110 protein-coding genes, 1 tRNA gene and 1 riboswitch (2 of these 112 only partly in view) are annotated in these 115,343 nt (G+C 47.6%); of the genes, 43 read left to right on the top strand and 68 right to left on the bottom strand.

The window, feature by feature from the left end; translation table 11 throughout:
• Positions 1-19: the 5' portion of a thioesterase family protein gene (locus MHM93_RS04630; RefSeq protein WP_239448193.1), read on the bottom strand. 434 nt of this gene lie to the left of the window's left edge; only the first 19 of its 453 coding nucleotides appear in the window; the start codon lies at positions 17-19; its stop codon lies off the left edge, out of view.
• A gap of 111 nt (positions 20-130) precedes the next feature.
• Between MHM93_RS04630 and recQ the strand changes: the two genes are divergently transcribed.
• The 4 genes from recQ to MHM93_RS04610 all read left to right on the top strand — a co-directional run bounded on the left by recQ (position 131) and on the right by MHM93_RS04610 (position 4,624).
• Entirely contained in the window at positions 131-1,948 is a 1,818-nt protein-coding gene (gene recQ, locus MHM93_RS04625) for a DNA helicase RecQ (protein ID WP_022943463.1), read from the top strand.
• 27 nt (positions 1,949-1,975) lie between these two features.
• Positions 1,976-2,266: a DUF3630 family protein gene (locus MHM93_RS04620; RefSeq protein WP_239448192.1), complete on the top strand. Its 291-nt coding sequence runs from the start codon at positions 1,976-1,978 to the stop codon at positions 2,264-2,266.
• 48 nt (positions 2,267-2,314) lie between these two features.
• A complete protein-coding gene (locus MHM93_RS04615) occupies positions 2,315-3,991 on the top strand; it encodes a POTRA domain-containing protein (protein ID WP_239448191.1) in 1,677 nt (558 codons plus the stop codon).
• 72 nt (positions 3,992-4,063) lie between these two features.
• Positions 4,064-4,624 carry a mechanosensitive ion channel domain-containing protein gene (locus MHM93_RS04610; RefSeq protein WP_053909719.1) on the top strand — a complete coding sequence of 187 codons (561 nt, stop codon included), beginning with the start codon at positions 4,064-4,066 and terminating at the stop codon, positions 4,622-4,624.
• A gap of 30 nt (positions 4,625-4,654) precedes the next feature.
• Here the strand turns inward: MHM93_RS04610 and MHM93_RS04605 are convergent, their stop codons facing one another.
• From MHM93_RS04605 to MHM93_RS04595, 3 genes are read right to left on the bottom strand one after another with little or no spacing between them, the layout of a single operon-like run.
• Positions 4,655-5,716, bottom strand: a complete 1,062-nt coding sequence (locus MHM93_RS04605) for a succinylglutamate desuccinylase/aspartoacylase family protein (RefSeq protein ID WP_239448190.1) — start codon at positions 5,714-5,716, stop codon at positions 4,655-4,657.
• Positions 5,703-6,608, bottom strand: a complete 906-nt coding sequence (gene rimK / locus MHM93_RS04600; protein WP_045979320.1) for a 30S ribosomal protein S6--L-glutamate ligase — start codon at positions 6,606-6,608, stop codon at positions 5,703-5,705. The genes MHM93_RS04605 and rimK overlap by 14 nt, the downstream gene beginning before the upstream one ends.
• A gap of 8 nt (positions 6,609-6,616) precedes the next feature.
• On the bottom strand, positions 6,617-7,045 hold the full coding sequence (locus MHM93_RS04595) for an ATP-dependent zinc protease (RefSeq protein WP_045979319.1): 429 nt from the start codon (positions 7,043-7,045) through the stop codon (positions 6,617-6,619).
• Positions 7,046-7,225: 180 nt separating this feature from the next.
• Here MHM93_RS04595 and zntB point away from each other — a divergent pair, with 180 nt between their 5' ends.
• Positions 7,226-8,188 (top strand): zinc transporter ZntB, encoded by a 963-nt coding sequence (gene zntB, locus MHM93_RS04590; RefSeq protein WP_022943456.1) that lies wholly within the window; start codon positions 7,226-7,228, stop codon positions 8,186-8,188.
• A gap of 66 nt (positions 8,189-8,254) precedes the next feature.
• Complete coding sequence (locus MHM93_RS04585) at positions 8,255-8,965, top strand: hypothetical protein (protein ID WP_239448189.1); 711 nt, start codon at positions 8,255-8,257, stop codon at positions 8,963-8,965.
• A 224-nt stretch (positions 8,966-9,189) separates the two neighbouring features.
• Here MHM93_RS04585 and MHM93_RS04580 read toward each other — a convergent pair.
• Positions 9,190-9,264, bottom strand: a tRNA-Arg gene (locus tag MHM93_RS04580).
• Between the two features lie 414 nt (positions 9,265-9,678).
• On the opposite strand from MHM93_RS04580, the gene MHM93_RS04575 reads away from it, so the two are divergent.
• Positions 9,679-9,861, top strand: a complete 183-nt coding sequence (locus tag MHM93_RS04575; protein WP_022943453.1) for a helix-turn-helix domain-containing protein — start codon at positions 9,679-9,681, stop codon at positions 9,859-9,861.
• Here the strand turns inward: MHM93_RS04575 and MHM93_RS04570 are convergent.
• Genes MHM93_RS04570 through MHM93_RS04560 form a run of 3 tightly spaced genes read right to left on the bottom strand, consistent with a single transcriptional unit; the run spans position 9,847 to position 11,520 of the window.
• Positions 9,847-10,635 (bottom strand): phosphotransferase, encoded by a 789-nt coding sequence (locus MHM93_RS04570; protein ID WP_239448188.1) that lies wholly within the window; start codon positions 10,633-10,635, stop codon positions 9,847-9,849. The two genes, MHM93_RS04575 and MHM93_RS04570, sit on opposite strands and share 15 nt — an antisense overlap.
• Positions 10,628-11,251 (bottom strand): nicotinamide riboside transporter PnuC, encoded by a 624-nt coding sequence (gene pnuC, locus MHM93_RS04565; RefSeq protein ID WP_022943451.1) that lies wholly within the window; start codon positions 11,249-11,251, stop codon positions 10,628-10,630. The genes MHM93_RS04570 and pnuC overlap by 8 nt, the downstream gene beginning before the upstream one ends.
• Positions 11,252-11,262: 11 nt before the next feature.
• On the bottom strand, positions 11,263-11,520 hold the full coding sequence (locus MHM93_RS04560) for a hypothetical protein (RefSeq protein WP_138587683.1): 258 nt from the start codon (positions 11,518-11,520) through the stop codon (positions 11,263-11,265).
• 211 nt (positions 11,521-11,731) lie between these two features.
• On the opposite strand from MHM93_RS04560, the gene pdsR reads away from it, so the two are divergent.
• The 4 genes from pdsR to MHM93_RS04540 all read left to right on the top strand — a co-directional run bounded on the left by pdsR (position 11,732) and on the right by MHM93_RS04540 (position 15,011).
• Positions 11,732-12,421: a proteobacterial dedicated sortase system response regulator gene (gene pdsR, locus MHM93_RS04555; RefSeq protein ID WP_022943449.1), complete on the top strand. Its 690-nt coding sequence runs from the start codon at positions 11,732-11,734 to the stop codon at positions 12,419-12,421.
• Complete coding sequence (gene pdsS / locus MHM93_RS04550) at positions 12,422-14,560, top strand: proteobacterial dedicated sortase system histidine kinase (protein ID WP_239448187.1); 2,139 nt, start codon at positions 12,422-12,424, stop codon at positions 14,558-14,560.
• 62 nt (positions 14,561-14,622) lie between these two features.
• On the top strand, positions 14,623-14,760 hold the full coding sequence (locus MHM93_RS04545) for a hypothetical protein (protein WP_239448186.1): 138 nt from the start codon (positions 14,623-14,625) through the stop codon (positions 14,758-14,760).
• Between the two features lie 29 nt (positions 14,761-14,789).
• Entirely contained in the window at positions 14,790-15,011 is a 222-nt protein-coding gene (locus tag MHM93_RS04540; RefSeq protein WP_045979315.1) for a hypothetical protein, read from the top strand.
• 8 nt (positions 15,012-15,019) lie between these two features.
• Here the strand turns inward: MHM93_RS04540 and MHM93_RS04535 are convergent, their stop codons facing one another.
• The 4 genes from MHM93_RS04535 to MHM93_RS04520 form a co-directional block, all read right to left on the bottom strand.
• Positions 15,020-15,520, bottom strand: a complete 501-nt coding sequence (locus MHM93_RS04535; RefSeq protein ID WP_022943445.1) for a DUF1543 domain-containing protein — start codon at positions 15,518-15,520, stop codon at positions 15,020-15,022.
• A 75-nt stretch (positions 15,521-15,595) separates the two neighbouring features.
• A complete protein-coding gene (locus tag MHM93_RS04530; RefSeq protein ID WP_022943444.1) occupies positions 15,596-16,948 on the bottom strand; it encodes a sigma 54-interacting transcriptional regulator in 1,353 nt (450 codons plus the stop codon).
• Positions 16,938-17,510: a hypothetical protein gene (locus MHM93_RS04525; RefSeq protein ID WP_022943443.1), complete on the bottom strand. Its 573-nt coding sequence runs from the start codon at positions 17,508-17,510 to the stop codon at positions 16,938-16,940. Before MHM93_RS04525 ends, MHM93_RS04530 begins: the two co-directional genes overlap by 11 nt.
• An 11-nt stretch (positions 17,511-17,521) precedes the next feature.
• A complete protein-coding gene (locus MHM93_RS04520) occupies positions 17,522-18,937 on the bottom strand; it encodes a HAMP domain-containing sensor histidine kinase (RefSeq protein ID WP_022943442.1) in 1,416 nt (471 codons plus the stop codon).
• Positions 18,938-19,189: 252 nt separating this feature from the next.
• Between MHM93_RS04520 and MHM93_RS04515 the strand changes: the two genes are divergently transcribed.
• The 5 genes from MHM93_RS04515 to MHM93_RS04495 all read left to right on the top strand — a co-directional run bounded on the left by MHM93_RS04515 (position 19,190) and on the right by MHM93_RS04495 (position 22,350).
• Positions 19,190-19,426, top strand: a complete 237-nt coding sequence (locus MHM93_RS04515; RefSeq protein ID WP_022943441.1) for a calcium sensor EFh — start codon at positions 19,190-19,192, stop codon at positions 19,424-19,426.
• A gap of 105 nt (positions 19,427-19,531) precedes the next feature.
• The gene (locus MHM93_RS04510; RefSeq protein ID WP_022943440.1) at positions 19,532-19,765 is read left to right on the top strand and encodes an EF-hand domain-containing protein; all 234 of its coding nucleotides are present in this window, start codon (positions 19,532-19,534) and stop codon (positions 19,763-19,765) included.
• Positions 19,766-19,874: 109 nt separating this feature from the next.
• A complete protein-coding gene (locus tag MHM93_RS04505) occupies positions 19,875-20,543 on the top strand; it encodes a hypothetical protein (RefSeq protein WP_239448185.1) in 669 nt (222 codons plus the stop codon).
• Between the two features lie 18 nt (positions 20,544-20,561).
• Positions 20,562-21,713, top strand: coding sequence for a sensor histidine kinase (locus MHM93_RS04500; RefSeq protein WP_239448184.1), 1,152 nt, complete (start codon positions 20,562-20,564; stop codon positions 21,711-21,713).
• Complete coding sequence (locus MHM93_RS04495) at positions 21,706-22,350, top strand: response regulator transcription factor (RefSeq protein WP_239448183.1); 645 nt, start codon at positions 21,706-21,708, stop codon at positions 22,348-22,350. Before MHM93_RS04500 ends, MHM93_RS04495 begins: the two co-directional genes overlap by 8 nt.
• Positions 22,351-22,479: 129 nt before the next feature.
• Here MHM93_RS04495 and MHM93_RS04490 read toward each other — a convergent pair whose 3' ends face one another.
• Both MHM93_RS04490 and yaaA read right to left on the bottom strand, forming a co-directional pair.
• Positions 22,480-23,442 carry a mechanosensitive ion channel gene (locus tag MHM93_RS04490; protein WP_239448182.1) on the bottom strand — a complete coding sequence of 321 codons (963 nt, stop codon included), beginning with the start codon at positions 23,440-23,442 and terminating at the stop codon, positions 22,480-22,482.
• Positions 23,443-23,583: 141 nt separating this feature from the next.
• Positions 23,584-24,363: a peroxide stress protein YaaA gene (gene yaaA, locus MHM93_RS04485; RefSeq protein WP_022943435.1), complete on the bottom strand. Its 780-nt coding sequence runs from the start codon at positions 24,361-24,363 to the stop codon at positions 23,584-23,586.
• A 282-nt stretch (positions 24,364-24,645) separates the two neighbouring features.
• On the opposite strand from yaaA, the gene tal reads away from it, so the two are divergent.
• Positions 24,646-25,596 carry a transaldolase gene (gene tal, locus MHM93_RS04480; RefSeq protein WP_239448181.1) on the top strand — a complete coding sequence of 317 codons (951 nt, stop codon included), beginning with the start codon at positions 24,646-24,648 and terminating at the stop codon, positions 25,594-25,596.
• Positions 25,597-25,748: 152 nt separating this feature from the next.
• On the top strand, positions 25,749-25,934 hold the full coding sequence (locus tag MHM93_RS04475) for a DUF3545 family protein (RefSeq protein ID WP_022943433.1): 186 nt from the start codon (positions 25,749-25,751) through the stop codon (positions 25,932-25,934).
• Between the two features lie 45 nt (positions 25,935-25,979).
• On the opposite strand, the gene ung is transcribed toward MHM93_RS04475, so the two are convergent.
• The 5 genes from ung to MHM93_RS04450 form a co-directional block, all read right to left on the bottom strand.
• Positions 25,980-26,651, bottom strand: coding sequence for a uracil-DNA glycosylase (gene ung, locus MHM93_RS04470; protein ID WP_239448180.1), 672 nt, complete (start codon positions 26,649-26,651; stop codon positions 25,980-25,982).
• Between the two features lie 67 nt (positions 26,652-26,718).
• Positions 26,719-28,002, bottom strand: coding sequence for a threonine synthase (thrC, locus tag MHM93_RS04465; protein WP_239448179.1), 1,284 nt, complete (start codon positions 28,000-28,002; stop codon positions 26,719-26,721).
• The gene (thrB, locus tag MHM93_RS04460; protein WP_239448178.1) at positions 28,002-28,943 is read right to left on the bottom strand and encodes a homoserine kinase; all 942 of its coding nucleotides are present in this window, start codon (positions 28,941-28,943) and stop codon (positions 28,002-28,004) included. Before thrB ends, thrC begins: the two co-directional genes overlap by 1 nt.
• 9 nt (positions 28,944-28,952) lie before the next feature.
• The gene (gene thrA, locus MHM93_RS04455) at positions 28,953-31,370 is read right to left on the bottom strand and encodes a bifunctional aspartate kinase/homoserine dehydrogenase I (protein WP_239448177.1); all 2,418 of its coding nucleotides are present in this window, start codon (positions 31,368-31,370) and stop codon (positions 28,953-28,955) included.
• A 251-nt stretch (positions 31,371-31,621) separates the two neighbouring features.
• The gene (locus tag MHM93_RS04450) at positions 31,622-31,987 is read right to left on the bottom strand and encodes a response regulator (RefSeq protein WP_138547096.1); all 366 of its coding nucleotides are present in this window, start codon (positions 31,985-31,987) and stop codon (positions 31,622-31,624) included.
• Positions 31,988-32,223: 236 nt separating this feature from the next.
• Here MHM93_RS04450 and MHM93_RS04445 point away from each other — a divergent pair, with 236 nt between their 5' ends.
• Together MHM93_RS04445 and rdgC are read left to right on the top strand one after the other, a co-directional pair.
• A complete protein-coding gene (locus tag MHM93_RS04445) occupies positions 32,224-33,984 on the top strand; it encodes a HAMP domain-containing sensor histidine kinase (protein WP_022943427.1) in 1,761 nt (586 codons plus the stop codon).
• Positions 33,985-34,050: 66 nt separating this feature from the next.
• Positions 34,051-34,959 carry a recombination-associated protein RdgC gene (rdgC, locus tag MHM93_RS04440; protein WP_022943426.1) on the top strand — a complete coding sequence of 303 codons (909 nt, stop codon included), beginning with the start codon at positions 34,051-34,053 and terminating at the stop codon, positions 34,957-34,959.
• 40 nt (positions 34,960-34,999) lie between these two features.
• Here rdgC and MHM93_RS04435 read toward each other — a convergent pair whose 3' ends face one another.
• Positions 35,000-35,839: an HDOD domain-containing protein gene (locus MHM93_RS04435; protein ID WP_045979301.1), complete on the bottom strand. Its 840-nt coding sequence runs from the start codon at positions 35,837-35,839 to the stop codon at positions 35,000-35,002.
• Between the two features lie 280 nt (positions 35,840-36,119).
• Here MHM93_RS04435 and MHM93_RS04430 point away from each other — a divergent pair, with 280 nt between their 5' ends.
• Positions 36,120-37,811: a Zn-dependent hydrolase gene (locus MHM93_RS04430; RefSeq protein WP_239448176.1), complete on the top strand. Its 1,692-nt coding sequence runs from the start codon at positions 36,120-36,122 to the stop codon at positions 37,809-37,811.
• Between the two features lie 48 nt (positions 37,812-37,859).
• Here the strand turns inward: MHM93_RS04430 and MHM93_RS04425 are convergent, their stop codons facing one another.
• Positions 37,860-38,252: an HIT family protein gene (locus MHM93_RS04425; RefSeq protein ID WP_053909970.1), complete on the bottom strand. Its 393-nt coding sequence runs from the start codon at positions 38,250-38,252 to the stop codon at positions 37,860-37,862.
• A 118-nt stretch (positions 38,253-38,370) separates the two neighbouring features.
• On the opposite strand from MHM93_RS04425, the gene MHM93_RS04420 reads away from it, so the two are divergent.
• Together MHM93_RS04420 and MHM93_RS04415 are read left to right on the top strand one after the other, a co-directional pair.
• A complete protein-coding gene (locus MHM93_RS04420; protein WP_239448208.1) occupies positions 38,371-40,581 on the top strand; it encodes a S9 family peptidase in 2,211 nt (736 codons plus the stop codon).
• A 136-nt stretch (positions 40,582-40,717) separates the two neighbouring features.
• Entirely contained in the window at positions 40,718-42,352 is a 1,635-nt protein-coding gene (locus MHM93_RS04415) for a methyl-accepting chemotaxis protein (protein WP_239448175.1), read from the top strand.
• 79 nt (positions 42,353-42,431) lie between these two features.
• On the opposite strand, the gene MHM93_RS04410 is transcribed toward MHM93_RS04415, so the two are convergent.
• The 8 genes from MHM93_RS04410 to MHM93_RS04375 all read right to left on the bottom strand — a co-directional run bounded on the left by MHM93_RS04410 (position 42,432) and on the right by MHM93_RS04375 (position 50,710).
• The gene (locus MHM93_RS04410; RefSeq protein ID WP_239448174.1) at positions 42,432-43,973 is read right to left on the bottom strand and encodes a leucyl aminopeptidase family protein; all 1,542 of its coding nucleotides are present in this window, start codon (positions 43,971-43,973) and stop codon (positions 42,432-42,434) included.
• Between the two features lie 114 nt (positions 43,974-44,087).
• Entirely contained in the window at positions 44,088-45,773 is a 1,686-nt protein-coding gene (locus MHM93_RS04405; RefSeq protein WP_022943419.1) for a carbon starvation protein A, read from the bottom strand.
• A gap of 143 nt (positions 45,774-45,916) precedes the next feature.
• The gene (dinB, locus tag MHM93_RS04400; RefSeq protein ID WP_045979296.1) at positions 45,917-46,969 is read right to left on the bottom strand and encodes a DNA polymerase IV; all 1,053 of its coding nucleotides are present in this window, start codon (positions 46,967-46,969) and stop codon (positions 45,917-45,919) included.
• 111 nt (positions 46,970-47,080) lie between these two features.
• Positions 47,081-47,257: a hypothetical protein gene (locus MHM93_RS04395; protein WP_022943417.1), complete on the bottom strand. Its 177-nt coding sequence runs from the start codon at positions 47,255-47,257 to the stop codon at positions 47,081-47,083.
• Between the two features lie 76 nt (positions 47,258-47,333).
• Positions 47,334-47,843, bottom strand: coding sequence for a DUF1566 domain-containing protein (locus tag MHM93_RS04390; RefSeq protein ID WP_239448173.1), 510 nt, complete (start codon positions 47,841-47,843; stop codon positions 47,334-47,336).
• 8 nt (positions 47,844-47,851) lie between these two features.
• Complete coding sequence (locus tag MHM93_RS04385) at positions 47,852-49,513, bottom strand: DUF1566 domain-containing protein (RefSeq protein WP_239448172.1); 1,662 nt, start codon at positions 49,511-49,513, stop codon at positions 47,852-47,854.
• A gap of 79 nt (positions 49,514-49,592) precedes the next feature.
• Positions 49,593-49,925, bottom strand: coding sequence for a hypothetical protein (locus tag MHM93_RS04380; RefSeq protein WP_022943414.1), 333 nt, complete (start codon positions 49,923-49,925; stop codon positions 49,593-49,595).
• Positions 49,926-49,939: 14 nt separating this feature from the next.
• Positions 49,940-50,710: a DUF2982 domain-containing protein gene (locus MHM93_RS04375; protein ID WP_239448171.1), complete on the bottom strand. Its 771-nt coding sequence runs from the start codon at positions 50,708-50,710 to the stop codon at positions 49,940-49,942.
• Between the two features lie 237 nt (positions 50,711-50,947).
• On the opposite strand from MHM93_RS04375, the gene MHM93_RS04370 reads away from it, so the two are divergent.
• The 3 genes from MHM93_RS04370 (at position 50,948) to msrA (ending at position 55,745) form a co-directional block, all read left to right on the top strand.
• The gene (locus tag MHM93_RS04370) at positions 50,948-52,012 is read left to right on the top strand and encodes an efflux RND transporter periplasmic adaptor subunit (protein ID WP_239448170.1); all 1,065 of its coding nucleotides are present in this window, start codon (positions 50,948-50,950) and stop codon (positions 52,010-52,012) included.
• Positions 52,009-55,107: an efflux RND transporter permease subunit gene (locus tag MHM93_RS04365; protein WP_239448169.1), complete on the top strand. Its 3,099-nt coding sequence runs from the start codon at positions 52,009-52,011 to the stop codon at positions 55,105-55,107. Before MHM93_RS04370 ends, MHM93_RS04365 begins: the two co-directional genes overlap by 4 nt.
• A 104-nt stretch (positions 55,108-55,211) precedes the next feature.
• Positions 55,212-55,745, top strand: a complete 534-nt coding sequence (gene msrA, locus MHM93_RS04360; RefSeq protein ID WP_239448168.1) for a peptide-methionine (S)-S-oxide reductase MsrA — start codon at positions 55,212-55,214, stop codon at positions 55,743-55,745.
• Between the two features lie 51 nt (positions 55,746-55,796).
• On the opposite strand, the gene MHM93_RS04355 is transcribed toward msrA, so the two are convergent.
• Entirely contained in the window at positions 55,797-57,647 is a 1,851-nt protein-coding gene (locus MHM93_RS04355; protein WP_239448167.1) for a TonB-dependent receptor, read from the bottom strand.
• Between the two features lie 38 nt (positions 57,648-57,685).
• A riboswitch (cobalamin riboswitch) is annotated at positions 57,686-57,839 on the bottom strand.
• Between the two features lie 120 nt (positions 57,840-57,959).
• A complete protein-coding gene (locus MHM93_RS04350; RefSeq protein WP_022943408.1) occupies positions 57,960-58,442 on the bottom strand; it encodes a YajQ family cyclic di-GMP-binding protein in 483 nt (160 codons plus the stop codon).
• Between the two features lie 136 nt (positions 58,443-58,578).
• On the opposite strand from MHM93_RS04350, the gene MHM93_RS04345 reads away from it, so the two are divergent.
• Together MHM93_RS04345 and MHM93_RS04340 are read left to right on the top strand one after the other, a co-directional pair.
• Positions 58,579-58,926, top strand: a complete 348-nt coding sequence (locus MHM93_RS04345; protein ID WP_239448166.1) for a VanZ family protein — start codon at positions 58,579-58,581, stop codon at positions 58,924-58,926.
• Positions 58,899-59,816: a 2-dehydropantoate 2-reductase gene (locus MHM93_RS04340; RefSeq protein ID WP_239448165.1), complete on the top strand. Its 918-nt coding sequence runs from the start codon at positions 58,899-58,901 to the stop codon at positions 59,814-59,816. The genes MHM93_RS04345 and MHM93_RS04340 overlap by 28 nt, the downstream gene beginning before the upstream one ends.
• On the opposite strand, the gene thiI is transcribed toward MHM93_RS04340, so the two are convergent.
• A complete protein-coding gene (gene thiI / locus MHM93_RS04335) occupies positions 59,788-61,245 on the bottom strand; it encodes a tRNA uracil 4-sulfurtransferase ThiI (RefSeq protein WP_053909749.1) in 1,458 nt (485 codons plus the stop codon). The two genes, MHM93_RS04340 and thiI, sit on opposite strands and share 29 nt — an antisense overlap.
• Positions 61,246-61,356: 111 nt before the next feature.
• On the bottom strand, positions 61,357-62,022 hold the full coding sequence (locus MHM93_RS04330) for a TetR/AcrR family transcriptional regulator (protein ID WP_239448164.1): 666 nt from the start codon (positions 62,020-62,022) through the stop codon (positions 61,357-61,359).
• Between the two features lie 153 nt (positions 62,023-62,175).
• Here MHM93_RS04330 and coaD point away from each other — a divergent pair, with 153 nt between their 5' ends.
• Entirely contained in the window at positions 62,176-62,655 is a 480-nt protein-coding gene (gene coaD, locus MHM93_RS04325) for a pantetheine-phosphate adenylyltransferase (RefSeq protein ID WP_022943403.1), read from the top strand.
• Positions 62,656-63,175: 520 nt separating this feature from the next.
• On the opposite strand, the gene MHM93_RS04320 is transcribed toward coaD, so the two are convergent.
• The 7 genes from MHM93_RS04320 to argC form a co-directional block, all read right to left on the bottom strand.
• On the bottom strand, positions 63,176-63,742 hold the full coding sequence (locus MHM93_RS04320) for a hypothetical protein (protein ID WP_239448163.1): 567 nt from the start codon (positions 63,740-63,742) through the stop codon (positions 63,176-63,178).
• Between the two features lie 19 nt (positions 63,743-63,761).
• Positions 63,762-63,968 (bottom strand): hypothetical protein, encoded by a 207-nt coding sequence (locus tag MHM93_RS04315; protein WP_138508700.1) that lies wholly within the window; start codon positions 63,966-63,968, stop codon positions 63,762-63,764.
• Between the two features lie 161 nt (positions 63,969-64,129).
• A complete protein-coding gene (gene argH / locus MHM93_RS04310; protein WP_239448162.1) occupies positions 64,130-65,998 on the bottom strand; it encodes an argininosuccinate lyase in 1,869 nt (622 codons plus the stop codon).
• A 14-nt stretch (positions 65,999-66,012) separates the two neighbouring features.
• Positions 66,013-67,212 (bottom strand): argininosuccinate synthase, encoded by a 1,200-nt coding sequence (locus MHM93_RS04305; RefSeq protein ID WP_022943398.1) that lies wholly within the window; start codon positions 67,210-67,212, stop codon positions 66,013-66,015.
• 9 nt (positions 67,213-67,221) lie between these two features.
• The gene (locus MHM93_RS04300; protein WP_239448161.1) at positions 67,222-68,142 is read right to left on the bottom strand and encodes an ornithine carbamoyltransferase; all 921 of its coding nucleotides are present in this window, start codon (positions 68,140-68,142) and stop codon (positions 67,222-67,224) included.
• A gap of 9 nt (positions 68,143-68,151) precedes the next feature.
• Positions 68,152-68,925 (bottom strand): acetylglutamate kinase, encoded by a 774-nt coding sequence (gene argB, locus MHM93_RS04295; RefSeq protein WP_022943396.1) that lies wholly within the window; start codon positions 68,923-68,925, stop codon positions 68,152-68,154.
• Positions 68,926-68,936: 11 nt separating this feature from the next.
• Positions 68,937-69,944 carry an N-acetyl-gamma-glutamyl-phosphate reductase gene (gene argC, locus MHM93_RS04290; protein WP_239448160.1) on the bottom strand — a complete coding sequence of 336 codons (1,008 nt, stop codon included), beginning with the start codon at positions 69,942-69,944 and terminating at the stop codon, positions 68,937-68,939.
• Positions 69,945-70,165: 221 nt separating this feature from the next.
• On the opposite strand from argC, the gene argE reads away from it, so the two are divergent.
• Positions 70,166-71,311, top strand: a complete 1,146-nt coding sequence (gene argE, locus MHM93_RS04285) for an acetylornithine deacetylase (RefSeq protein ID WP_239448159.1) — start codon at positions 70,166-70,168, stop codon at positions 71,309-71,311.
• A gap of 89 nt (positions 71,312-71,400) precedes the next feature.
• Here argE and MHM93_RS04280 read toward each other — a convergent pair whose 3' ends face one another.
• From MHM93_RS04280 to MHM93_RS04220, 13 genes are all read right to left on the bottom strand, one after another.
• Positions 71,401-72,369 carry a phosphate ABC transporter substrate-binding protein PstS family protein gene (locus tag MHM93_RS04280; protein ID WP_045979281.1) on the bottom strand — a complete coding sequence of 323 codons (969 nt, stop codon included), beginning with the start codon at positions 72,367-72,369 and terminating at the stop codon, positions 71,401-71,403.
• A gap of 99 nt (positions 72,370-72,468) precedes the next feature.
• A complete protein-coding gene (gene phoR / locus MHM93_RS04275) occupies positions 72,469-73,788 on the bottom strand; it encodes a phosphate regulon sensor histidine kinase PhoR (RefSeq protein WP_239448158.1) in 1,320 nt (439 codons plus the stop codon).
• Between the two features lie 65 nt (positions 73,789-73,853).
• Positions 73,854-74,543, bottom strand: coding sequence for a phosphate regulon transcriptional regulator PhoB (gene phoB / locus MHM93_RS04270; RefSeq protein ID WP_022943391.1), 690 nt, complete (start codon positions 74,541-74,543; stop codon positions 73,854-73,856).
• 463 nt (positions 74,544-75,006) lie between these two features.
• The gene (gene fba, locus MHM93_RS04265; protein WP_053909758.1) at positions 75,007-76,071 is read right to left on the bottom strand and encodes a class II fructose-bisphosphate aldolase; all 1,065 of its coding nucleotides are present in this window, start codon (positions 76,069-76,071) and stop codon (positions 75,007-75,009) included.
• 138 nt (positions 76,072-76,209) lie between these two features.
• Positions 76,210-77,385 carry a phosphoglycerate kinase gene (locus tag MHM93_RS04260; RefSeq protein ID WP_045979279.1) on the bottom strand — a complete coding sequence of 392 codons (1,176 nt, stop codon included), beginning with the start codon at positions 77,383-77,385 and terminating at the stop codon, positions 76,210-76,212.
• A 37-nt stretch (positions 77,386-77,422) separates the two neighbouring features.
• On the bottom strand, positions 77,423-78,433 hold the full coding sequence (epd, locus tag MHM93_RS04255) for an erythrose-4-phosphate dehydrogenase (protein WP_022943388.1): 1,011 nt from the start codon (positions 78,431-78,433) through the stop codon (positions 77,423-77,425).
• A 116-nt stretch (positions 78,434-78,549) separates the two neighbouring features.
• Positions 78,550-79,398, bottom strand: coding sequence for a beta-lactamase regulator AmpE (gene ampE, locus MHM93_RS04250; protein ID WP_138587715.1), 849 nt, complete (start codon positions 79,396-79,398; stop codon positions 78,550-78,552).
• Between the two features lie 18 nt (positions 79,399-79,416).
• Positions 79,417-79,989 carry a 1,6-anhydro-N-acetylmuramyl-L-alanine amidase AmpD gene (gene ampD, locus MHM93_RS04245; protein ID WP_239448157.1) on the bottom strand — a complete coding sequence of 191 codons (573 nt, stop codon included), beginning with the start codon at positions 79,987-79,989 and terminating at the stop codon, positions 79,417-79,419.
• A 44-nt stretch (positions 79,990-80,033) separates the two neighbouring features.
• Positions 80,034-80,291: a hypothetical protein gene (locus tag MHM93_RS04240; protein WP_022943385.1), complete on the bottom strand. Its 258-nt coding sequence runs from the start codon at positions 80,289-80,291 to the stop codon at positions 80,034-80,036.
• Positions 80,292-80,390: 99 nt separating this feature from the next.
• On the bottom strand, positions 80,391-81,401 hold the full coding sequence (gpsA, locus tag MHM93_RS04235; RefSeq protein WP_045979275.1) for an NAD(P)H-dependent glycerol-3-phosphate dehydrogenase: 1,011 nt from the start codon (positions 81,399-81,401) through the stop codon (positions 80,391-80,393).
• A 3-nt stretch (positions 81,402-81,404) separates the two neighbouring features.
• Positions 81,405-81,875, bottom strand: a complete 471-nt coding sequence (gene secB, locus MHM93_RS04230; RefSeq protein ID WP_138547076.1) for a protein-export chaperone SecB — start codon at positions 81,873-81,875, stop codon at positions 81,405-81,407.
• A gap of 73 nt (positions 81,876-81,948) precedes the next feature.
• On the bottom strand, positions 81,949-82,206 hold the full coding sequence (gene grxC, locus MHM93_RS04225; RefSeq protein ID WP_045979274.1) for a glutaredoxin 3: 258 nt from the start codon (positions 82,204-82,206) through the stop codon (positions 81,949-81,951).
• Positions 82,207-82,224: 18 nt separating this feature from the next.
• The gene (locus MHM93_RS04220) at positions 82,225-82,656 is read right to left on the bottom strand and encodes a rhodanese-like domain-containing protein (RefSeq protein WP_022943381.1); all 432 of its coding nucleotides are present in this window, start codon (positions 82,654-82,656) and stop codon (positions 82,225-82,227) included.
• Positions 82,657-82,878: 222 nt separating this feature from the next.
• Here MHM93_RS04220 and gpmM point away from each other — a divergent pair, with 222 nt between their 5' ends.
• From gpmM to MHM93_RS04190, 6 genes are all read left to right on the top strand, one after another.
• Positions 82,879-84,414 (top strand): 2,3-bisphosphoglycerate-independent phosphoglycerate mutase, encoded by a 1,536-nt coding sequence (gene gpmM, locus MHM93_RS04215; RefSeq protein WP_239448156.1) that lies wholly within the window; start codon positions 82,879-82,881, stop codon positions 84,412-84,414.
• 5 nt (positions 84,415-84,419) lie between these two features.
• Entirely contained in the window at positions 84,420-85,574 is a 1,155-nt protein-coding gene (locus tag MHM93_RS04210; RefSeq protein ID WP_306669445.1) for a peptidoglycan DD-metalloendopeptidase family protein, read from the top strand.
• A gap of 33 nt (positions 85,575-85,607) precedes the next feature.
• Positions 85,608-86,807, top strand: a complete 1,200-nt coding sequence (locus MHM93_RS04205) for a S41 family peptidase (protein WP_239448155.1) — start codon at positions 85,608-85,610, stop codon at positions 86,805-86,807.
• Positions 86,808-86,871: 64 nt separating this feature from the next.
• Positions 86,872-87,636, top strand: coding sequence for a divergent polysaccharide deacetylase family protein (locus tag MHM93_RS04200; protein WP_239448154.1), 765 nt, complete (start codon positions 86,872-86,874; stop codon positions 87,634-87,636).
• Between the two features lie 261 nt (positions 87,637-87,897).
• Positions 87,898-88,071 carry a DUF1328 family protein gene (locus MHM93_RS04195; RefSeq protein WP_022943376.1) on the top strand — a complete coding sequence of 58 codons (174 nt, stop codon included), beginning with the start codon at positions 87,898-87,900 and terminating at the stop codon, positions 88,069-88,071.
• A 109-nt stretch (positions 88,072-88,180) separates the two neighbouring features.
• Positions 88,181-88,378 (top strand): hypothetical protein, encoded by a 198-nt coding sequence (locus tag MHM93_RS04190; RefSeq protein WP_022943375.1) that lies wholly within the window; start codon positions 88,181-88,183, stop codon positions 88,376-88,378.
• Between the two features lie 63 nt (positions 88,379-88,441).
• Here the strand turns inward: MHM93_RS04190 and tkt are convergent, their stop codons facing one another.
• On the bottom strand, positions 88,442-90,433 hold the full coding sequence (tkt, locus tag MHM93_RS04185; RefSeq protein WP_239448153.1) for a transketolase: 1,992 nt from the start codon (positions 90,431-90,433) through the stop codon (positions 88,442-88,444).
• A 367-nt stretch (positions 90,434-90,800) separates the two neighbouring features.
• Here tkt and metK point away from each other — a divergent pair, with 367 nt between their 5' ends.
• Positions 90,801-91,952, top strand: coding sequence for a methionine adenosyltransferase (metK, locus tag MHM93_RS04180; RefSeq protein WP_022943373.1), 1,152 nt, complete (start codon positions 90,801-90,803; stop codon positions 91,950-91,952).
• A gap of 73 nt (positions 91,953-92,025) precedes the next feature.
• Here the strand turns inward: metK and MHM93_RS04175 are convergent, their stop codons facing one another.
• Together MHM93_RS04175 and MHM93_RS04170 are read right to left on the bottom strand one after the other, a co-directional pair.
• On the bottom strand, positions 92,026-92,673 hold the full coding sequence (locus MHM93_RS04175; RefSeq protein ID WP_239448152.1) for an START domain-containing protein: 648 nt from the start codon (positions 92,671-92,673) through the stop codon (positions 92,026-92,028).
• On the bottom strand, positions 92,648-94,171 hold the full coding sequence (locus tag MHM93_RS04170) for a CYTH and CHAD domain-containing protein (RefSeq protein WP_239448151.1): 1,524 nt from the start codon (positions 94,169-94,171) through the stop codon (positions 92,648-92,650). Before MHM93_RS04170 ends, MHM93_RS04175 begins: the two co-directional genes overlap by 26 nt.
• A 17-nt stretch (positions 94,172-94,188) precedes the next feature.
• Between MHM93_RS04170 and MHM93_RS04165 the strand changes: the two genes are divergently transcribed.
• A complete protein-coding gene (locus MHM93_RS04165; protein ID WP_235045712.1) occupies positions 94,189-94,965 on the top strand; it encodes a TIGR04211 family SH3 domain-containing protein in 777 nt (258 codons plus the stop codon).
• A 121-nt stretch (positions 94,966-95,086) separates the two neighbouring features.
• Here the strand turns inward: MHM93_RS04165 and MHM93_RS04160 are convergent, their stop codons facing one another.
• Positions 95,087-95,569 (bottom strand): winged helix-turn-helix transcriptional regulator, encoded by a 483-nt coding sequence (locus tag MHM93_RS04160; protein ID WP_022943369.1) that lies wholly within the window; start codon positions 95,567-95,569, stop codon positions 95,087-95,089.
• Between the two features lie 256 nt (positions 95,570-95,825).
• Between MHM93_RS04160 and putA the strand changes: the two genes are divergently transcribed.
• From putA to MHM93_RS04145, 3 genes are all read left to right on the top strand, one after another.
• Positions 95,826-99,629 (top strand): bifunctional proline dehydrogenase/L-glutamate gamma-semialdehyde dehydrogenase PutA, encoded by a 3,804-nt coding sequence (putA, locus tag MHM93_RS04155; RefSeq protein ID WP_239385505.1) that lies wholly within the window; start codon positions 95,826-95,828, stop codon positions 99,627-99,629.
• Between the two features lie 129 nt (positions 99,630-99,758).
• A complete protein-coding gene (locus MHM93_RS04150) occupies positions 99,759-100,970 on the top strand; it encodes an HD-GYP domain-containing protein (protein ID WP_138547069.1) in 1,212 nt (403 codons plus the stop codon).
• Positions 100,971-101,166: 196 nt separating this feature from the next.
• Positions 101,167-103,233, top strand: coding sequence for a catalase (locus MHM93_RS04145; RefSeq protein WP_239448150.1), 2,067 nt, complete (start codon positions 101,167-101,169; stop codon positions 103,231-103,233).
• Between the two features lie 46 nt (positions 103,234-103,279).
• On the opposite strand, the gene MHM93_RS04140 is transcribed toward MHM93_RS04145, so the two are convergent.
• Both MHM93_RS04140 and MHM93_RS04135 read right to left on the bottom strand, forming a co-directional pair.
• Entirely contained in the window at positions 103,280-104,293 is a 1,014-nt protein-coding gene (locus MHM93_RS04140; protein WP_239448149.1) for a general secretion pathway protein GspB, read from the bottom strand.
• 11 nt (positions 104,294-104,304) lie between these two features.
• Complete coding sequence (locus MHM93_RS04135) at positions 104,305-105,222, bottom strand: AAA family ATPase (protein ID WP_053909773.1); 918 nt, start codon at positions 105,220-105,222, stop codon at positions 104,305-104,307.
• 157 nt (positions 105,223-105,379) lie between these two features.
• Here MHM93_RS04135 and MHM93_RS04130 point away from each other — a divergent pair, with 157 nt between their 5' ends.
• Positions 105,380-106,480, top strand: coding sequence for a tRNA nucleotidyltransferase (locus tag MHM93_RS04130; protein WP_239448148.1), 1,101 nt, complete (start codon positions 105,380-105,382; stop codon positions 106,478-106,480).
• 19 nt (positions 106,481-106,499) lie between these two features.
• On the opposite strand, the gene MHM93_RS04125 is transcribed toward MHM93_RS04130, so the two are convergent.
• From MHM93_RS04125 to folB, 3 genes are read right to left on the bottom strand one after another with little or no spacing between them, the layout of a single operon-like run.
• A complete protein-coding gene (locus tag MHM93_RS04125) occupies positions 106,500-107,303 on the bottom strand; it encodes an undecaprenyl-diphosphate phosphatase (RefSeq protein WP_045979264.1) in 804 nt (267 codons plus the stop codon).
• Positions 107,300-107,782 (bottom strand): 2-amino-4-hydroxy-6-hydroxymethyldihydropteridine diphosphokinase, encoded by a 483-nt coding sequence (folK, locus tag MHM93_RS04120; protein WP_045979263.1) that lies wholly within the window; start codon positions 107,780-107,782, stop codon positions 107,300-107,302. The genes MHM93_RS04125 and folK overlap by 4 nt, the downstream gene beginning before the upstream one ends.
• Positions 107,783-107,784: 2 nt before the next feature.
• Positions 107,785-108,138 (bottom strand): dihydroneopterin aldolase, encoded by a 354-nt coding sequence (gene folB, locus MHM93_RS04115; RefSeq protein ID WP_022943360.1) that lies wholly within the window; start codon positions 108,136-108,138, stop codon positions 107,785-107,787.
• 135 nt (positions 108,139-108,273) lie between these two features.
• Between folB and plsY the strand changes: the two genes are divergently transcribed.
• Positions 108,274-108,867, top strand: a complete 594-nt coding sequence (gene plsY / locus MHM93_RS04110; RefSeq protein WP_022943359.1) for a glycerol-3-phosphate 1-O-acyltransferase PlsY — start codon at positions 108,274-108,276, stop codon at positions 108,865-108,867.
• A gap of 14 nt (positions 108,868-108,881) precedes the next feature.
• On the opposite strand, the gene MHM93_RS04105 is transcribed toward plsY, so the two are convergent.
• The 6 genes from MHM93_RS04105 to MHM93_RS04080 all read right to left on the bottom strand — a co-directional run.
• Positions 108,882-109,547, bottom strand: a complete 666-nt coding sequence (locus tag MHM93_RS04105; protein ID WP_239448147.1) for an SAM-dependent methyltransferase — start codon at positions 109,545-109,547, stop codon at positions 108,882-108,884.
• Positions 109,547-110,314: an ABC transporter permease gene (locus MHM93_RS04100; protein WP_022943357.1), complete on the bottom strand. Its 768-nt coding sequence runs from the start codon at positions 110,312-110,314 to the stop codon at positions 109,547-109,549. Before MHM93_RS04100 ends, MHM93_RS04105 begins: the two co-directional genes overlap by 1 nt.
• Positions 110,314-111,237, bottom strand: coding sequence for an ABC transporter ATP-binding protein (locus MHM93_RS04095; protein ID WP_022943356.1), 924 nt, complete (start codon positions 111,235-111,237; stop codon positions 110,314-110,316). The genes MHM93_RS04100 and MHM93_RS04095 overlap by 1 nt, the downstream gene beginning before the upstream one ends.
• Positions 111,238-111,861: a flavin prenyltransferase UbiX gene (locus MHM93_RS04090; protein WP_045979261.1), complete on the bottom strand. Its 624-nt coding sequence runs from the start codon at positions 111,859-111,861 to the stop codon at positions 111,238-111,240.
• Complete coding sequence (mpl, locus tag MHM93_RS04085; RefSeq protein ID WP_239448146.1) at positions 111,858-113,213, bottom strand: UDP-N-acetylmuramate:L-alanyl-gamma-D-glutamyl-meso-diaminopimelate ligase; 1,356 nt, start codon at positions 113,211-113,213, stop codon at positions 111,858-111,860. Before mpl ends, MHM93_RS04090 begins: the two co-directional genes overlap by 4 nt.
• 77 nt (positions 113,214-113,290) lie before the next feature.
• Positions 113,291-115,343, bottom strand: partial view of a zinc-dependent metalloprotease gene (locus MHM93_RS04080; RefSeq protein WP_239448145.1) — the 3' portion only. It continues 377 nt past the right edge of the window; only the last 2,053 of its 2,430 coding nucleotides appear in the window; the start codon falls outside the window, past its right edge; it ends in the stop codon at positions 113,291-113,293.

The following is a 115,343-nucleotide window of genomic DNA, read 5'->3' as shown; positions in this document are numbered from 1 at the left end:
GGGCTTGAGCTTTATCCATAGTCTGTTCTCAACTGGTAAGATGAGTTATAGCCTATCTGAAGATGCATTTTTAAGCAAAGAGCAAGGCTGTTGCAGACAGGAATAATAAAAGACTCTAGAATAGGCGGCCATGAGCAGTGTATCCGCATTATTTTCCGAACAAACGCCTGAGCAGATCCTGCGCGACGTGTTCGGCTACAGCCAATTTCGCGAGGGCCAACAGCAGGTGATCAACGCCGTGCTTGGCGCTCAGGATGCCTTAGTGCTGATGCCGACAGGCGGTGGCAAGTCGTTATGCTACCAAGTGCCGGCAATGTTATTACCCGGGCTAACCTTGGTCATTTCACCATTAATATCCTTGATGCAAGACCAGGTAACCCAGCTCAACGCCCAAGGGGTCAAAGCGGCCTATATTAATAATTCTCTGACTCGTGAACAGCAGCAGCTCATCTATCAGCAACTCCATGACGGCGAAATAAAACTACTCTATGTTGCTCCGGAGAAAGTGCTGCAATATGAGTTTATGCAGCGTCTTGGCTATTTAAATATCAGCCTGATTGCGGTTGATGAGGCACACTGTGTGTCTCACTGGGGGCATGATTTTCGTCCCCATTACTTCCGCCTTAGTGAACTCAAACAGCGCTTTGCCCATGTACCGATGATGGCTCTTACCGCCACCGCCGACAGCGCTACCCGTGTCGATATTGTCAATCAACTGGGGCTTCGCTCGCCCTATATCCACATTGGCAGCTTCGATAGGCCAAACATTCGTTATACCTTGGAAGAAAAGTTTAAACCTTTCACTCAGTTGCTGCGCTATTTGCGCACCCAAAGTGGGCAAAGCGGCATCATCTACTGTACTAGCCGCAAGCGCGTTGATGATTTGGCCCAAAAACTCAGTGAAGCAGGTTTTAATGTCGCCGGTTACCACGCTGGCATGAGTAACGAATCGCGCCACTTTGTACACAACGCTTTTGCCAAAGACGATATTCAAATTGTGGTCGCCACCGTGGCCTTCGGCATGGGCATCAACAAACTCAATGTACGCTTTGTGGTGCACTATGATATTCCTAAAAACATCGAGTCTTATTATCAAGAAACTGGCCGAGCCGGACGGGATGGTTTGGCCGCAGAAGCCATTATGTATTTTGACCCGGCGGATGTCCCTCGAGTTAGGCGTTTTTTTGAAGACATTGACGATGAGCAGCGCCGCCGCGTCGAAGAGCAACGTTTCAATGCCATGGCCAGTTTTGCCCAAGCGCAAACCTGCCGACGACAAATACTGCTTAATTATTTTAGTGAATACCAGCGCGAGGCATGCGGTAACTGCGATATCTGCTTAAATCCACCGCAGCGTTTTGATGGCACCGTGGTGGCGCAACAGGCGCTATCCTGTGTGTATCGCGCCGGACAAAAATTCGGACTGGGCTATATCGTCGAGTTACTGCGTGGCGCCAACACTCAGCGTATCCGGGATCTCAATCATCACACCTTAAGCACCTACGGCATAGGCAAGGAGCACAGCAGCGAATATTGGCTCAGTATTTTGCGCCAGCTCATTCATCAGGGCTTACTGCATCAAGATATTACCCAAGGTTCGGTACTACACCTTACCGAAGCAGCCAGACCGGTGCTCAAGGGCGAATATCAGTTACAACTTGCTGAACCACGTTTACAAGCCAAGCACGTTTATCAAGATAAGCTGGCCCAGTTCAATTACGATAAAAAGCTGTTTGCTAAACTGCGCGCCTTGCGCAAGCAACTAGCGGATGATGATGATGTGCCGCCGTATGTGGTATTCAATGACCGAACCTTAGCGGAAATGGCGCAACTTATGCCTACCAATGACACCGAGTTTTTAAAAGTATCGGGTGTGGGTTTCACTAAACTCAGTAAATACGGCAGTGCCTTTATGACTTTAATTCGTAATCATCTGTCGCCCGAATAATCGCCAACACTATATAAGAGCTTAACTGTGACCCAACTCGCTATAGATAGCCAACACCACGTTATTATCATTACTCCAGATGTGATGCCCAGCGCCGATGAATTTGATTTTTGGGGCCGTATTTTCCTGCATCATGACGCCATTGATATTGGTGAGTTTGAACAAGGTGTAGACAGGCACATGCTGCGCTTTAGCTTTGAACAGCTTCCTTTTGAGCTGCATTTTGAACATTATGGCGATAATATTTGGATCAGCGCTACAGGGGTTGAGGCGCAAGGTAAGTTAACCGAGTTAGGAAATTATTTAAGCGCAAGTTAATAAATGTGCGATACACTTTAATTCACGATATGGAAAAAAGTGAGTTAAATGAATCGACTATTCGTTCTACTGAGTACCCTAGCCGCCTTTTCCAGTGCTGTTCCCGCGCAGCAGGAAAAGTGCAAGAATGAACAGTCCCAAGTGCAAAGTAACCACTTACTATCGCGGCAACTCGAGGACAAAGCTCCCCTTCCAGATGCCAATCCTAGCCGCCGGATTGGAAACATTAGCTTTAGCCAGCAAAACATCTTCAACACCGAATTAGACGACGAAAATAACTGGCTGTTTCGCCTTGCCAACGACATGCATGTGATGACTGAACAGCAAGTGTTAGAGAATATCTTGTTGTTCCAACCAGGCGATCGCTACAGCCCGCGACAATTACGCGAGTCAGAACGTTTGCTGCGTCAACAAGGCTATTTATATGACGCTCGGATCAGTGCGCAAACACGGTGCGACGAGTTTGTGGATGTGAAAGTCGAAACCCGTGAGCTCTGGACTTTGTTGCCAGAGATTAGCTTTAGCCGCAGCGGCGGTGAGAACCGCTCTACGTTTGGTTTTCGTGACAGTAACTTCCTTGGTTGGGGTAAGCGCGTATCCTTAGTACGCACCAATGATGAAGAGCGCAGTGGTTACGAATTTACCTATGACGATCCGAATATTCTTGGTAGTCGTTATCGCGGTCGTCTTGAGTATGCAGATAACAGTGACGGTAAGCGCCATTGGCTGTCGGTCACCTACCCTTTTTATGCGCTGTCTACAAAACACAGTTATGGGGTGGCCAATGGCAGTAACCGCCGTCAGGAGAAGCTCTATGATCGCGGTGAAGAGATCAGTGGGTTCTCACAACATACCTCTTCTAGCCATCTTTTTTATGGGGTTTCAAGCTCACCAGCCCCGAATTGGACGCAGCGTACCATCGTCGGTTATCGCTACCAAAAAGACCGGTTTGATGCGATAGATGAAACCGTATTACCTCTTGCCGAAGAGCGTACACTTTCCTATCCCTATTTGCGAGTCAGCTGGTTACAAGACGATTATGTAAAAGTACACAATATCGACTCTATCACGCGCACCGAAGATTTGAACCTAGGCTGGCAAATCGATACTACTTTAGGTTACTCAGGCGAATCTCTGGGTGGCGATACTAACCGTTTGATACTCGACTTTCGTGTGCAGCGTAGCCACTACGTTAATCAGCAGAGTCTGTGGCGTTGGTCGGTGGATGTACAAGGTCAGCTACGCGAAGATGGGTTCACTGCTGAGAATCTATTTTTTGGCACCCAAGCTGAGTATTTCTTTAATAGTGATGATGCTCAATCGTGGTATGTAAAGGCGCGTATAGATGGCGCTGAAGGGTTAACCTTGGACCGCCAGCTTACACTAGGTGGCGATTCCGGGCTGCGCGGATACCCACAGCATTATCAGCAAGGGGATCGGCGAGCACTGCTTAGCATTGAGAAGCGCTATTATTGGGAATATAACCTATGGCAGCTATTTCGCGTCGGTGGGGCTGCTTTTTATGACGCAGGACAAGCCTGGTTTACCAACAGCAATCCCGCCAATGACACTCACTTTCGCCACAACTATGGGGTTGGTTTACGCTTAGCACCAAGTCGCGCCAACGCCGGAACGGTTATTCATATCGATGTCGCCAGAGCTATCAACCGCCCGGATGATGTCGACCCCGTGCAATGGTTGGTGACCGTGAAGAAATCCTTCTAAATACACTTTGCTGATGTCTGTTTCCATGCTATATAGCGGCTTTAACAACTTGTTTTTATAAGGAACATATCTGTGGCGCTGGTTGATCTTCTTACTCAACATTATAAGTGGCTGGTTACCCTTGTGGTGCTGCTGCTTTTCCCTTTATTGGTGCGCTTGCAGCTAAAAATTTTTAACAAAACGATCCGGGGTCGAGTCGACCCTCATCGCAAACAACGCGCGCAATTGTTACTCAAGGTGCTGCTTGCTTTTGTCCTGCTGTGCATCCTGTTGGTGTTCTGGGGCATCGAGTTACGCGGGCTATTAGTGGTCGGCTCAAGCCTGTTTGCAATGCTTGGCGTCGCGATGTTTGCGGGTTGGTCTTTGCTTTCAAACCTGACATCGTTTTTGCTGATGTTTGTACAAAATGATTGCCGGGTCGGCAACTGGGTCAAGGTGATTGATGGCGCCAACTTCATAGAAGGACGGATTATTGAAATGGGGTTGATGAACGTGGTTTTAGAGCACCTAGAGGGTCATCGTGTTCTCTATCCCAACAATTTATTTGTAACCCGACCAGTGATGGTACTGAACAAACCGCCACAAAAAACCAAGCCTACACGGCGCATACTGGCGCCTAAAAATAAATCTTAAAGCAAATGCCAACAGGCGCAATTGCGCCTGTTATTCATTGTTAAGTTCAGGTGTTTTTAACTCATCATCCATGTCACTGATTTCATCAATAAATGTCTCTAGCTGTTGCTCAACCAACGAGTTGGCATGGGCAAAATAAGCAAGATGAAAAATAGCATCGCCCTCGTTCACCAAAGGCATGGTTTGCTGTCCAATCACAATGCCACTGCGCGGCGCTAAAATCGCACATTCACTATCCCCTAGCGGGCTATTGATATAAGCCAACACTTGGCCTTTACTCACGCGCTCGCCAAGGGATACTTGAGCGCGGATAATGCCATCTGTTTCGGCGCGGATCCAACTGGTAGAACTGGCGATAACCGGCTCTGCCTGCTTGCGAACCCGCTTACCTCGTAGCATCCTGAGTTTACGCATGACGTTTTCCACCCCTTGCACACCCGCAGCAATAGCGATGGGATCGAAACGTAAGGCCTCTCCAGCTTCGTACGTGATCACCGGGATCCCAAGCTCTGCCGCTTCACTACGCAGTGAGCCGTTTCGTAGCGAGGCATTGATCACCGCTGGCGTACCAAAGGCATTGGCTATTTTAGCCGTTTCCTCATTGCTTAAATCGGCTCGGATCTGCGGTAAATTGGTGCGGTGGATGGCACCTGTATGCAAATCAATGATATGGCTGCAATGCATCGCCACTTCGTTAAAAAACGTATTCGCCATACGCCCCGCCACAGATCCTCGCTGCGAGCCTGGAAAGCAGCGATTGAGATCGCGCCTATCGGGAAGGTAGCGAGATTTATGGATAAAACCAAACACATTGACAACAGGCACAGCAATTAAGGTGCCACGCAGTTGCGTGGCATCAACCTTTGCTAGGGTTTGTCGCACGATTTCAACACCGTTGAGCTCATCACCGTGAATTGCTGCACACACCAGCAATACCGGACCACTTTCTACCCCGTTGACCACCTCAAGATTAATGGTCAGTGGTGAATGGGTATATAGCTTGGCCGCTTCAAGCTCAAAGGTGCGCCGCTGCCCAGGTGCGACTTGCTCACCTAACAGCGTAAATGTCTGATTCTTTTTAGCCCTTGCCACGGGTTCTGGTCCTCTTTTCTTTAGCATTCTTTTCTATAAATTGAATAATCATGCCAGCAATATCTTTTCCTGTCGCCAACTCAATTCCTTCGAGTCCTGGTGAAGAGTTAACTTCCATCACTAAAGGGCCACGCTCAGAGCGCAATAAGTCAACCCCAGCTACATTTAACCCCATTGCTTTAGCGGCGGCCACTGCTGTTTTACGCTCTTCTGGAGTAATCCGTACCAAGCTGGCACTGCCGCCACGGTGTAAATTGGAGCGAAATTCACCTTCTTGGGCTTGGCGCTTCATCGCCGCAATAACGCGATCGCCAATGACAAAGCAACGAATATCAGCCCCGCCCGCTTCTTTGATATATTCCTGCACCATGATGTGTGCTTTCAGGCCCATAAAAGCCTCAATCACACTCTCGGCCGCCTTACGTGTTTCAGCAAGCACTACCCCAATCCCTTGGGTCCCCTCTAGCAGCTTGATAACAACCGGGGCTCCACCCACCATCTCCAGCAAGTCTTTGACATCATCGGGTTTGGATGCAAAACCGGTTACCGGCATGCCCACTCCCTTGCGTGATAGTAGCTGTAAAGAACGCAATTTATCGCGCGAGCGGGTGATGGCAACGGATTCATTCACAGGGTACACCCCCATCATCTCGAATTGCCGTAACACTGAACAGCCATAAAACGTAACAGAAGCCCCGATGCGCGGAATAATGGCGTTGAAGTCCTCTAGTTTTTGACCTTTATAGTGTACTTCCGGCTCTTGCGAGTTGATATTCATGTAACAGCGTAAAGCATCCAATACCTGCACTTCATGGCCACGCTGCTGCGCCGCCTCAATTAAACGGCGAGTGGAATACAACGACTTGTTACGTGATAAAATGCCGATTTTCATAATAAACCTTATAATTGTGTTTGGTGTGACAATTCAGGGTCTACAACAATACGCCCTGCCATGGCTGTACGCCCCAATAGCATACGAAATTTCATGGTGTCTCTATTTGTGAGTGTTGCTTCAATAGGCCATTGTTGGCCGCCAATAAGTAACTGCGTTTGTATGACATAACGCTGCTCCTGATGCCCACCAGAGTCAGTAACGGTGCGCTGATCTATCACCTTCGCTTGGCACTGTATCTCTGTGTCGTTGTCGTCTTGAATGGGGTGAACCCAAAACCGCACCCAGACCTGCTCATCTTGTATAAACTCTTCAACTCGAAAAGCATGAATACATGAAGTACGGGCACCGGTATCGACCTTAGCCTTGATTTTATCAATCCCCAGCTCAGGCAGGGCTAGCCACTCACGCCAGCCTACTGTTATTTTATTTGTCATATGCGAAGTCACTCGTATGCTCCAACGGCGAGGAGCGCAATAGTAAAAGCCGCTTTATACGGTAATTATCGATAAAGAACAGTGAATTAAATTACTCGCGTCGATAAAGACTATTCATTGATCTTGTAGCGATAATAGACAAGGATAGAAGAAACATTCTGTATTGAAAGTGAAGGTGTTATGTCAGCTTTGATTCATGCCTTAGTGTTAGACGCTCAAGGCGGCGCTGAACAATTAACTGAAAAATCAGCGATTAAGCAGTGGAAGCCCAGTGATGGTGTGCTGTGGCTACATCTTGATTACTGCCAAGATGATATTGAGCAATACTTGGCAGCGGTACCATTAAGTGAATTTGCACATGATGCCCTTATTGCCGATGAAACACGCCCTCGTATTGTCAGCGATGACAGTGGCCATTTATTGTTTTTGCGTGGCGTCAATCTTAACCCGGCAGATAGTCCTGATGATATGGTATCGATTCGCGTGTTCGTTAGCGAACAACTTATCGTCTCTACGCGCCACCGCCGCCTGCTGTCGGTGAATGCCCTTGCTGAATCTTTACGTAAAGGCAAAGGGCCGAGTACCACCTCAGCACTGGTATGCCAATTGTGCGAAAATTTAACCTCGCGAATGCAAGGTGTGATAGATGAACTCGAAGATAAACTTGACCAATTTGAAGAAGATGTTGATAGCCAACGAGCACATGATCACAATGCGCTATCACAGGTGCGCCGCCAAACTATCGGCTTAAAGCGCTATATCAGACCACAAAAGGAGGCTCTGCGCGCGCTTGTGAGTCAACAGCCAAGTTGGTTGGCTGACAGTGATACGCCGCGCATCAATGAAACCATTAACCATCTGCTGCGCTACTTAGAAGAACTTGATTTGAATATTGAGCGGGCCCAGATAATCCAACAAGAGGTCGCCAGCCAAGTATCCGACCAACTTAATAAGCGTATGTATGTGATGTCAGTGGTAGCAGCGCTGTTTTTACCCCTGGGCTTTCTTACCGGTTTACTGGGCGTCAATATTGGCGGAATTCCTGGAACGGAATCAGCAGCGGCATTCCCGTTGTTTGTTCTCGCTCTAGTGATATTAACCGCCGCCGTCGCTTTGTATTTTCGTATGAAAAAATGGCTATAAAAAGCCTACCTACGTGGTCTGCTTAGCTTGCCACGTTACCCCTTCACACACGGATGTAGCCAACGTATGAGCTTAAAAATACGCGATTTAGATCAGCAGACCCAGTGGCTTAGCACCGCGCAGCGGCTAGCGCTTAAAGAAGTGATCGCCGCTAGCTTTGCCGGGGTCAGCCCTGATGAGTACATGCAATACTATTTTGATGACCCCAAGGCATGTCAGCGTATGCTCAGGCTTTATTTTGACCATAGCACGCTAGTTGGCTATTGCCTGTTAACCTTCACACAGCACGGCAAAAGCACGGTAATACGAGCCTCTGCAGCTTTTTACCCACAATATAGAAACGGTGGCAATACCTTCTCCTTTTCCCTGTATCACAGTATTCGCTACTGGCTTACACGTCCTTGGTGCACTGTGTATTATGCCGATACAATGCTCAGTCCAGCGATGTACCGGGCCATCGCCAAGCATGTAGCAATTATCTGGCCACACCCAGATTGCAGCAGTCCCAACGCGCTGTTTGAGCACTTTAACGCAGAGGGAATGGTAAGCCCTGGCGGCTCTCTTCGTTGTTTAAAGCCGGTGAACCGTACAAGTAACTACAGCATCTCGGAGCTTGCGGCCTTTCAAGCCAGTGATAAAAAAGAGATTGCCTTTTACTGCAAAATGAATCCTGACTTTCATGCTGGCATAGGACTATTTGTGATTATTCCCATCCACACTAAGCAAGTGATTTATACCTTAGGCAAGCGATTGTTAAGCGTCTTTAAAGCGCGTTAATCGCTTTGATGATATCTAGGTGCACTAAAGCGATGAACGACTCATGCGAATATTGCTGCACGTGGACTTAGCGCAGCGCCATGCAAAGTTGTTCTAATGCATGATATTAACTGCATGGCATAGGCTGATAGCTCATAACTGTCACTCACAAAATAAAAATGACATGCTCAATATGAGAGAGAGATGGTGATTGATTTAACGGCGGTAATATTAACAGAAAGAAATGGCGCTCTCGCTAGGGATCGAACCTAGAACTTGGCCTCCGGAGGGCCACGTGATATCCATTTCACCACGAGAGCGCAGTGTCTATGTGTTCAGACAGCGCTTATAGTAAAGGCATCACAAGGTAAATACTAGCCCTAGCCGATCATATGGCGATATTTTCAGCAGCTGTCACTCAGCACCGAGCAATACGATTAAAGTTCACTCATTCATGATGCAATTTCGCCTTGGCATTCAAGGTATTTACATTTGACTCATACTTTTGCGTTATTTTCTCTGGCAATCCTGCTATCTTGAACTTTACTTATATCTACTGTGTTGCAAATTTGCTGTTAACTTCCCTCAACAAGCTGTAAGTGGGCTGAGATATCATCATCTTTTTATTTCAGTATTGTTGGCTTGCTGCCGCTATAAAAGCGCACAGCTATTGAGAAGAACAGCGTCTGTTTCACCGTATGTACACTACTATTTATATGCTGTTTGGAGCCCCTATGAACTTGATGACTGCAGAACAAGTTGCCGAATACCTTGGTGTAAAAATTGAACGCGTAAAACGCCTTGCCCGTGAGCATTTGCTCATTGCCAAAAGCCAAGATGATAACGGTGACCCAATGTTCGATAAAAGCGACGTGGAAAGATATAAGGAGTTGGCGCAGCGCCTAGGTGGCATTTAGAATCTCATCGAGTTGTAGTTTGGCTTCATCCACTCGATGCGCAGTGTTATTCGCTCGATACCAAAAATAATTCAGCGCCGCGACTAACTTCTGCATAGCCGTAAACTTAACCCAGTCGATGCGTTGCTCACTGCCAAAGTACTCACTTAGCAACGCGTGCTGTTGCGCCTCAGTCAGAGAGAAACTAATGCTCAGCATGGCGAGATCAAAGTATCGGTCGCCGGGCTGAGCATATTCAAAATCAATGCACTGCCAACATCCTAAGTAACTAATAATGTTTTGCCGAATTAAGTCATTGTGACAAAAGCGCATATCTTCAGATTGCATTTGAGTATCAGTGACAACCTGATGCAGCGCCTGCGCATATGCTTGGTAAAAAGGCTGATGCTCATAGCGCTTGAGCTCGGCATGCAAATCAAGGTATGGCCCGCTGCATGGTTGGGCGTGGATGAGCTGTAAACACTTCACAGCTTGGCTGACATCAAACTGCTCTGGCACCTTACCCGGTGCATAATGAAAAATAGCCCCTTGATGCGCTTCATCTACATACAAAGGCGCCGGACAAGCAGCCTGTGTGGCTAAGCGGCGCTGAGCCGCAATTGCCTCATGGGGTAATGGCTTAGCATAAAATTTAACCAACCACGATTGCTCTGCGGTATCAACACGATAGTTTTCGTTGCTCACACCTTGTGGCAAATAGGTAATTTGCTCAATGCGCGTGCTGGGTTTGTACCGCCGCACTAGGCTATTAATTGAGGCAACAGATTTAGGCATAGGCCGTTCCTGTGGTGCTCTTATGCTGGTATTGCGCCCGCCAGCGCAGATAGCCGGCCACCGCCATCACCGTGTAAAACACAAATAGCACCGTTGTCGGATAATACCCTTTAGCAACATATAAGTAGATAGACGCGGCATCAATAACCACCCAATATAGCCAGTTTTCCAACACTTTTTGTGCCACCAAATAGGTCGTTACCACCGCAAAACAGGTGGTTAAACTATCAAGGTAGGCGTAATCAGCATGGGTGTAGTTGTCCATAATATACCCTGCCACGAGGGCGACCACCGTCGTCGCCGCGATTACCACTGCATGACGCTGGACGGTGTATGAAGTAATGCCTTGGCGGGCGCTATTTTGACGACCATAGCGCCATGCCCACCAACCGTACACCGCCATACCCATATAGTAAAAATGTAGCGCCGACTCCATTAACAAAGCGCCGTTCCAGTACATCAAGGTATAGATTAAGGTGCTAATGAAAGCCGCCGGCCAGCACCACAAGCTCTCTTTCATAGCCAACAGCAAGTAAGCCATGGATAATGCCACAGCAACGTATTCCCACACCGACATGGCACTGAATCCGGCAATAATAGCGCTCAGAGTTTCCATCTTTACGCCTCTTAATTCGCCTCAGGAGAGAGGTCACCGCATAGAAACTTACACACAAAAATAGCCTTGCCGTAGGTTTCATAGGAGCGTTTAATTTCTGCACTCACCACCGACATCACGGTGTCATAATCGCCAAACACCTGAGTTGATAAGGTATTGGTGATCACTTTAATATCGCCATGCGCATTAAGGCGGTCAATGAAATCTTGAATATAGGGGATATAGTCTTGATGCAATGGGTACTTGCTTATTTCTACTGTCAGTTTCATGGGCCTACCTTGGGAAATATAAAGCCGCTATTGTAGCCTGTCGCTAACATAAGCCAAACACCCTGGGGGATATTTTTGTCCTTCGCATAAATCACTGACGGCCATAGCGAGCACAAAAATGATGAATTATGGCAATTAGCCTGTTACTGCTCACAAAGCGCTAAATTCGCGATATAGTAGCGCTCACAATAAAAAACTCAGCACACGGATTATGAAACGCATTGCTATTATCGAAGACGAAGCTGCTATTCGCGATAACTACGTTGAAATGCTCGAAGGACAAGGCTACCAAGTACAAGGGTTTGCCGACAGACCCAGTGCTGAAAGAGCGCTGTTTGAGCAACTTCCGGATCTCGCCATCGTCGATATTGGCTTAGGCAATGAGATTGATGGTGGCTTTATGCTGTGCCAAAGTTTGCGTGCCCGCTCACACACCTTGCCAATTATTTTCTTAACTGCCCGTGACAGCGAAATTGATACAGTCTGTGGCCTGCGTATGGGGGCCGATGATTACCTCACCAAAGATATCAGCATGGCCCATTTAGCAGCGCGTATTGGTGCGTTATTTCGCCGCGTGGAAGCACAAGAGACGCCCCCGCAAGCGAATGAAACCATAGAGCAAGGCGATTTGGAGTTAGATCTCAAGCGGATGCGCGCCGCTTGGCAAAACCAAGCCGTGGATCTGACCGTAACCGAGTTTTGGATGGTACATTCGCTTGCTAAGCGCCCCGGTCACGTAAAAAGTCGTGATGAGTTAATGAGCGATGCGAAAATATACGTCGATGACAGCACTATCACGTCGCACGTAAAACGTATTCGCAGAAAATTCCAAGCCATTGATGCTAGCTTTGATTGCATCAACACCGTCTATGGCATGGGTTATCGCTGGGAAATGAAGTAAATGGCACGATTTGGCCTGGGCCTGCGCAGTAAGGTCATTGTGTTATCTTGCTTTTTATTCGTCCTACCATGGCTTGGCTACGAATACGTTTGGGAAATGGAAAAGTACCTTCGTAAAGGGCAAGAAAAAACCTTGGTGGGCACCACCCGGGCTCTGGCCACGGCCTTACATGAACGCCCGGCCCTGTTTGAAAACGCCAGTCAATTTACCGACAAGGTCGAGAAAGGCCGCGACCTGTACGCCTACAGCATCGATAATGCCATTCGGCTTGATGGCGAATTGGGTGATTGGCAGCCTTATCAAGAGTTAATGTGGCAGTATCATGGCCAATACCTGAGTACCCCCAACCCAGAGCACGACAACGCCGATCTCTCTTTTCGTCATATGGTCGGCAAGTATGGTAATTACCTGTACGCAGTGTTCGCGGTGCGAGATGACACCGTGCGTTACCGCCCCAAAAATGCCCTTGGCGTGAGTCGCAACGACCACTTAAAAATCGCCATAAAAACGCCACAGGGGGAGCTTACGAATTACATTGTCGCGACCCGCGAAGATGGCTGGGTCAACGCCTTTGAACTGCCGTCACTGCAACCCTACACACAAATTCAGGGCTATTTCCGACGCACTGCACAAGGTTATAACATCGAGCTGCGTATGCCCTTAAATATGCTTGGTAACAAACTGGGCTTTGCTATCAGTGATTGGGACGATGGCCAACAGCAGCGCCACCTCATGGCCACCTCCAATGTGCATGATGCCAACCGCCTTGGCACCGTGTTGCTGCCATCGCCTGAGATCAAGCGCATTATTAAAGGCATGGGTCACAGCGGCAGCCGCATTTGGGTTGTCGATAAACATCATCGGGTATTAGCACAGTCGGGCACCATTCAACATGCCGATGGCGTCTGGGCAAGCTCGTTACAAGAAAACGAACAACAAGGGGCGTGGCAACGCTTTGAAGAGCGCTTTTTACACCCACTGTACTATAAAATTCTCACCCGCCCACCCAGTGATTTTTTAGATACCTTGCACGATGTGGCCGCCCTCGAAGGCAGCCATATAGCCAACGCCCTAAAAGGCAAGCCGGCCTCCAACTGGCGCCTGACACCGGATAACAAAGCCGTTATTCTCAGTGCCGCCTACCCTATTTGGGGTGATGACCAAGTGCTCGGCGCGGTGATCGCAGAAGAGACCACCAATGGCGTACGTACGCTGCGCAATAAGGCGCTAGAAAAGCTATTTAACGTGATTTTGGCGGTGATGTTTATCGGCACCATCACGCTGTTTTTCTTCGCTTCTCGTATTTCCTCGCGCATTCGTCGCCTGCGTGACAGTGCCGAGCAAGCCATTGATGAGCAAGGTCGTGTTCGCGGTACCTTAACACTGAGTAAAGACAGTGACGAAATTGGTGACTTATCCCGCAGCTTCGCCAACATCGTTAATCGCTTAGGCGGCTACACCCATTACCTAGAGAATATGTCTTCGCGCCTGTCTCATGAATTACGCACACCGGTGGCGGTGGTGCGCAGCTCATTAGAAAACTTGCAAATGATCGCCACCGAGCCACAACAGCAAAAGTACCTCACCCGCGCTCAAGAAGGGGTCAATCGGCTGAACAAATTGATCACCACCATGAGCGAAGCAACACGCTTAGAGCAAAGTATCTCAACAGCAAAAAAAGAGCATTACGATCTGCAGCAAGTGGTGCTTGGCTGTATGCAGGGGTATCAGCTCGCATACCCGCAAGCACACTTTGACATCAACATTAGCGACGCGGCTATTCCCGTGGAAGGTTCAGCTGATTTTTTAGCGCAGCTGCTAGATAAGCTGATTAACAATGCCCTGGAGTTTGCTTACGAGGGCAGCGCGATTGGCGTTTCCCTTGAGCGCCAAGCTCAGCACGCAGTGCTTAAAGTGAGTAATCAAGGCCCAGCGCTTCCTGCGGATATCGGTGAGCATATTTTTGATTCCATGGTGTCGGTCCGCGAGCAAGATAAGCAGCAGCAGCCCCATTTGGGATTAGGCTTGTACGTGGCAAGGCTTATTGCCGATTACCATCAAGCACAAATAAAGGCTGAAAACCTCGCTGATGGCAGTGGCGTGGTCTTTTCACTGACCATTAAAATAATCCAAGATTGATTCACGACCTATTCATTCCTAAAGCGTTAGAGTTAGGTCATCGTCGCAATTATGGAGCACAAATGAGTATGACAGGTCAGCTTCTTCAACCTGAGGAGATTGAGTATATTTTTGCGCTCTTTAATAATGGCGAACACGCTGAGCCAACGCCTCCTCAGCCAATACCCCTTGAACCTAACAGTGAAGGTTCATTACAATAAGGCACGTCTTCTCCTCGTGCCTTATTTTTGTGAAACCACACCGCGCTAAAAAAGAACTTGCCCTACTGCCTATTTTATTTATTGCTATCGCCTTATGTGTGGGTGGCCACTTTGTGTTGCAACCCAACTATCAAGATAGCCATATCGTAGAGTACGCCCTCGCGGCCCTGCCCTTTGCATTGTTTGCGTTAGTCATTATTGCGATACGCATGGCCATCAAACAAGAACAAGATGAGCAGGACGAGGAGTAATCAGGTCGCTACAATACGTGATAACCAAACCAATCCGGCTTGATTGTTTGCGAGCGTCCGCTTGGGGTTAGGTGAATGTGGTATTGGTTATCGAGCAAATCCAAGGCAAAGCAGTCATCCACCTCATGGAGATCATCTTTATGCTGATGGCTCATGTGCGTTAAATAACGTTGTTTGACTTGCTGTTTGGCTTGCTCGGCGCTGTGTGCAACGGTCAATGTGAAGGCATGTTGCTCAGCCATTTTATCCGCTTCATAGGCACCTAAGTTCACAAAATACAAACGCTCCGGACGATTTTGCGGCGTGTCGGCAATGGCAATGTGGTAGCCATCAATATCGTTAACAGCCATATACGAGTCCATATGCACCTTGTCCTTGTCACCGACCCATTGCGCCTTGAGTTTTGAGTAGGTATCGTCAATGGACTCCCCAACCACAAACCGTACGTCGTGCATTTCAATATGACAGCCGCGAACACGCCCACCTAAATACACCATAAATAACTGCATTAAATTATTCCATGCGTCTTAAAAGAGTCAGTATATCTATGAGTTATTGAGATTGTAAGAGCCTTAAAGTGGCCCTTACTTACTTGCCGATGGCGCGAACTGCTCAGCGTCAATATCGTGCTTTTTAATCAACTTATAAAAGTCACTACGGTTACGCTTGGCGAGTTTAGCGGCTTGGGCGACATTGCCGTCCACCATTTTCAAAACACGAATCAAATACTCACGCTCGAATTGCTTTTTCGCTTCATTAAGAGCGATGGGTGAGCTCGACTCCATCTCACATTGCAGCGCCAGCGCCACTTGCTTCGCACTGATAAGCTCGCTGGGGCTGAGCGCCACAACTTGCTCCACCACATTTTGCAACTGACGAATATTACCGGGCCAATCATGGCGCAGTAACAAGTCCATAGCATCGTCACTGAAGCGTTTCACCGCCTGCTCTTGGCGCGCCGCAATTTGCTCACAAAAGTAATGTGCCAACAGCGAGATATCTTCGCGACGCTCATTTAACGCCGGCAGGCGCAGATTGACGACATTTAAGCGGTAATACAAATCTTCACGAAAGGTATTTTCACTAATGGCCGTGGGTAGGTCTTTGTGGGTTGCCGACACCACCCGCACATTAACGGGGATCTCTTCACTATGGCCTACCGGGCGAATCGTTTTCTCTTGCAGCACCCGCAATAGCTTCACCTGCAGATTCAAAGGCATATCGCCAATTTCATCGAGAAATAAGGTGCCTCCCTCGGCCTGTGAGAATAACCCCACATGGTCCGTTGTGGCCCCGGTAAAAGCCCCTTTTTTATGACCAAACAGCTGTGATTCCAACAACTCTGCGGGCACTGCACCACAGTTGATGGCAACAAAGGGTCCATCACTGACATTGCTATTTTCATGCACCGCTTTGGCCAATAACTCTTTACCCGTACCACTGGCCCCAGAGATCAGCACATTCACATCAGCGGCGCCAACCATTCGCACCTGCTCTAACAGGTGATGCATGGTGGCACTGCGAGTAACGATACCATGATGGTTACTTTGCTGACCTTGGCTGTGACCATGCAGGCGCACCGCTTTAGCTAGAGTATCGATCAGCTCGTCTTTATCTATGGGTTTAGTCAAAAAGGCAAACACGCCTTGCTTGGTAGCCTTGACCGCATCGGGAATAGAGCCATGTGCGGTCATCATCACCACTGGCATGGTCGGGTAAAGTTGCTGCACTTGTTCGGCGAGTTGCATGCCATCGATATCATCCATGCGCAAGTCGGTAAGAAGCACATCAAAGTGCTGTTGTTGCAGCTCGCTTAAGGCATCACTGGCACAATTCGCGGTGCTAACCTCATAGTTATTAGCTAACAGGCGAATGGTGAGTAACTTCAGTAGGCTTTCATCATCATCCACTAATAATACTTTGGATTTAGTACTCATTGTCACTCTCCTGCTGGGTACTGCGCTGCAATAGCTGTTGCTCTATTGCGGCAAGCGAAGACAAGGTTTTTTGCATGCGCGCTTTCATTTGCGCTTGCTCTTGCTTTTGCGCTTGTAACTCCTGGCGCATCTGCGCATTGGCGATAAGTTGCTGTTTCAGCAACCAGAAGTAGCGAGCGCTAGATTCAGGCCAGTAATACTGGGCACTCACGACTTCGAGTTCAGCCAACATTTCTTGTGGCTGCGTTTGCCCTCGTAAGCATAAGCGCGCAAAAAATTGTTTCAGTTGCGGCTCGGCAATGAAAGTTTCATCGTTATCCTGCGCCGTGGCGGCAAAACCACCACACTGCTGCGCATGCCATTGCACTAGCTGTTGTGCGCTCGGATAAGATGGCGGCTGTTTTGGACGCGGTTTAGGGTTGGGCGTACCGACCACCACTGTTGTTGGCGCTTTGGGTTGTTCAACCACAGTTGCACTGGGTTCTGCGCTCCCTAGCAACTGACAGCCGGCACTTAGCATGCTGATCATACCAAGGCTCACCAAGGCGACAAACTTATTCATAATGAACTCCATTACTGATTGAAATGCAGCGTAAAGCAACTGCCCTTAGGGGAAACTGAATGAATATTAATATCACCGTTGAGTTGGTCAACACATTCTTTAACTATCGACAAACCTAACCCACTGCCCTGCAAGCGACTAGACTTGCCCGCTTTGCCTTGGAAGAAAGCGTCAAACAGACGTTCTTGCTCAGCTTTAGAAATTCCAGGTCCTTGGTCGCATACTTTCAATTCAACCTCAGACTTACTTTGACTAATCGCGACGGTGATGGTGGCACCAGGTGGAGAAAACTTAATGGCGTTCGAGAGGAGCTGCACCAAGATCATTTGTACCAATTCGCCATCAAGGCGCAGCATAGCGAGTTTCTTATCACACTGCCAATTTACCTTCTGCTGCGCTAACGCTAAGCGATCAGCAAAATGCTCTAACACTTGGTGTTTTAGGTCAGCAAGTTCACACGGGCGCGGATTAGCGGTGCGTGAGCGAATAGCATTATAATTGAGCAAACTTTGAATCATCGCTCTCAGGCGTTCGGTGCTTTGGCTGATCAGCTCCAGCACATCCTGCTGTTGCTCGTTAATGGGCCCAACGACTTGCTCGCTAAGCAGATCACAGCCTTCCACCATTGATGCCAGGGGGGTTTTTAATTCATGGGTAACATGGCGTAAGAAGGTATCCTTTTGCTGCTCTAACGCTTGTAGTTGCTGCTGCATCCAATGTAGCTTCTGCCCCAGCTCTCTTAATTCTTTGGCACCCGTAAGCTTAATATCAACATCCCAATCACCTTTGCCTAAGCGCCCAATCACCCGTGAAAGGTAGCTGAGTCGGCTGCTAATACGCCATAGATACCCGCCACCAAAAAGCAACACAATAGGCACCAAGGCCACCAGCCAATGGATAAAGCTTTGTTGTAAATCAGCCAGAGCTTGCTGCGCATGCGTCACTTGCTTTTTAGTGTGTTCGTGCAGCCACTGACCATGGGTATTAATCTGCTGGCGTAAAGGAACAAACAATTGTGCGTTTTGCGTTTGGCTATTACGCAATTCATCGCGGGTAGCGCTAAAGGTGGCATACAGCTCTTGCCAACGGCTTTGTTCACTGAATACATCAGCGGCACTGATTTGGCTATCCAGCATCGTATCTGCTTTTTGCCATTGCTGTGCTACCGCTTCACTTAACTGCTCACTTTGCAGTACCCAATTTTGCAGGGTTGCACGCTCCAGAGACTGAAAAAGTTGCTTAAATTCATTGAATTGCTCATTTTTTTGATAACTACTCAGAACCATTTGCTGAGTATTCACCATGTGCTTATCAAGGGCCTGCAAGAACACCACCACGACTAAAGCCAGTGGCACCAACAGAATGGCTACGCCAATAAAAAACTGTGCAAATAGATTGGGCCGCCAACGCCATAACTGTTTTATCAACTTGCCTCCTGTTGCAAATTTGCGAATCCGTAAAGCTTTGAAATATATATAAATTTAAAAATTAACGCGCCACCTGTTGCTATTTGACAACAACTTTACCTAACTACCTTCATGACCAACGTACTAACCCTATGAATTTTAACAAGAACAAAAACTGGCATTGTTCTTGTTAATGCTGCGCGGGTATGACTTTGCCATGATAAATCGGTTATACCTGCTTTTGAATTAAGCCACTATGAATTGGAGGATGCAGTGCGACGTTTAAGTGTTTTCGTTGCTTTTCTCACGGTGATAACAGTCACTTTTGCAAAAAGCCAGGTTTCATTTCAACATTTAGATAGTGATCATAATCACTCTATTTCGTATTTGGAAGCGCAGCAGCTTGATGGTTTAGCGCCTGTCTTTTCTGATCTCGACCGTAATCGAGATAACACCCTCAGTGCCGATGAATTTGCTCGGTTCAGGCAACAACAATTAACACCCAGTTAGGACTTAATCGCACTAATCTAGCCATTAATCTTATTCTGGTTGGCGTGTGAAAATCGATTCGTTAGGCTAACAATATAAGTGCGTAGTCGCGCGCAAGGAACTCATATGAAAGTAATAGTCACTGTATTTATCTCATTAATTGCTCTAAGTTCTCTGAGCACTGCCCACGCTGGGAGTGTGGAGTCGCGCTTTAAAGAACTCGATCGCAACCGCGATGGCGCCATTAGTAAATCAGAAGCCGCCCAAGAACCCGCGTTATGGTCACGCTTTAGCAGCTATGATCAGGACAAAGATGGCAAGCTGTCACTACGTGAATTCAGTAATTACGCCCGCCAGTAACGACCCCTCTCTTTAAAAGTTCATTATACAGTTATGACTTTTGACACATGCGTGTCATTCCTTGATGGATAAACTTGGGCATACACCCATTGCCATTAAGGATAAAACGATGAAGTCACACTGGTTATTGTTAACGACCGCCGCACTGTTTCTGAGCGCCTGCTCGTCGGATGATTTAGAGGAAGAGCTGGAAACCATTAATTTTGGCAGTGATTATTATAAAAATGATTACTACCTACTTAACGCCACTGACTACGAGCTGGATTACCACATCGCCAACACCAAACTTAACGGTGATGAACGCGACGTGGCAGATGATGATTATTACCTCACTACCCTAGCAAAAGATGCACAGCAATACGCCATTACTCACGAGAGTAATGCCAACAGAAAGCTCTCCCTTTATGTTGCAGCGCGAAACGTATTTGGCCCAGTAGCACAAAAGAAAGTGGAAGTGGAATATGATCACGCATACCACGTTGTCGCCTGGCAAAACGCTGCTCAGATAAATATAAGCCTTATAGAGCAACAGCAAGATAACCAAGACGACGCCTATGCCATACGTATCTTTGCTGCCGAGCCAATTCAGGTTAGCATTAAGGGACACGCTTTTAGCCTAGATTCAGGTGAGCTAAGCGCTTTTGTGCATGGCAGTGATTGCGATTCCGACATAAAAATAGCGCAAAAAAATGTCGACCTATGTACTATCTCGTTCAATCGCTCATACTTACTTGTGGCTAACCAACAAGGCTTAGCAGCTTTATATACCGAGCAGTAAACGCATGGACGCAACAACATGAAAGCATGGCAAAGTAACCACTTTATAGCGAATTGGACTGGCTCTGTTCTAGTACTATTCACCTGCGCCATCGTCGCTGGTTTTGTATTTTACTCGCTGCATCATCAACAGGATGTACTGCGCTTTAACTTGCCTTACCCAGATGTGTTCGTCGCTGCTGTGTTCACTGGTTTTGTCATGCTGCACTTGTTGCGTACTACGGGCCCACAGAGAACTATTCGATCCCAGAAAATATTGGCCACAGCACAATTTAGTCTGTTGTTGATACTACTGTTTTGGATAAAAAGTGGTCTCATTTTAATCCTCTCTGTGGTGTATGTAGCAAGCCTTGTCTATCTGGCGCAGCTAATAGTGTGCTTAGCTTTGGCACTGATTATGCCTTTAGCCTATTTTGCCACTACGCCCACCTCCTACGACCTCGTGAATAGTCTCTTATTCATCGCTTATCACTTGTTTGCTCTGCGCTTATCCTACGCCTTACTTGATGAGCGCCGAGCCAACGAGCGCAATAAGGCCCTACTCCAAGAGCTCAGTGCCACCCAGGTTTTATTGCAAGATACCGCCAAGCGCGATGAACGCCTGCGCATCGCTAGAGACATCCACGACTCGTTAGGACATGGCCTAACGGCGTTAAATTTACAACTGGAACTGGCCCAACAACTCAGCCACTCAGCGCAGCCCCCTTTGGCGCAGTGCAAACATATAATCACTGATTTACTGGCGCATACGCGCGATACGGTGAGTACTCTCAGGGCTTTCGATAATATTGATCTCAAGCAAGCGCTAACAACACTGATTGCAGATACTGTTCACCCTGTTACCCAGCTGCATTACAGTGAGCGTGTCAAAGTACGTGATGCACGAATCGCCGAGTTGCTGTTTCGTGCCACCCAAGAAGCGCTTACTAACGTGCGCAAACATGCGTACGCTACGCGCTGTGATATTTCCTTGTGGCGTCAGCAACAGTGGTTACTTTGGCGCGTTGAGGACGACGGTATGGGTATTAACCACCATCAATGGGGAAACGGGCTCAAGGGGATGCAAGAGCGTGTGATGCAACTTGACGGCGAGCTGACTGTGACTTCGCTAGCGACCGGCACTCGCCTAGATATCGCGCTTCCGTTAGGTGCGGAGGCTGATAGTGATTAAAGTGGCAGTGGTAGATGATCAAAATTTGGTGCTCGAGGGATTATGTAGCTTATTAGCACTGCATCCTGATTTGCAGGTAAGCGCACAACGCAACCACGCAGAGCATATAGTTACTTGGCTCACGGCTAACCCGGTCGATGTCTTGGTGTTAGATGTGCGTATGCCAACAGTCAGTGGTATTGACGCATTGCGTGAGATCCGCAATGCCAAGCTCCCTGTTGCAGTCATGCTACTTTCGACCTTTGACGAGCATGACTTAGTACTCAAAAGCATTCGCCTTGGTGCTGATGGCTATCTACGTAAAGATATTTCCTTTGCGGTGCTCACCGATGCCATCATCGCGCTCAGCCAGGGACAACGCTGGTTACAACCGGCGGTAACACAAACTATCGCCTGTCACGCCTCACGCCCGAATAATCCCCCGCTGTATGAATTTACCCAATACGAAACTCTCAGTCTCAGCGAGCTGGAAATTCTCCGCTTGGTGGCTGCTGGATTCTCTAACGCCGAGATTGCCGAGGCGCTGTATAAATCCGCAGGCACAGTGCGCAATCAGGTCTCTGCTATTTTAGCCAAGCTGATGGTACGCGATCGTACCCGCGCTGTATTGCGAGGCATCGAGCTAGGTCTGATTTAAACGATGGCACCAGAGCGTGGGCTAATTGCAACTTGCACTCCCCAATTACTGCGAATAACCAGAAGAAGCGGGAAAATTTTATAACCCGCTTGCAGCTTTTACCGAGTCAGCAGCCGCGCACCTGTGTCGCTATTCACTGTCCTGACCCGGTTTTTCATCCTGGCCTCGTTGCTTATGCGTCCCTTCTTCTGGTGACTGTGACGGCAACATCTGCACCAGCTTTTCACCGCCTTTGATACCAAAATCCAAGGTGCGAATAGGAAATGGAATAGTCACATCCACACTGTCGAGCGCTTTTTTAACGGTAATGTAGGCTTGATTGCGGATTTCCATGTAACCTGGATCATCATTTGGGTAGGCTATCCAAAACCAAACCAGCAGATTGATAGCGCTATCACCAAAGCCATCGGCGTAAACGGCGGTATCCTCTTTACGTATAACAAAGTCGAGCTTATTGATGTGCTCGACAATGGCTTTTTCTGCTGCTTCGATATCATCGCCATAAGAAATACCGACCGGCACTTCGATACGGCGGGTACCGAGGTAGTTGTAGTTAGTGAGAATATTGCGAAACAGAATCTTGTTGGGAATAATGATCAACTGACCGTAAAAGTTCTCTACTAACGTATTGCGTAGATTAATTGACTTTACGGTGCCAAACACATCGCCACTTTCGATTACATCGCCGGGTCTAAAGGGTTTACGAATACCCATGGCGACACCGGCAATCAAGTTCTCGGTCATATCTTGAAAGGCAAAACCGATAGCCAAACCGACAATCCCCGCACCCGCGAGCAATGAGGTGACAGTGCCTTTTAACCCTAAGAAATCTAGGGCGATAAACACCCCGAGAGTGAGAATTAAAATCTTCACGATAGAGGTCATTAAACCTGCAATCTGCTCGGAGTCCAAAGAGCGTTTTAATACTTTGCTAATGATTGAGCCTAGCACCCGCGCCAACAGCGCAAAGACGATAGTAATGACAATCGCCACCACTAAGTTAGGAATATGACTGATTGCGGTCTCTAGCCAACCACCGAGTTTTTCTTCAATGAGTTTTTGTGCTTTTTCGACATTGAAATTAGCAAACATGCAATGCTCCATTCATGCGCATAAGTAGATAAAGCGTAAATGATGCAAGATAGCTGCCATATTAGTGGTGAAGGTGGTTGAGGAAGGGTTTGCGGGCTCTCATCCTCACCTTCAAAGAGAACAGCAGAGCCCTTTGTGGAATTAACTTTGCTCGTCGCGCAAAAACACCGGTTCGTTGTCTTTTTTCGTCGCTTCAGCGCTGAAATAGTACCCCGCGCTATCGAAACGTTGTAAAGCCGATAACGAGTCCACTTGGTTTTCGATAATATAACGCGCCATCATCCCCCGTGCTTTTTTAGCATAAAAACTGATGACCTTATATTGGCCGTTTTTACAGTCTTTAAATACAGGCGTAACAATCGCCCCGTCGAGTGCTTTTTTGTCCACTGCTTTGAAATATTCATTTGAAGCCAAGTTAACCAGCGTGGATGTGCCCGCCTGCGCCATGGCTTCATTTAATTTTTTGGCGATAACCTCTGCCCAAAATTGATATAAATTTGTGCCTCGGGGATTATTTAACTTGGTGCCCATTTCTAAGCGGTATGCCTGCATCAGATCCAGTGGTTTTAACACCCCGTAAAGGCCGGAGAGAATGCGTAAGTGCTGCTGCGCATAGGCTAAAGCCTTGTCCTCTAAGCTTGATGCATCAAGGCCTGTGTATACATCGCCATTAAATGCAAACACCGCTTGTTTAGCATTCTCAGGGGTAAATGGCTGCGACCACTCACTAAAGCGCGCGGCATTGAGCCCCGCTAGCTTATCGCTAATCTTCATGAGGCTGCCAAGCTGCTGCGGCGAAAGCTCGCGACACACCTCGATCAGCTCTTCACTGTGGCTCAGCAGCTCTGGCTGCGTGTAGTCCTGCGTTGGCGCAGGCGTATCGTAATCAAGATTCTTTGCTGGAGATATAACAGTAATCATAATTGCAGTTGACTTGCCTAGTAATTAGTGTCAATTTCAACATTAAATAAAGCAAAAATCACGCTTTATTCAAAAATCGACCTTTCTACCTGCAAGTTCACTTGTACGGTGCGCGTCGGTTCCATGCGCGCTAGCCAATAGCGACATCAATGCACGGACAATTGACCTCCCTTTGGTTGTCACTTAGGTGCAACATAAACGAAATAACCTATGTATGTTTGTCTGGCGTTTTCAAGCAACAGGCAAGCTCAGCAGATTTTATGCTTGGAATGAGGAAAGCACATGACTACAGCACTGCAACAGTTGAAAGCACATTCAACCATTGTAGCCGACACCGGTGATATTGAAGCGATTCGTAAACATCAACCTCAAGATGCAACGACAAACCCCTCTTTGCTGCTTAAAGCGAGTGAGATAGACGCATACAAGCCCTATCTGGATAAAGCATGGCAGTATGCCAAAGAGCAAGGCACTGATGCGCAGCAGCAACTCGAATTAGCCTGTGACTATTTTGCAGTATTAATCGGTAAAGAAATCGCTGATATTGTGCCTGGTTACATCTCCACCGAAGTGGACGCGCGTTTATCGTTTGACACCCAAGCAACCATCGCCAAAGCCAAACAGTTACTCGCGCTGTATGATTTAGAAGGCGTGAGCCGTGACAAAATTTTAATTAAAATTGCATCGACATGGGAAGGGATCAAAGCTGCCGAGCAGCTCGAGAAAGAAGGCATTCGCTGCAACCTTACGCTGTTATTCAGTGACGCCCAAGCCCGTGCATGCGCCGATGCCAATGTTTACCTTATTTCACCTTTTGTGGGCCGTATTCTCGATTGGCATGTTGCTAACGGGATGGAGAAGCCTAGCGATCCATTGCAAGACCCAGGCGTGCAATCGGTGCGCAGTATTTATGACTTTTACAAAGGCCACGGCTACGACACTATCGTCATGGGTGCCAGCTTTCGTAACACCGGTGAAATTCTTGCCTTAACAGGCTGTGATCGCCTCACCATAAGCCCTGCATTGCTCGAGGAATTAGCCGAGTTGCCAGCTAATACAGATTACTTGTTAAGCGGTGCAAACGATGTACAGCCTAAGCCTGAAGCACTCACAGAGAGTGAATTCCGCTGGTTGCATAACGAAGACGCGATGGCGACTGAAAAGCTCGCCGAGGGAATTCGTGCTTTTGCTAAAGCTCAGCAAGATTTAGAGGCCCGTTTTAAACAACTCTAACACCATTCGGCGGCCCACAAGGCCGCCATTTCTCTGCCCTTTCCGCTCGTAATAGAATCATCACTTTTCTGTAACCTTGGTTAAACATTTTCGTTTTATTTTTATACCAACTGTGGTATAGATTGATTGCGTTAGTTATACAGGAGAGTGTCATGGATAGTCTGAATGAACTAATAAAAATAATAGAAGGTCCAGAGACCAAAAAGACATCCGGTCGAAATAAAAAACGTAAATGGCGCGAAATCGAAGCACTAAAAGATAAGCAACGTCTGCGCAAAGAACTGCAAGAACTAGACTTGTTCAGCGATGACATTGGTTTAGAAGAGTTAGATTTTTGATACCAACATAAAAAAGAGGGCCTAGATGCCCTCTTTTTTATTGCGTTATATTTGCTCGGCTAGAGTCCAATCAATGGCAGCTTGACCTTGGTTGGTAAGGATTTCATTGGCTTTGGAAAAGTGACCACAGCCAAAAAAACCGCGATGTGCTGACAGCGGCGACGGATGAGGTGCCTTAAGCACATGGTGCTTTTGCGTGTCGATGTGCTTGCCCTTTTTCTGAGCGTGTGCGCCCCAAAGCAAAAACACAATGCCCTTGCCATGTTGGTTAAGCTGTTCGATGACCACGTCAGTAAAACGCTCCCAGCCGAGGTGCTTATGCGAGTGTGCTTGCCCTTGTTCAACGGTCAATACGGTATTGAGCAGCAACACCCCTTGGTGTGCCCAAGACTGTAAATATCCATGTTGAGGGATGCTGAATCCAGCGATATCTTGCGCCAATTCCTTATACATATTCGCCAATGACGGCGGCGGTTTTACCCCAGGTAACACCGAAAAGCATAAGCCATGCGCTTGATTTGGACCATGGTATGGGTCTTGACCCAGTATCACCACTTTCACATCTTCAAACGCGGTGGCGCGAAATCCCTCAAATACCTGTTCTTGAGGCGGATACACAGCTACGCCCTGCTCTCGACGTTGGTGCACATAATCCAAGGTTTGTTGAAAGTAAGGCTGCTGTTTTTGCTCTGCTAATAAATCAGACCAAGATGTCATGCTGCTCGGTTCCATTAAAAAAACGGCCCTAAAGGCCGTTTGTTATCGATATTGCTAGCTTACCAAATTAACCTAATTTCGCCAGCAGCGCTTGCCGTAATTGTTGATAATCTGCACTCATCGGCTCAGCAAGGCAAGGTTTAGCCAAGGCATCGCTAAGCGCCTTTGGCATCGCTAATTCAACATTTAAAATCTTCTCCACGCTGGCTTGAAACTTAGCCGGGTGGGCCGTAGCTAGGAAAATCCCCTGATGCTCAGGTGCTAAATCCGCTTTTAACCCTTCATAAGCAATCGCGGTGTGTGGCTCAGCTTGATAGCCCATGCTCTGTAATTCACGCATCGCCAAAGCGGTTTGCTCCTCATCCACAGCATGAGAAAAGAAATCGTCATAGCTGAAACGACCACTGTCTAACATCGTTTGTACACGAGGCCAGTTATTGGGCCGACTGACATCCATAGCATTAGACAGAGACTCTTGAGTCTCATGCGGCTGCCATTGCTTGGAGGCGATAAAGCGCGGCACCGTGTCATTTTGATTTGTTGTTGCCGAGAGTTTTTGAATGGGTAAGCCAATCAGCGCCGCTATCATCGCTGCGCACACATTACCAAAGTTACCGCTCGGCACCGAGATGTGCGCTTTGTCTCGCTGCGCTTTGGGCAACTGCGCCACCGCCTCAAAGTAATAACATACCTGCGCGAGTAAGCGACTAATATTAATAGAATTCGCAGAATTAAGGCGCAAACGCGTTTTGAGCTCGTCATCCAAAAACCCTTGCTTAACCATGGCCTGACAATCGTCGAACGAGCCTTTTACACTGTAACAGTGAATATTATTGCCTAAGGTTGTAAACAGCTTTTGCTGCGCCTCTGATATCTTGCCTTCAGGGTACAGGATCACCACATCGATGTTCTCTTTGCCATAAAAAGCATGGGCTACTGCAGCGCCAGTGTCACCACTGGTGGCTGTGAGAATAGTGACCTTTTCTGAGTTACTGAACTGGGCAAGGCACTGCGCCATAAAGCGTCCACCGAAATCTTTAAATGCCAAGGTAGGGCCATGAAAAAGCTCTAAACAGTGAAGATTATCGGCAACGTGAACCAAAGGTGCTGGAAAAGTAAACGCTCCCTGCACCATTTCAGCGACCACATTAGGACTCAGTTCATCGCCAATCAAGTGCGTCAGTACTTGTGTGCTGCGCGAGACAAAATCCATTTCCAATAAGGCATCAATATTATCCAGTGGCGTTAGCTGTTGCGGAAAAAACACCCCCTGATTGCGCCCTAACCCCGTTTTTACCGCCTCAACAAAAGACACCACCTGGCTATCATCTTTTAAATTATACAACCGCATTATTCTTTTCCCTCATTCAAAACCCGCGTACCTGCCGTATCTATCTGACAAATATGACTAAAGCCTTGTTCATTTACATAGTTCTGCTGTAACCACTGCTGGCAGTTTTTAGCATCATTGATAGTGTCACATAGTGCAAAAAGCGTCGGCCCAGCACCAGAAATACTCACCGCCTTCGCGCCTAACTCTAGCACCGCCTTTTTGGCGGCACTGAAACCGCTGATCAATTCACTGCGATAGGGCTCAGCAACCGTATCAATCATCAGCTCCATCGCTAACTCATGCTGTTGCTGATGCATTAGCGTACAAAATGCACTGAGACGCTGAGCAAATTCAATACCATGGTGTAAGCTCATTTGCTGCGGCAGCACTGCTCGAGCCTGAGCGGTATTAAGGGTGAAACCGGGAAACGCGACCACTGGATACCAGTTACTGGGAGTGGGGATCGTCAGTGAACGACCGGGTATCAGCGCCCCTGTGAGCTGCAAACCACCAAGCAAACACGGCGTGATATTGTCATAATGACGAGCGCCGCTGACCTTAGCTTCAAAATCAGCCATTAGCTCAATGAGTGCATCCTCACTGAGCTCAGTGCCGGCAAATTTATTCAGCGCTGCAAGTGCCGCAACCACTGAGCAGGCGCTGGATCCCAGACCTGAACCAATGGGCAGATTCTTAACTAACTCCATACGCGCTGTCGGCATATCTGGTGCGACCGTGGCACGAAAGTGCGCCATGCACATAAAGGCTAAATTTTGCTCTGCCTGTTGTGGCAATTTATGGGCGTAAGGCCCTGAGCACACAAATTCTGTCTCAGCGCTGGCGCTAATTCGCACCACATCGCCCAACAAAGTGCCATCAATGGGTGCAATAGCCGCTCCCAATGCATCAAATCCAACCGCAAAATTACCAATCGAGGCCGGCGCATAAACTTCAATCATGGCCCTCTCCTAACGTGGTAAGGTTTTTAAAATATCAGCGAAAACTCCCGCTGCGGTCACTTCGGCTCCTGCGCCATAACCGCGAATAACGTAAGGCTTGGGCTGATAATACTGACTCAAAATAGCTAAGGCATTTTCGCCGTCACGAATGTCATACAGCGCATGTCGACTATCAACGGCTTCAATACCAACTCGACAATGACCATCTTCAATTGCGCCAACATAACGCAAGACCTTTCCTTCGGCTTGGGCGCTGGCAACCTTATCGGCAAAGTCTGAATCAAGTTGTGGCAATTTTGCCATAAATTCATCAACGCTTAGTCCCTCGGCGAAGCCCGGCGGCAATACCGACTCCACTTCAATATCATCCAGCTCAAGTGCCAAACCTGATTCCCTAGCGATAATAAGTAGTTTACGGGCGACATCAGTCCCTGATAGGTCATCACGAGGGTCCGGCTCAGTAAAGCCATTTTCTTTAGCTTTGATGGTTGCTTGTGACAGGCTTAAGCCATCACCGATAACACCGAACATATAAGATAACGATCCCGATAAAATGCCGCTAAAATGCAGAAGCTCATCACCTGCACCGAATAACAACTGCAGGTTATCGAGCACGGGTAAGCCTGCGCCAACATTGGTTTCATACAAAAAGCGGCGATTGTTGCGCTGCGCAGCGAGTTTGAGCTGCTGATAGTAAGCCTGCGAGCTGGTATTGGCCTTTTTATTAGCCGCCACCACATGAAAACCAGCATTAAGGAAATCGGCATACTGAGCAGCGAGCGCACCAGAGGAGCTGCAATCCACTAACACCGGGTTAATCAGATGGTTTTGCTTAACGAACTGTTCCAGCAAGGTTAGATCAAATTGCTGTGAGGTCTGCGCCAATGGCTGCTGCCAATTTTCTAGATCAATCCCGTCACTGTTTAACAGCATCTGTCGGGAGTTGGCCACGCCTCGGACTTTGAGTTTGATATTACGTTGTTGCAACCATTGTTGTTGCCTACGCACTTGGCTTAAAAGCTCGCTGCCAACAAGCCCACAGCCGAGCAGGAAAACATCAATAGAAGGCACATGGGTAAAGAAGTTTTCATGACAAACCTTCACTGCATCATTACATAACTCACCATCAACAACCGCAGAAATTGAACTCTCTGTTGAATCCTGGGCTATGGCAACGATATTCACTTGAGCCTGCGCCAGCGAGGCAAAGAACTTCGCTGCTAAGCCTTTGTGTGCTCGCATGTTATCGCCAACTAGCGTAACAATTGCCAAATTCCGCTGCACTTGTACAGGCTCAATAAGCCCCGCTTTTGATTCAAGTTCAAAAGCTTGTTCGAGAGCATGCAGCGCCAAGGCTAAATCTGGCTGATGCACGCAAAAGCTAATGCTGAACTCACAGCTGGACTGGGTGATGAGAACAATAGAGACATTATCGGCTGCGAGCGCGGTAAACACCTTGGCCGCCATGCCGACTTTCCCTTTCATGCCCGGCCCTGACACCGTGAGCATAGCCAAATCTTGTAAACTTGAGATCGCTTTTACCGGCTCGCTTTCAGTGACTTCATCACTGATCAATGAGCCGGGCTCTTTGCTGTTGTGAGTATTTTTTATCTCACATGGCACGCCCGCTTTGGCGCATGGCACAATGGTTTTGGGATGCAAGACTTTAGCACCAAAATAAGAGAGTTCCATCGCTTCTTTGTAAGACAGAAAATCGACCTTAGTGGCCCCTTTGATATAGCGAGGGTCAGCGCTGTATACACCGTCAACATCGGTCCAGATTTGACAGATATCGGCCTCCAAACAAGCGGCTGCAACAGCAGCAGAATAGTCGGAGCCATTACGCCCTAGCGTGGTCAATTGTGCATCGTCATTGGCACCGGTGAAGCCGGGCATAATGTAGATTTTTGCGGGGTTAGCGTGCAAGTATTCACGAAACTGTTGTTTTGATACATCTAGATCAACTTCAGCGTTTAAGTAGCCACCGCTGGAGCGGATAACTTGTTCCGCACTCATATAATGAGGGCAAAAATCATCGAGTAACACCTGCATCAAGGCTACACTAATGCGCTCACCAAAGCTAATTACATAAGCAAACACCGAATCCGGGCACTGTCCTAATAAAGCCACGCCTTCTAGCTTTTGTTTTAACTGCGTAAAGTCGGGCCAGTTTGCAGGCTGCTGATTTTGCTCACACACTTCGTCTTTCAAGGTATGTGCGCGATCATAAAACAGTTGCCACTGTGACTGGATATCTACGCCTGTCGCCGCACTCTCAGCTAGCCCCACCAATGTATCCGTCATACCGCCGGGGGCTGATAATACCAGCAGCATTTGCTCTTTGAGCTCCTGGCGGACAATCTTACTTACTCGCTTTAAACAACTGGCATCGGCCAGTGACGAGCCTCCAAACTTTAGTACTTGCATGTTTTCCTCATTCCCAATAACACCTTTTTACCAGGTCGTGGCGTTAGACCAAAAAAAAGGCCTATGCTCAGTGAGCATAGGCCTTTTTTCTCTGCGCACCGACCCATGCCACTATCCGCTAAGGATGGTGGTGGTAATAATGGTGGTCAGTGTTGCGTAATTTGTGTTCATGGTTCTAGACTGCACGAAAATGACTATTTCTGTCAACAGCTAAAGAAAAGAAAAAATATGCTTTTTAGATATAACTAAGATTAGTAAACGCCAAATTTATGCAAAACATCAGCTAAAGCATCTGTTTTTACCGGTTTATTAATGAATCCAAGGGCGCCGAGTTGCGCTGTGCGCTGTTTCATTTGCGACTGTACGTCGGCAGAAATAACCACTACGTAGGTTTCTATTTTGCGTGTGCGCATTTGTTGTAATACCCCGATACCGTCAATTTTCGGCATGGTGAGGTCTAAACAGAGAAGATCAAAGTGTTGTTCGCTCATTAGCGTCAGTGCATGTTCACCATCTGTAGCGTGCGTCACCGCGCAAGGCAAAATAGACATAACCGCTTTGCTCGCTTGTTTTCGAGCCATTACGGAATCGTCACAGACTAACACCTGAAAAGCCATTACTACGCCATTTGAGGGTAAAACTTATATCAGTAGGTTATACCATAGCTATAAACAAATCTTAACACCGCAGGCCACAGATTTTTGTTAATCTGCAGTCTTTAAGCTATTATTTTATTTATTTTTTCAAGAATCTTGGCTAGCTTTAGGTTTTTGAAGCCAATGGCGAATTTAGGGCTGATAATTGACGTTTTATCATCGCTTTTTCATGGTTTATACAAGGGCTCTGTACTCGTATGTTGCATAATAGTTTGTCGAAGAAGCTCCTAACCAGTGTTTTATCGGTGTATTTTTTACTCACATTTGTTGTCACTTGCGGCCAAGTTTTTGCTGAGTACTTGAATACCAAAAACTACATACGCGATGAACTACAAACACTGCAAAAGACCTTTAGTGGCAGCCTTACCCGCGCAATTTGGGAATTAAATACCGATCAAAGTATTACCATCGCCGAAGGGTTAATTGCTATCCCTATGGTTGAAGGAATTATTGTCCGCGATGACAGCGGCGAAGTGATCTCTCAACTCGGGCGCTCTTTAGACATTCGCGAGCTTTACTCGCAACAATTAGTGCAGGATGCTTCTATCATAGAAGATACTCCCTCCGGATTATTTGGTTACACCTTTCCGTTAATTTTTGAGTTTTCCGGGCGCGCCACCCAAGTGGGTGATGTCACGCTTTTTTCCAGCCGAGATGTGGTTGTCAGCCGTATTATCGTGTCAATCTATCTTCTGGTCGGCAACGCCATGATCAAAACCGCGTTTTTGATCTTATTGTTTTTATTGGCTTTTCGTAAACACCTCACCCATCCGCTCAATCAACTTACCGAGCAGATTGAAAGCCTCGAGCTAGATGACTTAGAAGGGACAAGAATAAACCTCGATAGTAATGAAAAAAACGAGTTGAATGTCATGGCGCAGTCATTCAACAACATGATCAATAAAGTAGTCGAGTATCGCAATAAACTGGAACACACCCAAAAAGAGTTATTGAAAAGCAATGAAAAACTGGACCAGCAAAACTTACAGCTGGAGCAAGAGGTAGCAAGAAAGACCTCAAACCTAAGCCAAGCGATGATGGACTTACAGCAGCAGAAGTATGAGTTGGAAAAACAAAAGCTCAACTTAACGGAGGAAATTGAACTGCGCCGTCATACCGAACAAGAGTTGCTAACCAAACAAAGCGAGATGCAGCGTTATGTCGATGAGCTCAATTTGGCCCAAGAGCGCTTGCTTGGCTCGGAGAAAATGGCAGCGCTGGGTGGTTTAGTCGCTGGTATCACTCATGATATCAACACGCCCGTGGGAATTGGTGTTACCGCAACCTCCTTCTTACAAGAGCGCCTCGATGCCATTGAGCATGCCTACAAAGAAAAAACACTTTCCCCGAAAGCACTAGAGGAGTTTATTAAAGATGCGAAGCAAAGTACTGAACTGCTCACTTCAAATCTTGCCCGCGCCTCAGAATTAGTTGCCAGCTTTAAACAAATAGCGGTCGATCAGGCCAGTGAAGCGGTACGCACCATAAACTTTAAAGAGTACTTGGGCGAGGTGATTCGCTCACTGCACCCAAAAATTAAGAAAACTCAACACCAGGTGGATGTAAATTGCCCCGATAACTTGGTGCTTAATTTACCTGCTGGTGCTATTAGCCAAATCTTCACTAACTTAATTATGAACTCACTCATTCATGGCTTTGAAGATGTCGAAAAGGGTACTATCACTATTGATGTGAGCGAAAATGATGGCCTAGTGGATATCAACTATCGTGATAATGGTCGTGGTGTTGATGCAGAACAATTAGATAAACTGTTTGATCCTTTCTTTACCACCAAACGTGACCAAGGCGGCAGTGGTCTGGGCACTCATATCACCTTCAATTTGGTTAAACAAACCTTGGGGGGCGAGATTGAAGTGAGCAGCGAGCCGGGCCAAGGTTTGCAATACCGAATTACTATTCCAAAAGACCTACCAAAGCCAATGCAAATGTTTAATTAGTAAGGTGACTCCTGCTATGATGGCGCCACATTTAATTCGAGCCCACAGCTCAACGGAAGTAAAACTATGTGGTTTAGCAACCTTATCTGTTATCGCTTTAAGCAAGACATCAGTTACCAACAAGACGATTTTGAAAAAGCCCTAGAGCAAGACGTATTCCGCCCCTGTGGCAGCCAAGACATGCATACCTTTGGCTGGACCAAGCCGTTTGGCAAACATGGTCAGATGCTCAGTCACTTCTCGCAAAGTACTGTTTTAGTATGCGCTAAGCGGGAAGAAAAAGTACTGCCCCCTGCGGTCGTCAACGAGATGGTGCAGGAGAAGGTCGATCATTTAGAAGCTGAAGAAAACCGCCGCGTTAGCAAAAAAGAAAAAGATGAGCTAAAAGAAAACATTTTGCATTCTTTGCTGCCGCAAGCATTTAAGAAGTCTAGCCTCCAATTTGCTTTTATTGATATGGAAAATGGCTGGGTTGTGGTCAATAGTGCCAGCTTTAATAAAGCAGAAGAGTTACTTGCGTTATTGCGCAAGTCACTAGGTACATTGCCTGTTGTGCCGGCGTTTGCAAATTATGATCTTGGCTTGTTTTTAACGTCATGGTTGAAGGAATTCAACGCTCCAGAAGGCTTCGCGATTGGCTTAGACGCCGAGTTGCAAGAGCAAGATGATAATGGGGCACAAGTGAAGTTTAAAGGCCATGACCTATCCAGTGATGAGGTTAAAAACCACTTAGATAATGGCAAAGAGGTCACTAAGCTGGCGCTGGAGTATCAAGAACGAGTGAAGTTCTTATTGCAAAATGATGGCTCTATTAAACGCGTCAGTTATGCCGATACGTTAAAAGAAGAAAACGCCGATATTCCTAAAGAAGACATGGCAGTAAAGCTTGACGCAGACTTTATTCTTGCCTCGGAAGAAATCAAACAACTCCTTGATGCATTGACCAATCAATTAGGCGACGCCGAGGATCTGTAAGTACAATGCATCACTGAAAAAGGAGCCTGAGGCTCCTTTTTCAGCTGAATATTTCTCTTATATCACCCACGACTTCCTGATACTCATCGTCAGCAAATATTTCCACAGATGGGATAATCCCTTTATCGACATAAACATTCAGTGCGGACGACTTATCTGACACTTGTAAAATGCCCTCCATGATCGCGCCCATACGAATGAAATCGACAAACTCCACCTCTTTAGGACGATAATTAGGATCGGCCCAGCACTTTGCTACTTCTACGAATTCATCAGAGAAGTCCCAAGCGGTTAAAATAGCAGCACCAATGCGCCCTGCTAGTTTTTGAATGGCATGAGCTAAAAAGCTCGGATTAGCAAACACCTCTGGGTGCTTCTCAGCCTCGGTGAGAATAGGCAAAATACCAATATTGTAGGTCAGTGCTGCCAAGGTGATAGTTTCGGTATTAATCGTGTCATGACGCTGTTGCTTGCGAAAGTTCTGTACCAGCGCTATCGAATGGCAGGCAACACGAATTGTCTTTTGCCATGCCTTATCCATATAGCCTTTGATCAGCTCATGCTGAGAGACGAATAGCTGCTCCATCGCCATCGCTGTGGCAATATTTTTTATCTGCCTTAGTCCAATGCGCGTAACGGCTTGGTTTATAGTCGTCACCTTCACCGAGCGACTCATCAAGGCGCTATTCGCAACTTTGATCATCCGTGCTGCTAAAGCGGGATCATTGGCGATCACGTCCGCCATATCATGTAAGGTTATATCCGGGTCATCTGCAGCGTTACGCACTCGAAGTGCCACTTCCGGCAAGGTTGGCAGCACCAAAGTGTCGTTATTTATGCGGTCAACCAAGATGGTCAGCAAAGCGTTTTCTGTGGACATGTCGCCAGTATCCTTTATGTCAGCAAAGCCGTTTTTTCTTATAAATTAGCTATAAGTTACCGATAAAGTTTAGAAAGTGATAGCGCAATTGCCCATTTATTTACAAAAAATAATTACCTATGTTCCCATAATCATTATTGCCAGCCAGCCCTTGAGTTGCTTTAATGCCCAACAACACGGGGCTCTCCCCCGCTATAACCGAATCATAAACTCTCTCAATGGACTGTGTTTTTTATCTTACTTTACAGTCCAGTAACGAGTTACACCGAAAGAGGATCCCATGAGTAAATTGTCGAAAATTTCTCAAGCACTGCTTATTAGCTCTGTATTCGCACTTGGCGCCTGCTCTAAGCAACCACAGTCAACTACTGAACAAACGGCGGCGAGCGCACAACCAAGCAGTGGCCCTGAATTGATAAATATTGAACGCGAGCGGCTGAACATTTACACCGATTTTGAGCTCAATACCGACTTGTCACACCTAAGCGGGAATCAGCAAAAAATGCTCGCTAAACTGATTGATGCCTCAAAAATTATGGACCAACTGTTTTGGCGTCAGGCTTTCGGTGGCGAGCAACAAGATTTCTTAGCGAGCCTAGATGATGAACAAGTGCGTCACTTTGCCAAGATTAACTATGGTCCTTGGGATCGCTTAAACGGCGATCAGCCTTTTTTAAGCGGCTTTGAGCACAAACCAGCAGGGGCTCAATTTTACCCAGCTGACATGACGAAAGAAGAATTAGAGCAAAGCAGTGTAAAAGATAAAACAGGCCTTTATTCCATCATCAAACGCGATGACAAAGGTGAGCTTTACAGTGTGCCTTATTCAGTAGAATACGCCCAAGCATTGGAAGCTGCCGCAGATTTGCTGCGCCAAGCGAGCGAACTGGCCGATAATAAAGAATTCGCTAACTACTTGAGTATGCGTGCCGATGCCTTGCTAAGTGATGACTATCAAGCCTCTGATTTTGCTTGGATGGATATGAAAAATAACCCCATTGATGTGGTTATTGGTCCGATCGAAACCTATGAAGATCAACTTTTCGGTTATCGTGCGGCTTTTGAATCCTATGTTTTGGTCAAAGACATGGCCTGGAGTGAGCGTTTAGCAAAATTTGCGCAATTCCTTCCGGAGCTACAAAAAGGTCTGCCTGTGGCGGAGCAATATAAGCAAGAGGTTCCCGGTTCAGACGCCGACCTTAATGCGTATGATGTCATCTACTATGCTGGCCACTCCAATGCTGGCAGCAAAACCATAGCCATCAACCTGCCTAATGATGAGCAAGTGCAACTGGAAAAAGGCACTCGTCGCCTGCAACTTAAAAATGCCATGCGCGCGAAGTTCGACAAAATCCTCATGCCTATTGCCGCTGAGCTCATTGTGCCCGAGCAGCGCAAACACATTACTTTCGACGCCTTTTTTGCCAATACCATGTTCCACGAAGTGGCGCATGGCCTAGGTATTAAAAACACCATTACCGGTAAAGGCACCGTACGCCAGTCGCTTCAAGAGCACGCGAGTGCATTGGAAGAAGGCAAGGCGGATATCCTGGGCTTGTATATGGTTGAGCAGCTATTGAAAAAAGGCGAGATTACCGAGGGTACGTTAGAAGATTACTATGTCACCTTTATGGCTGGAATCTTCCGCTCTGTGCGTTTTGGCGCATCCAGCGCGCACGGTAAAGCTAATATGATCCGCTTTAACTTCTTCAAACAAGAAGGCGCGTTCTCCAAAGATGAAAACGGCCTATATCAGGTAAATATGGATAAGATGGCTGCAGCCATGAGCAAGCTATCAAATTTAATTCTTACCCTGCAAGGTGACGGTGACTATCAGAAGGTGGACCAGCTCGTTGCTACCATGGGTGAAATTAAACCTGAACTGGCTGTTGATTTAGAAAAGCTCAGCAAAGCGAATATCCCTGTGGATGTCGACTTCATCCAGGGCAAAAAGGTATTAGGCTTAAACTAAGCCTGTATTTATAAACGACATAAAAACAGCGCCTTTCGGCGCTGTTTTTTATAGCTGCAAATTCTCTTTAATCTGTTGAATTTGCGCTTCAGTGTACGGTTTAGGTGGGTGTACCCCCCACACCGGTTTAGGCCACGCGGGGTCTTGCTCAAAGCGAGCAATATGATGAATGTGTAACTGCTCAACCATGTTTCCTAAAGCAGCAACATTTAACTTTGCTGGTTTGAACACTGTTTTTAGCATACAGCTAAGCTTCGCCGATTCACGTCCTAACACGATTTGGTCGCGATCACTTAAATCAATGATCTCTTTTAATCCGCTTTTGCGCGGTACCAGAATAAACCAAGGGTACTGGCTGTCATTCATTAACAACACTTTACACAACGGCCAATCCGCCAATTCAATACAATCTCGTTCCAACTCTGGTGCTAATGCAAACATAGCATCCTCCTGTTGCTGCAAGTTTAGTGGCATAAAGTTGCGCTTATGACAGTGCATCAGTACCATCAACGCATCACTACAACAATAAGGTTTACCCGTGTCTAATACAACCAAATACTTGTCTGTTGCTTTGGCTGCAAGCTTAGCCTGCGGCGCAGCGACTGCTAAAGAGCTGACGCTCGAGCGCATTTTTGATGACCCTAGTTTAGCTGGTAAAGCGCCTGTAAAGCTTAAGTTTTCTCCAGATGGTAGCCGCGTTACCTACTTGCAAGGAAAGAAAGAAGACTACAATCGCTACGACCTGTGGGAATACAATCTCAAAGACAACAGCAACCGCATGTTAGTCGATTCGCAAGCATTGTTCTCAGGGCCGGAAAATCTCTCTGATGAAGAAAAAGCGCGCCGTGAGCGCCAACGTATTTTTGGCCGTGGAATTTTGGAGTATACCTGGTCCAAAGATGGACAAGCGTTGCTTTTCCCACTCAATGGGGACTTGTATTACTATCAACTGGCCAGTGGCGAAAGCCGTAAGCTCACCGATACCGAAGCGTTTGAAACCGACGCGCGATTCTCACCGAAAGGCAATTTTGTCTCTTTTATCCGCGACCAGAACTTATATGCCTTAGAACTGGCCAGTGGTAAAGAAATCCAGCTCACTCAAGATGGCGGCGGCGTCATTAAAAATGGCATGGCTGAGTTTGTGGCGCAGGAAGAAATGAGCCGCATGACCGGCTACTGGTGGTCCGGTGATGAACAGAAAATAGCCTTTACCCGTATCGATGAGAGCCCCGTAGAAGAGGCGATTCGTAACGAGATTTATGCCGACGAAGTGAAGCTATTTAACCAGCGCTACCCATATACTGGCACCGACAATGTGGCCATAGAGCTAGGCGTTGTCCGTATTGATGACAAACAGGTTGATTGGATTGATTTAGGCACCGACAAGGATATTTACATTGCCCGTGCGAAATGGCTCAAAGACAACCATACTCTGTCTTATCAATGGCAAAACCGCTCGCAGCAAGAGCTTGAGCTGCGCTTTTATGATAGCGCCGAAAAAACCCAACGCGTGGCCGTAAAAGAGAGCAGTGATACATGGATTAACCTGCACTTTGATCTGAAGTTTTTGCAAGATAAAGAGCACTTTATCTGGGCGTCAGAGCGCGATGGTTATAAGCACCTTTACCTGTACAAGGTCGATGGCACACTGGTACGCCAAATCACCCAAGGGGATTGGATTGTTGAGTCATTAAAAGGCGTTGATGAGCAAAATGGCGTCGTGTATTTTGCCGGTCGCAAAGACACGCCGCTGGAAAGCCATTTGTATAGCACTCCCCTATTTGAAGCTGGTGAGATTACGCGCATCACCGCAGCGGGTGAATATCATAACGTCGTTCTTGCAGAGGATAGCAAGACCTTTATTGACCGTGCCTCGTCGGTAAACCGCCCTCCCTATGTTGCACTGCGCAAAACCAATGGCGACTTTGTCACTTGGTTAGAGCAAAATGCCATTGATGAACAGCACCCACTCAGCCCTTACACCAGCGACTTAGTAGAGCCTGAATACGGCACCATAAAGGCACAAGACGGTCAGGTAATGCACTACCGCCTGTTCAAGCCACGCAAACTGAATAAAAAGCAAAAGCACCCGGTCATTGTCAATGTATATGGCGGCCCACATGCGCAGCGAGTTACCAACAGCTGGCGCAGTAAAAACCTATACTTTCAATACATGGTGCAACAAGGCTATGTGGTATTTCAGCTGGATAATCGCGGCTCCTACAATCGCGGAAAGCGCTTTGAAGACGTGATCTACAAACACCTTGGTGAAAGTGAGGTGCAGGATCAAATTAAAGGCGTCGAGTTTTTACGCACCTTAGATTACGTAGACCCGCAGCGCATAGGTATTTATGGCCATAGCTACGGCGGTTACATGGCGCTAATGGGGATGTTTAAAGCTGGCGATTATTTCAAAGCCGGTGTATCTGGAGCTCCTGTTACCGACTGGTCGTTGTATGATACTCATTACACAGAGCGTTATCTTGGCCACCCAAAAACTAATGCCGAAGGCTATGAACAAAGCGCGGTCTTTCCATACAGCGATGGCCTTAAGGGCCCGCTCATGATTTATCATGGCATGGCTGATGACAACGTGCTCTTTACCCACGCCACTAAGCTGTTTAAACAGCTACAAGACAAGGCGTTGCCGTTTGAAATGATGACCTACCCAGGCTCGAAACATAGCTTGCGAGGTAAAAAGGTACAAACGCACCTGCATCACACCATTACCGACTTCTTTAACCGCCATTTTGATATGGCTCAAGAGTAAGTTTCTACTCTTCAATCAGGCCAGCTTCTGCTGGCCTGATTTCTTTTACAATCTACTGAAAATCCATACTTATTTTTAGGCTCACTCACTTAGAATCGACTAAACTCATAGCATTACCTCGTTCCAAGGATTTGTTATGCAGCAACTTCGTCGCCTTAGTATTTATCAACGCCTGATTGCCCTACTCTTTCTTGCCCTACTCGGTATCATCATCTTAGTCGCGACCTCACTGACTAACCAATACAGCTCTTTGCTGGATGGACAACATGAGAAAACGCGCAACCTAGTAGAAAATGCACACAGCATTGCGACGTATTACCACCAACAAGCACAAACGAGCGCTCTCACGGATGAGCAAGCGAAAGTTGCCGCTAAAGATGCCATTCGCGCTTTGCGCTATGCTGATTCCAATTATTTTTGGATCAATGACACCAGCCCGACCATGGTCATGCACCCGTTTAAGCCGCAGCTCGAAGGCCAGTCATTAGCTAACACCGCCGACCCCGATGGCGTGAAACTATTCGTGCAAATGGCTGAGCTGGTCGAGCGTCAAGGTGAAGGCTTTGTGCCCTACAAGTGGCCAAAGCCAGGAAAAGACCAACCTGTCGATAAAATAGCGTTCGTTAAGGGGTTTGAACCCTGGGGCTGGGTGATTGGCTCCGGCGTTTATATTGATCACATTGAGGACACGTTTGCACGTAGCAAAACAATTCTTATCCTCGAGGGTGTTGTGATTCTCGCGGTGCTGTTAGTGATGGGCTATTTAATTGCACAAAGTGTGATGGGGCCTATTCGTCACGCAGCAGACATGATGAAAGATATAGCGCAAGGTGAGGGAGACCTAACCCAGCGTTTAGACAGCAGCGGCAATGACGAGGTCTCTCGCCTTGCCAGACACTTTAATGATTACACCGAAAAGATGCGCCAATCCATAGAAGCGGTCAATGAGCAAGCCAATAAAGTGAGTGAGCATGTGGCGCAACTACAATCGACGGCCCAGCAAAATCAACATCATATTGAGCTGCAGAGCGACAGCTCAGCACAAGTGGCCACAGCAATGGAACAGGTAAGTCATCAAGTGAAAGACATCAGTGATTATGCCAATAACGCCGAGCAAGCTAGCAACGAAGCGAACAGTTATGCAGATCAAGTAAAGTCAGTGGTTCATAACACAGTGAATGCGATCACCCGTTTAAGCACACAAATTGAACAAGTCGCTGAAGTGGTGCAGCAGTTAGCCAGCCAAAGTAATAATATTGGCAGTGTGCTGGATGTGATTCGCGGCATTTCCGAGCAAACCAACCTTTTAGCGCTCAATGCCGCTATAGAAGCAGCAAGAGCTGGCGAGCAAGGCCGGGGGTTCGCAGTTGTTGCTGATGAAGTGCGCACGTTAGCCAGCCGCACCGGCCAAAGCACCGATGAAATTCAAGCTATGATTGAGCAGTTGCAACAAGGTGCGGAAAAAGCCGTGCAGGCCGTACAAAACAGCCAACAGATCTCGGATAATACAGTTGAGTCCACCGCGAATACCACCGAAGCATTGGATGAAATCAACCGCTTGGTTGACTCTATCCGGGAAATGAACGCTCATATCGCCCGCGCCACTGAGCAACAAAATGACGCCTCTAGTGAAGTGTCGCAGCGGCTCAATGATTTAGCCCATGCAACCAATGAGTCGCTCTCCAGCACGCAGGTTATGAACCAGGCGAGTAATGAACTAGAGCAGGCCAGTCAAACACTCGACAGTATAGTTAAGCGCTTCAAAATATGAAGTCATCACTCTCCGGTCATAACAAGGCCGCCCAACGGCGGCCTTTTTAGCTTAACAATATCGGCTATTGCTGCCAGCGTTAGCGACAGTATTTAGCAAATAAGCTTGCTACCGTAGCCGCAGTTGGTTTTCCATGCTGCCAGTCGCCGCCTTCTACACCACTGCCGGCAATATCCATATGTACATAAGGAAGTGGCTGCTGGCTATCTAAGCCATGCTTATCTAACCCACCCACAATCGCCAAAAAGGCCATCGGGAATTGGTGGCCCCGTGCAGTGACTGCCGATGCAGCATTATTACTAGAAAGCACATCGTCAGCTAAGGTGCGTGGTTGCACAAAATCATAGTCTTCGCGACGCGAGCGCGATACCTCGGCGCAATCGGCCCATAAGTCACCCTGCTCCACCAATTGCTGTGAGAGCTGCACTTTACGCGCTGGACCATTTTCAACATAGGCACTATAAGGCCCCACAGCTCGGGCTGCATGCCCGGTGAGAGTAGCAACGGTAAAGAGCTCAGGATTCACCTCGCCTTTGGCCACTTCCTTAGCCTCACTGAGTAAATCCCCCATTGCCAAGCGGCCCTCAGCATCGGTATTACCAATGCGCACGCGGATGCCTTCACGGCTGGTAATAATCTCATCAGGAACAAAGCAATCCGAACCAATGGAATTACGGACCACGGCCAAATAGGCAATCACTTTGACTCCTTTAGGCTGTGCTTCAGCGACGGCTTTCATAAAACCAGCGACAGATGCAGCACCGCCTTTATCGCGACTCATGCCGGCCATAAAGCCACCGACTTTTAAGTCCGCACCACCGGTATCGTAAACAAGGCCTTTACCGACAAAGATCAATGTGCGTTCAACATTGCCTTCAGGCACATAGGTCATTTTTACCACGCGTGGATGATGACGCTCTACCGCATAGGATGCGCGAGCAACGGTACTCAGCAATGGATACTCTTTATCAATAGTCGCGATATCACTGATCACATCGACCTTCACCGCAGTACCAGCAAAAGCCTCGACACAATAATCAGCGAAGCGAGGCGGCGCCATACGCTCTGGTTCAGTGCCACATAAATCGCGCGCCACATATTGGCCGGCGGCAATCGCATTGACCTGTTCTAGTTGTTCATCTGTAGCGCCGACTAGGCTAATCGTACTCAGTGCAGAGATAGCATCGCCATGATATTCACGTGCTTCTAAGGGCTGCCATAACGCTTGGTTAGCACCTAAAAAGGCCACTTCCAATGCGAACTCGTAACCTGGACGCTGTTGAATATTATGCACATATAAAGCCGGCTTGATTGCGCCTGCTTCCTTCGCTACGGCAATACCTTTTTTAGCCGCTTCAAAGACACGGCGCACATCATCATAATCCCGCCCTAAAGGTCCTGTGGGAGTCACAATCAAGCGCTTACCTGGTGCTTGTTCGCTGACCAATAATGCCGGTTGCTTACCTACACGGCTATCTATCGCCGCGTGAGCATTGATTTGTTCAGCATAGGCTTGGGGCAGCGCATCAAGGGAGTCACAGATAATAATAAGAGCATCGTTTTCGCTGGTTGCACTAAGTGCATCAAGGCTAGCGCAAGACGTAGCGCGTGCATAAGACATAAAAAAGGTCCTAATCTAAAACAAAGGACCTACATTATCGGTGATTTACTGGTTCTTGACTAGCGAAGCCCTGCGCCACCTTAGGGATTGTAAAGTGGCGTTGACAAGTTGTGCTTACGCTTGCTCTGAGCCTTGCTGTTTTTCCCGCTTATGTTTAGCGATCACAGACCACGCCTCAAGCATGACCAACACACTAACAATAAGGACGATGGCATCGAGTACAACAAGCAACCAGTTCCCCTGTTGGTAGTACTCAGCAAGTTTAATGACCCCCGCAAAGAACGCCATAATCAATACAAAGACCATAGGGATCAGCGTGAATTTAGCCGGACGTCCTGCTTTTATAAGCATCACCGAGATCACCAGTAAGGTTAAGCTGGCAAGGATTTGGTTGGTAGAGCCAAATAGCGGCCAAATAATCATGCCACCACTGCCAGATGCACCACCGGCGCCAAAGGCAAGTAACAAACAACACCCCACCGCAACTAACGTAGCAACGACGCCATTTTTAAGCGCCGATATTTTATAAATGTCGCCCCACTCTTGAATGATATAACGCTGGAGACGCACACCCGAGTCCATCGTTGTGCCTGCAAACAACACCACCATTACCGCCAATAGGGTTGACGCAACTTCGGTGGAGATACCCCAGCCACTTTCAATTAAATTAGCACCGCCAGTAATAAAAGCACTCACACTGCCAGCGCCTAAATGACTGTATATTTCATGCCACTCCTCTGGGGAAACAGCTAAGGCCACACCACTAACGGCTACCAGCGTGATAAGCGCTAAACATCCTTCTCCTACGGCACCGAGGTATCCTACAAAGCGACCATCGGTTTCTTTATTCAGTTGTTTTGAGCTCGTTCCTGAGGACACGATGCCATGGAAGCCTGACACCGCACCACAGGCTATGGTGACAAATAACAAGGGAATAATACTGGGCGTGTCAGCAGCGGTTTGCATGTTAAACGCAGGAGCTGTGATATCAGGCATAGAAACAAAGACTGCACCGTAGAGCAGAACCAGCCCCACCAACAGCTGCATGCCGTTAATGAAGTCGCGCGGTTGCAGTAGCATCCAAACAGGTAATAACGAAGCAATTGCTGCATAAACGAAAAGAATAATGATCCAGTTGGCTTTATCCGCTAACCCAAACATTTCACTAGGCAGCGCCAGAGGCATTGAGCTGCCCATGTAAATCGTCGCGTAGAGTACGCCAACACCAATGGCACACAAAGGAATAAGCGGCATATTTCGACGCAGCAGCTGACCTATCACTAAAGCCACCACAATCGCCGACCATGCTGGGAATACCGCATTAGGTTGCGATACAAACGAGTTCGCAATCACCACGCCAAATACCGCATTCACCATCAACAGCACCAAAAACACCACAATCATGAATAGAGAACGCGTGCGCGAGCCTATGACAGACTCTGATAACGCCCCCATGGATTTGCCCTTGTGCCGAGCACTGGCCCATAGGGCGCCCATGTCGTGAACACCAGCAAAGAAAATAGTACCAAATACCACCCACAATACCGCAGGCACCCATCCCCAATAAACCGCAATCGCGGGGCCTACAATGGGCGCGGCCCCCGCTACCGAGGTAAAATGGTGTCCCCACAATACCACTTTATTGGTTGGCACATAATCAACGCCGTCTTGGAGCTCATGAGCTGGAGTTACAAACTTATCGTCCATTTTGAAGATTTTTTCGGCGATAAACTTGGAATAGACGAACCAGCCAAATAGCATGCCGACAATACCAAGCAAGACAATAACTACTGATTGCATAGTCTTCTCTCTTTATTTTTGTTGTCATTACAATACGCTTCGCTTTAGCAAAGTGTATTAGTCGCACGAGCACAGGCCGACGAGGCTAAGTGCCTAAAGTAGCAATTTACCTTATCAGCTTAGTTTAAAAATTCATTAACGCTTTAGTCTAAAATGCTTAACTGGGTAGCTTGTTGCTGTTGCGGTGAAATTCCAACGCCTAGGCCCAGTAATCTCACCTCTGGAGTGTTGCCCCGTTGGTAGGCTTTCGCCGTTAACGCTGCAAAAGTGTCTAGATTCAAGGCGAACCCACTTTGATCAGCGGTAGTCACCTGAAAATCGGCAAACTTTACTTTGACTGACAACTTGTTAATAGCGTTGCTAAGTTGGTTGCGCTCAAGGCGTTGTTGCAACTCCTCGAGTAAAGCGGGTAAGGCCTGGTGACATTGTAGCAATGAGGTTTTGTTATATTCGTAAGTGTGTTCAACGCTGAGTGATTTGCGAATGCGCTCGGTTTTAACTCGCCCTATTACTTCGCCTGCGCACTTTTGGTATAAAGACACACCAAAATTCCCTATATGCTGCTGCATCCAGTTTACTCCCTTATCCAGCACATCCTGGCCTTTGTATAATCCTTTCTGATGCAGCCGCTCTAGCGTCACTTTGCCAACACCGGGGATTTTTTTTAAGTCCAACTGAGCAAGAAAGTCTGGCAGTTGCTCAGGCAGAATTACGCATTGCCCATTCGGCTTATTCTCGTCGCTGGCTATTTTGGCAACAAACTTAATAGGTGCGACTCCTGCTGAGGCTGTCAGTCCAGTTTGTTGGAAGATATCTTGGCGAATTTGCTCAGCAATCAGTGTGGCACTGCCACGGCATACCTGTGCTTGAGTCACATCCAAGTACGCTTCATCCAAAGAAAGAGGCTCGATAAGATCCGTATAACGGCTAAAAATGGCGCGAATTTGCTGTGAGATTTGCTTATAAAGTTGCATCCGCCCCGGGACAATGACTAAATCTGGGCACAATTGTTTAGCATGGTAGTTAGACATCGCTGAACGTACGCCGTACTGACGAGCAATATAGTTTGCCGTTGATAGCACTCCACGACGACTACGCCCGCCAATGGCCAAAGGCAGGTTTGCAAGTTCAGGATTGTCGCGCATCTCTACGGCGGCATAAAAGCAATCCATATCAATATGGATAAATTTCTTCATCGCGCTTGTGTGAGGCCAGGCCAGCCCAACAGTTTTAGGTGAAACTATAGTGACAAAAAGTGTAAGGAAAAGCCACAAACAACTGTATAAAGCACTGTATAAATAATCAAACTAAGGTTTTGGTGCGTTATCTCTGCGCTTGCCACGTTTAAACAGTCCAAGCCAAAAAATAAGCTCGCCCACGACCGCCACCAGCACCAAGGCAATCACACCTTGGCTACTACCGATGGCATAGCACAACAGCGCCAAAGGTAAGGCCCATAGCCACAGGTACTTTCTCAGCGTCATTGATGTTTCTCGTAAATGTACTTAACTCTACCTTACTCAGTGCTCGCTACGCTGTATACGAACAAAATGTAAGCAGTTATTGCTGATAGCGTACTAAACGCACAAATACATCACTACTTTTAGCATGAAGACTATTTTTACCACTGTAAAATTCATACACCCAAGCATGATCTGCCGGTGTTACTGCAGATGTGCTGGACCAGTAATTATCATTACTGGCATCTAAAAACAGGTCTAAATTTAGGCTGGGCTCAACACATCGATGCTCAACAATGGATGCGAGTTCTTTACTATTAGGCAAGTGCCAGTCATCAAAACCGGCAAACTCATCATTAGTGGCGCTTTGCAGTGCCTGCTGCCAGTTAAGCTGTTGCGCCGCCCCAGAGCAACTTTGCAGTTCAGCATCGAACTGTTGCCCATAGCTACAACGTTGCCACATCAGCCCAGTGGCGTTATCAGTAATCGTACCATCAGCATGAATCACAAAGCGCTCTGCCGGGGTACTGGCTTGCAGATTATAACAACGCTGTTCAGCCCAAAGCGATGTACTCACCACAGCCGCCACGATTAGAAACGTATAATTCATGATCACTCCTATGGGTTGCGTACCAAACGTACGTAAGCGGTATTACCTTTGGGGTAAGCCAAATCGTTACCTGAGCTCATATCAATAATAAAGGCTTGAGATAAAGATTGGCCGTCAACGCTGGTGCGTGATGTCCAGTAGTTTAAATGCCCCAGTAAACTCACCGACGGGGTGTGAATAAAATAGTCCGGGCTAATCATGTGTGCCTGACCATGGCGTTGATAATCCACCAAGCTCAGCAACTCAACATAGGTAGGTAGACGCCAATTGGCCCCACCGCAAAAGTCGATGGCATTGACCTCATCAATATATTGTTGCACCGAGCAATCGACATCACTAGGACACGAGCTATTGGCTGGCGCGCGCTCACTCCCTATAAGCACGCCGCCCTCACCGTTAAGAGCCCAGCTGTAATGATTCTGGCCTTCGCGCAAGTCGGTATTTGGTAAAGTATGGGTGTTGGCTTGTTTCACTTCCCATATAAGGCCAGTGACATTATCGCGCACACAAGCAAACTCGGTGGCAGAGTCTGGTAATTCGTCGGCAAACTCATTCAGTTTAGTAAAGTCAAAGGCCATATCCCCTTTGCCCACTTTGTCTAAGCGCTGCGCTACACTGTCTCGGCCGTGCTGCGCATCTTGCCCTTGGAAATCGGTGCTATCACAGCTGATTGCTTGGCTGTTATTAAAGCACGCGCTCATACCGGTGTCGTTAATCAGCCCCAAGGCGCGGCGCTGCACGCTCACAGTCACTTCATCACTCGCACTGCGGTTAAGTTCATCGCTCACCCTAACGCTAAAGCTCAGTTGTTGTGCTACATCGATGTCGGGAGCAACAAACTGCGTTTCGCACTGGCGCTCACTGGCTAGGGTCACGGCACTGCCGCTTTGTTGCTGCCAGTAACAGCTAAACTGACCACTCACCGTTTCACTATTACCGGCATTGAGAGTTACGGTATCAAACTCAGTGGCCTGCTGGTCGTCCCCAGCATTGGCAATGACCACTTGCGCGGTTTTATTTAGCAGCAGGCTATACTCGGTGCTCACTTGACCGCCCTCGTCATCACTGACAAACACAGTCCACGCAAGCGTGGTATCACTATCTAGTAGCGGGTGACGAAAACTTAAAGTGGCTTCATCAACAGCGCTAAACTGCAGTTGCGGGCCCTCAGTTTGTTGCCATAAATAACTCGCAATAAAGCCGTTTTCATCAGGATCGCTCGAACCAGCCGCACTCAGGGTGACAACATCATTATATTGTGAGGGCAGTTGTTCAGGGGCAATTTGCGCTATGGCTATCTGTGGTAACTGGTTTGCTGAAGCGATATTAATGGTAAGCGTATCAGATACTAAGGTATTGTCTGGGGCCCGATAATCGACCTTAATTTGCGCCGCGCGGTCACCTTTAACGTCCGGGAGCATCAGCGCCAACTCTTGCTCTTCACTGGGTAGCCCTTCGATAGCCGGACCGGAAAGTTGTTGCCACCTGAAAGTGCCTCCAGGAGGCGACACTTGCGCGTTGATGATTAATTCTGATTTTTCTACCGCATCGCGATTAGCACCAACATTAATACTCGCATTTTCAGTGACTTCGTCGCCGCCACTGCCACCACAGGCAACCAATCCCGTGGCCAAAATGATGCTAAGCGCGCTATGAATAAGTCGACCCATGATGTGCTCCCAATTATTGCATAGCCCTACCAACGCAAGTTGCTTGCCAACATCATCGACAAACCGCATTTATCAGTTGTTATAAATAACTGTCTTGGTGAATACGAACAAATAGTTTAGTACCAACTTTGGAGTAATCGACTTTGTATTCTCGCCCATCCAAAGCTTGAATAAAAAGCAAGCGTTTTTCTTCTGCAAAAACATCCGGACTGGCAATGTACACCATCTCAAGATAGCGCTCTTTAGCCTCTCGACGATTTTTGGGAAGCTCTTCTTTAAAGGGCTCTAGGCCGTGCTGAGTCACTTTAATTTTTGGCTGCTCTTCGCCATTAACTATGACTAAATCCAGCTTCTTAATTTTATGAATGATGGTATTACGACCACTTTTTATAAATGCTCTATCGTCAGACATATGTCTTATCCTGTCTACTTGCTACTGTGGCTATTGAGTTGCTGTTGCAACTGCACCACAGTGTTAGCCGGGTCGCGTTGCCATCTATGTAATAAATAGCTGAACGCCCAAATATCACGGTCTAACATAGCAGCGGGTATTAATATTTCATACCCAGTCAAAAATTTTAAGTTCTTCATTCTATTAGCAAACATAGCTAATAATCCAGTATATTTTTGCCCCGACTGGCTGACGTACTCGGTATCCTCAACCAACCACTGTGGCGGGCATTCATTGCCATCGCGGCAATACGCTTTGATCGCCTGCAGCAAATAATGACGTTGCTCCACCAGCAAACGGCCCGCCAACCGGGGTGAAAGCTTATTTAAGAACTCATCTTCTCGCTTCAAGCTTAGGCCCACAACATTTAACTCGAGCGTCTGCATTGCTTGGTCGATACTCACCACACCGACCTGTTGTACGTTATCGACATCCAGCTGCCACCAGCCGTATTTATGATTATAGCTAAGTTTCTGTTTGTCGAGAAAAATGCTGTAAAACGGCTCTCTCAGCTTTAAGTACCCCACTAGCATGCCAACTAAAGCAGCGCTCAGTAAGAAGATCTCCGCTATCAATATGTCAGCGCTTTTAAACTGTATAAACAACACCAAGAAAACCAAGACAATCGCGCTGGTAATGAGTATTTCGCTGCCATGGCGCGCACTGTGAGCACGAATTTTCGCGTATCGGTTGGCGCCCCCCTGTTCTGAGGGCTGCGTATTAGGGGGTGTTTTTTTATTACTCATACGCTCTCTTTTTGGTGCCACTACGTATACTCCTATTGTACGTATAATTTGCGAGTTTTATACGCAGCAAGGGTAGGCAAAGGTTACAAAAATGCGGCAAATTGGGAACACAGTGCATCATTTTGCTGAATTTTCGGTTAACACACAAAAATACAGGATTGGCGGTCTATGTGTTAGAGCGCAAGTTTGTAAACTAAGCTCTCACCTTTTTCAGCCGAGAAACCATAGGTACCGTCGATGAACCACAGTAGGCATTCGGGCAAGGCACTTTTCCCTGTCATTATTATCATTTTCTTAGGGCTGTGTATTTACTTATATCTGCCCAAAGGACAATCACAGCAACCCAATATGGGCGCTCAATCAACTCGCGTGCAAGCTCATACCGTGACCAAAGACAGCCGAGCTATCACCGTTGATGGTATCGGCAGCGCGCGAGCAAACCAAGCCGTATACATTAAAAGCGCCCAAAGTGACTATATCGACAGTATCCATTTTGATGATGGCGACAAAGTGCAAGCAGGACAACGACTGGTGCAATTACGAGATACTGAGGAACAGTTGCGAGTCAAGGAGCTGCAAGCCAATCTCTCTGAAGTAGAACGGCAGTTGAATCGTTTGACCGAGCTGGCCCGCTCACAAGCCACGGCAAAGTCACTGTTAGAAGAGCAACTAGCAAAATTTGAAGCCACCCAGGCTCAACTTGAAGCTGCTAAAACCAAACTCGCGGAAATGCGTGTTACCGCGCCCTTTTCGGGAGTGCTAGGTAAACGCATGGTGTCTAAAGGGGCATTCGTGAGCACCAACACTGAAATTACTACGTTAGATGACATCAGCGTAATTAAAGTCGACTTTAATGTGCCAGAGAAATACCTTGCGCAGCTGGGTGTGGGAATGACAGTAACTGCACGCAGTGACGCTTACCCAAATAAGCTGTTTACCGGCAAAGTGTCTCATGTCAGCTCTCGTATCGACACCAACACCCGTAGCGTGCCAATTAGCGCCAGCTTTGCCAACGAAGACAATATCTTGCGCCCAGGTATGTTACTGGGCACGCAGCTGGAATTGCAAACCTATGAGGCCTTATTGGTACCAGAAAAGGCCATTATTCCGCGCCAAAACAAACACTTCGTTTTTCAAATTGTGGAAGGTGTAGCCAAAGAGGTCGAGGTGAGAATCGATAAGCGCTATAACGGTTGGGTAGGCATCAGTGAGGGTCTAAGCAGTGGCGATCAAGTGGTCACAGAAGGCATTATTAAACTGCGCTCAGGCTCAGCCGTGACTGTTGAGGAGGCTGCGCTGTGAGAATCACCGACACGGCTGTTAAGCGTCCGGTTTTTGCGATTGTAATCAACCTTTTATTACTGACCTTCGGGTTAGTGGCATTCTCCATGCTGCCCCTTCGAGAGTATCCAGATATCGATAGTCCCATTGTCAGCGTCAGTACTGACTACACTGGTGCTTCTGCGGAAATTATCGAAACTAAAATTACTCAAGTAATTGAAAACCGCATCTCCGGGATTGAAGGCATAAAAAGTATCACCTCCTCGTCGCGCAATGGCCGCTCTAATATCACCATCGAGTTTAATATTGACCGAGATATCGATGCGGCGGCTAATGATGTGCGAGAGCGTGTGTCGCGCGCTCTGGACAACCTCCCCGACCAAGTTAGACCTCCGGAAGTATCCAAATCCAATTCCGATGAAAGTCCTATTGCCTGGTTTGTACTCAATAGCTCAACCATGAATACCTTGCAGCTATCCGATTATGCCCAGCGCTACATTGTTGATCGCCTTGCGGTTGTTGACGGCGTATCCAATGTTCGAGTGGGTGGTGAACGCCAGTATGCAATGAAGATTTGGCTAGACCGCGAGGCCATGGCGGCACGGGGCGTTACAGCCAGCGATATTGAGCAAGTTTTGCGAGCTGAAAACGTAGAGCTGCCAGCAGGGGAAATCGAGTCTGTTGATCGTGATTTTTCGGTCCGTACCGCGCGTAGCTATATAAGTCCTACTGACTTTCAAAACTTGGTTATTGCTCGTGGTGATGATGGCTATCTCGTGCGTTTAAACGAAGTCGCCGATGTACAGCTTGAAGCCGCCGACGAAGAGAGTTTATTCCGTGGTAATGGCCGCAACATGATTGGCCTAGGTGTGGTTAAACAAGCAAAGGCTAACACCCTCACCGTGGTGGAAAACGCTCGCAAAGAATTAGAAAACATCAAACGCAACTTGCCTCCAGGTACCACCATCGAAGACAGCTATGATTCCTCGATTTTCATTAAAGAGTCTATTGATGAGGTGTATCGTACGTTGGCCATATCAATGGCCTTAGTGGTTTTGGTTATCTACCTGTTCTTAGGCAACGTGCGCGCCACATTAATTCCAGCAATCACCGTCCCTGTAGCCTTAGTTGGCAGCTTTATGTTTTTACTTGCCATGGGCTACTCTATCAACTTGCTAACCCTGTTGGCACTGGTGCTTGCTATCGGTTTGGTGGTCGATGACGCCATTGTGATGTTGGAGAATATTCACCGCCGTATTGAGCTCGGTGAGCCTCGTTTACTCGCCGCGTATCGCGGTGCCCGCGAAGTGGGTTTTGCCATTGTCGCAACCACGCTGGTACTGATCTCCGTATTTGTGCCCTTAGTCTTTATGGATGGCCGTATCGGCGCTTTATTCACTGAGTTTGCCATGGCGGTGAGCGCAGCTGTGTTCTTCTCCAGTATCACCGCACTCACACTTTCCCCAGCTCTGTGTTCGAAAGTGCTGAAGCAAAGTGAAAGCGAGGGCCGGTTTAGTCAATGGATGGACCGTCAATTTGCAAAACTTGAAGGCGCTTATGCTCGCACTCTTGAGGGCAATGTTCGACGCTCAAAAATGTTGGCCGTGGTGCTGATGCTAGCGGGCCTTGCCAGTTATCTGCTGTTTCAGCAGATTCCATCTGAACTGACACCTAAGGAAGACCGAGGCACCTTCTTTGTGATGATGAACGGCCCAGAAGGCGCAAGCTATGAAAACAACGCCGCCAATATGGATAAAATTGAGCAACGCTTGTTGCCGTATGTTGACTCGGGTGAACTCAATCGTGTTCTGGTCCGAGTGCCAGGTTGGGGTGGTCAAGGTGGCGTTGCGATTATCGGCATGGCTGATTGGGGCGAGCGCAAACGCGATACCTGGACGGTAATGAATGAGATCAGTGGCAAAATGCGTGAAGTAACGGATATTCGCGCCTTTGCCATCATGCGCAGTGGCATTGGCGGCGGCGGCTCTTCGCGCCCTGTTGAGTTTGTTTTGCAAGGCAATGATTATGACGAGCTTGCCGACTGGCGTGACCGCATTATTGCTCGGGCAGAGAAAAACCCTGGGTTAGTGCGTATCGATCACGATTATAAAGAGACCTTTCCACAATTTTTGGTCAGTATCGATAAGAACAAAGCCGCCGACTTAGGGGTCTCTGTCTCTGATATAGGCCGCACCTTGGAGACGATGCTCGGGCAACGCCGTGTTACCACCTTTATTGACCGTGGTGAAGAGTATGATGTGATTTTAAAGGGCGAGAAACAAGACTTTGCCAGCCCACAAGATGTCTCTAATATCTATGTAAACTCACGCTCCGGGCAACTGGTGCCTCTTGATAGCTTAATCAGTATCTCTGAAGAAGCCACAGCGTCTAGGTTGAATCGTTACAACCGTATGCGCGCTATTACCTTAAGTGCCAACCTCGCTAGCGGCTACACTTTAGAGGAAGCCTTAAGTTTCTTAAACCAAGTGGCTGCCGAGGAAAATGATATTGATGGCGCCATTGACTATAAAGGGGAGTCACAGTTGTTCTATGAAGGCGCCTCCGCCATGGTGTATGTCTTTATTCTGGCATTAACGGTGACTTTCTTGGTATTGGCAGCACAGTTTGAGAGCTTTGTTCACCCCTTGGTGATCATGCTCACTGTACCACTGGGGATTGCTGGGTCGTTATTTGGGTTGCATATAACCGGTTTGACCCTCAATATTTACAGCCAAATTGGTATCGTTATGCTTATTGGCTTAAGCGCCAAAAACGGTATTCTTATTGTTGAATTTGCCAACCAGTTGCGTGATAAGGGTCTGGAATTTCAAACAGCGCTAATCCAAGCTGCCACACAACGTTTGCGCCCTATTATTATGACATCGCTAACCACGGTGATGAGCTCGGTGCCCTTAGTGCTAGCAAGTGGCCCTGGAGCAGAAAGCCGCATGGTTATTGGTGTGGTGATCTTTACCGGGGTAAGCATCGCGACCATACTCACCTTGTTCGTAGTACCCAGTGCTTACTATGCTCTTGCTCGTCATACTCAGTCACCAGAGTATTTACAGCAACGCTTGGCAAAACAGCAACAAGACAACCCGCTTAAAGAGCAATAGTGCACGAGAAATGCTCACCTGCGAGGGTATTCCCCTCGCAGGTGAGCGATAGACATCATACGGCCGTTCTACTGTTAAAAGGGTAAATACATCGAGGTGTTAGTATGACAAATTTACACACAGCCACCTTTGGCGGCGGTTGTTTTTGGTGCATCGATGCAGCCTTTCGCCGCGTTCGTGGCGTACATAAGGTTGAATCGGGTTATACCGGTGGGCACAGCACTTCACCAACATACCGTGAGGTATGCAGCGGCGAAAGCGGTCACGCAGAAGTTGTGCAAGTGCACTTTGACCCCGCTGTGATAGATTACACCACCCTGTTGGCGATGTTTTTCACGCTTCATGACCCCACGCAGCTTAACCGTCAAGGCAATGATATTGGTAGTCAATATCGCAGTGTGGTGTATTACCACGATAGCGTCCAAAAGCAGCAGAGCGAAGCGATGATAGCGCAGCTACAAACTCATAGCGCCGCAAAAATTGTAACCGAAGTCAGTCCCGCATCAAGATTCTATCCCGCTGAGGACTATCATCAAGACTATTACAGCGAAAATCCGAACCAAGGTTATTGCAGTATCTTAATAGCCCCAAAAATAGAGAAATTCGAGCACACCTTTCGTGACTCGCTCATATCATGACGGCTGTAAAACAATGAAAAAAGCCTCCATTTAGGAGGCTTTTTTGCACGGCTACAAATCGAATTGCAATCCAGCGTATACCTTGCGCTCAGCACCGCGATACGCAGAGGTGACCTCACCCGTGCTCCAATCCGTGGCCGCCACGTTGGTGATATATTCTTTGTCAGTGAGATTATCAACACCGAAGGTGAACGTGAGGTCGCGTAACAATTGATAGCGAGCATTGAGGTTCACCAAAGTATAGCTTGGCAAGTCAGTACGATAGTAACTTAACCTATCGGAGCGATACTGCAGTTGTGCACCGACATACCATTTGTCGAATTGCTTACCTACGGACCAATTGAGAGTTTTTTCGGCTCTAAGCACCAACGCTTGCCCGGTATTGTCGTCTTCGGCGTCAACATAACTAAAGTTAAGCTGGTGATCGATACCAAACATATCTTGCACTTGTGCACTCAACTCAACGCCTTCAAAACTCGCTTTAGCGATATTTTCCGGGCCGTTGTTGCCCCATGCGATGAGGTTATCGAATTGGTTTTGATACAAGGCGATATCGTATTGCCCAGATTGCAAATCAAGGCGCAGACCGAGCTCCGCATTGTTTGACTCTTCAGGTTGCAAAGCATCGTTGCTGCCCCAAATGGAGCTGGCGTCATTAAACGAGGGAGCCTTAAACGCCGTGCCGTAGCTGGCGCGAAACGTCGCAATGTCACTTAGCGGCACACCCGCCGCTAGGTTGTAGGTGAAGTGGCCGCCAAATTGTGAATGATCATCATGACGCACAACGGCATTAGTATTAAATGCCTGGCCATCATAATAGCCTCCCACATACACACCTTTATTATTACGCGTTTGCACGGTAAAACCGGACGCAGGCTGCTCAGGTGTCGCCGAGCTGCTATAGGAGTCGCTAATGTCTTCATAGTAGTAATCGGCGCCACCACTGACAGTGATAGCTGGACTAAAGACATAATTAAGCTGATAGCTTAGCTCATCTCGTGCAGTGCTGTACTCATTGCCACGATAACCCGGCGCGCCATGTTGCTGAGTATTAATCTCATCATCTTGAGCGAGACTGGTTTGTAGCTTGTGAGCAAAGGCACCATGGTTTTTACGCCAACCCAGTTGCACATGATATTTTTCAAAATCGGTGTAATCATCACCAAAGCTAGTGTCGTATTCGACATAGCCTTCACTGTACTGCCCTAACAACTCTAGCACACCATAATCGCCGAGATCATAGCCGAAACGCGCACCGAGGTTTTGATTTTCATAGCCATCTTCATCTGGGTCTTGCCCAGTGGTGACGTCGAAACCGTCGGTGTGCTCATAACCAAGGTTGAATGCCGCATTGAACGCTCCTTGGCGAAAAGCAAAAGCACCTTGCGCATTCACGTAGTTGTCACTGCCACTTTGTACACTCACGCTCTGGCTATCGCCGTCTCGGGTGACAATATTGATGACCCCGGCTAAGGCGTCTGAGCCATACCATGCAGCGCGGGCACCACGGATCACTTCGACTCGTTCAATACTATTGAGTGGCACACTAGAGAGCGCCTTATACCCTGTTGTGGCTGAACCAACACGAACCCCATCAACAATAACCAAAGAGTGGCTGCTAGCCGCCCCACGAATAAAGAGGCTGGTACTTTGACCTTGGCCGCCACTGCGGACAATATCGACCCCGGCATAATTAGATAATAACGCCGGCAAATCACGTACGCCAAGGCGCTCGATGTCTGCACGAGTGATCACATCGATACTGGCGAGCACATTTTCGATAGGTTGTTCGAACTTATTAGCGGTGACGGTCAATCGCTCGATAGACTGTTGCTGCTGCGCAAATACCGCGCCGGAGAAAAGTGCCGCTATGCCTGCAGCGACTTTGGTTTTGTTATACATGTTAGTCCCTATACCTGCGCCCACCGCACAGGAAAATGTAATGAAATATGTGTTATGGCCGGTCTCCGGACTGAATGAGCTAGGCTCACATCACCGTTGCGGGGGCAGTGCAGGCTTTTCACCTGTTTCCCGATTATCCCAGTGGCTTAACTGCGCTTTGCGCTTGCGGGCACCATAACAAGGTGGCGCTATTTTGAGGACTGATGACAATAAAGTCAATGGACGTCTAAACATCTATAACTAGATAAGTGACCATGGCATTTACTTCACCAGTAAAAAAGCCAAGTGCGAATGACTTGGCTTGAGAGGTATTTAGTCGCGGAAGTTCTTAAATTGAAAGGGCTGACCTAACTCGGCTTCGCGTACTAATTGCATTACTTGTTGTAAATCGTCGCGCTTTTTCCCGGTGACTCGCACTTCTTCACCTTGGATGGCGGCCTGAACTTTGATTTTGCTGTCTTTAATCAGCTTTACCAACTTTTTCGCGATATCTTTAGCAATGCCTTGTTTCATTGTAACTTGGCGGGTGACGTATTTACCGTGCAAATCAGCTTTTTGAATCTCAAAGCTGTTTACATCTAAGCCGCGTTTTGACGCCTTACTGGCAAACATATCAAATAATTGCATCACCTGTTGCTCGGCTTCTGCGGTAAGTTCGATAAGTTCATCTTTTAGTTCTATCTTGGCATCTACGCCGCGAAAATCGTAGCGGGTTTCGAGTTCGCGTTTAGCGTTTTCGACCGCATTTTTTGCTTCGCTCATTTCGATTTCAGAAACGATATCAAATGAAGGCATGAAATTCTCCGTAACTGGCTTGTCGTTTCGAGGATTATACCCCGAGATCGGTATTTTTGTGCACTGATACACAGTGAATTCAGTTTACAGTTTGTTATACTGCCTGCGATTTCACCAGTAATAAAGGTAAAGTAAAGTGACGCGCAGAGTTTATCAGGGGTTGTTTCTAATCACATTGGTGGTCTGCACCCTGCTATTTGTTCAAGAAGTAAAAGGCTCTGTTACGCAGCTTTTCCCTCATGTCGACAAGGTTGCTCACTTTGGTATTTTCTTCGTGCTTGCCTTTATTATGGATAAAGCCTTTAGGATTCCCTTTATTGTCCAGGTGATATTGTTGTTATTATACGGCGGAGCAATTGAGTGGATGCAGGATATGCTGCCCTACAGGCAGGCATCTTTTTATGACTTTCTCGCCGACGCTGCAGGCGCGGCCAGCTACTTTGTGATTCACTACCTATGGCAGAAACAACGGGCCAAGGCTTAGCGCCTACTTACCTTATCGGGCCGGGGGCACTCGGCCTCACATTTGCCCATTTAATTGGGCAACACCGAACGGTAAAGCTGTTGGTGAAACCTTCTCATCCTAGCACTTTTTATTATTGCCATGGGCAGCAAAAAAGCCCCGTGGCAGCCACGGCTTGTTTAAAGCCGTGTGAGCCAATTACCGAGTTATGGCTATTCGTTAAAGCGCATCAGCTGCAAGCGGCGCTGGCGCAGTTTCGCCCTTATTTGGCCCTCGATGCAGATATTATTATTAGCCATAATGGCATGAGCGACCTAGCACCACTTAAACAGCAACTGACTCCTCAACAGGGGTTATTCTTTATGCTCACCCAGCAAGCAGCTTATAAAGCCGATGATAAGCATGTCGTCCATGTCAGTCAGGGTGACTCCGTGATAGGAGCCGTCAATGCCTGCGCGCAGCAAAGCTTTAAGGCGCAATTAAAGCAGTGGCAGAGATTAATCCCCGCTCTGACCGGGAGTGATGATATTACCCATGCGCGATGGCAAAAATTACTGGTGAATTTGGCAATAAACCCCATAGCAACCTGGTATCAGCTGCGCAATGGTGATGTCGCCGCTCCCTGTTATGCCAGTGATGTCTTTGCACTGCTGCAGGAGGCCATTGCCGTAGCTAAAGCGCAGGGAGTTGAATTATCGCTGCCGCAAAGTCTCGACAGCGCCTATCAAGTAATGCGCCTCACAGCGGGCAACCGCTGCTCAATGTTGCAGGATAAGTTATTGGGAAGGGAGACAGAAATAGCAGCCATGTGTGGCTTTATTGCCAGCTCGGCGCGCCAGCTTAGCCTCAGCGCGCCTATCAATGAGCTGTATTATCGGCGAATTATGGGCGATATACCTTCACATTGTTAAAGCCGTTTTCGTGCAGGATCAATGCTTGTAGTTGACTCATCACCCCTTTAGCACAGTACAGATAGTATTCTTTGCTCTGATCTAAGTCGCCAAACTGAGTCGCTAAACGGTAAAACGGCAAGTGTTTGACCTTTACCCCGTCAATCTCTAACGGCTGAGCATCTTCCTCTTCGGGTGAGCGAATATCCAGCACCACCGCATCCGTCGGCAACTGTGATACCGACTCTGCTTCCTTGACCTCTTCTTTAGCTTGAGTATCAATATCGCGAATATCCATCACTCGAGCATTATCAACCACGGTTTCGAGAACCTCGAAATCAAACTGCTGCTCTTGCTGCTCAATTACTTCTAGCTTGGCTTTCACCGTCGGTTTGCGCGAAATCACGCCACAGTACTCGGGCATGGCTTCGGCCATCTCGGAGGTGCCAATGGCGCGAGCAATATCAATAATATCTTGCTTATCATGTTGGATAAGTGGGCGAATGATCAGCGTATCGGTCACTCGGTCAATAACACTTAAGTTTGCCAGAGTTTGACTTGATACTTGGCCAATACTTTCACCAGTAACGAGGGCTGGAATCCCCAGCTTTTCAGCGATAATGCTACCAGCACGCATCATCATGCGCTTGAGCACCACACCCATTTGCGAATCTTCGACATTTTCTAGAATCTCAGCAACCACCGGCTCAAAGTCGACGGTGATAAACTTAACCTTGTGGGTCGAGCTATATTGTGACCAAAGATAATGGCTTGCTTGCTTCACGCCAATTTCATGGGCCGCGCCGCCAAGATTGAAAAACAAGAAGTGCGTACGCGCCCCTTTGCGGATCATTTGGTAGCTGGCCACCCCAGAATCAAAGCCACCAGACATCAGCGATAACACATCTTCTTGAGTTGGCAACGGAAATCCACCCATGCCTCGGTGCGCTTGGGTGACAATGTACGCGCGCTGGTCTTTAATTTCGATCTTTACCGTTACCTCAGGCCGCGTAAGCTTAACCCGAGCACCGGGTACATGCTGGTTTAGCCCGCCGCCAACATAACGTTCGACATCGCTCGAGGAGAAGTCATGCTTACCTTGGCGTTTACAGCGCACACAAAAGGTTTTACCGGCAATTTCATCGCCAAGAAGTTGCTGTGCCTGCTGGTAAATTTCATCAATAGTGGTGAATTCTATTTCTTTTACTTCATTAAATTGCACGATACCAGGAATACGCCCGAGGCTGTCAGCCATTTTCCGGCGCACTGAGTCATCGGTTAATGCCGATTCAACCGTGAGGTTATCCCAGTTGTTGCGCACCTTTACCTGCTCATCAATGCGTCGCATCATGATCTTAATGTTGTTCTCTAACACCTTGGTAAAGCGTTTACGAACGGACTTACTTTTTATCGCAATTTCGGGATGCAATTTAACAATAAACTTGATCATGACTTAACTCACAGCACACAGATAAAGCCACACTTCTGAATGAGAAAGTGGCGGAAGATTCACCAAAGCGCGCGATTATAGCAAAAACCGCTCGCCTTCGGAAATAATAGCTTAACTATGCGTGGAGGGTGACGTTTGTATTTGCGCTTGGCGCTGCTGATAGTGTTGCTTTAACAATCCCAAAGGCTCACGCCCAGCTGCGGTAGTAAAAGCCATAAACAAGGTGATTATTTTCAACAAGCCTTGATAGATATCGCCGCGATTCAGCTCGCCGCTTTGGCGACGCGCTTTGATGTAAGGAGTCCAGAAGCTGACTGTCAGCTTTAACATATGAGTTAACTCTGCCGCTTGCTCTTCATCGACGTTGAGAATACCGTTGTCACCTAACGCCAAGACAATGTCGGTTACCTGGTCAAACAAGCGTTGTTGGAAAGCGATATAATCAGCTTTAAGCTCGGCATCGCGAGACAAAATGTCGGTCATGTTGTCGTAGAAAAAGTGAAATTTCCACATGAGCTCAAACAAGGCATCGAAATAATGGCTAAGTTGCGCCATCACCGGCTCATCATGATTAATCGGCTTAAACTGAGTATCTAAGTGCTGACGGTACAACTTAAAGATATGGCGAATGATGTCTTCTTTGTTTTTAAAGTGGTAATACAAATTTCCAGGGCTGATTTGCAAATGGGCTGCGATATGATTTGTTGTGATAGCGCGCTCACCATGGCTATTGAAGAGCTCAATGCTGGCTTGAATTATGCGGTCCTTGGTACTCATTATTACTTCCCCACCCTGATTGCAGGTGAGCAGTATAAACATCTTAGTCACAGTTAACAATTTATCACATGGCTGAGAGTTGAGTTTGCACTGGCAACTCACATAAAGACTGCTAAAATGCGGCCATTGCATTACATAAAAACAGAGAATCATATGCAGGTAACGGCTATCTACCCAGGGACCTTTGACCCCCTTACTAATGGTCACTTAGACCTTATTGAGCGCGCCGCTAAAATGTTCGATCACGTCATTGTTGCGGTGGCTCATAACCCGAATAAAAAGCCTTGCTTTAGCCTTGAAGAAAGAGTGGAGTTAGCAAAGCAAATTGTCGCCGACCTTGGCAATGTCACAGTCATTGGCTTTAGTGGTCTACTTGCTGATTTAGCTAAAAATCATAAAGCGAATGTATTAGTACGAGGCATTCGTGCGGTATCCGACTTTGAGTATGAATTCCAACTGGCCAATATGAATCGCCGCTTGAACCCCGACTTAGAAAGCGTATTTTTGACTCCCGCAGAGGAGAATTCGTTTATCTCATCGACCTTAGTTAAAGAGGTTGCCTTACATGGCGGTGATGTTTCTGAGTTTGTTGTACCGCAAGTCGCCGCTGCTCTGAAAGAAAAGCTCGGCTAAATATACCGGTGGTAACGTTACCCGTTATCACCTACTTTCTTTGGTGCCAGAGAGGCCTTTAAAAACCGCCCTATTCGACATAGACCGAGAAAATCTCGCCAAATGATGAAAGACAGTATGACTATAATATCAACGGTATTTACGCCATAAGTGTACAAATCCCATAACCACCAAGGCTCTACATTACCAAGCTCCCAAATATCTATATGGACTGTTAAGTGCAGGCAAGCATTGATAGATAAGGCTGTTAATACGTAGTAATAAGCATAGGGCTTGCTTGTAAAGAAGAGTCTGTAAGCTAGCCATATGCAGCCTATAGTAATAAGCTCTGCAAGAATGTAATACATATATACCTTACTAACATTTGGCATAAATGTAGTGCTAAGGTATGAAATATTAACTATTAAGCAAATGGCTATAGGTGAGTTTTTACGAATTGCTTTGTCTGAGAAAGCCACTAAGTTGTAGAGCAAAGCCATCATCAAGCCCCACTCTATAAAAGTACTAATTAGGTTTGATATTAAGAAGCCTCGATATGACAGCATTTATTGCCAAACCAGCTTGAAGGCTGAAAATTTAACAATTGCTTCTTTAAAGTCCTTTTAATCAGTAGAATTCCCAAGATATCTTTATCTACAATAAGAGCAACTATCATAGCCAAATCACATAGGTTTACTGTTATCGAGTAAAAACTCCAAAACCACCAAGGCTGGCTATCTACATTTAAGTAGACAAGGTCTACGTGCATCCCCAGAAACAGAATCGAATTTATAACTAACCCAATAGTGACATATATTACACCTGGTGAGACGCTTGTAGTCCTCTTGATCAAAAACACTGGCAGAATGGCTAAAAGAGTAACTATGTCGTAAACAAACCAAGTAAAGTAGGTTTCAATTGTGGAGAAAAAGTCGAAAAAGTGGTCGCTAGTTACATAAGAAACGGCCATGACAAAACTGCACCACAAAAGTTTGGGGTCATTTTTTGCCTTGTATGCTTTGAGCATCAAATTAAAGAATAAAGCCATTAGGAAGCCCCATACGACAAAGGCTCCCATAAATATGCCTAGACTTTTTTCAAAATACATCCGCCATCTCGTTAAAGTCCTAGTTTTCCTTTTTACGATCTGTGATTACGGTTCCACCGCCGCGCTGGATTTCAGCTTGGCTAGCAGCGACAGCATCACTTGATAAACTTACTGTATCAGATTGTAACGTCTGGGTGCTAGTAGTTTGTGCGGTAGGCTGTTGCGTTTGTTGTTGTAACTTAGTGTAAGCCTGTGTTTGTAGTTGAGCATTAGCATTAACTTGCATGATGTTAACTCCTTTAAAATTCTGTTAATTATTTGCTAAGCAAACCTAACTTAACATGCTTTGGGTACACACGTCACACTTCAAAGGCAATTTCTTAGCAACTCACTTTAAGCTTATGCACCACGCGTGCCAATATTTCTTGACACGCTCAGAAGCCCCAACTAAGCAACGTTTTTACATGGTATATCACCCACAGAATGATGCTGGTGTAGGTAGAAATCCATAGCAACTTCGTCACAGTTATCTTTACGCAGACATAGTTCACAGTCTTTCATCACCTTTTCAGGGAGGCTCTCTTTGCTGCTGTCTGCAAACCCAAGTTTAGCAAAGAAATCCGGTACACGCGTAAGTACAATCACTCTTTTAAGCGCCAATTTTTTGGCTTTCACTAACAGGTGATGAACCAATAAACGCCCCTGCCCTTTTACTCCGGTATCGGGGTTAACCCCTAATGAGCGAATCTCCGCTAGGCCGGTATCATAAATATACAACGACGCACAGCCTGTTACCTGGCCATTCACTTCGGTCACGGCAAACTCATTAATGGAATGCACCATATCGCTTTTAGCACGGGGTAAGTTCTCTCCTACCTTGGCCCAATATTGCACCAGCTCACTGATAGCTTCAACATCATGCAGATTGGCATCACGTACTTTAATTGTACTTTGCTGTTTAGCTTGCTTAATGGCGAATTCCACTTGCTTTGGCGATGTTCCACCTAGGGCCTTACGTGCGGCCAAACAGGCATCGAGTGCCAACATAGGATAAACATCTTCAGCAATAACATCGCACACCGATTGAAATTCGGACAAACTCAACTGCTCAAGGCTTTTTCCTTCTGAAATTGCCAGCTGCACCAGTTGCCCAACAACATGATGCCCTTCACGAAACGGGATCCCTTTTGCCACCAAATAATCAGCGAGCTCGGTGGCATTCGCATGCCCACCTTGAGCGGCGGCTTTAGTCTTATCACTATTGACCTTAATGCCGTTTACGCATGCTTGCGCCATATGTAAACATGCCAGCCAAGTCGGCAGCGCATCGAAAAGCCCCTCTTTATCTTCTTGCATGTCTTTGTTGTAGGCTAAAGGCAGCGACTTTAACGTCATCATCATCGCACTCATAGCACCAAAGACACGCCCTGTTTTACCGCGAATCAACTCTAAAGCATCGGGGTTTTTCTTCTGCGGCATTAACGATGAGCCGGAGGTAACGTTATCCGCCAACTCAATAAAACCGGCTTCGCCAGAATTGTAGAAAATTAAATCTTCAGCAAAACGTGACAAGTGCAACATCGAAATGGATGCTGCGCTCAGCAGCTCGACCACAAAGTCTCTATCAGAAACCGCATCCAAGCTATTACGAGTCGGCGCTGCAAAACCAAGATCTTGCGCCAAATGCTCGCGGTCAATGGCATAGGCAGTGCCCGCCAACGCACCACTTCCAAGTGGGCATTGGTCCATACGCTGAACCGCATCATTAAGGCGACTACTATCGCGCTCTAGCATTTCCACATAGGCCATGCACCAGTGACTAAAAAGTACCGGCTGAGCGCGCTGTAAATGAGTGTAGCCAGGCAGTACGGTGCCCAGCTCTCGCTCGGCTAAGGCGATCAGTGCATTCTTGGTCTCACTAATGGCTTCACTGACTGTCGCCGCCGTTTTTTTGCACCACAAACGAAAGTCGGTAGCGACTTGGTCATTACGGCTGCGGCCAGTGTGTAGCTTCTTCGCGAGGTCACCCACTTTATCAATCAGCGCAGCTTCAACAAAAGAGTGAATATCCTCTTCACCGCTGATAGCCACACTTTCGGGCTGCGCTTGCACTTGCTCCAACAACTCATACAGCGCCGCAACTAAACGTCGGTGTTCATCATCGTTGAGTACCGCCACACGATTTAGCGCGCCGGCCCACGCCACTGAACCAATAATGTCTTGCTCCGCCATGACATAGTCAAATGGTAATGAATCATTAAACTGTTTAAATGCTTCATCCGGTCCAGATGAAAAGCGCCCGCCCCATAATGCCATTGTTGCTCTCCTCGTTACTTCTTCAGTGCTGCAATTCTGCTTGAAAGTGAAAATAGCCGTATAAAGCCCTCGGCATGAGACTGGTCATACACATCGTCCTCGCCAAAAGTGGCAAAGTCTTCGCTGTATAAGCTGTTTTCTGACTGCTTTTGTACGGCGATTGCCTGACCTTTGTATAGTTTCACCACCACTTCACCATTGGCATGCTCGGCAAACGCATTGGCCGCCCCCAGAATCGAATCTTTTAAAGGCGTAAACCAACGGCCGTCATAGACCAAGTGCGCAAACTCTAGGGCAAAAGTGTCTTTCCATTTACGGCTCGCTTTATCCAGCACAAGTTCGTCAATAGCCTGCAAAGCGGCCATCATCACCGTGCCACCAGGTGTTTCATAACAGCCGCGAGATTTCATACCCACCAAACGGTTCTCAACAATATCGACACGGCCAACCCCGTGCACAGCAGCAATGTCATTGAGCTTTACTAAGCATTGATAGGGGCTCAGCGCTTCTCCATTTACGGCAACCACTTCACCGCGTTGAATGGTTAGCGTCACTAACTCAGCTTCATTTGGCGCTTGCTCAGGCGATTGCGTCATGGTCCATACTTGCTCGCTGGGCTGACACCAAGGATCTTCAAGCTCCCCACCCTCATGGGAGATGTGCCATGCATTGGCATCACGACTATAAATTTTCGTTGCCGATGCAGCGCAGGGAATATCTCGCTGCGCTAGGTAATCCAGTAACGACTCCCGGCTTGATAGATGCCACTCTCGCCACGGTGCAATCACTTTCAAATCCGGTGCCAACGCCGCAAAACAGGACTCGAAGCGTACTTGGTCATTACCTTTGCCGGTGCAACCATGAGAAAGGGCATCGGCACCCACTTTGCGGGCTATTTCAACCTGTGCTTTGGCAATAATAGGACGTGCCATTGACGTTCCTAGCAGATAGGTGCCTTCATATACACAGCCGGTTTTGAGCGTCGGGTAAATATATTCAGCCACCATCTGCTCTTTTAAATCCACTACGTAACATTCGGATGCCCCCGAAGCGATGGCTTTTTCCTCAACCCCTTCGAGCTCTTCGGCGCCTTGGCCCACATCGGCGACAAAGGCAACCACTTCACAGTCATAGTTTTCTTTTAGCCATGGCACGATGGCTGATGTATCTAGTCCGCCGGAATAGGCCAGTACGACTTTTTTAATTGCGCTCATTTCGGATCCTTAGCAAAAATTTGGGTTCAAAAGGGTTAATAGCAAGGCATTTTGCGCATACATACGATTTTGTGCCTGCTGAATAATTTTCGCCTGCGGCGAGTCCATCACTTCAGAGGTGATTTCAAACTCACGATGCGCTGGCTGACAGTGCAAAATAGTTTGCGCGCCGGTCATATCCACCAGCTGTTTATTGAGCTGATAAGGCAGATATTTATCTTTAACCTGCTGGAGCGGGGTGTCATCCCCCATCGACACCCAAGTATCGGCATAAAGCGCATTCGCCCCCACAGCGGCCTCGACTCTATCACTCACTAATACTGACGCGCCTTTGCTCGCGGCAATTTGCTCTGCTTGCTTTACAATTTGTGCATCTGGACCACTGCCTTTAGGGCATACAGCCACGAAGTCAGTCCCGAGGGTGGCGGCCAACAACATTAATGAGTGGGTGACGTTATTGCCCTCGCCGAGATAAGCCAGCTTGAGCTCGCTAACCTCACCGTGCACCTCTTGCAAGGTTAAAAAATCCGCCAATGCTTGGCAGGGGTGGTACAGGTCGCACAAAGAGTTCACCACCGGTTTAGATGAGAACTGTGCCAGCTCTTGCACTGTGCTATGGTGATTAACCCGCGCCACGATGGCATCGGCCCAGGTACTGATATTCAAAGCAAAGTCCTTTACCGACTCGCGGTTGCCCATGGCGCCATTTTGCTGATCTAAGTAGACCGCATGGCCACCGAGTTTATTGATGCCTATATCGAAGCTTAGGCGAGTTCTGAGGCTTTGCTTTTCAAATAAGGTAACCACCGATTTGCCGGCTAAAGCTTGGGCATAATCATTGGGTTGCGCTTTCATTTTTTGCGCTAGTGCGAGTAGCGCGAGTACAGCTTTGTCGTCCAGCTCGAGGCCGGTAATAAAATCATGTTTCATGGTCTGTGCTTACATTGTAATTTGCGTGCCAACATGCTCACCATTGAGCAATGCAACTAAGTTCTCTGGCTTTTGCCAGCTCGAAATGTAAACACCCCGTCGTAAATGCTGGGCAGCAAGAAGGCTGGTCTTTACTTTGACCTCCATCCCACCCGAGATAACTCCTTGGGCTATCAATTCATCTATTTGCTCAGCACTTAATTGGTGTAACGGCTGAGCGGATTTATCCAATACGGCCTCAACGTCGGTCATAAAAATCAATTCACCATCAAGTTGTTTGGCAATTGCCGCTGCGGCCTCATCAGCGTTCACGTTGAACCATTGTCCTTGCTCATCAAAACCAACTGAGCTCACCACGGGTAGCTTTCCCACCTCTAGCAAGGCTGGAATAGCCGAGCGAGCACCTTGACTACACTCACCCACCCGACCCAGTGCCTTGAGTTTTTGCTGCGCATTGACCCCGGCTTCGTATAAACTCAGCCCTGCAGGCTCAAGGCCATTGGCTATCGCTGCTCCCATCAATTGTTTGTTGGCACACCCAGCTAGGGCACCAACGATATAGGGCATTTGCTCGGCAGGACTGATGCGTAGACCTTGGTGCTTCGCCGTGGCAAAGCCCGCATCGTGCAGCCAGCGGTCAACCAGTGAGCCACCGCCGTGAACCACCACAAAACGGGTATCGGTCATGGTCGCCAAGGTTGCGAACAACGCTTGCACTGACTGCGGGCTGTTTAACAGGGCACCGCCCAATTTGATCACCCAAGTGGTGTTGCTACTCGTCATTATTTTCCTCTTTATACCAAACCAGTCGTTGGGTCTAATCCAGCGTTAATGTTCATACATTGCAGCGCTTGACCTGATGCGCCTTTTAGTAAGTTATCGATGGCAACACTGATAATCAGTTGCTGCTGTTGCAAGTGCCAACCAATATCAACATAAGGGGTTTGCGCGACGCCTTTAATTGATGCCAAACCACCAGCACCGAGCAGGCGAATCAAAGGTTCATCGGCAAGGCATTGATAAGCATCGGTGATGTCGTTAAGCGTGGTCCCTACATTTACTTGCGCGTATATGGTTGCCAAGATACCGCGATTAAAGTTTCCTAAATGCGGGGTAAATAGCACTGGATGCCCTAATGCTTGTTCAATCTCCGGAGTATGGCGGTGATTAAACACGCCATAAGGGGCCAGTGATACCTCGCAAAAGTGCGTGTTCATATTGGCTTTGCGCCCCGCCCCAGTCACCCCGGATACGGCATTAATGATCACTTTTTGCTGCGTCGCTAATAGCCCTGCTTGTTGAAGCGGTTTAAGGGCGTTTAGGCTGGCTGTTGGGTAACAGCCCGCCACAGCAACCAGTTGTGCATCCATAATGGCGCTGTTTTGCCACTCAGCTAGCCCATACACTGCTTGGCGCAATAGTTCAGGATGGGGATGATCAAAGCCATAGTACTGGGTATAGAGTTCGGCATCGGCAAGACGAAACCCGCCAGAAAGGTCAAAAACTTTAATACCCTGCTCGAGAAATTGTGGCGCTAATTCAACACTTACTTTGTGCTCGGTACACAGGCACACGGCGTGCGCATGCTGACCAATATCAGCTATAGCGTCGGCTGTTAGGCCCTGTAGTGGCATGTCTAATAACCCACGGTGCTGAGGATAAAGATCGCTGAGTTTTTTATCGCGATCATGACTCCCGGCAGAGACATAGCAGCCCTGCAAGACAAAATGAGGATGCTTGGCAACTAATTGCGCCAACTCAGCGCCGCTATAACCACTTGCGCCAATAATTACGATGTTCATGAAGATGCTCTTTTTTGGTTTAATCAAGGGCGAGATGCCCAACGCAACACACTCTCACACTAGGATTTCCTAGGTGAGCGGCTTATCGTCGTCGCGCCGTACAAAGGGGGTGATGAACCATTATAACCAAACCAATACTTATGCTTAAAAAGTGAATTGATATTCACTATAAAGACATTTATATTAATATGCAACAATCGCGAATAATTATTTGGAAATGTATGGCTCTTCCCGACTTTTTGCACCTTTACCGGGAGTTGATCGCTACCCCATCGATCAGTTCACTGGATCCGAAATTAAGCCAAAGCAACCGCGCCGTTATTGAACACTTGGCATCTTGGTGCGAGGAGCTGGGCTTTGCGTGTGAAATAAAACCACTCAGTACTGATGCCGATAAGTTTAATTTGATAGCGAAGCGTGGCCATGGCAGTGGCGGATTGATGTTGGCAGGGCATACCGATACCGTTCCTTTTGATCAAGGCCGTTGGAGTATGGACCCCTTCACTTTGAGCGAGCGAGATAATAAGCTCTTTGGCCTTGGCAGCATCGATATGAAAGGGTTCTTTGCTTTTGTGCTCAATGCCATCGCTGAGTTGAACGCGAGTAAGCAACAACAGCCGCTGATTATTCTTGCCACCGCCGATGAAGAAACCACCATGGCTGGCGCCCAAGAAGTGGCAAAGTATCCAGACTTAAAACCGGCTCGCTGCGTTATTGGCGAACCCACCGATATGACCCCTGTATTTACTCACAAAGGGCATATGACATCGGCGGTTCGTATCATTGGCAAAAGCGGGCACAGCTCTGATCCTGAGCGCGGCATCAATGCCATTGAAGTGATGCACTTGGTGATTCAAAAATTATTGGTTCTAAAAGAGGATCTTAAGAATAAATATTCAATTGAACATTTTGCCATTCCCTACCCGACATTGAACCTTGGTCACATACATGGCGGTGATAACGCTAACCGCATTTGCGGATGTTGTGAATTACAGTTAGATATGCGCCCGTTACCAGGATTGAGTATCGTCGAGCTGCAAGCCATGTTATTAGCGGCAACTCAGGACATCACTGCTCGCTACCCTGGCTGCGTTGAAGTCATTGATATGCATGACCCGATCCCAGCCTTTGCAGGGACCACTGATAGCGCGCTAGTGCAGCTGGCGCAAAAGATTTCGCAACAGCCAGCAATAGCAGTGAACTACTGCACTGAAGCCCCCTTTATTCAGCAATTGGGCTGTGAAACCATAGTCATGGGCCCAGGCTCCATCAACCAAGCACATCAGCCCGATGAATTCTTGGCCATGGACCGTATTGCTCCATCACAACGTATTATCAAAGAGCTTATTCAACAAAGTTGTTGGTAATACTGACTTCATGACGCACGGATAGCGAGCACAAAAAAGCCCCTCATGGAGGGGCTTTAAACTAATCAACAAGATTCAAAGATACAATGTTACTGTAAGCCTAAACGCTTAAGTTCACGCTCAACCATTTTGCTTGAAAGTGGCACATAACCATCTTTCTCAACAATTTTTTGACCTGTTTGTGATAGCACCATTTTTACAAACTCAGCATCGATCGGAGATAGTGGCTTGTTAGGGTGCTTATTCACGTAAACGTAAAGGAAACGTGATAGTGGATATTTGCCCGTTGCAACGTTATCAAGTGTTGCATCAACAAACTTATCGCCTTTTTTCGCCAGTGGCACCGTACGTACACCTGAGGTCTTGTAACCGATGCCTGAGTAACCAATCGCATTCACAGAAGAAGAGATTGACTGTACTACCGATGCAGAGCCAGGCTGCTCGTTTACGTTATTTCGGAAGTCACCTTTACATAAGGCTTTCTTCTTGAAGTAACCATAAGTACCAGATACTGAGTTACGACCATATAATTGAATATCTTTTGCCGCCCAATCACCCGTTAGGCCAACATCGCCCCAACGGTTAATCTGTTCGCTGGCGCCACATTTACGCGTTGAAGAGAAAATGGCGTCAACTTGGTCAATGCGCAAGCCTTCAATGGGATTGTCTTTATGTACGAATACCGCCAAGGCATCAATCGCTACGCGAATTTCTGTCGGCTTATAACCATGGCGCTTTTCAAACGCTTCGATTTCCTTTGACTTCATCTTACGGCTCATAGGGCCGAAGTTTGCCGTTCCTTCAGTGAGCGCCGGTGGTGCCGTTGATGAACCTGCAGCTTGGATTTGAATATTGACGTTAGGATAAATACGCTTATATTCTTCAGCCCAGAAGGTCATCATGTTTGCTAGCGTATCGGAACCAACCGATGAAAAGTTACCAGAGATGCCGCTCGTTTTTTCGTACTCTGGAATTGCTTTATCTAGAGCAACTGCCTGACCTGCTGTCAGGGCACTTACAGCAACCCCCATTGCAGCAACTAAGTTTTTAAATTTCATTGGGTTCTCCAATTTGTTCTTCCCGTGTTTCAACTGCTGTCATTGTGCATTGACAAGATGACAGTTAAATTACTTGAGTATTACAGTTTTATGACTTTGCTAATTTTGTACGTGTTCTTTTGCTGGTACTAACCAACTTGGTTCAAAGGCGAACCAAAAACACGAGCCTTTACCGACAACACTGTCAATATGCAGGTGTGAGTCGTGACGCGACAACACGTGTTTAGTAATAGCTAGGCCGAGGCCCGAGCCCCCCGTTTTCCGGCTTCGCGCTTTATCCACTCGATAAAAGCGCTCAGTTAAACGGTTGATATGTTCAGGTGCGATGCCCTCACCATTATCGGTCACGCTAAAGACCGCCTGACCGTCTTGGCGATACCAACGCACCGTAATTTCTCCCTCATCGGGGGTGTAGTGCACAGCATTAAATACCAGATTTGAAAACGCGCTGCGTAACTCATCGGCAGCGCCAACGATATCTAAGCTGCTATCGACATCAAAATACAGGCGGTGGCCTTTATCTTGATTCAACGATGTCGCTTCTGCTTCGATAACTTCCAACATTTTCGGCACATTGACTGGTTTATCATTGTCGTGTTTGCGTGCTCCTTCAATTCGCGACAGCGACAACAACTGATTGACCAAGCTATCCATTCGCTGACACTGCTCAATCATCGTGCCATGGGCTTTATCCCACATCGCTGGCGGTGGTAAGTTGTCGCCATCAAGCATCTCTAAGTAGCCGGTAACCACAGTTAAAGGTGTACGCAGCTCATGTGATACGTTGGCAACAAAGTCTTTACGCATCTGCTCCAATTGCTTAAGGCGAGTAATATCACGGACCACCATCATGATCTGTGATTGTGCATAGGGCATCACCCGAAATTCCAACACTTGTTCACCGGTGTGGGTTAAATCAAGCTCAAGGGCATCGTTGAATTGATGCTGCTGCATATAGCGGCTAAATTTGGGGTGTCGAATAAGGTTATCTATACGCTGACCATGATCAGTGGGCCACTGCAAGCCCAATAACCGCAGCGCTAATTGGTTACACCAGACGATGCTGAAGTCCTGTTGCAGCACAATCACAGCATCAGGTACGGCTTCGGCCCCCTCGCGGAAACGACGGATCAAGTCAGCCAGTTCATTGCGCTTTTTACGGTTGCGTTGTTGGAGCTGGTAAATTCCTTCGAAAACCTGCTCCCAAGCCCCTTCTCCCTCCGGTGGATTAAAGCTACGTTGGTTAATAAGCCAATCACTAAGGCGGTAAAGCTGGCGATAATGCCACAGTAACAATGTGATAGCGCCCAAAAATAGAAGCAAAAAAGGCGCGCCTACTAGCACGCCTATCAACAATAAAGGCAAGAAAAAGATAACTAAACGCTTGGTAAGTGTGCGTTTATTAACCACTCGGTACATAGACTCGCTCTACTTAAAACAATGTGTCATCGGCCTGATGCCGATGCAATGAGCAATAAAGATAGTTATACCTTGCTAGAAAAACGATAACCAGCACCACGCACAGTTTGTACTAAGCGGTCATGTCCCATGGGAGCAATTGCTTTACGCAGGCGACGAATATGCACATCAACGGTGCGATCCTCAACGTAAACATTGGTCCCCCATACATGATCCAGTAGCTGCTCACGGCTATATACTCGCTCAGGATGGGTCATGAAAAAGTGTAGCAAACGAAATTCGGTAGGCCCCATATCCAACTCGCTGCCATCGGATGTCACACGATGAGAAATAGGGTCTAAACGCAAGCCGTGTACTTCTATAGCCTCTTCAAGTGATGTCGGTGCCACACGGCGAATAACGGCTTTAATGCGTGCCATTAATTCTTTCGGAGAGAATGGCTTAGTCACATAATCGTCGGCCCCCACTTCTAGGCCTTTCACCTTGTCTTCTTCTTCACCTCGGGCGGTGAGCATAATAATGGGAATTGCGCGGGTATGATCGTTTTGTTTAAATTTCTTCGCAATCTGAATACCGCTGCCTCCGGGCAACATCCAATCCAGTAATACCATATCTGGGTAGGGCTCTACCATGGCTGCTATGGCAGAGTCGTAATCCTCAGCTTCAATGGCTTGAAAACCATTCTGTTCTAAAACAAACACCAGCATTTCGCGGATGGGCGCTTCATCATCGACCACAAGAACTTTACGTGACATTCCGTTTATCTCTTTCGCTTTATTGAACTGAATTTACTGATGTCATTATTATGACTTTTTGTGACAATTTTATGAAAGCGTACACCTTCAATGGAAATGCTGCAAAATTAAACTTGGGATCAAGACGTTAGGGGCCTTAAAAGCAAGGATCATAGTCTTACCAACTAAGCCGTTACAAGATCAGATTTATACCAAGTTGGCTATCAGTGGATCAGAGTTTTACCCATTGATCTGCCCTGAGATCACACTCTTACCAAGTGATGTTCTTTATGTGTACAAATATCGCTCAAACCTTGTTTAAATATCAACCACATATAGTTTCATTGCCTGAGCAGCGCGTAAGAACGTGATCCCATAATCAGTGCAGTTGATAAAAATATGATCCCACTATGATCCACTCAGTAAAATAGTGATCCATAAAAAAGCCCCGCTTATGCGGGGCTCATTAAAGTGGTGAACGCGACTATTTTATTTTTGCATCCAGTTCGCCGTTTAAGTAACGAAGGTGCATATCATCTAACGAGATAGGCTTAATCTTGTCGGCCTGGCCTGCTGTGCCAAAAGCTTGATAGCGATCAACACAAATTTCCGTCATCGCTTTCGTTGCCTCCGCTAGGTATTTACGCGGATCAAAATTCGCGGTGTTGTGCGCTAGGTGGCGACGAATAGCCCCTGTTGCAGCTAAACGTAGGTCGGTATCGATATTCACCTTACGTACACCATGCTTGATGCCTTCGACAATCTGCTCAACAGGCACACCATAGGTCTCTGGGATCTCACCACCGTACTCATTGATAATCGCTAACCACTCTTGTGGTACAGATGATGAACCATGCATAACCAAGTGAGTGTTAGGGATACGGGCGTGAATTTCCTTGATACGATCGATAGCAAGAATGTCCCCTGTTGGTGGGCGGGTGAACTTATAAGCACCATGTGACGTGCCACAAGCAATAGCCAACGCATCGACATTGGTTTTAGCAACGAAATCCGCTGCTTCTTCTGGGTCAGTAAGCAGTTGATCTTGTGTCAGCTTGCCTTCGGCGCCGATACCGTCTTCCTCACCTGCTTCACCGGTCTCTAGAGAGCCAAGTACGCCCAGCTCACCTTCTACCGATACACCACCAGCATGAGCCATTTCTACGGTACGACGGGTTACATCAACATTGTACTCATAAGATGAAGGCGTTTTACCATCTTCAAGTAATGAGCCGTCCATCATGACCGAAGAAAAGCCAAGCTGGATAGAGCGCTGGCACACGCCAGGAGACGTACCATGATCTTGGTGCATAACCACTGGGATATGAGGCCACTCCTCTACCGCAGCAAGGATCATATGGCGAATGAATGGGGCACCTGCATATTTACGTGCACCAGCTGAGCCTTGCACAATCACTGGGCTGTTTGTTTTATCAGCCGCTTCCATGATGGCACGCATTTGCTCTTGGTTATTAACGTTAAAGGCTGGCACGCCATAACCATTTTCTGCTGCATGGTCGAGTAGTTGACGCATACTGATCAAAGCCATTTCGCTTATCTCCAATTTTTGATAGCACCGAGACTATCTGGTTTTTGAACGGGATGAAGCTTGGTTTCCCCAAGCAAGGGCTTAATGCCCAAAACACAAGGCCGGCAAAGTGAGAGAGGCCGGCCTGGTGATTATTCGTTATTTTGCTCGCTCTTCAAGCATAGCAACTGCGGGTAGTTTTTTCCCTTCAAGGAACTCCAAGAAGGCTCCACCACCTGTGGATATATAAGAAATTTTATCCGCGACATTGTATTTATCGATGGCCGCCAAGGTGTCACCGCCGCCGGCAATAGAAAACGCTGATGATTCGGCTATGGCTTTAGCAATGCTTTGAGTGCCATTACCAAACTGATCAAATTCAAACACACCCACTGGACCATTCCATACAATCGTGCCCGCTTGCGCAATAATATCGCCAAGCTGTTTAGCGGTATCAGGGCCTATGTCGAAAATCATGTCTTCTTCGGTGACATCGGCAACCTCTTTGAGTTGCGCGACCGCAGACTCTGAAAATTCATTGCCGACAACCACATCCACTGGCACCGGAATATCACCGCCATTACTGCGAGCGGTCTCTGTTAGTTTCTGAGCCTCGCTAATAAGGTCTTGCTCGTACAAAGACTTACCTACCGGGTGACCAGCTGCAGCAATAAAGGTATTGGCAATACCGCCCCCTGTCACTAATTGGTCAACGACGTTTGACAGTGAGTCTAACACGGTTAACTTGGTCGATACCTTCGAGCCACCCACAATCGCAACTAGCGGACGCTTCGGGTTATCTAGTGCTTTACCGAGTGCCTCCAGTTCAGCCGCAAGTAAGGGGCCAGCACAGGCGATTGGGGCGTGAAGACCTACACCATGGGTTGAAGCTTGTGCTCGGTGTGCAGTACCAAAGGCATCCATCACATATACGTCACACAGCGCCGCAAGTTGTTTTGCGAGGGTCTCATCATTGGCTTTTTCGCCTTGATTGAAGCGCACATTTTCAAATACAACCACTTCATTGTCGCCAATCTCTACGCCATCGAGGTAATCTTTGGCAAGACGGACATTTTGTGACAAGGCATTGTTAAGATAGTCAACTACAGGAGCCAGTGAGTAAGCCTGGTCATATTCTCCCTCGGTAGGACGGCCAAGGTGAGACATAATCATCACTTTAGCGCCTTTTTCAAGGGCGAGCTTGATGCTTGGTAGCGCCGCACGCAAACGAGCATCTGAGCTTACTTTACCGTCTTTGATTGGCACATTGAGGTCTTCACGGATCAGCACCCGCTTCCCGGCTAAATCTAAATCCGCCATCTTAATGACCGACATTCTCTTCTCCTTAGTTATACGTTTTATTCATTTGCGTTTATTGGCGCATCCAGGCTGCACTGGTGTCTAACATACGATGGGCAAACCCCCACTCGTTGTCACACCATACCAATAACTTTATCAACCGTTTATGACTAACCCGTGTCTGTGTACCGTCTATGATACAAGAATGGGGATCATGGTTAAAATCAACAGATACCAATGGCTCCTCGGTATAATCCAAAATACCTGCCAAGCGCCCATGTACAGCCTTAGCAATCGCTTGGTTAACATCATCTAGAGAAACATCAGTATTTACGGTGACACTCAAATCCATCGCCGTCACATTGATGGTTGGAACACGTACGGCTATCGCTTCAAAACGGCCATGAAATTTGGGCAAAATACGTTCAATGCCCCGCGCTAGCTTAGTATCCACTGGAATAATAGACTGGCTAGCCGCCCGGGTACGTCGTAAATCATCGTGATACGCATCGATCACTTGTTGGTCGTGCATAGACGCATGAATAGTGGTGATAGCGCCTGACTCAATGCCAAAAGCATCATCCAATACTTGAATCACCGGAACAATACAGTTTGTTGTGCACGAGCCATTGGAAACAATGTGCTGCTCACTGTGAAGCACATCATCGTTGATGCCATAAATAATCGTTGCATCAACATCAGCATCTGCGGGTTGAGAAAACAATACTTTTTTAGCGCCTGCCTGAAGGTGCTTTTGCGCATCCTCACGGGAATGGAAAACCCCAGAACACTCCAAAACGATGTCAACGTCATGCTGGTGCCAAGGCAAAGCGCTCGGGTTTTGCTCGCAGTACAAGGCGATTTCATCACCATCAACGACTAAAGCTTGCTCACGAAGCTCGACAGGAAAGGAAAACCGCCCATGGGCAGTATCATATTTTAGTAGATGGGCTATGCCCTCAGGTTTGGCCAATTCATTGATTGCCACAATCTCGAACTCGTGGCGACGTTCACTCTCATACAAAGCGCGTAAAATGTTACGCCCTATTCGCCCAAAGCCGTTAATCGCAAGCTTTATTGCCATAATTACAGACTACCGCCATCAAAGCAGACACAGGTCTAAGAAGAATGGCGGCTATTGTAATCGACTCGCGCTCTGAGTGTAAGGGGTGCGCAAAAATAAAACGCTGATAGAGGGAGTTACGACAGGCCGCCAAACAAAGTAAGTAAGGCTATCAGTGCCAAGAAAAATAACACATTGCGTTTTACTAAGCGGATCATGCACTGCGCTTCGATGGTGCAGCCATAGTGAGCCAGTTCTATCTGTTCAGCGGCCAAGGCTGTTTCGGTAATAACTTGACGATTGCTGACTCTAAAATCGAGCACATGGCGCAACCAGCATTGCGTGCCTTTGCTAAAGTTACCAATCACCAAGTAGCCCAAACTGGCAATTCGTGCAGCAGGCCATTCAAGCCAATGACCGACACGAGCTAACAATGTATGCTGTTTTGATAGAGGATGGGATGTCTGCTCACTGTCATCTACGCAAGTCCGTACCAAGGCATAAAAAACGGCCCCAGGTGCGCCCAGTACAACAAACCAAAAGATCACCGCACAATAAAAACGAAAATTGACCCACGCTAAAGTTTGCGCAAAGGTTTCACCACCGCTTTCATTTTCAGTACGTTTTTGTCCCATTTGCAACGCATACAAAGTGGCCGCTTCACCGTCGTCTCGGGTCAGGGCATTGAGGTAGCCCTTATAATTCGCGCGCATGTGCGCGCAACCAAAGCAGATGAGTATGACCAGCGTATTGACCGCTAATTGCCACAGAATAAAATCACTCGCGTGCACAAAGACAGCAATAACTAAGGTTGGCACTAATAACCACAGCAATAGTCCAATGCCGTTATGCAGCTGTTGCAAGCGCGACAACAGGGGCGCACTTTTGCGCTCATACCAGTGCGCATAGGTCGCTATTTGCCAACGCGCTGAGCGAGCGCCTAAGCGTTCAGCTATTAATGCAAATAAGATTGATATCAAAGTCATGGCGACTACTTTGCTCGCTTAAGTTGACCTTAGTTTATCGCAATCTTGGGCAAAAGTAAGGTCAAAAAAATGTTCCCAATCAAAGCCTTCACCGGGGTCTGTTTTTCGCCCGGGAGCAATATCGCTGTGACCCACAATGCGCTGTCTATTCAAATGCGGATAGGTACGTAATAAGCTTTTTGTTAATTGCGCCAAGGTGAGATACTGCGCTTGGGTGTAGGTGGACTTGTCGGTGCCTTCTAGTTCAATGCCGATGCTAAAGTCATTACACCGCTGGCGCCCTTCGAATTGTGATACTCCAGCATGCCAAGCACGTTGCGTAAATGGCACATATTGGCGTAACTTCCCATTTCGATCGATCAAGCAGTGCGCTGACACACTCACGCCTGCGAGTGAGGAAAAACTCGGATGTGCTTGGCAATCGATCTGCCCTGCGAATAAATCATCAATATAGGGTGTACCGTACTGGCCCTCAGGCAGTGAAATGCAGTGAATCACCAGTAAGGACACTTCACTTTGCGGACGCTCATCATAATGCGAACACGGCAACTGCTGCGCCTGTTTGCATATGCCCAAATCATCTATATCCATGTTTTTCGTTTATAAAAACTTGATTGTGCCTGCATGGTAAGAGGCTAAGAATCACTGCGCAAGTTGATCTGGGGAGAAAAGTTACACTCGCCAGTGTGATTGACACTGACCAACTCATCATCGCGGCGCAGCACCGCCAACCGCCGGTGTTTACTGATGGTACGAACAAACTCGAGCTCAAAGCCCATTTTGGTGAGCGCATATACCTTATCTACCTGTTCGCCGGTCAAGTTCGCATAATGTTCGCGAAACGTCCTTTGACCACTGCGGCGTTCGCTATCTGCTTTTTTCGCCTGTGCCATGGTATTAATCCGTTGGGAATCCCTTTCCAATATAGTCGAATTTGCTCATAAAAAAAGCGCCATGCGATTGCATCGGCGCTTTTTACTTCATTTTAGTGCTTACTCTGCACGCTGCTCGCGCCCTAAAAGAGCCATAGCAGCTTCTTTTACATTCTTATTTTCATATAAGACTTGGTAAATTTGCTCAGTAATTGGCATCTCGATACCGCTGCGTTTAGCCAGCATATACACTTCTTTGGTGTTACGGTACCCTTCTACGACCTGGCCTATTTGTTGCTGCGCAGAGTCGACATCGAGCCCCTGCCCTAAAGCTAGGCCAAAGCGACGGTTGCGCGACTGGTTGTCGGTACAGGTAAGAATCAAATCACCTAAACCTGCCATGCCCATGAAGGTTTCCGATTTGGCACCCAGTGCACAACCCAATCGGCATAACTCCGCAAGCCCACGTGTGATCAACGCGGTTCGAGCATTGGCACCAAAACCAAAGCCGTCAGAAATCCCGGCCCCTATCGCAATGACATTTTTCACCGCCCCACCTAACTGGATGCCGATGAAATCATTGTTTCTATAAACCCGGAACGAGCGTCCACAGTGCAACAAACCCGATAAGCGTTCACAAAACTCATCACTGGTGGCTGATACCGAAATAGCGGTAGGTAAACCGGCGGCCATTTCTTTGGCAAAGGTTGGCCCCGATAACACCGCTAAATCCATATCTTCGCCAAGATGCTGCTTAGCAACATCTTGAAGGAGACGACCGGTGTTCGGTTCCAAACCTTTAGTTGCCCAAGCAACCTTGGCACCGCTGCGTAGCATGGGTGCGATGGTCTGCAATAGATCCGCAAAAGCATGGCTAGGTACGACCACCAAAACGATGTCGCTACTGGCAACAGCTGTTTGCAAATCACTTTGCATCTCTAGGCTATCAGGAAAAGCGATATCACCGAGGTACTGCTGATTCTTTCGCTCATCGGCTAAACGCTGTATATGGTCGCTATTGCGGCCCCAAAGAGTCACTTTGTGACCGTTTCGAGCAAAACAAATAGCAAGGGCGGTGCCATAAGACCCCGCCCCTAAAACCGTAACAGCGCTGGATGCTGAAGTGGTCATGACTTATGCGTCAGCTTGCTCAGCAGCTCGTTGCTGCATGTACTGGGCAAATAGCGCATCGAAGTTCACTGGTGCTAGGTTCAGCTGTGGGAAAGTACCACGATTCACCAAGTTTGATACAGCTTCACGCGCATAAGGGAACAACATATTAGGACAAAAAGCGCCCAACATATGAGCTTTTTGTACATCTTCCATTTCACCAATAGTGAAAATACCCGCTTGCTGGATTTCACATAGGAAAGCCGTCTCTTCACCCAGAGTCGCAGTGACTGTAACTGCAAGAACTACTTCATAAATGCCTTCATCAAGCTTATTTGAGCTGGTATCTAGATCTAATTTGACTTCTGGATCCCATTTCTTCTGAAAAATAGCTGGAGAGTTAGGTGTCTCGAAAGAAATATCTTTGGTGTAGATACGTTGAATAGAGAATTGCGCCTGTTGTTCTTGTGCTGCGCCTTGATTTTGTTCTTCCATTGTTGTTCCTATCAATTCTTTTTGCAATAAATTAGCCGCGTGAGGACGCGGCAACATATATGTTCGCAAGCAATTACGCGTTTAGCAGAGTGTTTAATTCGCCACTGGCTTCTAACGCCATCATATCATCACAGCCACCCACATGATGCTCACCAATGAAAATCTGCGGCACCGTGTGCGCGCCATTTGCGCGGGTGAGCATTTCATCGCGTAGCTCTGGTTGTACACCAATATCAAATTCAGTGTAAGTTACCTCTTTTTTATCCAGCAAGGCTTTCGCGCGCTGACAAAAGGGGCAATAGGCTTTAGTGTATAATACAACGTTACTCATAAATGCTTCCTAATAAAGTTATCGGCCTGATACCACAGGCAGACCTGCGCTTTGCCAAGATTGCATTCCACCTGACAAAATAAATACGCTTTCAAAGCCTGCTTTATTCAAGCCATTGGCAATACCTGAAGCCGTCATGCCTGTCGCACATACCAATATAATGGGTTTGCTTTTGTACTTTTCAAGCGCACTAAAGTCACCCTGCTTTGCTTTTTCAGCGCTCAGGTGCACGGCATTAGAGATATGCCCAGCGTTGTAGTCCTTTTGCGCGCGAATATCCGTTACGACGGCATCTTCACGATTCACTAAAAGGGTTAATTGCTGTGGGTTAATCTGCTTGATGGCAGAAAACTTACTTTTAAACCACCCCGATATCAACATCGCGACAATCGCTAGCCAAATGATGCTTAAAATAGGGTGGTTTCCGATAAATTCTATGTATTGTTCCATACGTCTTACTGTATTGTTCAAACCTTGCGGGCGGCACAAGTATACACACTTGCCTTCGACTTACCAATTGATGAAATATTTTCTACTGCTAAGGCGGATAAAAAACGGTAGGATACATTATAAGAGCGCAGTTCTGTGGCCACAGTGAACATCATAGAGCTGTATTCTTAATAATTATTATCAAGTAATTCATTTGTCGTGCCGACACTAGCAGGAGATCCAATGACACAGCCAAAGAAACCTCTCGTACTGATGATTCTGGACGGTTGGGGTTACCGTGAAAACAGCGAAAGTAATGCGATTTTAGCCGCCAACACCCCCGTTTTAGATAAGCTTTGGGAACAGCGCCCGCACACTCTGATTTCCGGTTCTGGTATGGATGTTGGTTTGCCTGATGGGCAAATGGGCAACTCTGAAGTAGGTCATGTTAACCTCGGTGCTGGGCGTGTGGTATATCAAGATTTTACCCGCATTACCAAAGCCATCGACGATGGAACATTTGCTGATAATAAAGCGCTTACCACTGCGATAGATAATGCCGTAACAGCGAACAAAGCAGTCCATCTGATGGGGCTGTTAAGCCCAGGTGGCGTCCATAGCCACGAAGAACATATTATTGCCGCTATTGAGCTGGCGGCCGAGCGCGGCGCTGAGCATATTTATGTGCATGCCTTTTTAGATGGTCGTGATACGCCTCCACGCAGCGCTGAAGCATCACTTAAACGCATCGATGAAACATTCGCTCGCCTCGGTAAAGGTCGTATCGCCAGTGTTGTTGGGCGTTACTTCGCTATGGATCGTGATAATCGCTGGGATCGCATCGAAAGTACCTATAACTTGATGGTCCTCGGCGAAGCTGACTATCAAGCTGTAGATGCAGTGTCAGCGTTACATGCAGCCTATGAGCGTGATGAAAATGACGAATTTGTAAAAGCAACAACCATTGGCGACAGCCCCGCAACCATCAATGATGGTGATGCAGTGTTATTTATGAACTTCCGAGCGGATCGAGCGCGGCAGATGAGTCGCGCTTTTGTTGATGCCGAATTTAACGGCTTCAGTAAAAAGAAAGCGCCGCAATTAAGCGGTTTCGTTATGCTGACTGAATATGCTGCAGACATCAAGGCGCCTGTGGCATTTCCACCAGAGCCACTCAATAATGTGCTGGGTGAGTGGCTTGCCAAACATAACAAAACACAATTACGCATTTCAGAAACAGAAAAGTACGCTCATGTGACCTTCTTTTTCAGCGGCGGTCGGGAGCAAGAGTTTGATGGTGAAAGCCGTGAGCTTATCCCCTCGCCGGATGTTGCTACCTATGACTTACAACCAGAAATGAACTCTCAATTGCTAACCGACAAACTAGTGGCGGCTATTCAAAGCAACAAGTATGACGTCATTGTGTGTAATTATCCTAATGGCGATATGGTTGGCCACTCAGGCGTATTTGCAGCAGCCGTAAAAGCTTGTGAAGCGGTGGACAGCTGTATTGGCCGCGTGGTGGAAGCGTTAGAGCAAGTCGGTGGCGAGGCCTTAATTACCGCCGATCACGGTAATGCCGAGCAAATGGTAAACCCACAGACTGGTCAAGCGCATACCGCCCACACCAGCGAGCCTGTGCCATTCATTTACGTTGGCCGTGATGCTCAAGCTATTGATGGCAAAACGCTCAGTGACGTAGCTCCCACTATGTTGCATCTACTGGGCATGGAGCAGCCAGAAGAAATGACTGGTTCACCCATCATGCGTCTTAAGTAACCTCGATGCCGATGGTTTTATTGAGTCACAAACGTCAAAAGGTGTCGCTGCTGTGCGCGACACTTTTGGCGTTCCTAAGCTTCAATAGCTTTGCTAACGAGAACCGCACCAAGCAAGACTTAACCGAAGTCCAACAAGAATTAAAAAAGAGCCAACAGAATTATCAGCAGCAGCAACGCTCGCTGGATAAGTTACAGAGCCAACTCAAGAACTCAGAGCAAGCTATCGCTGCAAATGCAAAGGAGTTACGTGCGCTCGATAACAAGCTCGCAGACAACGAACGGCAACACCAAAAGTTACAACAACAGGCTGAACAGCTGGAGTCGCGTCGTAAAAAGCTTGATAAAGTACTTGCAGCCCAAGTAAAGAGCGCCTACATGGTGGGTGGGCACGATTATTCAAAGATGCTGTTAAACCAACAAGACACAGCCAAGTTAGAGCGCACCATTAGCTATTACGACTATTTCAACAAAGCTCGTTTGCAACAGCTTGAAGCGTTACAACAAACAATGCGTGAAATAGCGCAAAACCAAGCAGCGCTGCAACAAAACAGACAACAACTGGCGAAGCTACGCGAGCAAGAACAACAGCAGCAACAGCAATTAGTTGCAGCTAAAGCACAACGTCAATCTCAGGTCCAAGAGCTACAAGGTAAATTAAATCAACTGCAAAGCTCGATAGCGTATTTAAAAGATAATGAGCAGACCTTACTGGATACCCTAGCGGAGCTAGAGCGCAGTAAAGACCGCCAAGTAGCTATGTTAGGTCTGGGTAGCAGTAAAGGAAAATTAACTTGGCCGACACGGGGTAAGCTTACCCACCGCTTTGGCACCCGTAAACGCCAAGGGTTCAATTGGAAAGGGGTGGTGATCGCAGCCAGTGAAGGGAGCAGTATAACCAGTATAGAGGATGGCCAAGTGGTCTTTGCTGACTGGCTAAGAGGTTTTGGTTGGGTCATGGTGGTCGATCACGGCAAGGGTTATATGAGCCTATACGGCCACGCTCAAGCATTACTTAAAGAAGTGGGCGATCCGGTTTATAAAGGCGAAACAATCGCTTTAGTAGGCCAGAGCGGCGGTCAAATTGATCCTGGTCTATACTTTGAAATACGCCACAAAGGACGTGCCGTTAACCCAACGACATGGTGCAAGTCCTCCTAATTGAATAGAGGCTGCACCTCAAGGGGGCAGCCGATGTTTGTATTCACAACTTACCTATACAAGCGCTTGTTACTAGGGCTCAGTTTTTTTGCCTTAGTGGTACTAGCGCCTGCTTCATTGGCAAAGGACAGCCAACTCGATGAAGTGCTTTTTCACATCAACAACTACTACGTTGAGGAAGTGGACCGCGACAAGTTAGACCAACATGTACTCAGCAGTTTATTACAAGAGCTTGATCCATATAGCGAGTTCCTTGATGAGCAAGAGTTAAAACGATTATTCGATGTCACCAATGGCCAATACAAGGGCCTGGGAATCGAGGTAGAACAGCGTGACAAACATGTAGTGGTGATCTCCGCCCTACCCAACTCACCCGCCCGGGCCGCTGGCTTACAACGTGGTGACGTTATCGTGTCTATCAATGGCACTAAGGTGAATAATACTACCTTAGAAGAAGTCTCTGCTCTGATCAGCAGTCGTGAAGATGGGCAAGTGCATTTAGCCGTTGCTCGCGCAGGCCACTCACAACGCCTCGACTTTCAGCTTACCCGTCAGCCTATCCACATTGAAAGCGTTGCCAGTGAGCTTAAGGCCAATGGCATGGGCTACTTACGCATTAATAGCTTCAACAATCATAGTTTTCATGATGTCGCGCGTCACATCACCATGATGCAAAACGCCAACGGCGCCATACTCAACGGTTTGCTCATTGACCTGCGTGATAACCCAGGCGGTACCCTCGACAGTGCCATTGCCATTGCCGATTTATTTTTGTCTCAAGGTGTTATCGTCTCTACTCGAGGTCGCTTTGTGGAGGCTAATCAACGCTTTGAAGCAAAAGCAGGGGACATAATTCAAGGCGCCCCCATGGTCGTACTGATCAATGAGGGCTCTGCTTCTGCTGCAGAAATTGTTGCCGGTGCGCTCAAGGATAATGACCGGGCAACCGTGGTAGGGACTCGCTCCTATGGTAAAGGGTCGGTGCAGTCATTGATCCCCTTAGGCGATGGCCGCAGTGCTTTGAAGCTGACCACAGCGAAGTACTATACCCCCTCTGGCGTGTCCATTGAGGGGACTGGCATCGTACCTGATGTGCCGATATTGCAACCTGCCCTTTCGCAATCAAATAAAGAAGTTATAATCAGCTTAGCTGAGGGGCAAAGTGCGCATAAAAACTTAACCGCACTGCTTGATAAACAATTACTAAAAGCTCAGCAACTATTAGAACAATAAAAACGCAGGATCGGCTTTAAGCACGGGCCTGCACACTAATCATCAACAAAGATAAAAACATATTGTGCGCTTTTTAATATGGACTACGTTGTATGTGCTGGTGCTCTTATCACCAGTACATGCGAAGCAAATCGCTATTGTCATTGATGACATCGGCTATCATCGTAACGACATGGCTGCCTTGCACTTGCCTGGCGCTGTGACCTATTCGGTGCTCCCTTTTACTCCTTACGCCGCTCACTTTGCTCAACAGGCAGGGGCCTTAGATAAAGAGGTGCTTTTGCATGCCCCTATGCAAGCTATAAACGGTAAAGCGTTAGGGCCTGGGGGGCTGACAATGGATATGTCAAAAGAAGCTTTCCAACACGAGCTACGCAAGGCATTAGCCAGCCTACCCAATGCGCGCGGCGTCAATAATCACATGGGCTCGCTGCTAACCCAGCAAAATGCGCCGATGAGCTGGACTATGGAAGTGCTAAAAGAGCAGGATTTGTTTTTTCTCGACAGTAAAACAACTCCCAATTCAAAAGCGCAAACAATTGCCGGGCTATACGGTGTCAGCAATATTGCTCGCCATGTTTTTCTCGACAATATTACCACCGAGCAGCAACTACGTTATCGCTTTGAGCAGTTAAAGACTCTCGCTGATAAGTATGACTACGCAGTTGCAATTGCTCACCCCTACCCCGAAACGTTTGCGTTCTTGCAACAGGCATTGCAAGAACTCGAGGGCGAAGGTTTCCAACTTGTGCCTTTATCTCAGCTAGTGCAGCAGCGCACAATTCGGCTTGCGCAGGCCGATAAAAAAAGTGTAACTGAGGAAGAGTAGAGGCCTCTAAAACAATCATAGGTGGCATGGCTGCTGATGACTGAGTTCTGGTGCCGATAAACCACCTCCTCCGTATTCAGCACCTGCCCAAGTGCTTGTTCTATGAACATAAAATTAATCTGTATCTTTTACACAAACAGTGAAAGCTTTTCTTTTCCCCTAGTCCACAAAAAACAACAAACCCATTAAAATCAATACCTTAAAAGTTGGCATGGACTTAGCAGCGTATATTCCGAAACGCAAATCTATGGAGGGTACATTATGTTAGGTTGGTCAATTGCATTTTTAGTTATCGCTTTGGTCGCAGCACTTTTAGGTTTCGGTGGCATTGCTGGCGCAGCCGCTGGCATCGCTAAAATTATTTTCTTTGTATTCTTGGTACTGCTGGTTATCTCCCTTGTTGCTGGCGCCATTCGTGGTAAAGCGCCAAGGTAGTTATTAGTTTTACAGTACAAGCGGTCACAGGCGGGATGAAACCCGCGACCGCAACCAAAACACGTTATTTGAATCCAGATTTAAAGAGTTAATATTCAAGGAGAGTTCTATGTTTAATCATTCAGCAACAAAAGCATTTATCGCTACATTATTTGCCGCAGTATTCGCTATGGGCTGTGAAGACAGTGGCGGTGCCGAAGAGGCAGGTGAAAAAATTGATGAGGCGATCACTGACACTCAAAACGCGGTTGAAGACGCGTGTGAAAATGTTAAAGAAAACGCCGGTGCAGAAGAAACAAACTGCTAATACAGGCTTATCTTCAAACAAAAAACCCGCGAAGTTCGCGGGTTTTTTTACGTCTCTAATTATTTAAAACTGACTGTTGGCCGCCGCAACCACATTGTCCACGGTGAAGCCAAAGTGCTTAAACAATTCGCCCGCTGGCGCTGATTCACCAAAGCTAGTCATGCCGATAACTTTGCCATTCAAACCAACATACTTATACCAGAAGTCGGCAATGCCTGCCTCTACAGCGACACGGCGAGTCACACTGCTGGGTAGGACACTTTCTTTGTACTGTGCGTCTTGTTGATCGAACAAGTCCGTTGATGGCATAGACACAACGCGTACCTGACGACCTTGAGCGCGAAGCTCAGAAGCTGCATCCATAGCAAGTTGTACTTCCGAGCCTGTAGCAATCAGGATAACTTCTGGCTCGCCATCACAGGTTAATACATACCCACCTTTTTTCACATCAGCAAGCTGCTGCGCATCGCGTGCTTGCTGAGCAAGACCTTGACGCGTAAAGACCAGCGACGTTGGCCCATCTTTGCGCTCAATCGCTTGCTGCCACGCAATGGCTGACTCAACTTGGTCACATGGACGCCAATTCACTAGATTCGGTGTATAACGTAGGCTCGCCATTTGCTCAACCGGTTGGTGAGTCGGTCCATCTTCACCCAGGCCGATGGAATCGTGGGTGTAAACAAAGATGCTAGGCGTCTTCATTAGTGCAGCCATGCGCACTGCATTGCGTGCATACTCCATAAACATCAAAAAGGTTGCACCGTAAGGAATGAAACCTTTGTGCAGGGCAATGCCATTCATAATGGCGGACATACCAAATTCACGCACCCCATAGAAAATGTAGTTACCTGACGCGTCGTCTTTACTAAGGCCTTTTGAACCACTCCAAATAGTTAAGTTCGATCCGGCCAAATCGGCTGAGCCGCCCATAAACTCGGGTAGCATGGGGCCAAAGGTATTCAAGGCATTTTGCGATGCCTTACGTGTTGCAGGGCTATCAGGGTTTGCTTGTAACTGCTCAATATAGGCTTGCGACTTCTCAGCCCAGTCAGCAGGCAATTCGCCATTTTGGCGACGTTCAAACTCAGCAGCAAGCTCAGGGTATGCCGCCTTGTATGCCGCAAACTTATCCTGCCAACTCTGCTCTGCTTGCGTGCCCTTCTCTTTAGCATCCCACTGTTGATAGATATCATCAGGAATCGCAAAGGCGTCATGAGACCAACCTAAGAACTCGCGCGCAGCTTTAATTTCATCATCGCCCAACGGCGCACCGTGGCAATCATGGCTTCCTGATTTATTCGGAGAGCCGTAACCAATCACTGTTTTACAACAGATAAGCGTTGGCTTGTCACCTTGGGCGCGGCCTTCGTCAATAGCAGCGCGAATAGCCTCGCTATCGTGACCATCAACATTACGAACCACGTGCCAGCCGTAAGACTCAAAACGCGCGGGAGTGTCGTCACTAAACCAGCCTTCTACATCACCATCAATAGAAATACCATTGTCGTCCCAAAACGCAATCAACTTACCAAGGCCTAGAGTTCCTGCAAGCGAACACGCCTCGTGAGAAATCCCTTCCATCAAGCAGCCATCGCCCATAAAAGCGTAAGTATAGTGATCAACAATTTCATGGTCAGCGCGATTAAATTGAGCAGCAAGGGCTTTCTCCGCAATTGCCATGCCTACCGCATTGGTGATCCCCTGTCCAAGCGGGCCCGTAGTAGTCTCAATACCCGGAGCATAACCGTATTCAGGGTGGCCCGGAGTTTTTGAATGAAGCTGACGGAAGTTTTTAATTTCCTCAATAGGAAGATCATAGCCGCTTAAGTGTAAAAGCGAATAAATCAGCATTGAACCGTGGCCATTTGAGAGAATAAATCGGTCACGGTCAGCCCAGTTAGGGTTGATCGGGTTATGCTTAAGATAATCGCGCCACAGTACTTCGGCGATATCGGCCATGCCCATCGGGGCACCCGGATGACCTGATTTAGCTTGTTGAACCGCGTCCATGGAAAGCACGCGAATGGCGTTTGCAAGTTCTTTGCGTGATGGCATGAATTCTCCTACCTTTAAATGTATTTGCGCTGGGGCTTCACTCGCGCTCATGCTGGCGCGGGTAAAGAATAAGACGAAAGCCCATTCTTACTTATTCATCTGCCCCCTGCAATTAAAAATTGGGCATCGAACGAGTAACTTTAGAATTACTCATAACGAATAAAAATACTGATAACTAAAAGAGTACAAAAACACCAAGCAATAAAGGTCAAAAGACCGCTATACAATCAATTTTATTTAGACGTCTAGGCGTAAAAAGCTAGGAAATCACCTGTGATTTAGCTAGAATACGCGCCTTAATTTATGCTGCGCTCAACCCAGTGGCTGGTATGATCTTGGGAAGCGCGATACTTGTGAGCAGAAACTTATGGCAAAACATTTATTTACTTCTGAGTCTGTGTCTGAAGGACACCCGGATAAAATCGCTGACCAAATTTCTGATGCGGTACTCGATGCTATTTTGGCGCAAGATCCCCATGCCCGTGTAGCCTGCGAAACCTATGTGAAGACCGGTATGGTGATGGTCGGTGGTGAAGTCACAACCAGTGCTTGGGTCGACATTGAAGAGTTAACGCGCAAAACCGTGCGTGAAATCGGCTACACCCATTCCGATATGGGCTTCGATGCCGACTCATGTGCAATTCTAAACACCATTGGTAAACAGTCTCCTGATATTAATCAAGGTGTTGACCGCGCTCGTCCAGAAGAGCAAGGTGCAGGTGACCAAGGCTTGATGTTTGGTTATGCCTGTAATGAAACCGACGTGCTCATGCCAGCGCCCATTACCTATTCACACCGCTTGGTACAACGCCAAGCCGAAGTGCGCAAAAATGGTGAATTACCGTGGTTACGCCCAGACGCCAAATCACAGGTAACCTTTGCTTATGAGAATGGCAAGGCTGTTGGTATCGATGCCGTCGTGCTGTCAACGCAACATTGCGATTCTATTGCACAAGATGACTTGGTTGAAGCGGTCATGGAGACCATTATCAAACCAACGCTACCAGCAGAGCTTATTACCGATGCGACTAAGTTCTTCATTAACCCCACAGGACGCTTCGTGATCGGTGGCCCGATGGGTGATTGCGGCTTAACCGGTCGTAAAATCATCGTTGATACTTATGGCGGTATGGCACGTCACGGTGGTGGTGCATTTTCAGGTAAAGATCCATCGAAAGTGGATCGCTCTGCCGCTTACGCAGCACGTTACGTTGCCAAAAATATAGTCGCGGCCGGCCTGGCCGATAAATGCGAAATCCAAGTGTCTTATGCCATTGGCGTTGCCGAACCAACCTCCATCAGTGTTGAAACCTTTGGCACCGGCAAATTAGACGAAACGCGTTTAATCGAACTGATCCGCAAGCATTTCGACTTACGTCCTTATGGTTTAATTCAAATGCTTGATTTAGAACGTCCAATTTATCAGCCTACAGCGGCTTACGGCCACTTTGGTCGCAATGAATTCCCATGGGAAGCGACCGATAAAGCACAGGCACTTAAAGCCGACGCTGGATTATAGTGAATTACCTATAAGTTAATTGAAAAGCGCCTATATGGCGCTTTTTTTATAGCTATAACCCCACTCTCGGCAGTTAATCCTCGCTGCAATCGCCGGCACTGATTGGCGCAATTTGCAAAGCGTGTACTGCTGCTAACTGACTTTTCAAGCTCATCATAGTTTTAGATACACTTTTCAACGACACTTTATTACTGAGCCAGCGTGGAAGCTTACCACCTGGGTCGGCAAAAACCTGATAGCGGATAAGTAAGCCGTCGTCTTGCTGCGTCATTCGCCAGTTAGCAGTCAAGGTTGTGATGCGTACCCTATCACTTTTACGAGCGATATTTGGGTTATAGGCGTGCACCCGTAACTCAGTGGTATAGTCATTGACACGCTGATAGCAACTTTGTGTATAGAGCTCTCTATCAGCAACGGGCCAAGGCGAATTAATCACCGTGTATACGCGGTTGCGATTGCCTTGCGAATGCAAAAGACGAACTTCTTGTACTGCATGCAACCACTGCGATGCTTGCTGGGTGTTGTACAGTAGCGTCAGTAACTGAGCTGTGCGGGCGTCGGCAACGAAAAGCTCAGCATAAATATGGTAGATACCATCTTTACTGACGGTATAGACCACTTTCAAATCAGGGAGATTTTTATAATTCCGCCAAGGTTGGATTTCAGCCCCAGCTGCAAAGCTGAGGCTAAGTAGGCTAATCGCGCCAATAAGGTTGAACATCACGAGTCGCTTCTCGGCTTTGCTCCATGGCACTCAACAGACTATCGGTTTTTTGCGTCAACCAAGCCTGAATTTTGATGAATTGCTCGCTCTCATTACCTTGGCACAGCTGACCAAGATAATCGAGGGTGAATAATTCAAACGTGCCGTGCACAATATCTAGCCATGGCGCCCGGAAGCTCATGCGCAAAGACTCATCAAACAATGCGCCCAAACAACAGCCACTTAAAAGGTTGCGTTCCAAGCGCTGCTTAAGCTGTAAGTATTGCTCGCTAGCTAGCGGCTGTTGAGGCTCAACGAGCTCTTTCATTTCCTGCCAATCATAGTCGAGTAGCCGTGCCGCCAGATCATGAATTGGCTGTTCACCAGCCTGAAGTTGCGCTTGCCCCCATGATTGTCGCCACCCTCGCTCGGTCAACCAGATTGTTAAATCTAACAACAGCAAGTTATAGCGTGTGCTAGTGAATATAGCCTGGACATCGTCAATGCTTGGTTGGATGGATTTTAGATCGCCTATCACCTGAGTTAGCTCTGGTGCTGCATTGATTTTCTTATAATAAGCATGCTTTTTCGAGGTAAAGGTTTTCAGTTGAATCGCCGTCTCGACCCAACTTAATTCGCTCAGTAACCACTTAAGTTCGCCGCGCAGACGCTCGGTCGCTTGTTTTTCAACGATATCGCTGAATAACCACAAACTATGGCGAATAAGACTGACACCATCGGTTACCCGTTTCAGTGTTTTAAGGGTCGGCTTTTGGAAATAACATTGTTCGTGTTTTTGTACAAAAGCAATGCCATAACTCAAGCACTTCTCCAGTGCTCGCTCTTGGCTGTCATCGTTGCTCAGCGGCACAAGGCCAATCTCTTTACTGGCTTTGAGCGGCTGATCGTCCGCCAGCCGATAACCTCGAGCTGCCTTTGAGTAATAACCCATGCGTAGAGGCAGGTTATCGATTAATTTTTCAGCTAGGGAAAACAGCTCACTGCGCTCCCCCTTTACTAATTCAACCTCAAGTTCGCAAATCGGCTCTACATTGGCGTTGGCCGATACCTCCCCCTTATCCAGCACCACTTCAATTTCAGTCCCTGCTTGGGTTTCAACTAACCAAGTGCGACGAATAAAGTTAGTACTAAATAGCGGATAGAGATTGTCGGCTAACGCGTCCACTTGCACCCCATGAGGCCAAATACTGGCATCAAAGTCGTGCAGCTGTGGACGATTTCCGTCAATAGGCAAATTGTACTCTGGACGCTGGTGCAGCCCACCCACGTTCTCACCTGCAAGCTTAATGGTTTGCTCACAAATGCCGTCACAACAGCGAGTACGAAGACCAATATCTAATGCTCTAAGCTCTCGGCTCGGGGTGTCGAAATAAGCATTTTGCAGGTTGCGTGCGGGTTTATTTTTTACGGTTTTTGCAAACTGGGTAATGAGTGCGGGTATGGACGGTATCACCGCCTCGGAAACTAAAAACTTAAGCTCTATCTCAGTGTCCATGCGCTATAGGAAGACCAATGAAATCGTCAAAAGCACAACATAAACAAAGCCGCCTACGAATGCAAACATTTTGCCATTTGGCCGTGCTATTTTGCCCCTTTACTAGCGTCGGTGAGTTACAAAATCACCCTTGCCAATCACTGCGCCAACCCATACTATGCTGGGATTGGAGAAATTATTTACGTAAAACAAGGTTAAGTTGGATGGTCAAACACGCCTGTGTCGCGCTCGCTTTTATGCTCAGCGCATTGTTCACCACCGCAGCACACGCAGAACAAGGCACCGCCTATATCAGTGATGAACTGTATATTTTTATGCACTCTGGAGCAGGTAAAAACTACCGCATTTTAGGTTCAGTTGATGCGGGCACGCCAGTGACACTGGTGAGCGGTGAAGAAAATAACGGCTTTCTCGAGATAATCGATGATAAACAGCGCCAAGGCTGGGTTGAAACTAAGTTTATCAACCAAGATAAAAGCTTAAAGATTCAATATCAGGAACTTGGTGAGCAGCTGGCACAAACTCAACAGGCGTTGCGCAATGCCCAAGCACAGCTTCCCGAGCTACAAACGCTGAATCGCGACTTGCAGGAGCAAGCCCAGCAGTTGCAAGCTCAGCTAGATCAAGCGATTGCCGAGCGCGACGCGCTTAATGCTAAACAACAAGGCTTAAAGGCCAAAGAAAAGCGACAGTTACTCACCTACGGTGGGGCAATTGCATTTATTGGTCTATTCTTAGGAATAATCCTCACCGTTATTTTGTCGCGCCGCAAGCGCTATGACGGATGGGCATAATCATTATTTTCAATTTGCATTGAGCCAAAAAGAGCACCTAGGTGCTCTTTTTTTTTGCAAGCAGCTAATAGCGCTATTCGTAAACTCTATATTACAGCTTGTGTTGGCATGTTCAGGGCGTTCACAGCTCGATACTGAGCCCGGTATCTTCTTTTACCTTTTCAATCACCATATACGTATGATGCGTACCGACCCCAGGAATATCCACTAAATCTCCCAGTACTTGGCGGTATTCGTTCATATCACTGACACGCACCTTGAGTAAGTAGTCGTAGCCTCCAGCAACCATATCGCACTCCACTACTTGTGGTGTATTGAGGATATGCTCTTTAAAAGTTTTAAATACCGAAGTATTAGATGTCACTAACGACACCTGCACATGAGCCAATAAACTTTGGTTTAATTTTTGCTCACTGAGCTTAGCATGATAGCCTTCAATAAAGCCTTCTGATTCGAGCCGTTTTACACGGTCGAGGCAAGGGCTAGGACTGAGGTTAACTTGCTTAGCTAAATTGACGTTAGAGATCCGACCATTGCGTTGTAAAACGTCGAGAATAGCGAGATCGATTCGGTCTAAGGTGCGAGGTTTAGCTGTTAAAGACATAGCAGCATTTTATACGGACAACGAAGAAATATGCCCTGTAAATTATCGTATTTAGAAAAATTAAACCAGCATATTCTGCGGCATTTTCATTAGAATGCCCGCGAATATGTATTCATATTGAGTGCAATCTCACCTTCGCGTTTTAGCAGCGGGGTGACCTACACTGTAGTAATTGTCGTAACCGAGGCCCCACCATCTCACCTTGTGGTGTGGGTACAGTTGCTATTTTTAGACTCCATGATTTTGAGGGTTGCTTATGTTATTTGAAGGCAATTTGATTACTGAATGCCCTATCCGCCAGAAGATCCGTGACTTCTATCGCATTGATGAAAATGAAGTGATTGATCATATTTTACCACTGGCTGAAGTAGGCGTTACGGCACGCAGTCGCGCTTGGGAGCGCGCACGACAAATGGTATTGAATATCCGCAAAGACCAAGACGGTCAAAACGGTATTGATGCCCTGTTAAATGAGTTCTCCCTGTCGACTGAGGAAGGGGTGGTGTTAATGTGTTTGGCCGAAGCGCTATTGCGAGTGCCAGACAAAGAAACACAGGATAATTTAATTCGCGATAAACTCGCTAATGGCGACTGGAGTTCGCACTTAGGTAGCAGTGAGTCGCTATTTGTTAATGCCTCATCGTGGGGCTTGTTGGTCACCGGAAAAATGGTGAACTACACCGACAAAAACAAAGAAGAACAGTTTGGCCTGCTAAAACGCACCATGGGCCGCCTTGGCGAACCGGTGATCCGTAAAGCAGTGAACTATGCCATGAAGATCATGGGCAAGCAGTTCGTTATGGGGCAAACCATTGATGAAGCCATTGAGCGCGCCGAAGAGACCGAGCGCAAAGGCTATGTTTACTCATACGACATGCTAGGCGAAGGCGCCCGCACTATGGCGGATGCTGATCGCTACTACGACAGCTACGTCAATGCAATTAATGCCATTGGTAAAGCGGCCAATGGTCGCGGCCCAGTAAAAAGCCCCGGCATTTCTGTTAAATTATCAGCAATTCATCCACGCTACGAGTTCACCCACCGTGAACGCGTCATGTCAGAGATTGTGCCCAAGCTAAAAGAGCTTGCACTGTTGGCGAAAAAATACGATATCGGCCTCACCGTCGACGCCGAAGAAGCCGATCGCCTAGATATTTCTCTTGATGTGATTGAAGCGGTATACAGCGATCCTGATTTAGGTGACTGGCAAGGTTTTGGTCTGGCGGTACAAGCCTATCAAAAACGCGCTATTTTTGTTTGTGAGTGGCTTACAGAACTTGCTCGTCGCGTAGGTCGTAAACTGATGGTGCGTTTGGTTAAAGGCGCATACTGGGACACCGAGATTAAAACCACACAGCAAGACGGTTTAGACCATTTCCCGGTTTTCACCCGTAAAGCCACCACCGATGTGTCGTACAAAGCCTGTGCTATCAAACTAATGGAAGCACGTGATGCGCTATTCCCACAGTTTGCCACTCACAATGCTTACACTGCAGCGACCATTTTAGAGGTCGCTAAAGGTGACCATCACGGCTTTGAATTCCAGCGCTTACACGGTATGGGTGAATCTCTTTACGACCAAATTGTACTCAAAGAAAAGATTCAATGTCGTGTGTATGCGCCAGTGGGCCAGCATGAAGACTTGCTTGCTTACTTGGTACGTCGCCTGCTTGAAAACGGCGCCAACTCGTCATTTGTAAATGCCATTGTTGATACTAAGCAGCCGGTAGAAGCACTGCTGCCAGATCCGGTAGAGACCCTGCAGGGTCTGCGTAATAAATACAACAAGCAGATCAAATTACCTATTGAGCTTTATGGTAGTGAACGCGCCAACTCAAAAGGCTTAGACCTGACTGATATCAATGCCATCACGCCGCTAAAAGAAAACCTTGATACCTGGTTTGAAGAACATCGTATTAGCGACGATCAGGTTGCTGAGGGTAATTTAGCAGTACGTAACCCTGCTAATCACAAGGAAATCATTGGCCAATTGCATTTGCAAAGTGGCGAAGAGATGAAGACCTTATTGGAAAATGCCGAAAAAGAGTTTATCTCTTGGTCAGCAACGCCAGTAAAAGAGCGCGCAGACTTATTGCGTCGTGTCGGCGATATCCTTGAGCGCCACCATGATGAGCTGGTTGCCTTGTGTATAAAAGAAGCCGGGAAAGTGACCCAAGATGGCATCGATGAAGTCCGTGAAGCCGTAGACTTCTGCCGCTACTATGCCGCACGCGCCGAAGAACTCGCCGAGGACGAGCGTTTCGAGGCACGTGGCGTGATCCTCTGTATCAGCCCATGGAACTTCCCACTGGCTATTTTCCTTGGCCAAGTTGCAGCGGCTATCGTTACTGGTAATACCGTGATTGCTAAGCCAGCGGAGCAAACCAGTCTTATCGCTCTGCGCGCCATTGAACTGATGCATTCCGTCGGCTTGCCACAACATGTGGTGCAGCCAGTGATTGCTCGCGGTAGCGAAGTGGGTGAGCATATTGTTCCCGATGAGCGCATCCAAGCCGTGATGTTCACAGGTTCCACTGAAACAGGCACGCTGATTTCCCGCACTTTAGCGGCTCGTAACGACATTCAAGTGCCCTTGATTGCCGAAACGGGCGGTCAAAACTGTATGATTGTCGATTCGACGGCGCTGCCGGAACAGGTTGTTGATGATGTCATCAAGTCTGGCTTTCAAAGCGCGGGTCAACGCTGTTCAGCATTGCGCGTGTTATTTATTCAAGAAGATGTTGCCGATGGCATGATTGAGATGCTCAAAGGCGCACTGGCCGAGTTGCATGTGGGCGACCCTGCCTACCTGTCTACCGACATCGGGCCGGTGATTGATGAAAAAGCACTGAAAACCCTCAACGATCATGTTGAGTACCTCAAAGGCAATGCGACCCTGCATTATGAGTGTGCGATTCCTAATAACAGCGAGAATGGTGCGTACTTCTTTGCTCCGCGACTGTATGAAATCAAAGATTTATCGGTGCTCAAGCGCGAAGTGTTTGGTCCTATCGTGCATATTGTTCGCTACAAAGCCAGTGAGTTGGACGATGTGATCGATCAAATCAATGGTACCGGCTATGGCCTGACCATGGGTGTGCACTCTCGTATTGAGGAGCGCTGCCAGTATGTCGCTCGTCAATCTCGTGCCGGTAACGTATACGTTAACCGCAATATGATTGGCGCTATCGTTGGTGTGCAACCATTCGGTGGCCGAGGCCTGTCTGGCACCGGACCGAAAGCCGGTGGCCCTAACTACTTATTGCGCTTGGTCAAAGAGAAGGCCTCGCCTGATAACGTGCAAATGACTGATTTGCCACCTGATGAGCGTGATCTTCACCATTACTCCGGCGCCAGCGAAAAGGTTGAGGAGCTGATGAGTAATTCAATGCGCGATGAGAAGATTTGGCGCGCCACCGCGTTGAATGATCGTGTTTCCGCATTGCGTCAGTTACTGGCGAAGTTGGCAACGGTAGAGATCCTCGATGAGCTAGCCGATGACTTGGCAATGACCTTGAGCGATGCCAGAGCACAAATCAACCGTATCGAAAAGCGGATGAAACGCCACAAAGAGCTACCAGGACCAACAGGGGAATCAAACACCCTGCATCTCGAACCTCGTGGCTGTGTCGTGTGTTATGCCGATAAGAGCACGTCCTTTAATTTCTGGGCTATCTCTATCATCACCGCATTAGCGGCCGGTAACACAGTGATCACTGTGGCCTCAGAACTCTTCTATGAAGAAGCGCAAGCATTCAGAGATAAGTTCGTTGCCACTGGCGTTGCCGAAGGCGTGTTGCAGGTAGCAAAACCCAATCAGCTACAGGCGATTTTGGCTCACCGTCACCTAGCCGGTGCCGTAGTGGCCGCACGCTCATCGCGTTTAGGTTACTTCGCACAGCAACTCGCGGGCCGTAAAGGCGCTATCCTGCCAGTGATCAGTGCCGAGTACTACGACACACTGATTAATCGTCTACTGACCGAAAAAACGATCAGTATTGATACCACCGCATCAGGGGGCAACACGTCACTGATGACGCTCGTGGAAGACGACGAATAGTTATAACTAAGCTATTGATTAAAAAGGCGCCGTCGGCGCCTTTTTTATTGCCTGCAGCAGTAATTGTTGCTACCTAGCAAGGGGAAACTTTGCTATGTTTTAAGGAAGAGTTCATAAAGCGGTAAATCAATGCACGATACCATCTCCATCAATCAGCTTAAGCCCGGTATGTTTGTTGTTCAGGTCAGCAAGCAATCAGGCTCTGTGAAAATAAAAAATCAGGGCTGGGTAAAGACGCAAACCGCGATTGATAAGTTAAAAAAAGTGGGCGTGCAGGAAGTCATTATCGATCCTGACAAGACGCTACAACGCAAGAAACCAAGCAAAGAAGCACAACCAAAACCCACTTCAACGGAGTCTGCAAAGCCGCAGAGCAGCGATCCTTGGGCGAGCAGTGTGAGCGTTGAAAGCGAACTTAATAAAGCACAACGCCTATACAGCGAAGCTAAACAGTTACAAAGCAAAGCTTTTAAAGATATTAAAGCAGGCCGCAAGATTGATGTGGGACCCTTTAAAGACGTAGCCAAAGGCTTTATGGATTCGGTGTTTCGCAATCAAGATGCTCTGGCTTGTCTCACTCGTTTACGGGAAAAAGATGCCTACTTGATGGAGCACTCTATTAATGTCTCCATCTTGATGACTATTTTCGCCAAACACTTGCGCCTCGATACTGACACCATTCATGAGTTAGCCACTGGTGCTTTACTGCACGACATTGGCAAAATAAAAATCCCCGATGAGATTTTACATAAACCGGGGCGCTTAACTGAGCAAGAGTTCGCGGTTATAAAAGACCACGCACGCTTCAGTAAAGAAATCTTAGAACAGTCAGGCCTAACCGGTATTGCCGTCGATATTGCCGGGTTTCACCATGAACGCATTGACGGCACTGGATACCCTTTCGGCAAAAAAGCTGAGGAGATCAGCCAGTATGTGCGTATGGCATCAATAGTCGACGTTTACGATGCGCTAACCGCCGAGCGCGTTTATAAAGAAGGAATGACCCCAATTCAGGCATTTAAAATTCTCAAAGATGGTGTCCCCAACCACTTTGATGGTGAGTTATTAAACCGCTTTATCCAATGCATTGGCGTGCACCCCGTAGGCACCTTGGTGAAGCTCACCAATCATAAGGTGGGAGTGGTGTCGCGCAGCAACCCTAATGATCCTCTCAAACCTCAGGTCAAAACCTTCTACAACGCTAAACATGCCCATTACACTCAGGTTGAGGATATAGATTTAACCCGTGCTCGGGCCAACGAAGAGCTCGAAGCAGCTGTTAAACCTGAGCTTTTCAACATCGACCTGATGCGTTTTTTCAAGCACTCGCTGATGCCTTAAAAAGAACTATACAGGGTGCTGAGCGGTATTATTGAAAAAGTTACAGCGCCCTGTGCAACTTGTTCCCATTTTATTCCCTTCTAAGAACGAAAACAACGCTGAAAGCCAAGCAATCCCTGCTGACTTTGTGATGGTCCCTATTTTGCTACCAACTCATTATTCACTCTACTTTTGAAATGAGCAATAAGGATGGCAAATGGCTGAATCATTTAAATACCAAGGCAATAAAGGCAGTGGTGGCGAGCTTCACCAAAAAGCATCAGACAAGCACCCAACGATGACCACAGCTCAAGGCTGCCCGGTAAGTGATAATCAAAACTCACTGACCGCCGCTAAGCGTGGCCCAGGACTGCTAGAAGATCATGTGCTACGTGAGAAACTATTTCATTTTGATCATGAGCGTATCCCTGAACGAGTGGTGCATGCTCGTGGTTACGGTGCGCACGGTTACTTCGAGACGTATGAGTCACTCTCGCAATTAACTTGTGCTGACTTATTTCAACGTAAAGGTGAGAAGACCCCAGTTTTTGCTCGCTTTTCAACTGTTGCTGGTAATAAAGGCTCACCTGATTTAGCGCGTGATGTTCGTGGCTTTGCAGTTAAATTCTATACCCAAGAGGGTAATTGGGATTTAGTAGGAAATAACATTCCGGTATTTTTCATTCAAGACGCAATGAAATTCCCAGACCTCATTCATAGCGCTAAGGCAGAGCCGGACAGAGGGTTTCCGCAGGCACAAACGGCTCATGACAACTTTTGGGATTTTATCAGTCTTACGCCGGAGTCCATGCACATGGTTATGTGGGCCATGTCGGACCGCGCTATCCCCCGTTCACTGCGCTTTATGGAAGGTTTTGGCGTGCATACCTTTAAGTTTATCAATGCCGAGGGAGAGGAAAACTACGTTAAATTTCATTGGAAACCAAAACAGGGGATGCAATCAGTGGTTTGGAACGAAGCACTGAAGCTGAACGGCGCAGATCCCGACTATCATCGTCGTGATATGTGGGAAGCGATTGCCAAAGGCGACTACCCCGAGTGGGAGCTAGGGGTTCAGGTTTTCAGCCAAGAGTTTGCTGATCAGTTTGAGTTTGATGTGCTCGATGCCACCAAGCTTATTCCCGAGGAGCAAGTGCCGGTGCAAATAGTTGGCCGCATGGTACTCAACCGCGCCGTTGATAACTTCTTTGCAGAAACAGAACAAGTTGCTTTTTGTACACAAAATATTGTCCCGGGATTAGATTTTACTCCGGACCCATTGTTACAGGGGCGCAATTTTTCGTATCTAGATACGCAAACTAAGCGCTTAGGGGGGCCTAATTTTACTCATATCCCAGTGAACGCCCCAAAATGCCCAATGGCTCACTTTCACCAAGATGGTCATATGGCTATGCACAACCCCAAAGGCCGCATAAACTATGAGCCGAACTCTTGGCAAGAGCATGAGCATAATCCTCGAGAGTGTCCAACAACAGGATATAAAAGTGCCTCAGAGCATACAGACGGCGATAAACTTCGTTATCGTTCAGAGACCTTTGCCGATCACTATAGTCAAGCAAGGCAGTTTTACCTCAGTCAAACGCCGATAGAGCAAGCTCATATTCACTATGCTCTGGTATTCGAGCTATCTAAAGTAGAGCACCTTGCCATTCGTGAACGCGTGGTCTCGCACTTACTTAATATTGATACCACCTTAGCCAATGAGGTCGCCGATGGTCTACGTCTGCAAACTATGCCGGAGCCCGCACAAGCAGCTATGCCCACTCGAGATGATTTACCTACATCAGATGCATTGAGTCTTTTGAAAAATACTGCGCACACTTTTGCTGGCCGAAAACTGGGGATTCTAATCAGTGATGGTTTCGACTTAACACTTTTTAAAGCGCTGACCACTGCATTAGATAACGAGGGCGCACGCTATGAAGTGATAGCTGCGCAGGTCGGGGGCGCAAAATCAAGCTGCGGCCATCATCACCAGGCTGATCAAGTTATCAACGGCGGGCCTTCTGTGCTGTATGACGCTATAGCCGTGTTAACAACCAAAGAAGGTGCTGAAAAGTTAGCTGACATTGCTGAGGCCAAGGACTTTATTAGTGATGCTCACGCGCACATGAAGTTTATCGGTTATACCGAGCATGTCTCGCCTTTAATCTCTGCTGCTGGCCTTGGACAGAGCAAAGACGAGGGTTGGATAGACTTCGACTCGACTGATATCACACAATTTGTCGAGCAGCTACGTCAGTTACGTTTTTGGCAGCGCTAAAACCCACAAGGGGAAGTGTTAAACACTTCCCCTTAATCGCTTAGCGCTACGGCCAATCTTGCATCGCTTCGAGGCTAAACTCATAGTTATCAATGCTCAAAATGCTCTGCTCTGGAGTGATTTCTACGACCCGTAGACGACCCACAGAATCGCCTTCATACAGTTCGTAACCATTGATTTTTATCCACCGTTTGCTTTGCTCTGTGGCATAAATATGAGCTTGATAAACAAGTTTAGGAATACGGCTCTGTATGGTCTCAGGCAATAGCTCTATCGGATCTGCCATTGAGCTGGCGCGACTTGCGGTGGTGACTGAGTCATCGGTTTCCATATTTTCAGTGGCTGCCACGGCATCGGCAAATGCGCGTTTTAAATCATCAGATACCCCAGCTAATTGAGCATCATTTTGTTGCTCATAGGTGCGCTCAGCACCGCTGTCATTTTGATTGCTCAAGCCATTGTTGTAGCCGTTACTCATTTGCTTAGACTGTGGGTAAGCATGGGTCTGTGCCATGGGCTGTCCAACCACCCTATATTGCCCTTGGTTTGCTGCTTGCGTATTCATGTTAGCCTGATAGTGAGGCTGTATTTGCATAGCGGTATTAGCCTGTGTTGGCACCCATTGCATGTAAGCCCCAGGTGCTGAATAAGGTTGGGTCATTTGCGGCATAACATACACAGGAACCATTTGCTGATAAGGGTTCACTTGCCCTGGCATTTGCAATGCTTGCATATTGACTTGTCCCGGGGACGTTGCCACATTTGCCTCGCTATCCGTGGCTGTAGTAGGCGCTTGCTCAGTCGCGTCTGAGCGTTGTGCAGGCGATGCAGTCGCCGCTTTCGCTTGCTTGCTTGGGTGCTCCTGAGGCTGCGTATGTAACTGCCATTGCTTACCGACAAAATACCCGATGGCCAAGGTAATCAATACAATAACAACTAACAATAAAGACCAAGTTAAACGTCGATAAAAACGCAGCGCCTGTTGCTGCTCAAGATCTTCGCCGGGAAGCTGTGCACCGGGATTTTGTGATTGTTTGAGTGCATCTAATAACAGTGACATAAATAGTTGCCTTAAATGATGTAAGATAAGCCAATGCCCAAGGCAAATAGCATCATAATGCCACCGAGGGTGAAAATAAATCGCCAATACCGACCTTGTTGGCGAGGCAGAGGTTGCTCTGTTTCAGGCAAGGCTTCACGCGCAGCTTGCACAATAATACGCTTATTAATGTGATTCACCTGCGCCGAATACGCTCCTAATAAAGCTCGTTCACACAACAAGTTAATCAGCCTAGGGATCCCCCCTGTAAGTTGATGCACGTACTTTACTGCACCTTTGTCGAACAAGGTTTGTCGGCCCCCTGCTACCTTTAAACGGTGTTTTATATAAGCATCCACCTGAGTCAAAGCTAACGGCAATAAGTGATAGCGCGCGGTAATGCGCTGCGCAAGTTGGCGCAATTCATTGCGACGCAATAGAGTTTGCAGCTCGGGTTGACCCACAAGGATAATTTGCAGCAATTTTTTGTGGTTTGTTTCCAGGTTAGTCAGTAATCGCAATTGCTCTAACACTTGTGGAGCAAGATGCTGCGCTTCATCAATGATCAACATGGTATGACGCCCTTGCTGGTGATTATCCAGTAAGCGCGCTTTAATTAAGTCCGTCAGCACCTTCAGGGTGGCTTTTTCTGAGTCATACGAAATAGCCAACTCATCACAAATACTCGCCAGTAACTCCAGCTCAGATAAGGTTGGATTAAGAATAAAGGCAACCTGTGTAGAATCCGGCACTTGCTCTAACATACAACGAGTGACGGTGGTTTTCCCTGTGCCCACTTCACCAGTCAGCAATACAAACCCGCCTGACTCCCCAAGCCCGTGCGTTAAATGGGCAAGCGCCTCTTTGTGACGTTCACTCAAATACAAGTATTCTGGATTCGGCGCAATAGAGAACGGCTTTTCGCTTAAGCCAAAATAGTCTTGATACACAAACAAGATCCTTTGAGTTTGTCGCCCAGGTTAACTGCGCCGAGCAATCGCTGCGCACAGTCGTTTTTATTATCGCGCCTATAATGACAAAAAAACGCCAGCGAGAAAACTCTGATACAATCATCACCATTAATAACAGCACAATAACGGAATGGGCATGCAAACCTACCTTGTCGGCGGCGCAGTACGAGATAAATTATTAGGCCGCAAAGTCAAAGAGTACGATTATGTTGTGGTCGGTGCAACGGTAGAGCAAATGAAGACGCTGGGCTTTACTCAAGTAGGTAAGGACTTTCCCGTTTTTTTGCACCCCAAAACCAAGGATGAGCATGCTCTGGCACGCACAGAGCGTAAGCAGGGACAAGGGTACACCGGGTTTATTTGCGACTTTACGCCAGACATCACACTGGAGCAGGACTTAGCGCGACGCGATTTAACGGTCAATGCCATTGCTGAAGATGCTGAAGGTCAACTGATTGACCCTTATCATGGCCAGAAGGACCTTGAGCAACGCATATTACGTCATGTCAGCCCTGCCTTTAGTGAAGACCCGCTGCGGGTGCTTCGAGTCGCACGCTTTCGCGCTCGTTACCATGAATTGGGCTTCACGATTGCTGATGAAACACTAACGCTAATGCGAGAGATAGCCGCCAGTGGCGAACTTGCAAGCTTAACACCAGAGCGCGTTTGGTTAGAATGGCATAAAGCTCTGGAAGACGGCTATATCGACTGCTTCGTTGATGCGTTGTATCAAGCACAAGCTCTAACTGAGTTATGCCCTGCACTCGCCACTCACTGGCCTGAACAGCATGCTTGGCTAACCCCGCGTATTGACTACGCACGCCAGCAAAACTTAGCGGCTACTGCCCATTTCGCACTACTCATGTGTGCGCTCAGTCACGATGAATGCGCAGCTTTTTTCCAACATTTTCGCGTCCCTAATCAATTTATTCGCAGCGCTCAATTGTTGGCCCAACATCATCAGACACTGGCCCATTACGATGCTGAGATACTGCTGGAGCTATTTAATGCCATTGATTTATGGCGCCGCCCAGAGCACCTCAATCAATTACTGATAAGTTACGATGCCTACACCTTAGGCCAGTTTGATACTCAGCATCAAATACGCCAAGCCGCGCACCATGCGCAACAAGTCAGTGCCCAAACCTATATCCAACAAGGGATCAGTGGCGCTGCAATCAAAACGGCTTTGCAGCAGGGGCGATTAGCGGCTATCCGCGAAGCTCTTGAGGGCTAAATAAAAAGGGCTAGTAGCACTAGCTATAAAGCAAAAAGGCCAGTAGCCCAACCCCTAAGATTAAGCGATAAATAACAAATGGCAGCATTCCCATGCGCTCAATGTATTTTAAAAATAGGAAGATACAGGCATAGGCGGCGACAAATGAAAGCCCCGCACCTAGGGTCAGTGCCTGCCAATCAACAGCGGTGTCGCCTGTCGCCAACTGCACCGTTTTTATCAGTCCCATACCGCCAATAACCGGCACTGAGAGTAAAAACGAAAAGCGTGCCGCGCTTTGCTTATTTAAGCCCAAAAATAGGCCGGCGGTCATGGTAATACCTGAGCGCGAGGTGCCCGGGATCAGCGCAACAGCTTGCGCCACACCAATCAACAGAGCCGATTTCCAGTTCAGCTGATAAATATTCTTAGTTTCTTTGGCCTTAAAATCTGCCCACCACAAAACCAGACCGAAGAAAATGGTGGTAATAGCAATAACAATAGCAGCACGTAAGTGCTGTTCTATCAAGTCTTCAAATACTTGCGCCGCTAACCCAGCAGGAATGGTGGCCAGCAAAATGTACCAGCCAAGACGACTGTCATCGCTTGCGCCCTGAGAGCCAAACGATTTAAACCAAGCAACAACAATATCGCCAATCTCTTTACGAAAATAAATCATCACCGCCAGCAACGAGCCGACATGCACGGCAACATCAAAAGCTAAACCTTGATCCTGCCAGCCTAAAAGCTGTGATGGCAAAATAAGGTGTGCCGAGCTGGAAATAGGTAAGAATTCAGTGAGGCCCTGTATAATGGCTAAAACGATGATCGCAAGAATGGTCATTCGAAAGCTACCTTCCATAGTTTTTGTTGAGATTTATCATAACCCTGCCAAAGCTCAGCGATGGTCGCTTGCGCAATGGGGTGGTAAAAATCCGGGGCTATTTCAAATAAAGGCCAAAGCACAAAAGCATTTTTAGTAATTTCATCTCGCGGTAGTTGCGCTGGCGTATCGCAAATCACATCGTCGTAAAAGAGTAAGTCGAGGTCCAACGTGCGTGGACTAAACTTTTTATCTGCCGGAGTACGACCATGATCTCGTTCAATTTGCTTTAATAAAGCGCACACTTGATGCAGCGTCATATCGGTATCGACGCCGGCAACCGAGTTATAAAAGTTACTGCCATTAAAGCCGACCGCTTCACTTTCAAACACACTCGAGTGCTCTAAGGCGCCGAAATAATAGCGCAGTGCAGATAAACCTTTGCTTAAGTTTTCGTGCTTGTTGATATTAGAGCCCAAGCTAATGTAGATACGCGCCATAACTAGTGCTTACTACGGGTGATCATCACCCCCACCGTTTGTGCTTGTGGTACGGCTGCAGGCTTGCTGACCTTGATGCTCACCTTATTGGTGGCAAACTCTGCTAGGATGAGTGCCGCTAACTGCTCTAAAAGGGTTTCCAACAGCTCGACCGGTTTCGCAATACAGTGCTCGGTCACACGGCGGCTCACTTCTGCATAATCTATTGTCTGAGATAGGTCATCGCTAGCTGCCGCAGCGGCAATATCACAATCCATTTCGATGTCAAAATACAGGCTCTGTTTACATTCTTTCTCAAAGTCGTACACTCCTATTATGGTGTCGACCTTTAGTTGCGATATATAGACTTTATCCATCTCTTCGGCTCCAATGCCAGCTGGTCGGATACCTACGCGGCGTTAAACTCAGTACCCTGAGCCAGACAAACTGCTCAAATAAACAATGAGCGGCGATAATAGCCCAAAACGTACAATTAAAAAATAAGGATGACAGTGTTAGCGGCGTTAATGTGCATTTTTGCCTACCTTCTAGGCTCGGTCTCATCGGCAGTACTGATTTGTCATCTGTTTGCGTTGCCAGACCCAAGAAAAGCGGGCTCAAAAAATCCCGGTGCCACGAATGTTTATCGTTTAGGCGGCAGACTGCCTGCGGTGATGGTGCTGTGCTTTGATATTTTAAAAGGCACCATACCCGTATGGGGAGCCTACTTTATGGGCATAGATCCTATCTATTTAGGCTTGGTTGCCGTGGCCGCATGTTTAGGGCACATCTACCCACTCTTTTTTGGCTTTAAGGGCGGCAAAGCCGTGGCCACCGCCTTTGGTGCCTTACTGCCGATAGGTTTATCGCTCGGGGGATTGCTTATTCTTACTTGGGCCAGTGTCGTTGCGCTGACTCGCTATTCGTCGTTGGCTGCATTGGTAACCGTGTCGTTAGCGCCACTATACACTTGGTTAATTAAACCCTTATACACTCTGCCTGTCACGTTTTTAACCGTCGTCATTATTTTTCGCCACCGTGCAAATATGGTGCGTTTATTCAAAGGTGAAGAGCCAAAAGTTGGCGAGAAGAAAAAAGCCGAGTAACACTCGGCTAGTATTTATAAGTCGACAACCAAGCGATAACTGCTTTGGCCACTGGCCCAATACTTGCGCTCAAACGGCGTGATCGCGGTGTCACTATGATAAGGCTCAACAGCCGTTGGGTGCCCTGCCAATTGCAATGCCCTGGCGAACTCACGAACATAAATATGCCAATTGCTGCGCAGCTCTAGGCGCCCGCCTAAAGCAACAATAGTCGGAAAAATAGCAGCGCCGTGCCAGCGACGTTGGATATGCTTAGCCTTGGGCCAAGGGTTCGGATAGAGCAAGTAGTGATGACTCGGTTGCCACTGAGCTTGCTTTGCCAAGCGCCAAAAGTCATTCAAGTCTGCTTGCACTAGCAGGTACTCTCCTCCTTCATCTTGGCGGTACTGCACGTCGTGTTTGTGCAAACGATGCGCTGACTTATCAACACCAATAATCAAGGCATCAGAGTGCACTTTAGCTAAATTGGCAGTACTTTCACCCACACCACAACAGGAGTCTAAGATGATAGGCCCATTGGCTTGTTGTACTTTATCGTTTACTTCGTCAAAAGCGCGCTGAGTGTGCGCGGCGATCGGTTTTTTAAACTCAGCATTAAGGTGCTTAGTGACGATATCATCGAGCTTGTCATGGAGGCTCGGTTGGTTCGAAACAATCGCGCGAGAACTTGCATCAACCATCAGTGACGTAACCCCACACCTTTGCGAATTAAAGTCAGTGCCAAGGTAAATAAGGCGGTGATAAACAGTAGCAGCACCGCAAATGACACCCAAATATTGACATCCGATACCCCTAAAAAGCCAAATCTAAAGGCATTAACCATGTAAATGATCGGGTTGATTTGCGACACTCCCTGCCAAAACTCAGGTAGCAGAGTAATGGAATAAAACACCCCGCCAAGGTAGGTCAATGGTGTGAGCACAAAGGTCGGGATGATACTGATGTCATCGAAACTATTGGCATAAACCGCGTTGATCAATCCACCTAGAGCGAATACTGCTGAGGTCAGAATAACCGTAGCGATAATCACAAATATATTATGAATTTGGATATCGACAAAAAACAGCGACACTAAGGTCACCATTAAGCCCACGAGCATGCCACGAGCCATACCCCCACCCATGTACCCCAACACAATAATGTAATTCGGTACAGGGGCCACCAGCAGTTCTTCAATACTTTTTTGAAACTTGGTAGAGTAAAAACTAGAGGCCACATTCGAGTAGGAGTTGGTGATCACCGACATCATAATAAGTCCGGGAACAATAAACTCCATGTAGGTAAAGCCGCCCATTTCGCCAATACGCGAGCCAATTAAACTGCCAAAGATAACGAAGTACAGGGTCATGGTAATCGCGGGAGGCACAAGGGTTTGCACCCAGATACGCAAAAAGCGAATACACTCTTTAATCCAAATACTTTTTAGCGCTACGCCATACTTCAACATTAAGACTGTCCTCGCTCTTGATTCAACAAACCCACAAACAATTCTTCCAGGCGGTTAGCCTTATTGCGCATACTCAATACCGTGTTGCCTTGCGCCGTTAAGGCATTAAAGACCTCATTCAAACCTTGTGATTTCGCTACTTCCACCTCAACGGTGTGCTCATCGCTCAGGGTGAATTCGTAGCCAGGCAAGCTCACCGGCTTAGCCGGTTGTTGCAAATCGAGAATAAAGGTTTCTTTGTCCAACTTAGCTAGCAACGCTTTAATCGTGGTGTGCTCAACAATAATGCCTTGGTCGATAATAGCGATGTTTTTACACAGCAACTCTGCCTCTTCAAGGTAATGAGTGGTTAGGATAATAGTCACCCCTTGGCGGTTAATTTCGCGCAAAAAATCCCACATTGAGCGTCGTAATTCGATATCAACCCCGGCCGTTGGCTCATCCAAGATAAGCAGCTTGGGCTCGTGCATTAACGCCCGTGCAATCATTAATCGGCGTTTCATCCCGCCAGAGAGGCTACGTGCTTGTTTGTCTTTTTTATCCAGTAAACCTAATTGCTTTAGGTACTTATCTGCACGTTTATGGGCTTCGCCGCGCGGCACACCATAATAGCCCGCCTGGTTCACCAGGATTTGTTGTAGAGTTTCAAACTGACTGAAGTTAAACTCTTGTGGTACTAAGCCCAACTCTGACTTCGCCGCCTCTAGGTCAGTATCAATGTTGTGGCCAAATACTTCGACTTTACCTGAGGTTTTGTTCACTAACGATGAAATCACCCCGATGGTGGTCGACTTACCGGCACCATTGGGGCCTAACAAAGCAAAAAAGTCGCCTTGCTGTACTTGCAGGTCGATCCCTTTCACTGCTTGTACGCCATTTTTATAGGTTTTGGTGAGTCCTTCAATATTCAATGCCACTGTCATTTACTTTTGCTCTCCATAACCCCAACGTGAGGTCAATTGTTGTTCGATTCCGAGGTGGTCGAGGATCCGCGCCACCATAAAGTCCACCAACTCAGCAATACTCTGCGGTTGATGATAAAAGCCCGGCGCCGCCGGCATAATAGTGACCCCTAAGCGCGATAGCTTGAGCATATTCTCAAGATGAATTTCATTAAAAGGCGTTTCCCGGGGCACTAAAATTAACTGTCCGCGTTCTTTGATGACCACGTCCGCTGCACGCTCAAGGAGATTGTCCGAGGCCCCAACAGCAATGGCGGATACTGCGCCAGCGCTGCATGGGCACACCACCATTTTTTTCGGTGCCGCCGAGCCCGAAGCCACAGGACTAAACCAGTTGTCTTTGCCAAACACCTGCAGTTGTTCGGATTCGGCGCCAAAGCGCTCGCTCAACTGTGCCGTGGCTTTTTGCTCATTCGCAGAGAGTTTGATGTTCGATTCGGTGTCGAGCACCACCCGCGCCGCACTGGAAATTAACACAAACACCTGGTGCCCTTGCTGAAGTAACACTTCGAGCAAACGCAAACCATAGGGTGCGCCTGAAGCGCCACTAAAGGCTAAGGTGATTGGTTCTTTGAATTGGCTCATACCTTTTCCTTATTCGCTAAGGCATCCAGTAAACGTTGGTGAATGCCGCCAAAGCCGCCATTACTCATAACCAATATATGGCTGTTTGGCGCGGCTTCGGCAATGATGTTCTCTACGAGCGCATCAATATCGTGTTCGCAGTGCGCACCCGCTTTGTCAGCTTGCTCTGTCAATGACCACCCCAGACCGGGAGGCTGGTATAAAAAGCAGTTATCAGCTGCCTGCAATGACGCCATCAGGGTGTCTTTATGCACGCCCATTTTCATGGTGTTCGAGCGCGGCTCCAGCACTGCAATAATACGCTCATCGCCTACCTTAGCACGAAGCCCGGCCAAGGTAGTGGCTATTGCGGTAGGGTGATGGGCAAAATCGTCATAAACGGTGACCCCCGCTACTTGGCCCTTTAATTCCATCCGCCGTTTTGGCGATTGAAACTGCTCTAGTGCAGTAATACTGGTCGCCACCGCCACTCCAGCGTGACGCGCGGCAGCGATAGCCATCAAAGCGTTATTCACGTTGTGCTCGCCAATTGCCTGCCAGTTTACGCAGCCTTGCACTTCACCCTGATAAAGTACGTCGAAGGCACTGCCATCGGCGCTACGCAGACGATAATGCCACTGCTGTGGGGCCAGTACTTCATATTCGCTCCAACAGCCTCGGTCGATCACTTCTGCCAAGGCGTTATCCTGTTGCGGATAAATCACCTTGCCGCTGCCTGGTAAAGTGCGCATCAGGTGATGAAACTGGGTTTGTATTGCCGCTAAGTCTGGAAATATATCGGCGTGATCAAACTCTAAGTTATTTAGTACTAAGGTACGTGGCAGATAGTGGACAAACTTGCTGCGCTTATCAAAAAATGCGGTATCGTACTCATCCGCCTCAATAACAAAAAAAGGTGTCTCACCGAGGCGTGCCGACACGCCAAAGTTTTGCACCACTCCGCCAATAAGAAAGCCCGGCTTGAGCCCTGCGTACTCCAGTATCCACGCTAACATACTCGCCGTGGTGGTTTTACCATGAGTGCCGGCCACAGCAAGCACCCAACTGTCGCGCAGTAGGTGCTCCTTTAACCACTCAGGGCCGGAGGTATAGCGCAAGCCTTTATCTAATACATACTCGACACAAGGATTGCCGCGACTCATGGCATTGCCAATGATAACCACATCGGGAGCTGGGTTAAGTTGGCTCGGATCATAGCCCTGTACGAGTTCAATCCCCAGCTGCTCCAGTTGGGTGCTCATGGGCGGGTAAACATTTTCATCAGAGCCGGTTACCTGATGCCCTAAAGCCTTGGCAATAGCGGCGATACCGCCCATAAAGGTGCCGCAAATGCCGAGAATATGTATGTGCATAGAATTTTCCATTGGCGAAAAGAAAGCCGCTCAGCACCTTAGTCATACTGAGCGGCTCTATATGATGCCAAAATAACTTAGATAGGTGAACCCGGCGGCATAGGTAAAGGTTTAAAGCTTTGCGGCCACTGACCGCGCTCCAGGAATTGGTTAATGGCATCGGCCAAGTGTTGTTTAAAGGCACTCTCGCCACTACTCACGCTGCCCAGCAGCTTGTCTTGTTGGTAGTCATCAGCAATTTGCCGCAAGTAGTACTTAAATTGAGCTTGGACTTCAGGTGCCACTTTGTCGCTACTGACTAAATTAACAAAATGCTGAGCACTCAACCATTGAATGCGATGTTGCACTTTCGCCGCCATCGCGCTGGGATGCTCATTATCAAAGATGCGGGCAACAAACTGCTCAAGTAAGTTATCGAGCCCAAACGCTTGCTCGCTACGGGCCCCTTGTTGGGCAAGGCGATTCAGGCGTTCAGGGTGAAACAGCAGTGCTAATGTATGATTTGCCGCCACCTCAGGAAGCGCCATGGCATCAAGGGTGATCCCGGTACGCCCTTTTACACTTTCACGGGTTGGGTATTCGCCATAGGCTTTCGGCGGGATCAACGCCACCACACTCTCGGGTAACACTAACTGCTGCGCATCGAGAGTTGCCAATAGCGCTTGAAACGCACTTTGTTGGCGCTCTCGAGCAACGACTTGGGTTCCTTGCACCGGTTGCGCACTGCGCACTTCATAACTGTAATCAACGCCCCCGACTAACTTCACCGCCGCCTCAACTTGATAGCGGTGAAATAGATACAAGGGCACTAACACTTCCTCCAGCTGCGATAAGGAGGTGCCCGCTTTGACATTCTCGATACCAAATCGCGCCAGTGCCTGTTTGCGCACTTGCATTACACGTTGTAGCTCAGCGGCCGGGTCTTCACCATTATCCCATAGGTGACCGCTGGGGTGGGCGCCGCCTTGAGCTCGGGCATCGCGATCAGAGATAAACTCTAACCCCAATTCACGATTTTGCGCCAAAATAGCATGCAACTGTTCGGCTTCGTCCTGGCCACGAAAATCACTGTAGCCATATTTAATTACTTGCTCATCCCACAGCCCCATGCCTTTGGCATAGCCCTTGGTGGTATCTAACTGACCTTGCTGATTGAGCGCCACTAACGGGTGCGGATAATCCATAACCGAGGCTCGGGCACGGCTTGAGGCGGCAAAGTTATGAGCGATCCCTAAGGTGTGGCCTATTTCATGCGCACTGAGTTGACGGATGCGATCGAGCGCCATGGCTTGTAGCTTCTCGGTCACCTCATCACCCTTTTTATAAGGGGCAGCCAAGGCTTCGGCTATTAAAATGTCTTGGCGTACGCGCAGCGATCCCAAGGTTACATGACCTTTGATAATCTCTCCGGTACGCGGGTCAATCACTGAGCCACCATAAGACCAGCCCCTCGTGGCGCGATGGACCCACTGAATCACGTTATAGCGCACATCCATAGGGTCGGCATGCTCGGGTAACATTTTCACTTGGAAGGCATTTTTGTAGCCCGCCTTTTCAAAGGCAGTGTTCCACCACTTGGCACCATCGAGTAATGCTGTGCGCACCGGCTCAGGCACCCCGGGGTCAAGGTAGTAAACGATCGGCTTAACAGCTTCACTCAGTGCTTTATTCGGGTGTTTTTTCTCCAGTCGATGGCGCGGGATATAGCGCACATACATGCTCTCCCCCAGTGGCGCCGAATAGTCTTTATGCTCGATACTCCAATAACCCGACTGCGGGTGAAACTCGCGCGGTTGATAATTGTCGTCTGGCAATGCAATCAATGAATGATGCATATGCACCGTCAGCGCATAAGGGTCAGCACTGGCTTGCTTTACGTATTCACCAGGCTTAGTGCCACTAAACGTTAGCACCGCTTCCAGCTCGGTATTGTTCACAAAAGACTTACTGCGCGGCATGTGCACGGCGCTACGTGAGGTGTCTAAGTTAAAGTGGCCTTGCTTACGCGCCGCTAAAGTGCGGCTCACGCCATGTACATCACTCAGCAGGTAGGGAGTATAATCAATCACCACCCGAGTATCGGTGAGCGCTTTAATTTCAAACCCGTAGAGAATGCTTGAGGCGAACGCT

The sequence above is a fragment of the Pseudoalteromonas sp. MM17-2 genome, from assembly GCF_022347945.1.
Classification (GTDB): domain Bacteria; phylum Pseudomonadota; class Gammaproteobacteria; order Enterobacterales; family Alteromonadaceae; genus Pseudoalteromonas; species Pseudoalteromonas ruthenica.
Note: the sequence above shows the minus strand (reverse complement) of the source record. Positions and strands in the feature narration are given on the sequence as shown.

Excerpts from the sequence above, each read along its gene's own strand:
- recQ (WP_022943463.1), top strand. The coding sequence starts at position 131 with ATGAGCAGTGTATCCGCATTATTTTCCGAACAAACGCCTGAGCAGATC.
- MHM93_RS04615 (WP_239448191.1), top strand. The coding sequence starts at position 2,315 with ATGAATCGACTATTCGTTCTACTGAGTACCCTAGCCGCCTTTTCCAGT.
- rimK (WP_045979320.1), bottom strand. The coding sequence starts at position 6,608 with ATGAAAATCGGCATTTTATCACGTAACAAGTCGTTGTATTCCACTCGC.
- MHM93_RS04595 (WP_045979319.1), bottom strand. The coding sequence starts at position 7,045 with ATGACAAATAAAATAACAGTAGGCTGGCGTGAGTGGCTAGCCCTGCCT.
- zntB (WP_022943456.1), top strand. The coding sequence starts at position 7,226 with ATGTCAGCTTTGATTCATGCCTTAGTGTTAGACGCTCAAGGCGGCGCT.
- MHM93_RS04585 (WP_239448189.1), top strand. The coding sequence starts at position 8,255 with ATGAGCTTAAAAATACGCGATTTAGATCAGCAGACCCAGTGGCTTAGC.
- MHM93_RS04575 (WP_022943453.1), top strand. The coding sequence starts at position 9,679 with ATGAACTTGATGACTGCAGAACAAGTTGCCGAATACCTTGGTGTAAAA.
- MHM93_RS04570 (WP_239448188.1), bottom strand. The coding sequence starts at position 10,635 with ATGCCTAAATCTGTTGCCTCAATTAATAGCCTAGTGCGGCGGTACAAA.
- pnuC (WP_022943451.1), bottom strand. The coding sequence starts at position 11,251 with ATGGAAACTCTGAGCGCTATTATTGCCGGATTCAGTGCCATGTCGGTG.
- MHM93_RS04560 (WP_138587683.1), bottom strand. The coding sequence starts at position 11,520 with ATGAAACTGACAGTAGAAATAAGCAAGTACCCATTGCATCAAGACTAT.
- pdsR (WP_022943449.1), top strand. The coding sequence starts at position 11,732 with ATGAAACGCATTGCTATTATCGAAGACGAAGCTGCTATTCGCGATAAC.
- pdsS (WP_239448187.1), top strand. The coding sequence starts at position 12,422 with ATGGCACGATTTGGCCTGGGCCTGCGCAGTAAGGTCATTGTGTTATCT.
- MHM93_RS04545 (WP_239448186.1), top strand. The coding sequence starts at position 14,623 with ATGAGTATGACAGGTCAGCTTCTTCAACCTGAGGAGATTGAGTATATT.
- MHM93_RS04535 (WP_022943445.1), bottom strand. The coding sequence starts at position 15,520 with ATGCAGTTATTTATGGTGTATTTAGGTGGGCGTGTTCGCGGCTGTCAT.
- MHM93_RS04530 (WP_022943444.1), bottom strand. The coding sequence starts at position 16,948 with ATGAGTACTAAATCCAAAGTATTATTAGTGGATGATGATGAAAGCCTA.
- MHM93_RS04525 (WP_022943443.1), bottom strand. The coding sequence starts at position 17,510 with ATGAATAAGTTTGTCGCCTTGGTGAGCCTTGGTATGATCAGCATGCTA.
- MHM93_RS04510 (WP_022943440.1), top strand. The coding sequence starts at position 19,532 with ATGAAAGTAATAGTCACTGTATTTATCTCATTAATTGCTCTAAGTTCT.
- MHM93_RS04505 (WP_239448185.1), top strand. The coding sequence starts at position 19,875 with ATGAAGTCACACTGGTTATTGTTAACGACCGCCGCACTGTTTCTGAGC.
- MHM93_RS04500 (WP_239448184.1), top strand. The coding sequence starts at position 20,562 with ATGAAAGCATGGCAAAGTAACCACTTTATAGCGAATTGGACTGGCTCT.
- MHM93_RS04490 (WP_239448182.1), bottom strand. The coding sequence starts at position 23,442 with ATGTTTGCTAATTTCAATGTCGAAAAAGCACAAAAACTCATTGAAGAA.
- yaaA (WP_022943435.1), bottom strand. The coding sequence starts at position 24,363 with ATGATTACTGTTATATCTCCAGCAAAGAATCTTGATTACGATACGCCT.
- tal (WP_239448181.1), top strand. The coding sequence starts at position 24,646 with ATGACTACAGCACTGCAACAGTTGAAAGCACATTCAACCATTGTAGCC.
- MHM93_RS04475 (WP_022943433.1), top strand. The coding sequence starts at position 25,749 with ATGGATAGTCTGAATGAACTAATAAAAATAATAGAAGGTCCAGAGACC.
- ung (WP_239448180.1), bottom strand. The coding sequence starts at position 26,651 with ATGACATCTTGGTCTGATTTATTAGCAGAGCAAAAACAGCAGCCTTAC.
- thrC (WP_239448179.1), bottom strand. The coding sequence starts at position 28,002 with ATGCGGTTGTATAATTTAAAAGATGATAGCCAGGTGGTGTCTTTTGTT.
- thrB (WP_239448178.1), bottom strand. The coding sequence starts at position 28,943 with ATGATTGAAGTTTATGCGCCGGCCTCGATTGGTAATTTTGCGGTTGGA.
- thrA (WP_239448177.1), bottom strand. The coding sequence starts at position 31,370 with ATGCAAGTACTAAAGTTTGGAGGCTCGTCACTGGCCGATGCCAGTTGT.
- MHM93_RS04450 (WP_138547096.1), bottom strand. The coding sequence starts at position 31,987 with ATGGCTTTTCAGGTGTTAGTCTGTGACGATTCCGTAATGGCTCGAAAA.
- MHM93_RS04445 (WP_022943427.1), top strand. The coding sequence starts at position 32,224 with ATGTTGCATAATAGTTTGTCGAAGAAGCTCCTAACCAGTGTTTTATCG.
- rdgC (WP_022943426.1), top strand. The coding sequence starts at position 34,051 with ATGTGGTTTAGCAACCTTATCTGTTATCGCTTTAAGCAAGACATCAGT.
- MHM93_RS04435 (WP_045979301.1), bottom strand. The coding sequence starts at position 35,839 with ATGTCCACAGAAAACGCTTTGCTGACCATCTTGGTTGACCGCATAAAT.
- MHM93_RS04430 (WP_239448176.1), top strand. The coding sequence starts at position 36,120 with ATGAGTAAATTGTCGAAAATTTCTCAAGCACTGCTTATTAGCTCTGTA.
- MHM93_RS04425 (WP_053909970.1), bottom strand. The coding sequence starts at position 38,252 with ATGTTTGCATTAGCACCAGAGTTGGAACGAGATTGTATTGAATTGGCG.
- MHM93_RS04415 (WP_239448175.1), top strand. The coding sequence starts at position 40,718 with ATGCAGCAACTTCGTCGCCTTAGTATTTATCAACGCCTGATTGCCCTA.
- MHM93_RS04410 (WP_239448174.1), bottom strand. The coding sequence starts at position 43,973 with ATGTCTTATGCACGCGCTACGTCTTGCGCTAGCCTTGATGCACTTAGT.
- MHM93_RS04405 (WP_022943419.1), bottom strand. The coding sequence starts at position 45,773 with ATGCAATCAGTAGTTATTGTCTTGCTTGGTATTGTCGGCATGCTATTT.
- dinB (WP_045979296.1), bottom strand. The coding sequence starts at position 46,969 with ATGAAGAAATTTATCCATATTGATATGGATTGCTTTTATGCCGCCGTA.
- MHM93_RS04395 (WP_022943417.1), bottom strand. The coding sequence starts at position 47,257 with ATGACGCTGAGAAAGTACCTGTGGCTATGGGCCTTACCTTTGGCGCTG.
- MHM93_RS04390 (WP_239448173.1), bottom strand. The coding sequence starts at position 47,843 with ATGAATTATACGTTTCTAATCGTGGCGGCTGTGGTGAGTACATCGCTT.
- MHM93_RS04385 (WP_239448172.1), bottom strand. The coding sequence starts at position 49,513 with ATGGGTCGACTTATTCATAGCGCGCTTAGCATCATTTTGGCCACGGGA.
- MHM93_RS04380 (WP_022943414.1), bottom strand. The coding sequence starts at position 49,925 with ATGTCTGACGATAGAGCATTTATAAAAAGTGGTCGTAATACCATCATT.
- MHM93_RS04375 (WP_239448171.1), bottom strand. The coding sequence starts at position 50,710 with ATGAGTAATAAAAAAACACCCCCTAATACGCAGCCCTCAGAACAGGGG.
- MHM93_RS04370 (WP_239448170.1), top strand. The coding sequence starts at position 50,948 with ATGAACCACAGTAGGCATTCGGGCAAGGCACTTTTCCCTGTCATTATT.
- msrA (WP_239448168.1), top strand. The coding sequence starts at position 55,212 with ATGACAAATTTACACACAGCCACCTTTGGCGGCGGTTGTTTTTGGTGC.
- MHM93_RS04355 (WP_239448167.1), bottom strand. The coding sequence starts at position 57,647 with ATGTATAACAAAACCAAAGTCGCTGCAGGCATAGCGGCACTTTTCTCC.
- MHM93_RS04350 (WP_022943408.1), bottom strand. The coding sequence starts at position 58,442 with ATGCCTTCATTTGATATCGTTTCTGAAATCGAAATGAGCGAAGCAAAA.
- MHM93_RS04340 (WP_239448165.1), top strand. The coding sequence starts at position 58,899 with ATGGCAGAAACAACGGGCCAAGGCTTAGCGCCTACTTACCTTATCGGG.
- thiI (WP_053909749.1), bottom strand. The coding sequence starts at position 61,245 with ATGATCAAGTTTATTGTTAAATTGCATCCCGAAATTGCGATAAAAAGT.
- MHM93_RS04330 (WP_239448164.1), bottom strand. The coding sequence starts at position 62,022 with ATGAGTACCAAGGACCGCATAATTCAAGCCAGCATTGAGCTCTTCAAT.
- coaD (WP_022943403.1), top strand. The coding sequence starts at position 62,176 with ATGCAGGTAACGGCTATCTACCCAGGGACCTTTGACCCCCTTACTAAT.
- MHM93_RS04320 (WP_239448163.1), bottom strand. The coding sequence starts at position 63,742 with ATGTATTTTGAAAAAAGTCTAGGCATATTTATGGGAGCCTTTGTCGTA.
- MHM93_RS04315 (WP_138508700.1), bottom strand. The coding sequence starts at position 63,968 with ATGCAAGTTAATGCTAATGCTCAACTACAAACACAGGCTTACACTAAG.
- argH (WP_239448162.1), bottom strand. The coding sequence starts at position 65,998 with ATGGCATTATGGGGCGGGCGCTTTTCATCTGGACCGGATGAAGCATTT.
- MHM93_RS04305 (WP_022943398.1), bottom strand. The coding sequence starts at position 67,212 with ATGAGCGCAATTAAAAAAGTCGTACTGGCCTATTCCGGCGGACTAGAT.
- MHM93_RS04300 (WP_239448161.1), bottom strand. The coding sequence starts at position 68,142 with ATGAAACATGATTTTATTACCGGCCTCGAGCTGGACGACAAAGCTGTA.
- argB (WP_022943396.1), bottom strand. The coding sequence starts at position 68,925 with ATGACGAGTAGCAACACCACTTGGGTGATCAAATTGGGCGGTGCCCTG.
- argC (WP_239448160.1), bottom strand. The coding sequence starts at position 69,944 with ATGAACATCGTAATTATTGGCGCAAGTGGTTATAGCGGCGCTGAGTTG.
- argE (WP_239448159.1), top strand. The coding sequence starts at position 70,166 with ATGGCTCTTCCCGACTTTTTGCACCTTTACCGGGAGTTGATCGCTACC.
- MHM93_RS04280 (WP_045979281.1), bottom strand. The coding sequence starts at position 72,369 with ATGAAATTTAAAAACTTAGTTGCTGCAATGGGGGTTGCTGTAAGTGCC.
- phoR (WP_239448158.1), bottom strand. The coding sequence starts at position 73,788 with ATGTACCGAGTGGTTAATAAACGCACACTTACCAAGCGTTTAGTTATC.
- phoB (WP_022943391.1), bottom strand. The coding sequence starts at position 74,543 with ATGTCACGTAAAGTTCTTGTGGTCGATGATGAAGCGCCCATCCGCGAA.
- fba (WP_053909758.1), bottom strand. The coding sequence starts at position 76,071 with ATGGCTTTGATCAGTATGCGTCAACTACTCGACCATGCAGCAGAAAAT.
- MHM93_RS04260 (WP_045979279.1), bottom strand. The coding sequence starts at position 77,385 with ATGTCGGTCATTAAGATGGCGGATTTAGATTTAGCCGGGAAGCGGGTG.
- epd (WP_022943388.1), bottom strand. The coding sequence starts at position 78,433 with ATGGCAATAAAGCTTGCGATTAACGGCTTTGGGCGAATAGGGCGTAAC.
- ampE (WP_138587715.1), bottom strand. The coding sequence starts at position 79,398 with ATGACTTTGATATCAATCTTATTTGCATTAATAGCTGAACGCTTAGGC.
- ampD (WP_239448157.1), bottom strand. The coding sequence starts at position 79,989 with ATGGATATAGATGATTTGGGCATATGCAAACAGGCGCAGCAGTTGCCG.
- MHM93_RS04240 (WP_022943385.1), bottom strand. The coding sequence starts at position 80,291 with ATGGCACAGGCGAAAAAAGCAGATAGCGAACGCCGCAGTGGTCAAAGG.
- gpsA (WP_045979275.1), bottom strand. The coding sequence starts at position 81,401 with ATGACCACTTCAGCATCCAGCGCTGTTACGGTTTTAGGGGCGGGGTCT.
- secB (WP_138547076.1), bottom strand. The coding sequence starts at position 81,875 with ATGGAAGAACAAAATCAAGGCGCAGCACAAGAACAACAGGCGCAATTC.
- grxC (WP_045979274.1), bottom strand. The coding sequence starts at position 82,206 with ATGAGTAACGTTGTATTATACACTAAAGCCTATTGCCCCTTTTGTCAG.
- MHM93_RS04220 (WP_022943381.1), bottom strand. The coding sequence starts at position 82,656 with ATGGAACAATACATAGAATTTATCGGAAACCACCCTATTTTAAGCATC.
- gpmM (WP_239448156.1), top strand. The coding sequence starts at position 82,879 with ATGACACAGCCAAAGAAACCTCTCGTACTGATGATTCTGGACGGTTGG.
- MHM93_RS04210 (WP_306669445.1), top strand. The coding sequence starts at position 84,420 with ATGCCGATGGTTTTATTGAGTCACAAACGTCAAAAGGTGTCGCTGCTG.
- MHM93_RS04205 (WP_239448155.1), top strand. The coding sequence starts at position 85,608 with ATGTTTGTATTCACAACTTACCTATACAAGCGCTTGTTACTAGGGCTC.
- MHM93_RS04195 (WP_022943376.1), top strand. The coding sequence starts at position 87,898 with ATGTTAGGTTGGTCAATTGCATTTTTAGTTATCGCTTTGGTCGCAGCA.
- MHM93_RS04190 (WP_022943375.1), top strand. The coding sequence starts at position 88,181 with ATGTTTAATCATTCAGCAACAAAAGCATTTATCGCTACATTATTTGCC.
- tkt (WP_239448153.1), bottom strand. The coding sequence starts at position 90,433 with ATGCCATCACGCAAAGAACTTGCAAACGCCATTCGCGTGCTTTCCATG.
- metK (WP_022943373.1), top strand. The coding sequence starts at position 90,801 with ATGGCAAAACATTTATTTACTTCTGAGTCTGTGTCTGAAGGACACCCG.
- MHM93_RS04175 (WP_239448152.1), bottom strand. The coding sequence starts at position 92,673 with ATGTTCAACCTTATTGGCGCGATTAGCCTACTTAGCCTCAGCTTTGCA.
- MHM93_RS04170 (WP_239448151.1), bottom strand. The coding sequence starts at position 94,171 with ATGGACACTGAGATAGAGCTTAAGTTTTTAGTTTCCGAGGCGGTGATA.
- MHM93_RS04165 (WP_235045712.1), top strand. The coding sequence starts at position 94,189 with ATGAAATCGTCAAAAGCACAACATAAACAAAGCCGCCTACGAATGCAA.
- MHM93_RS04160 (WP_022943369.1), bottom strand. The coding sequence starts at position 95,569 with ATGTCTTTAACAGCTAAACCTCGCACCTTAGACCGAATCGATCTCGCT.
- putA (WP_239385505.1), top strand. The coding sequence starts at position 95,826 with ATGTTATTTGAAGGCAATTTGATTACTGAATGCCCTATCCGCCAGAAG.
- MHM93_RS04150 (WP_138547069.1), top strand. The coding sequence starts at position 99,759 with ATGCACGATACCATCTCCATCAATCAGCTTAAGCCCGGTATGTTTGTT.
- MHM93_RS04145 (WP_239448150.1), top strand. The coding sequence starts at position 101,167 with ATGGCTGAATCATTTAAATACCAAGGCAATAAAGGCAGTGGTGGCGAG.
- MHM93_RS04140 (WP_239448149.1), bottom strand. The coding sequence starts at position 104,293 with ATGTCACTGTTATTAGATGCACTCAAACAATCACAAAATCCCGGTGCA.
- MHM93_RS04130 (WP_239448148.1), top strand. The coding sequence starts at position 105,380 with ATGCAAACCTACCTTGTCGGCGGCGCAGTACGAGATAAATTATTAGGC.
- MHM93_RS04125 (WP_045979264.1), bottom strand. The coding sequence starts at position 107,303 with ATGACCATTCTTGCGATCATCGTTTTAGCCATTATACAGGGCCTCACT.
- folK (WP_045979263.1), bottom strand. The coding sequence starts at position 107,782 with ATGGCGCGTATCTACATTAGCTTGGGCTCTAATATCAACAAGCACGAA.
- folB (WP_022943360.1), bottom strand. The coding sequence starts at position 108,138 with ATGGATAAAGTCTATATATCGCAACTAAAGGTCGACACCATAATAGGA.
- MHM93_RS04105 (WP_239448147.1), bottom strand. The coding sequence starts at position 109,547 with ATGGTTGATGCAAGTTCTCGCGCGATTGTTTCGAACCAACCGAGCCTC.
- MHM93_RS04100 (WP_022943357.1), bottom strand. The coding sequence starts at position 110,314 with ATGTTGAAGTATGGCGTAGCGCTAAAAAGTATTTGGATTAAAGAGTGT.
- MHM93_RS04095 (WP_022943356.1), bottom strand. The coding sequence starts at position 111,237 with ATGACAGTGGCATTGAATATTGAAGGACTCACCAAAACCTATAAAAAT.
- MHM93_RS04090 (WP_045979261.1), bottom strand. The coding sequence starts at position 111,861 with ATGAGCCAATTCAAAGAACCAATCACCTTAGCCTTTAGTGGCGCTTCA.
- mpl (WP_239448146.1), bottom strand. The coding sequence starts at position 113,213 with ATGCACATACATATTCTCGGCATTTGCGGCACCTTTATGGGCGGTATC.